At 37.5% G+C, this 115,343-nt stretch carries 105 protein-coding genes, 1 tRNA gene, 1 other RNA gene and 4 pseudogenes (1 of these 111 running past the window's edge); 48 read left to right on the top strand and 63 right to left on the bottom strand.

Annotated features, from left to right (window positions below):
• Positions 1 to 324: the final stretch of a chemotaxis protein gene (locus ACG94X_RS06380; protein WP_419382908.1), read on the top strand. It extends 1,320 nt beyond the left edge of the window; the window shows 324 of its 1,644 coding nt (coding positions 1,321–1,644); the start codon falls outside the window, past its left edge; it ends in the stop codon at positions 322 to 324.
• A complete protein-coding gene (gene nudC, locus ACG94X_RS06375; protein WP_419382907.1) occupies positions 324 to 1,094 on the top strand; it encodes an NAD(+) diphosphatase in 771 nt (256 codons plus the stop codon). Before ACG94X_RS06380 ends, nudC begins: the two co-directional genes overlap by 1 nt.
• Positions 1,095 to 1,142: 48 nt before the next feature.
• On the opposite strand, the gene ACG94X_RS06370 is transcribed toward nudC, so the two are convergent.
• The 4 genes from ACG94X_RS06370 to ACG94X_RS06355 all read right to left on the bottom strand — a co-directional run bounded on the left by ACG94X_RS06370 (position 1,143) and on the right by ACG94X_RS06355 (position 4,206).
• Positions 1,143 to 2,033 carry an alpha/beta hydrolase gene (locus ACG94X_RS06370; protein ID WP_419382906.1) on the bottom strand — a complete coding sequence of 297 codons (891 nt, stop codon included), beginning with the start codon at positions 2,031 to 2,033 and terminating at the stop codon, positions 1,143 to 1,145.
• 12 nt (positions 2,034 to 2,045) lie between these two features.
• Positions 2,046 to 2,720: a BON domain-containing protein gene (locus tag ACG94X_RS06365; RefSeq protein ID WP_419382905.1), complete on the bottom strand. Its 675-nt coding sequence runs from the start codon at positions 2,718 to 2,720 to the stop codon at positions 2,046 to 2,048.
• 105 nt (positions 2,721 to 2,825) lie between these two features.
• Positions 2,826 to 3,242: a YraN family protein gene (locus ACG94X_RS06360; protein WP_419382904.1), complete on the bottom strand. Its 417-nt coding sequence runs from the start codon at positions 3,240 to 3,242 to the stop codon at positions 2,826 to 2,828.
• A 13-nt stretch (positions 3,243 to 3,255) separates the two neighbouring features.
• On the bottom strand, positions 3,256 to 4,206 hold the full coding sequence (locus tag ACG94X_RS06355) for a penicillin-binding protein activator (protein WP_419382903.1): 951 nt from the start codon (positions 4,204 to 4,206) through the stop codon (positions 3,256 to 3,258).
• Positions 4,207 to 4,216: 10 nt separating this feature from the next.
• Here ACG94X_RS06355 and rsmI point away from each other — a divergent pair, with 10 nt between their 5' ends.
• Positions 4,217 to 5,056: a 16S rRNA (cytidine(1402)-2'-O)-methyltransferase gene (gene rsmI, locus ACG94X_RS06350; protein ID WP_419382902.1), complete on the top strand. Its 840-nt coding sequence runs from the start codon at positions 4,217 to 4,219 to the stop codon at positions 5,054 to 5,056.
• Positions 5,057 to 5,159: 103 nt separating this feature from the next.
• On the opposite strand, the gene ACG94X_RS06345 is transcribed toward rsmI, so the two are convergent.
• The 8 genes from ACG94X_RS06345 to ACG94X_RS06310 form a co-directional block, all read right to left on the bottom strand.
• Positions 5,160 to 5,411 carry a hypothetical protein gene (locus tag ACG94X_RS06345; protein ID WP_419382901.1) on the bottom strand — a complete coding sequence of 84 codons (252 nt, stop codon included), beginning with the start codon at positions 5,409 to 5,411 and terminating at the stop codon, positions 5,160 to 5,162.
• Positions 5,412 to 5,584: 173 nt separating this feature from the next.
• Positions 5,585 to 6,844, bottom strand: coding sequence for an FAD-dependent monooxygenase (locus ACG94X_RS06340; RefSeq protein WP_419382900.1), 1,260 nt, complete (start codon positions 6,842 to 6,844; stop codon positions 5,585 to 5,587).
• Complete coding sequence (gene ubiH / locus ACG94X_RS06335; RefSeq protein WP_419382899.1) at positions 6,841 to 8,052, bottom strand: 2-octaprenyl-6-methoxyphenyl hydroxylase; 1,212 nt, start codon at positions 8,050 to 8,052, stop codon at positions 6,841 to 6,843. Before ubiH ends, ACG94X_RS06340 begins: the two co-directional genes overlap by 4 nt.
• A 425-nt stretch (positions 8,053 to 8,477) precedes the next feature.
• Entirely contained in the window at positions 8,478 to 9,632 is a 1,155-nt protein-coding gene (locus tag ACG94X_RS06330) for an MFS transporter (protein ID WP_419382898.1), read from the bottom strand.
• 75 nt (positions 9,633 to 9,707) lie between these two features.
• Positions 9,708 to 10,310 carry a TetR/AcrR family transcriptional regulator gene (locus ACG94X_RS06325; protein ID WP_419382897.1) on the bottom strand — a complete coding sequence of 201 codons (603 nt, stop codon included), beginning with the start codon at positions 10,308 to 10,310 and terminating at the stop codon, positions 9,708 to 9,710.
• A 313-nt stretch (positions 10,311 to 10,623) separates the two neighbouring features.
• Positions 10,624 to 11,313, bottom strand: a complete 690-nt coding sequence (locus ACG94X_RS06320) for an alpha/beta hydrolase (RefSeq protein WP_419382896.1) — start codon at positions 11,311 to 11,313, stop codon at positions 10,624 to 10,626.
• 179 nt (positions 11,314 to 11,492) lie between these two features.
• Positions 11,493 to 12,806 carry a Xaa-Pro aminopeptidase gene (gene pepP, locus ACG94X_RS06315; protein ID WP_419382895.1) on the bottom strand — a complete coding sequence of 438 codons (1,314 nt, stop codon included), beginning with the start codon at positions 12,804 to 12,806 and terminating at the stop codon, positions 11,493 to 11,495.
• Positions 12,807 to 12,935: 129 nt separating this feature from the next.
• Positions 12,936 to 13,568, bottom strand: coding sequence for a UPF0149 family protein (locus ACG94X_RS06310; RefSeq protein WP_419382894.1), 633 nt, complete (start codon positions 13,566 to 13,568; stop codon positions 12,936 to 12,938).
• Positions 13,569 to 13,633: 65 nt separating this feature from the next.
• Here ACG94X_RS06310 and ACG94X_RS06305 point away from each other — a divergent pair, with 65 nt between their 5' ends.
• From ACG94X_RS06305 to ACG94X_RS06275, 7 genes and pseudogenes are all read left to right on the top strand, one after another.
• Positions 13,634 to 14,185: a hypothetical protein gene (locus ACG94X_RS06305; RefSeq protein WP_419382893.1), complete on the top strand. Its 552-nt coding sequence runs from the start codon at positions 13,634 to 13,636 to the stop codon at positions 14,183 to 14,185.
• Between the two features lie 2 nt (positions 14,186 to 14,187).
• Complete coding sequence (locus ACG94X_RS06300) at positions 14,188 to 14,472, top strand: cell division protein ZapA (protein WP_419382892.1); 285 nt, start codon at positions 14,188 to 14,190, stop codon at positions 14,470 to 14,472.
• Between the two features lie 100 nt (positions 14,473 to 14,572).
• Positions 14,573 to 14,754: non-coding RNA, 6S RNA (ssrS, locus tag ACG94X_RS06295), on the top strand.
• A gap of 239 nt (positions 14,755 to 14,993) precedes the next feature.
• Positions 14,994 to 16,247 (top strand): right-handed parallel beta-helix repeat-containing protein, encoded by a 1,254-nt coding sequence (locus tag ACG94X_RS06290; RefSeq protein ID WP_419382891.1) that lies wholly within the window; start codon positions 14,994 to 14,996, stop codon positions 16,245 to 16,247.
• 301 nt (positions 16,248 to 16,548) lie between these two features.
• The gene (locus ACG94X_RS06285) at positions 16,549 to 16,647 is read left to right on the top strand and encodes a hypothetical protein (protein ID WP_419382890.1); all 99 of its coding nucleotides are present in this window, start codon (positions 16,549 to 16,551) and stop codon (positions 16,645 to 16,647) included.
• Positions 16,648 to 17,057: 410 nt separating this feature from the next.
• Positions 17,058 to 17,219, top strand: coding sequence for a hypothetical protein (locus ACG94X_RS06280; protein ID WP_419382889.1), 162 nt, complete (start codon positions 17,058 to 17,060; stop codon positions 17,217 to 17,219).
• A gap of 70 nt (positions 17,220 to 17,289) precedes the next feature.
• Positions 17,290 to 18,343 (top strand): annotated as a pseudogene (locus ACG94X_RS06275) (IS3 family transposase); the annotation flags it as partial.
• A 193-nt stretch (positions 18,344 to 18,536) separates the two neighbouring features.
• On the opposite strand, the gene ACG94X_RS06270 reads toward ACG94X_RS06275, so the two are convergent.
• From ACG94X_RS06270 to ACG94X_RS06210, 13 genes are all read right to left on the bottom strand, one after another.
• Positions 18,537 to 19,187 carry an ATP-binding cassette domain-containing protein gene (locus tag ACG94X_RS06270; RefSeq protein ID WP_419382888.1) on the bottom strand — a complete coding sequence of 217 codons (651 nt, stop codon included), beginning with the start codon at positions 19,185 to 19,187 and terminating at the stop codon, positions 18,537 to 18,539.
• Positions 19,188 to 19,191: 4 nt separating this feature from the next.
• Entirely contained in the window at positions 19,192 to 19,875 is a 684-nt protein-coding gene (gene modB / locus ACG94X_RS06265) for a molybdate ABC transporter permease subunit (RefSeq protein WP_419382887.1), read from the bottom strand.
• An 8-nt stretch (positions 19,876 to 19,883) separates the two neighbouring features.
• Positions 19,884 to 20,642, bottom strand: coding sequence for a molybdate ABC transporter substrate-binding protein (gene modA / locus ACG94X_RS06260; RefSeq protein ID WP_419382886.1), 759 nt, complete (start codon positions 20,640 to 20,642; stop codon positions 19,884 to 19,886).
• Between the two features lie 94 nt (positions 20,643 to 20,736).
• The gene (locus tag ACG94X_RS06255) at positions 20,737 to 21,984 is read right to left on the bottom strand and encodes a molybdopterin molybdotransferase MoeA (protein ID WP_419383027.1); all 1,248 of its coding nucleotides are present in this window, start codon (positions 21,982 to 21,984) and stop codon (positions 20,737 to 20,739) included.
• Positions 21,985 to 22,031: 47 nt separating this feature from the next.
• Positions 22,032 to 22,955 carry a bifunctional molybdenum cofactor biosynthesis protein MoaC/MoaB gene (moaCB, locus tag ACG94X_RS06250; protein WP_419382885.1) on the bottom strand — a complete coding sequence of 308 codons (924 nt, stop codon included), beginning with the start codon at positions 22,953 to 22,955 and terminating at the stop codon, positions 22,032 to 22,034.
• Positions 22,956 to 23,009: 54 nt separating this feature from the next.
• A complete protein-coding gene (locus ACG94X_RS06245; protein WP_419382884.1) occupies positions 23,010 to 23,540 on the bottom strand; it encodes a molybdenum cofactor biosynthesis protein MoaE in 531 nt (176 codons plus the stop codon).
• Between the two features lie 2 nt (positions 23,541 to 23,542).
• Positions 23,543 to 23,794 carry a MoaD/ThiS family protein gene (locus tag ACG94X_RS06240; RefSeq protein WP_419382883.1) on the bottom strand — a complete coding sequence of 84 codons (252 nt, stop codon included), beginning with the start codon at positions 23,792 to 23,794 and terminating at the stop codon, positions 23,543 to 23,545.
• 2 nt (positions 23,795 to 23,796) lie between these two features.
• Complete coding sequence (gene moaA / locus ACG94X_RS06235; protein WP_419382882.1) at positions 23,797 to 24,876, bottom strand: GTP 3',8-cyclase MoaA; 1,080 nt, start codon at positions 24,874 to 24,876, stop codon at positions 23,797 to 23,799.
• 144 nt (positions 24,877 to 25,020) lie between these two features.
• Positions 25,021 to 25,650 (bottom strand): molybdenum cofactor guanylyltransferase, encoded by a 630-nt coding sequence (gene mobA / locus ACG94X_RS06230; RefSeq protein ID WP_419382881.1) that lies wholly within the window; start codon positions 25,648 to 25,650, stop codon positions 25,021 to 25,023.
• Positions 25,647 to 28,439 carry a molybdopterin-dependent oxidoreductase gene (locus tag ACG94X_RS06225; protein ID WP_419382880.1) on the bottom strand — a complete coding sequence of 931 codons (2,793 nt, stop codon included), beginning with the start codon at positions 28,437 to 28,439 and terminating at the stop codon, positions 25,647 to 25,649. The genes mobA and ACG94X_RS06225 overlap by 4 nt, the downstream gene beginning before the upstream one ends.
• Before the next feature lie 70 nt (positions 28,440 to 28,509).
• Positions 28,510 to 30,144: a nitrite reductase small subunit NirD gene (nirD, locus tag ACG94X_RS06220; RefSeq protein ID WP_419382879.1), complete on the bottom strand. Its 1,635-nt coding sequence runs from the start codon at positions 30,142 to 30,144 to the stop codon at positions 28,510 to 28,512.
• Between the two features lie 50 nt (positions 30,145 to 30,194).
• Positions 30,195 to 32,741 (bottom strand): nitrite reductase large subunit NirB, encoded by a 2,547-nt coding sequence (gene nirB, locus ACG94X_RS06215; RefSeq protein WP_419382878.1) that lies wholly within the window; start codon positions 32,739 to 32,741, stop codon positions 30,195 to 30,197.
• Positions 32,742 to 32,776: 35 nt separating this feature from the next.
• Entirely contained in the window at positions 32,777 to 34,156 is a 1,380-nt protein-coding gene (locus ACG94X_RS06210) for an MFS transporter (RefSeq protein ID WP_419382877.1), read from the bottom strand.
• 519 nt (positions 34,157 to 34,675) lie between these two features.
• Here ACG94X_RS06210 and ACG94X_RS06205 point away from each other — a divergent pair.
• Together ACG94X_RS06205 and ACG94X_RS06200 are read left to right on the top strand one after the other, a co-directional pair.
• Positions 34,676 to 35,263 carry an ANTAR domain-containing response regulator gene (locus tag ACG94X_RS06205; protein ID WP_419382876.1) on the top strand — a complete coding sequence of 196 codons (588 nt, stop codon included), beginning with the start codon at positions 34,676 to 34,678 and terminating at the stop codon, positions 35,261 to 35,263.
• Between the two features lie 3 nt (positions 35,264 to 35,266).
• Positions 35,267 to 36,256, top strand: a complete 990-nt coding sequence (locus tag ACG94X_RS06200; RefSeq protein WP_419382875.1) for an ABC transporter substrate-binding protein — start codon at positions 35,267 to 35,269, stop codon at positions 36,254 to 36,256.
• Positions 36,257 to 36,303: 47 nt separating this feature from the next.
• Here the strand turns inward: ACG94X_RS06200 and ACG94X_RS06195 are convergent.
• Positions 36,304 to 36,547: pseudogene (locus ACG94X_RS06195) on the bottom strand (IS3 family transposase); the annotation flags it as partial.
• 373 nt (positions 36,548 to 36,920) lie between these two features.
• Between ACG94X_RS06195 and ACG94X_RS06190 the strand changes: the two are divergent.
• The gene (locus tag ACG94X_RS06190; protein WP_419382874.1) at positions 36,921 to 38,330 is read left to right on the top strand and encodes an MFS transporter; all 1,410 of its coding nucleotides are present in this window, start codon (positions 36,921 to 36,923) and stop codon (positions 38,328 to 38,330) included.
• A gap of 126 nt (positions 38,331 to 38,456) precedes the next feature.
• Here ACG94X_RS06190 and ACG94X_RS06185 read toward each other — a convergent pair whose 3' ends face one another.
• The 5 genes from ACG94X_RS06185 to ACG94X_RS06165 are packed head-to-tail and all read right to left on the bottom strand — an operon-like array spanning position 38,457 to position 47,539.
• Positions 38,457 to 38,693 carry a hypothetical protein gene (locus tag ACG94X_RS06185; RefSeq protein ID WP_419382873.1) on the bottom strand — a complete coding sequence of 79 codons (237 nt, stop codon included), beginning with the start codon at positions 38,691 to 38,693 and terminating at the stop codon, positions 38,457 to 38,459.
• Between the two features lie 12 nt (positions 38,694 to 38,705).
• Positions 38,706 to 40,103, bottom strand: coding sequence for an efflux transporter outer membrane subunit (locus tag ACG94X_RS06180; RefSeq protein WP_419382872.1), 1,398 nt, complete (start codon positions 40,101 to 40,103; stop codon positions 38,706 to 38,708).
• Between the two features lie 18 nt (positions 40,104 to 40,121).
• On the bottom strand, positions 40,122 to 43,217 hold the full coding sequence (locus ACG94X_RS06175; RefSeq protein WP_419382871.1) for an efflux RND transporter permease subunit: 3,096 nt from the start codon (positions 43,215 to 43,217) through the stop codon (positions 40,122 to 40,124).
• On the bottom strand, positions 43,214 to 46,327 hold the full coding sequence (locus ACG94X_RS06170) for a multidrug efflux RND transporter permease subunit (RefSeq protein ID WP_419382870.1): 3,114 nt from the start codon (positions 46,325 to 46,327) through the stop codon (positions 43,214 to 43,216). Before ACG94X_RS06170 ends, ACG94X_RS06175 begins: the two co-directional genes overlap by 4 nt.
• 3 nt (positions 46,328 to 46,330) lie before the next feature.
• Positions 46,331 to 47,539 carry an efflux RND transporter periplasmic adaptor subunit gene (locus ACG94X_RS06165; RefSeq protein WP_419382869.1) on the bottom strand — a complete coding sequence of 403 codons (1,209 nt, stop codon included), beginning with the start codon at positions 47,537 to 47,539 and terminating at the stop codon, positions 46,331 to 46,333.
• 203 nt (positions 47,540 to 47,742) lie between these two features.
• Between ACG94X_RS06165 and ACG94X_RS06160 the strand changes: the two genes are divergently transcribed.
• The 10 genes and pseudogenes from ACG94X_RS06160 to ACG94X_RS06115 form a co-directional block, all read left to right on the top strand.
• Positions 47,743 to 48,261, top strand: a complete 519-nt coding sequence (locus tag ACG94X_RS06160; RefSeq protein ID WP_419382868.1) for an RNA polymerase sigma factor — start codon at positions 47,743 to 47,745, stop codon at positions 48,259 to 48,261.
• A gap of 153 nt (positions 48,262 to 48,414) precedes the next feature.
• Positions 48,415 to 50,634 carry a TonB-dependent siderophore receptor gene (locus tag ACG94X_RS06155; RefSeq protein ID WP_419382867.1) on the top strand — a complete coding sequence of 740 codons (2,220 nt, stop codon included), beginning with the start codon at positions 48,415 to 48,417 and terminating at the stop codon, positions 50,632 to 50,634.
• Between the two features lie 609 nt (positions 50,635 to 51,243).
• On the top strand, positions 51,244 to 51,393 hold the full coding sequence (locus tag ACG94X_RS06150; RefSeq protein ID WP_419382866.1) for a hypothetical protein: 150 nt from the start codon (positions 51,244 to 51,246) through the stop codon (positions 51,391 to 51,393).
• Positions 51,380 to 52,762 (top strand): adenosylhomocysteinase, encoded by a 1,383-nt coding sequence (gene ahcY / locus ACG94X_RS06145; RefSeq protein WP_419382865.1) that lies wholly within the window; start codon positions 51,380 to 51,382, stop codon positions 52,760 to 52,762. Before ACG94X_RS06150 ends, ahcY begins: the two co-directional genes overlap by 14 nt.
• 260 nt (positions 52,763 to 53,022) lie before the next feature.
• Positions 53,023 to 53,859 (top strand): methylenetetrahydrofolate reductase [NAD(P)H], encoded by an 837-nt coding sequence (metF, locus tag ACG94X_RS06140; protein ID WP_419382864.1) that lies wholly within the window; start codon positions 53,023 to 53,025, stop codon positions 53,857 to 53,859.
• Between the two features lie 45 nt (positions 53,860 to 53,904).
• A complete protein-coding gene (locus ACG94X_RS06135; RefSeq protein WP_419382863.1) occupies positions 53,905 to 54,615 on the top strand; it encodes a 16S rRNA (uracil(1498)-N(3))-methyltransferase in 711 nt (236 codons plus the stop codon).
• Between the two features lie 339 nt (positions 54,616 to 54,954).
• A complete protein-coding gene (locus tag ACG94X_RS06130; protein WP_419382862.1) occupies positions 54,955 to 57,630 on the top strand; it encodes a sensor domain-containing protein in 2,676 nt (891 codons plus the stop codon).
• A 142-nt stretch (positions 57,631 to 57,772) separates the two neighbouring features.
• Positions 57,773 to 60,052, top strand: a complete 2,280-nt coding sequence (locus tag ACG94X_RS06125) for an NADP-dependent malic enzyme (protein ID WP_419382861.1) — start codon at positions 57,773 to 57,775, stop codon at positions 60,050 to 60,052.
• A 102-nt stretch (positions 60,053 to 60,154) separates the two neighbouring features.
• On the top strand, positions 60,155 to 61,396 hold the full coding sequence (locus ACG94X_RS06120; RefSeq protein ID WP_419382860.1) for a multifunctional CCA addition/repair protein: 1,242 nt from the start codon (positions 60,155 to 60,157) through the stop codon (positions 61,394 to 61,396).
• A 502-nt stretch (positions 61,397 to 61,898) separates the two neighbouring features.
• Positions 61,899 to 62,015 (top strand): annotated as a pseudogene (locus ACG94X_RS06115) (IS5/IS1182 family transposase); the annotation flags it as partial.
• A 98-nt stretch (positions 62,016 to 62,113) separates the two neighbouring features.
• Here ACG94X_RS06115 and ACG94X_RS06110 read toward each other — a convergent pair.
• Positions 62,114 to 63,340: a heparin lyase I family protein gene (locus tag ACG94X_RS06110; RefSeq protein WP_419382859.1), complete on the bottom strand. Its 1,227-nt coding sequence runs from the start codon at positions 63,338 to 63,340 to the stop codon at positions 62,114 to 62,116.
• A gap of 612 nt (positions 63,341 to 63,952) precedes the next feature.
• On the opposite strand from ACG94X_RS06110, the pseudogene ACG94X_RS06105 reads away from it, so the two are divergent.
• Both ACG94X_RS06105 and ACG94X_RS06100 read left to right on the top strand, forming a co-directional pair.
• Positions 63,953 to 64,837 (top strand): annotated as a pseudogene (locus ACG94X_RS06105) (IS5 family transposase).
• Between the two features lie 287 nt (positions 64,838 to 65,124).
• The gene (locus ACG94X_RS06100) at positions 65,125 to 65,361 is read left to right on the top strand and encodes a VF530 family protein (protein WP_419382858.1); all 237 of its coding nucleotides are present in this window, start codon (positions 65,125 to 65,127) and stop codon (positions 65,359 to 65,361) included.
• A gap of 302 nt (positions 65,362 to 65,663) precedes the next feature.
• Here ACG94X_RS06100 and ACG94X_RS06095 read toward each other — a convergent pair whose 3' ends face one another.
• From ACG94X_RS06095 to sthA, 5 genes are all read right to left on the bottom strand, one after another.
• Positions 65,664 to 65,852: a hypothetical protein gene (locus ACG94X_RS06095; RefSeq protein ID WP_419382857.1), complete on the bottom strand. Its 189-nt coding sequence runs from the start codon at positions 65,850 to 65,852 to the stop codon at positions 65,664 to 65,666.
• A complete protein-coding gene (locus ACG94X_RS06090; protein WP_419382856.1) occupies positions 65,836 to 66,225 on the bottom strand; it encodes an SMI1/KNR4 family protein in 390 nt (129 codons plus the stop codon). Before ACG94X_RS06090 ends, ACG94X_RS06095 begins: the two co-directional genes overlap by 17 nt.
• A gap of 225 nt (positions 66,226 to 66,450) precedes the next feature.
• On the bottom strand, positions 66,451 to 67,431 hold the full coding sequence (epmA, locus tag ACG94X_RS06085; protein WP_419383026.1) for an EF-P lysine aminoacylase EpmA: 981 nt from the start codon (positions 67,429 to 67,431) through the stop codon (positions 66,451 to 66,453).
• The gene (locus ACG94X_RS06080; protein WP_419382855.1) at positions 67,431 to 68,498 is read right to left on the bottom strand and encodes a 4-phosphoerythronate dehydrogenase; all 1,068 of its coding nucleotides are present in this window, start codon (positions 68,496 to 68,498) and stop codon (positions 67,431 to 67,433) included. Before ACG94X_RS06080 ends, epmA begins: the two co-directional genes overlap by 1 nt.
• A 143-nt stretch (positions 68,499 to 68,641) precedes the next feature.
• Entirely contained in the window at positions 68,642 to 70,057 is a 1,416-nt protein-coding gene (gene sthA, locus ACG94X_RS06075; RefSeq protein ID WP_419382854.1) for a Si-specific NAD(P)(+) transhydrogenase, read from the bottom strand.
• A gap of 197 nt (positions 70,058 to 70,254) precedes the next feature.
• On the opposite strand from sthA, the gene lipA reads away from it, so the two are divergent.
• The gene (lipA, locus tag ACG94X_RS06070) at positions 70,255 to 71,268 is read left to right on the top strand and encodes a lipoyl synthase (RefSeq protein ID WP_419382853.1); all 1,014 of its coding nucleotides are present in this window, start codon (positions 70,255 to 70,257) and stop codon (positions 71,266 to 71,268) included.
• 183 nt (positions 71,269 to 71,451) lie between these two features.
• Here the strand turns inward: lipA and ACG94X_RS06065 are convergent, their stop codons facing one another.
• On the bottom strand, positions 71,452 to 73,155 hold the full coding sequence (locus tag ACG94X_RS06065) for a M61 family metallopeptidase (protein ID WP_419382852.1): 1,704 nt from the start codon (positions 73,153 to 73,155) through the stop codon (positions 71,452 to 71,454).
• 177 nt (positions 73,156 to 73,332) lie between these two features.
• Between ACG94X_RS06065 and ACG94X_RS06060 the strand changes: the two genes are divergently transcribed.
• The 4 genes from ACG94X_RS06060 to ACG94X_RS06045 all read left to right on the top strand — a co-directional run bounded on the left by ACG94X_RS06060 (position 73,333) and on the right by ACG94X_RS06045 (position 78,143).
• Complete coding sequence (locus tag ACG94X_RS06060; protein WP_419382851.1) at positions 73,333 to 74,595, top strand: D-alanyl-D-alanine carboxypeptidase PBP6B; 1,263 nt, start codon at positions 73,333 to 73,335, stop codon at positions 74,593 to 74,595.
• A gap of 132 nt (positions 74,596 to 74,727) precedes the next feature.
• On the top strand, positions 74,728 to 76,014 hold the full coding sequence (locus tag ACG94X_RS06055; protein WP_419382850.1) for an NAD(P)/FAD-dependent oxidoreductase: 1,287 nt from the start codon (positions 74,728 to 74,730) through the stop codon (positions 76,012 to 76,014).
• A 143-nt stretch (positions 76,015 to 76,157) separates the two neighbouring features.
• Complete coding sequence (locus ACG94X_RS06050) at positions 76,158 to 76,640, top strand: FKBP-type peptidyl-prolyl cis-trans isomerase (protein ID WP_419382849.1); 483 nt, start codon at positions 76,158 to 76,160, stop codon at positions 76,638 to 76,640.
• Positions 76,641 to 76,727: 87 nt separating this feature from the next.
• Entirely contained in the window at positions 76,728 to 78,143 is a 1,416-nt protein-coding gene (locus ACG94X_RS06045) for a cryptochrome/photolyase family protein (protein WP_419382848.1), read from the top strand.
• 46 nt (positions 78,144 to 78,189) lie between these two features.
• On the opposite strand, the gene ACG94X_RS06040 is transcribed toward ACG94X_RS06045, so the two are convergent.
• Positions 78,190 to 78,648 carry a hypothetical protein gene (locus ACG94X_RS06040; protein ID WP_419382847.1) on the bottom strand — a complete coding sequence of 153 codons (459 nt, stop codon included), beginning with the start codon at positions 78,646 to 78,648 and terminating at the stop codon, positions 78,190 to 78,192.
• Between the two features lie 246 nt (positions 78,649 to 78,894).
• On the opposite strand from ACG94X_RS06040, the gene ACG94X_RS06035 reads away from it, so the two are divergent.
• Positions 78,895 to 78,970 (top strand) — tRNA-Asn (locus ACG94X_RS06035).
• A gap of 332 nt (positions 78,971 to 79,302) precedes the next feature.
• On the opposite strand, the gene ACG94X_RS06030 is transcribed toward ACG94X_RS06035, so the two are convergent.
• The 12 genes from ACG94X_RS06030 to ACG94X_RS05975 form a co-directional block, all read right to left on the bottom strand.
• Positions 79,303 to 79,959: a MiaE family protein gene (locus ACG94X_RS06030; protein WP_419382846.1), complete on the bottom strand. Its 657-nt coding sequence runs from the start codon at positions 79,957 to 79,959 to the stop codon at positions 79,303 to 79,305.
• Positions 79,960 to 79,994: 35 nt separating this feature from the next.
• Positions 79,995 to 80,717 carry a pyridoxine 5'-phosphate synthase gene (gene pdxJ / locus ACG94X_RS06025; RefSeq protein ID WP_419382845.1) on the bottom strand — a complete coding sequence of 241 codons (723 nt, stop codon included), beginning with the start codon at positions 80,715 to 80,717 and terminating at the stop codon, positions 79,995 to 79,997.
• Between the two features lie 30 nt (positions 80,718 to 80,747).
• Positions 80,748 to 81,467 (bottom strand): DNA repair protein RecO, encoded by a 720-nt coding sequence (gene recO, locus ACG94X_RS06020; RefSeq protein WP_419382844.1) that lies wholly within the window; start codon positions 81,465 to 81,467, stop codon positions 80,748 to 80,750.
• A gap of 22 nt (positions 81,468 to 81,489) precedes the next feature.
• On the bottom strand, positions 81,490 to 81,678 hold the full coding sequence (locus ACG94X_RS06015; protein ID WP_419382843.1) for an NF038104 family lipoprotein: 189 nt from the start codon (positions 81,676 to 81,678) through the stop codon (positions 81,490 to 81,492).
• A gap of 32 nt (positions 81,679 to 81,710) precedes the next feature.
• On the bottom strand, positions 81,711 to 82,739 hold the full coding sequence (gene era, locus ACG94X_RS06010) for a GTPase Era (RefSeq protein WP_419382842.1): 1,029 nt from the start codon (positions 82,737 to 82,739) through the stop codon (positions 81,711 to 81,713).
• 5 nt (positions 82,740 to 82,744) lie between these two features.
• Positions 82,745 to 83,437, bottom strand: a complete 693-nt coding sequence (gene rnc, locus ACG94X_RS06005; protein WP_419382841.1) for a ribonuclease III — start codon at positions 83,435 to 83,437, stop codon at positions 82,745 to 82,747.
• The gene (locus tag ACG94X_RS06000; RefSeq protein WP_419382840.1) at positions 83,409 to 83,783 is read right to left on the bottom strand and encodes a DUF4845 domain-containing protein; all 375 of its coding nucleotides are present in this window, start codon (positions 83,781 to 83,783) and stop codon (positions 83,409 to 83,411) included. Before ACG94X_RS06000 ends, rnc begins: the two co-directional genes overlap by 29 nt.
• A gap of 307 nt (positions 83,784 to 84,090) precedes the next feature.
• On the bottom strand, positions 84,091 to 84,945 hold the full coding sequence (lepB, locus tag ACG94X_RS05995; RefSeq protein WP_419382839.1) for a signal peptidase I: 855 nt from the start codon (positions 84,943 to 84,945) through the stop codon (positions 84,091 to 84,093).
• Positions 84,946 to 84,969: 24 nt separating this feature from the next.
• Complete coding sequence (gene lepA / locus ACG94X_RS05990) at positions 84,970 to 86,787, bottom strand: translation elongation factor 4 (protein ID WP_419382838.1); 1,818 nt, start codon at positions 86,785 to 86,787, stop codon at positions 84,970 to 84,972.
• A 226-nt stretch (positions 86,788 to 87,013) separates the two neighbouring features.
• The gene (locus tag ACG94X_RS05985) at positions 87,014 to 87,184 is read right to left on the bottom strand and encodes a hypothetical protein (protein ID WP_419382837.1); all 171 of its coding nucleotides are present in this window, start codon (positions 87,182 to 87,184) and stop codon (positions 87,014 to 87,016) included.
• 89 nt (positions 87,185 to 87,273) lie between these two features.
• Positions 87,274 to 87,741 carry an acyl-CoA thioesterase gene (locus ACG94X_RS05980; protein WP_419382836.1) on the bottom strand — a complete coding sequence of 156 codons (468 nt, stop codon included), beginning with the start codon at positions 87,739 to 87,741 and terminating at the stop codon, positions 87,274 to 87,276.
• Between the two features lie 99 nt (positions 87,742 to 87,840).
• Entirely contained in the window at positions 87,841 to 89,238 is a 1,398-nt protein-coding gene (locus ACG94X_RS05975; protein WP_419382835.1) for a Do family serine endopeptidase, read from the bottom strand.
• A 226-nt stretch (positions 89,239 to 89,464) separates the two neighbouring features.
• On the opposite strand from ACG94X_RS05975, the gene nadB reads away from it, so the two are divergent.
• Entirely contained in the window at positions 89,465 to 91,102 is a 1,638-nt protein-coding gene (nadB, locus tag ACG94X_RS05970; RefSeq protein WP_419382834.1) for an L-aspartate oxidase, read from the top strand.
• A 119-nt stretch (positions 91,103 to 91,221) separates the two neighbouring features.
• Here the strand turns inward: nadB and ACG94X_RS05965 are convergent, their stop codons facing one another.
• The 8 genes from ACG94X_RS05965 to pabC form a co-directional block, all read right to left on the bottom strand.
• Positions 91,222 to 91,530, bottom strand: a complete 309-nt coding sequence (locus ACG94X_RS05965) for a helix-turn-helix domain-containing protein (RefSeq protein ID WP_419382833.1) — start codon at positions 91,528 to 91,530, stop codon at positions 91,222 to 91,224.
• A 136-nt stretch (positions 91,531 to 91,666) separates the two neighbouring features.
• Positions 91,667 to 92,056 (bottom strand): hypothetical protein, encoded by a 390-nt coding sequence (locus ACG94X_RS05960; protein WP_419382832.1) that lies wholly within the window; start codon positions 92,054 to 92,056, stop codon positions 91,667 to 91,669.
• Positions 92,057 to 92,162: 106 nt separating this feature from the next.
• A complete protein-coding gene (locus tag ACG94X_RS05955) occupies positions 92,163 to 93,050 on the bottom strand; it encodes an arginase family protein (RefSeq protein WP_419382831.1) in 888 nt (295 codons plus the stop codon).
• A 4-nt stretch (positions 93,051 to 93,054) separates the two neighbouring features.
• Positions 93,055 to 94,035, bottom strand: a complete 981-nt coding sequence (locus ACG94X_RS05950; protein WP_419382830.1) for a hypothetical protein — start codon at positions 94,033 to 94,035, stop codon at positions 93,055 to 93,057.
• Between the two features lie 283 nt (positions 94,036 to 94,318).
• Positions 94,319 to 94,735 carry a PaaI family thioesterase gene (locus ACG94X_RS05945; protein ID WP_419382829.1) on the bottom strand — a complete coding sequence of 139 codons (417 nt, stop codon included), beginning with the start codon at positions 94,733 to 94,735 and terminating at the stop codon, positions 94,319 to 94,321.
• 113 nt (positions 94,736 to 94,848) lie between these two features.
• Positions 94,849 to 95,445, bottom strand: a complete 597-nt coding sequence (gene tmk, locus ACG94X_RS05940) for a dTMP kinase (RefSeq protein ID WP_419382828.1) — start codon at positions 95,443 to 95,445, stop codon at positions 94,849 to 94,851.
• A 9-nt stretch (positions 95,446 to 95,454) separates the two neighbouring features.
• Positions 95,455 to 96,516 carry an endolytic transglycosylase MltG gene (gene mltG, locus ACG94X_RS05935; protein ID WP_419382827.1) on the bottom strand — a complete coding sequence of 354 codons (1,062 nt, stop codon included), beginning with the start codon at positions 96,514 to 96,516 and terminating at the stop codon, positions 95,455 to 95,457.
• A complete protein-coding gene (gene pabC / locus ACG94X_RS05930) occupies positions 96,503 to 97,330 on the bottom strand; it encodes an aminodeoxychorismate lyase (RefSeq protein ID WP_419383025.1) in 828 nt (275 codons plus the stop codon). The genes mltG and pabC overlap by 14 nt, the downstream gene beginning before the upstream one ends.
• A 166-nt stretch (positions 97,331 to 97,496) precedes the next feature.
• Between pabC and ACG94X_RS05925 the strand changes: the two genes are divergently transcribed.
• From ACG94X_RS05925 to ACG94X_RS05895, 7 genes are all read left to right on the top strand, one after another.
• Positions 97,497 to 98,501 carry a sulfate ABC transporter substrate-binding protein gene (locus ACG94X_RS05925; protein WP_419382826.1) on the top strand — a complete coding sequence of 335 codons (1,005 nt, stop codon included), beginning with the start codon at positions 97,497 to 97,499 and terminating at the stop codon, positions 98,499 to 98,501.
• 32 nt (positions 98,502 to 98,533) lie between these two features.
• Positions 98,534 to 99,139, top strand: coding sequence for an RBBP9/YdeN family alpha/beta hydrolase (locus ACG94X_RS05920; protein ID WP_419382825.1), 606 nt, complete (start codon positions 98,534 to 98,536; stop codon positions 99,137 to 99,139).
• A gap of 84 nt (positions 99,140 to 99,223) precedes the next feature.
• Positions 99,224 to 100,057, top strand: a complete 834-nt coding sequence (gene cysT, locus ACG94X_RS05915) for a sulfate ABC transporter permease subunit CysT (RefSeq protein WP_419382824.1) — start codon at positions 99,224 to 99,226, stop codon at positions 100,055 to 100,057.
• Positions 100,054 to 100,947: a sulfate ABC transporter permease subunit CysW gene (gene cysW / locus ACG94X_RS05910; RefSeq protein ID WP_419382823.1), complete on the top strand. Its 894-nt coding sequence runs from the start codon at positions 100,054 to 100,056 to the stop codon at positions 100,945 to 100,947. The genes cysT and cysW overlap by 4 nt, the downstream gene beginning before the upstream one ends.
• 11 nt (positions 100,948 to 100,958) lie before the next feature.
• A complete protein-coding gene (locus ACG94X_RS05905) occupies positions 100,959 to 102,020 on the top strand; it encodes a sulfate/molybdate ABC transporter ATP-binding protein (RefSeq protein ID WP_419382822.1) in 1,062 nt (353 codons plus the stop codon).
• Between the two features lie 56 nt (positions 102,021 to 102,076).
• The gene (locus ACG94X_RS05900) at positions 102,077 to 103,006 is read left to right on the top strand and encodes a CysB family HTH-type transcriptional regulator (RefSeq protein ID WP_419382821.1); all 930 of its coding nucleotides are present in this window, start codon (positions 102,077 to 102,079) and stop codon (positions 103,004 to 103,006) included.
• Between the two features lie 266 nt (positions 103,007 to 103,272).
• Positions 103,273 to 104,490 (top strand): OmpP1/FadL family transporter, encoded by a 1,218-nt coding sequence (locus ACG94X_RS05895; protein WP_419382820.1) that lies wholly within the window; start codon positions 103,273 to 103,275, stop codon positions 104,488 to 104,490.
• A 101-nt stretch (positions 104,491 to 104,591) separates the two neighbouring features.
• On the opposite strand, the gene carO is transcribed toward ACG94X_RS05895, so the two are convergent.
• On the bottom strand, positions 104,592 to 105,338 hold the full coding sequence (gene carO / locus ACG94X_RS05890; protein WP_419382819.1) for an ornithine uptake porin CarO: 747 nt from the start codon (positions 105,336 to 105,338) through the stop codon (positions 104,592 to 104,594).
• 307 nt (positions 105,339 to 105,645) lie between these two features.
• On the opposite strand from carO, the gene dapD reads away from it, so the two are divergent.
• The 6 genes from dapD (at position 105,646) to ACG94X_RS05860 (ending at position 109,641) form a co-directional block, all read left to right on the top strand.
• Positions 105,646 to 106,467, top strand: coding sequence for a 2,3,4,5-tetrahydropyridine-2,6-dicarboxylate N-succinyltransferase (dapD, locus tag ACG94X_RS05885; protein ID WP_419382818.1), 822 nt, complete (start codon positions 105,646 to 105,648; stop codon positions 106,465 to 106,467).
• Between the two features lie 93 nt (positions 106,468 to 106,560).
• Positions 106,561 to 107,271, top strand: coding sequence for a 7-carboxy-7-deazaguanine synthase QueE (gene queE, locus ACG94X_RS05880; protein WP_419382817.1), 711 nt, complete (start codon positions 106,561 to 106,563; stop codon positions 107,269 to 107,271).
• Positions 107,272 to 107,308: 37 nt separating this feature from the next.
• Positions 107,309 to 107,980: a 7-cyano-7-deazaguanine synthase QueC gene (queC, locus tag ACG94X_RS05875; protein WP_419382816.1), complete on the top strand. Its 672-nt coding sequence runs from the start codon at positions 107,309 to 107,311 to the stop codon at positions 107,978 to 107,980.
• A gap of 13 nt (positions 107,981 to 107,993) precedes the next feature.
• A complete protein-coding gene (locus tag ACG94X_RS05870) occupies positions 107,994 to 108,404 on the top strand; it encodes a hypothetical protein (RefSeq protein WP_419382815.1) in 411 nt (136 codons plus the stop codon).
• 74 nt (positions 108,405 to 108,478) lie between these two features.
• Positions 108,479 to 109,177 (top strand): Dph6-related ATP pyrophosphatase, encoded by a 699-nt coding sequence (locus ACG94X_RS05865; RefSeq protein WP_419382814.1) that lies wholly within the window; start codon positions 108,479 to 108,481, stop codon positions 109,175 to 109,177.
• 2 nt (positions 109,178 to 109,179) lie between these two features.
• Positions 109,180 to 109,641, top strand: a complete 462-nt coding sequence (locus ACG94X_RS05860) for a peroxiredoxin (protein WP_419382813.1) — start codon at positions 109,180 to 109,182, stop codon at positions 109,639 to 109,641.
• A 117-nt stretch (positions 109,642 to 109,758) separates the two neighbouring features.
• On the opposite strand, the gene ACG94X_RS05855 is transcribed toward ACG94X_RS05860, so the two are convergent.
• Entirely contained in the window at positions 109,759 to 110,358 is a 600-nt protein-coding gene (locus ACG94X_RS05855) for a LysE/ArgO family amino acid transporter (protein ID WP_419382812.1), read from the bottom strand.
• Between the two features lie 183 nt (positions 110,359 to 110,541).
• On the opposite strand from ACG94X_RS05855, the gene ACG94X_RS05850 reads away from it, so the two are divergent.
• Positions 110,542 to 111,438: a LysR family transcriptional regulator ArgP gene (locus tag ACG94X_RS05850; protein ID WP_419382811.1), complete on the top strand. Its 897-nt coding sequence runs from the start codon at positions 110,542 to 110,544 to the stop codon at positions 111,436 to 111,438.
• Positions 111,439 to 111,564: 126 nt separating this feature from the next.
• Here ACG94X_RS05850 and ACG94X_RS05845 read toward each other — a convergent pair whose 3' ends face one another.
• Entirely contained in the window at positions 111,565 to 112,131 is a 567-nt protein-coding gene (locus tag ACG94X_RS05845; RefSeq protein ID WP_419382810.1) for a nicotinate-nicotinamide nucleotide adenylyltransferase, read from the bottom strand.
• Between the two features lie 104 nt (positions 112,132 to 112,235).
• On the opposite strand from ACG94X_RS05845, the gene ACG94X_RS05840 reads away from it, so the two are divergent.
• Together ACG94X_RS05840 and ACG94X_RS05835 are read left to right on the top strand one after the other, a co-directional pair.
• Positions 112,236 to 113,036 (top strand): enoyl-CoA hydratase-related protein, encoded by an 801-nt coding sequence (locus tag ACG94X_RS05840; protein ID WP_419382809.1) that lies wholly within the window; start codon positions 112,236 to 112,238, stop codon positions 113,034 to 113,036.
• Between the two features lie 95 nt (positions 113,037 to 113,131).
• On the top strand, positions 113,132 to 113,902 hold the full coding sequence (locus ACG94X_RS05835; protein WP_419382808.1) for a nitroreductase family protein: 771 nt from the start codon (positions 113,132 to 113,134) through the stop codon (positions 113,900 to 113,902).
• Between the two features lie 264 nt (positions 113,903 to 114,166).
• Here the strand turns inward: ACG94X_RS05835 and ACG94X_RS05830 are convergent, their stop codons facing one another.
• Positions 114,167 to 114,484: a YqfO family protein gene (locus ACG94X_RS05830; RefSeq protein ID WP_419382807.1), complete on the bottom strand. Its 318-nt coding sequence runs from the start codon at positions 114,482 to 114,484 to the stop codon at positions 114,167 to 114,169.
• Between the last annotated feature and the right edge of the window lie 859 nt (positions 114,485 to 115,343).

The following is a 115,343-nucleotide window of genomic DNA, read 5'->3' as shown; positions in this document are numbered from 1 at the left end:
AGCTCACAGAACTTAGTTCAGTATATTCAAGACAGCCAAGCCACGTCTTTAGATCTTTTACCATCTCAATTACGTGAAATTGGTGGAGCATTGTTATTCTTAGCTGCTAAAGATGGACAAAAAGCATTGCTCCAAGCGGCTGACTTTGTCCAAACGGCGTTGAACAAAGAACAAGAGTTTAACGCTGATCAAATCAATAAACTACTTGATGTATTGGCAAGTGCAGATATGATGATTGAAAATCTGCAAAATAAACAACCTGTCTTACAAGCAATGTTTGATGTTGCATTGCGAAGTAGCCAAAATTTAAAATCGGTAGCCTAATGTCAGACCAAAATTCAGAATTGTCACTTGCTTATATTTTTCATCATCAACAACTTTTAGTCGATGAAAACCTTCAACTCCCGAAAGTTGAAAAATTAGCCAGTGACCTCTGTTTTAACTCGGGTGATCAAATTATTGCCCGAGATCATTTCATCGAAGATCATATTCCAGAAGGCTATCAACTCATTCCGATTCGTCAATTGATTTCCCAATGGACGAAAGCCGAGTTCGAACAAGCCAGTAGAGCTGCTCAGCTTTTAGAATGGCGCAGAAACCATAAATTCTGTTGCCATTGCGGTCATGAAACTGAAGTTCACCCGACTGAATATGCAATGGTTTGCCCTGCTTGTCGTTATCATCAATATCCTCGTGTACAACCTTGTATTATTACGATCATTACACGTGGTGATGATGAAATTCTTTTGGCTAAAAATGCTAAAAATATTAGTAATATGTATGGCTTAATTGCAGGTTTTGTCGAAGTTGGTGAAACGCTTGAAGAAGCGGTGAAAAGAGAAACCTTAGAAGAGGTTGGCTTACGTGTTAAAAATGTGCAGTATCTTTCCAGTCAGCCGTGGCCTTTTCCAAGCAACTTGATGTTAGCATTTAAAGCTGAATATGAATCTGGTGAAATCGTATTGCAGGAAGAAGAAATTAGCGATGCGGAATTTTTCAAATTCGATCAACTGCCTGAAACGCCATTTTCTGGCAGTATTGCACATGCCATGATAGAGCATGTCATTCACAACACCCCTATGCATCAGGACTAAAACCGATTAGCATTTCATTGTATTCATCATAAAAAATACCTAGCTGAGCTAGGTATTTTTAAATGTGCGATCTAATATTTCAATAATTTCTGAGCGTGTTTTAAAGAATCGACTGAATAAACTAGAGACACTTCCCATAATAGAAATGTGCCCCGTTTTAGGAATCACCCGAATTTCACAATGATTGCCCTGCTGTTCCAATTGTAGCTTAAAATCCAAAGAATTTTTATCTTTCACGATTTGATCATTTTCCGCCAAAAACAAATAATGTTTCACTGAATTATTTTTCACGAAATAATACGGCATGACTTGATCAAAAGGTACATCTTGCTCAAATGCATGCTCAGCCAGTGGATCGCCTTTATAATCAAAATGATAAGGACCAGCAATACCAATCAGTGCTTTAATATTTTGCTTAATGGTTAGGTCATAATGCTGCGGATGATAAAGCAAGGATGCAATATTAAATGCGCCTGCGGAATGTCCCATCAATGCTATATTTTCAGTAGAAATACCTAACTTAGCTTGTTGTTGCTCTAAGTAATTTAAAGCAACAGCCAAGTCTGTGACATAACTTGGAAATTTATGTTCTGGCGCTAAATGGTAATTCAGCACCGCAACATCATAACCAAAGCGACTAAATGCCTCACCCACAAACTTATATGCACTTTTATCACCATGACGCCATGCACCACCGTGCACAAAGAGAATCAAAGGCTTTTGCTGTTTACGATCTGAAATATATAAATCTAGACGTTGTCGAGCTTTTAAGCCGTATGCGAGGTTATGTCGAATGGAATAACCTCTTTTGGGGGTTAATCCATTAATCGTAATACTACCTAAATCATATAACCGAAAATCTTTATATTGGGATTTTAGAGTTTCAAGTTGTTTAACGAGTTTAACTTTTAAAGGTCGCAACCTATTGTTGAATAACATGATTGCTTGGCTCTATGGGGCATTAGGATCAATTGCAACTGGCGTTTGTACACTTGGTTGTACATTATTTAACACAGGTGCTGCGAAAGATGATGGCTGAACTGAGTTATTGCTTTGTTCGACATTATCAATCAAGGTCACAATTTTGGTCACATTACCAACTTTCTGTAAAACATCATTTAAATCTGCAACTTCCGCATTATTTAAACGACCTAAAACATATAAAACGCCGTCTTCGGTATGCACCAGAACTTTATTGTCTGAAACCACTGGCGCTTTCATGATTAAGCCGCGAGTATTTGCAGTAACCGTTGCGTCCTGCATAATCGTGCTATAACCAATTTGGCTACCTACAGTAATATAATTATGTACCGCTTTGACATCACTCATGGCACGTAAATTATCTTCTGCCAATTGTTTCAAATGTTCATCAGGCACTTGCCCAGTCATGAGCACATTACTATGAAAACTACTGATATTAATACGAGACTGTTTAAAACGTGCATCCAACTTATACAAATTTATTTTTGCAGTACGTTCAATAGACGAATCAATAAATACTTGCCCCAAAGATCTCACACCACTTTCTGTTCCCACAGGTGCCGAACCAGTACCACCTGAGATAAAACTTGCGCAACCAGACAAACTTGCTACACACATCATGGTTAAGACAATACGCTTGAACACTCAGCAAGACTCCTCTTGAATTCGGCATGTAAAACTTTTCACAGTTGAAAAGCCTACACGCTAAAATATTTCTATATTTTTTAAATAACGATGACTGAATTTCAATCACAGATTAATCAAGTCCGCATCTAAAGTAAATGCATTTTCAATCCATGACTGATCATAAGAGATTTGGGACAAATCTTGCTGTACGTTTTTTGCAATTTTATGATGTAAATCAAAACCAATAACATCGAAACGGCAAAAATAAGCTTCATATTGTGGATAATTTTGTAGATAAATCAATGCCGTTTTAATGAGTTTCTTTTGTTTAGTCAAATTAACCACTTCAAATGCACGCCCCATTTGAGTCGGTGTACGCGCTTTGACCTCAATAAATACTAGCTGATTTTCAAGACATGCAATAATATCAACCTCTCCAAACCGTGAATAATAATTTAAATTTAATATTTTATATTTATGAATAATCAAAAGCTTAACAGCTTCTTGCTCCGCCCATTGTCCAAGCGTATTCTTAGCCATAATCGTAAATAGTTTAAAGTGGAACTAAATTGGATTTTGAACGCTCAAAGCATTTGGGAATACGTTCAACACGATTCCCATCAATTTTAATTTTTCCTGTTCGACCATTAAAGGTGAAATTTTTAACTTTAGGGTTCAATACAAATTGCTCTGCGATATACCAAGCATCGCCACCAAAAGCATACAAACGCTGATACGGTAATGTGGTCGGTTTATCTTTATAGGCTTTCACTACATCATTCCACTCTGGAATATACAACGCAGGCACATCACAGAATTTCATACCTTTAGGCAGAGACTTCTTTTCATCAACAGCAATGGCTTGGGTATAAATATATTTCTTCTGCAAGCGTTTTAAACCAGACAACCAATGATTTGAACCCAACAACAAAACACCTTCTTGCTCACCAATTGCTGTTGGCATCACCTCTACAGGATCTACTTCACCCATATAGTTTGCAAATAAAGCATTTAAAAAATTGATCGAGTCAGCTTCTGTTCCTTTTTCACGCACCACGTATAATTTAGAAACTTTGTCGTGATGGATATAATCCAATAGTGCTAAAGCATCGTCATTTTTAGACAAACTATATTGCCAAACATTTTTATAGGTCGGATAAACTTCATTCAAAGCTAAAACGGGCACTTTGGGTTTTAGATGAATTAAAGCTTCTACATCTGGGCGAGCCAAAGGACCAATAATCATTTTGGTTTTTTTATTCACATCCTGCTTTAAAATCAATTTGAGTGCTTTTTGGTCTGAATTTACAAATTTTAGCGGAATATTATTATTCGCCGTTTGATATGCACTCATTATTCCTTGTTTGATACTTAAACCCGCTCGCGACATAGGGCCTGTTTCGGGTAAAATAACCAAAATCTCGGCTTGAATTTGGATTGCAAATCCAATCAATCCCAAGAACGCCATTCCTTTTATACTGTTCAATACTCTTTTATTCTTCATGGAGACCCTTATGAGTGCTCAATTATTTGTCGTAGCGACCCCAATTGGGCACTTAGATGATATGACTTTTCGTTCTATTGAAGTTTTAAAGTCTGTTTCTCTTATTGCGGCAGAGGACACACGCCAATCTGCTCAATTATTAAAGCACTATAATATATCAACTCCGCTCACAGCATGTCATGATCATAATGAAAGTAACAAAATTGATATACTTATAGAAAAACTAAAGAATGGTACGGACATCGCACTGGTGAGTGATGCAGGCACACCGCTAATTAGTGATCCAGGATTTAAATTGGTTCGTGCTGCACAAGAGCATGGAATCCGTGTAATACCCGTTCCTGGGGCATGTGCAGCGATTGCCGCATTAAGTGCTGTTGGTTTACCGAGTGATCGTTTTAGTTTTGAAGGTTTTTTATCATCTAAACAATCACAGCGTTTAATTCAGCTTGAAAAATTAAAGCACGAAACGCAAACCATGATTATTTATGAAGCACCGCATCGCATTCTAGACAGTGTCAAAGATATGAGCGATGTTTTTGGCACAGATCGTCCTGTGGGCTTTGCGCGTGAAATTACCAAAACGTTTGAAACCATTAAAAAAATGACTTTAGGTGAATTGGTCAGCTTTATTGAGAGTGATCGCAATCAACAAAAAGGTGAAATTGTTTTGGTGATTGGCGGGGCGCTAGAAGAGAAAGATTTAGATCAGGAAAAGCTGGATAAATTATTATTACGTTTACTTGAAGACTTATCGGTTAAAGCTGCTTCACAACTTGCTGCGGACTTAACAGGTATTAAAAAGAAAGTGGCGTATCAACGTGCTTTAGAATTGACGGATAAAATATAAAACGATCAATTCCAGTGAGTCTTGTATTCACCGACTTCTATTTACGCCCATCTTTAGATGAAGAATGAAAAAACCAAAAAAGCACCTTACGGTGCTTTTTTAATTAATCTTGTGCGCTTTCATCTGGCGGAACTTCAGTGATTTTACCACCACGTGCCAAAAATGCAGCCACTTCATCTTCAAGTGCTTCACGCTGTTTTTTCTTCGCAGTCACAGTTAACGTTTCTGCTTCTGCTAAATCTGAATCTGATACAGTTGAATCACTCGCAGCTGCGCCTTTTTCGGCAGCTTGGGCTTCATCATCATCTACAGCATTATCTTCTGTATTGTCATCATAGTCATTAGAATCTGTCATCTTAAACTCCCCATCAATGACGTCAAATTACCATTCGAAAACGGCGATGTTATATCGTGAAATGTAGCAAGCTCTTTTCATTTAGACTAGGGGGTGAAGCAAAAAAAATGTATTTTTTCTAATCAAATTGATAAAAAAATTCAACTGATTGATTAAAAAATATCAATTTACCATTACACGGCATATCTTGTCGCTTTCAAACTAGATAAACCATTGGCTTGAGCCATGAACTGATCTTTCAAAAATGGCTGCTTCTCGACCTGTTTTAAAGCAAAATTTCTTGCCCAAACCAATGGGAAAAGTTCAGTACTTTCTATAAAACCAATCGTAGACATACTATGCATCATGGCATCATTTTGTCCTTTGCGTTGATGTTCATAGCGTTTTAAAGTTTGTTCATGTGCCCACACGCCACGTTTTAAATCATGCAATAAAACATCACATAAAATGGCTGCATCTAAACAGCCAATGTTCACCCCTTGCCCTGCCAAAGGATGAATCACATGTGCAGCATCACCAATCAATGCCAAACCATTTTTCACATAACGCTGAGCAGCACGGGCTTTAAGCGGAAATTTTGCTCGTGATGTCGCTTCTAATACTTCACCGAGCATGTGATGGCTTTCATGCGTTAATAATTGGCAAAAATCAGCATCATCCAATTCGGCAAATTCATCGGCATAATCATCTGGCAATGTCCAAACGATAGAAATCCAATGCTCTGCCTGATCAGAATTTAAACTCGCCATTGGTAAAAATGCCAAAGGCCCTGTCGGATGGAAAATTTGACGAGCCATATATTGGTGCGGCTGTGCCGTTCTAATCGCACAGGTCAAACCTGCTTGTTTATAATCTAGAATATCAAAATCAATAAAAGCCTGATCTCGAACAAATGAGTTTGCACCATCGGCACCAATCACCAATTTTGTTTTCAACTCCGTACCATCTGCAAGTTTGATGATCCAACAATTAACACCTTGCTCCACACGAATGACTTTGACTTGAGTTCGGTAATCTCGCAATTGTTCTAACATTTTATGCTGAATAGCTAAATTCAATACACTTGGCTCAACCATCGAACCTAAAGATTGTTCAGCTGTTGGAAATTGTTCTGAAGCGTATCCAAAATTAATTTCGCCATAGCCATTTTTATTCCACACCTGCATACCTGTATACGGCATTTGACGTGCAATATTGTCCCAAACATCAACAGTTTTAAGTAAATGTATGGTCGCTTGACTGAGCGCTAGAACCCGTGGGTTAGCAACCGCCAAAGTCTTTTCTTCATCAAGAATTGGGGCAGCGTCTAAAACAGTCGCTTGCACACCACCCTGCGCCAATAGTAAAGCGGTTAGACCACCGACTAAGCCACCACCAATAATAACCACATCTAAAAGCGCTGATGAATAATTTACTGAATTGATTTGGGTCATGCTTTTAACCCCATTGCATAATTTGCAATTAAAGGTTTAATTCCAGGGATGACATCAAAGGCCACTAAACCAGTATTACGCAATAATTTTAAAACTGGGTTTTGATTACTAAAACCACGCACCACAGAATCACAGAACTTAATGACTCGCTTTTGATCCGCCAATCTAGATTGTTCATACGCCTTCAACATTTCAGGCTCACCAATATCATCAGACTTGGTTATTTGTTCTAAAATCGAACGCACCAATACATCTGCATCACGCATACACAAGTTAAACCCTTGCCCTGCAACTGGATGAATAGTATGCGCTGCATTTCCCATTAAAATCACACGACCCACGGCTTGTTTATCTGCAAGTACTTGCGACAATGGGAAACTAAAGCGTTTACCTGTTTTTTGGAATTTCCCTGCACGATCACCGTAGGTTTTTTGCAAAGCTTCTAGGAAATGTTGATCATTTTCATCCCCTAACCATTCGCCTTCTGTCCCCTTTTTCACGGGCCAAACTACAGAGCGACGACATTCCCCAGGTAATGGTAATAATGCGAGTGGCCCTAAATGGCTAAACCGCTCAAAGCCCACTTGTTTATGTGGTTTCGAAGTTTGAACTGTAGTGACAATTGCGACTTGATCATAATCATGTACATCAGCACCTACGCCTAAAGCTTGACGGCAAAATGAATCACGACCATCTGCTGCGATGACTAATTTGGCTTTGAGTGAATGGGTATATTCATCACCACGATTGGCTTCTACATAAACAAAATCAGCATCTTGATGAAGTGAACTGACTTGCACACCATCAATCAACTCAATTAAGGGTTGTTGGCGAACTTGTGTAAGTAAAACACGTCCTAACCATGCATTTTCAATTACTTGCCCAAAGCTTTCGACTTTTTCTTGGTCTGCAACTAAACATGCCTTACCAAAACTACCTTGCTCTGTAATATGAACTTCTAGGATGGGCGTTGCATGTTCTTGCAATGCTTTCCAAAGCCCTAATTTTTGATAAATTTGTACAGTACGGCGTGACAATGCGGTATTTCGAGCATCAAAACTAGAATGATAAGGTGCAGTATTGGCATCATCATAATCTGGATACTTCACAGCTTCTAATAGTTTTACTGCAATATTGGCTTTTGCCAACATCAGCGCCAAACTCAGCCCGACCATTCCACCGCCTACGATGATGACTTCTTGTTGCATGCTTTGATCCTTTCTATATGCGATTCAGCTAACTGAATACTTATAATCTTGATTGATTTCATATTACATGAAGGTCTATCATTTTTATATTGAAAAAACGTATTGTTGTCTGGATTTATACTGAAAAGATATTTCTATTTATCAATAAACAAAGCTCTAGATTTTCATGTATACATAGACGTTTTTATACAATATTACTCATCAAAAATGTAAAGCTGTGATCAATAAAAATAGTGGAATATAAAAAAGCAATAAAAAGTCGTTCTAGAGAGCGTTGGATGCTCCAGACAATAAAAATAAAGATCAGCATAAGGATAGTGAGGTACGACAGGAGTTATACCTAACGCAATAAATACGTAAAAAAGCCCAACATCCTGTTGGGCTTTTTTATTTTGTGCTCAGCTTTTAATCCTATCAATATAAGATTAAGCCCAACCACGCTGACGATCACGTACGTAAGGCAGAATTGAAACCAATGCTAATACTGCTAATACTGCACCAATCCATAAGCCTGAACGTAAGCCGCAACCATTCATAATTGCTAAGCCACCAATATAGGAGCCACCACCTAAACCAATGTTAATCACCGAGGTGTGTACGGCATTGACCATAGGGCCAGGATGCGCAACACTGACAATTCTCGCCATCATTGCTGGATTCATTGGAACACCAGATAATCCAATCAAGATAATTGCGATGATCGCCACAGTTTTATATTCAGCAAAAATTGCAAAAGTGAACAAGGATATACTGAGTATGGTTAGTCCGACGAGCATAATTTTAAGGCTGTGATTATGTGCTAATCGGCCAGTAATCATATTACCCACGATGTTTGAAAAACCAAATACCATCAAAATAAAGGGTACGACTTGCATGCTAAACCCAGTGATATCGACCAAAACTGGGACAAAATAACTAAATGCTGCAAAGCTTGCACCTAGAATCAAACAACTTGTTGCACAGGCTTTCCAGTAGGCTTTATTTTTAAAAGCTCTGATCTCTTCTTCCATTTTGATTTGCCCACTACTAGATACTGCAGGCAAAAGACGTACTAAAGCGATGAGGCAAATAAATACCAAAATAGCGACTAAACCAAAGGTGATACGCCAACCCCATTGTTGATCAATCATTGTCGCAAGAGGGACTCCAAACACATTTGAAATCATAAAGCCACCAATAACGATAGCTGCTGCGCGAGGGCGATCATGATTCGGAACCATAGCCATGCTTATGGCAAGTGAAAGGCTCAAACACCCCGCACACAAAACACCCGTGACAAGACGGATGATGATTAAAATAGTATGGCTAGAGGTAAAGGCACTTAAGCCTTGGATTACCACATAGAGTGCTAAGAGAATCAGTAAGACTTTTCTATACTGAACTTTATATTTGAGAAAAAAATAAGTGAGCACTGGCCCACCGAATAGAACCCCAAAAGCATAGTATGAGATTAAATGTCCAACCTCACCGACACTGATTCCAAATGCATGGGATAAAGTGGCTGTCATACCAGCGACCATCAATTCTGCTGTGCCAATTGAAAAAATCGCCAGACCCAATATATATACTGCTAATGGCATTGTTTAATGCATTCCTATTTCTTTAACGATCATTACAAAACATGAGGATAATATTTCTTTTGTCTGGTGATGAAGTTACAAGTTGGCTAAGAGGCCATTAACCACATCTTCCAGAAAACTTTTATCTGAAATATTTTTGTTCAATACACGTAAACCGTAGTAACCGGCTAAAAAGCCTCGCGCCATTTGAATAGCTGAAACTTTGGTACTGAATTCCCCATTTACTTGTCCTTCGACAAAGACTGTGAAGAGAGAATTCTCTAGACGTTGTCGATATTCTTGATTCAGGCTTGAAACGACCTGATCTTTATCTCCCATTTCCAAAGCTGAGAATAAGACCATGGCTTCGTGCTGTTCTGATTGTGAAAGATCCTCGGCAATCCCCCAAAGTAAAAGGGATCGTAATCGATCTTTGATCAGTCCTGACTGTGTGAGAATGGATAATTGTGCTGCCATGGTTTGTTGATGGCTACGCAATAAAGCTTGTTCATATAAGGCTTGTTTACTACCAAAAGCGTTATATAAACTTCCTCGACCTAAACCGGTACTATCACATAAATTTTGCGCAGAAGTACCTGCATAACCGTTGGTACTAAAGACCGCTACGGCTGCATCGATAATCTCTTTATCTTCAAACTGTCTAGGACGTCCTGGATAATTAGATTTTTCATCACTCATGGATGAGCCCGATAGGGAGTAACTTGAGGCTGCATAATAGATATTATGGAACGATTTGTCAAATATTAAAGCCAGTATTTTAACCGTGCCTAAAACTACAAAAAAGAAGAAAAATGCTATTCTAAACGTGTAATGAACGATACAAAATCAACATAACACGCATTATATTGAAAGCCCTAAGATTGGGTCTATTTATCATTTATTTAACATAAAATTTTTTATGTGAAGTTCACTTGTAACTCCAAAATAAAAAAGCCCAATCAACATGATTCGGCTTTTAAATTAAGCATATGATTTATCTTACAATAAAGTTTTATTTTGCAAAAAATGAGGCTGCTTTAATAATAAACTCCGCAATCTCTTTTGGCTTTGAAGCAAGTGAAGCATGACTCGCATTAACTTCAATCACTTCTTTTGCATTCAATCTTGCGGCCATTTTTCTTTGATTTTCAGGGCTAATCATACGATCTGCGCTTGAAATTTGATACCAAGATGGTTTTATTTTCCATGCAGGACTAACAATTGCATCGCCAAATGTACTTGCTAAAGGTGCTTTCTGAGCAACAGCCATTGCTATAGATTCTGTCGGGTCTAAATCTTGACAAAAACTTTCATGGTATTTGTCTGGGTTAATCCATAAATAACCATCACTATCAGGGACAAGATTAGCTGCTGCTTCGGGTAAGTGCTGTTGTGTAATCATGCCTGGACTTTCTGTGCTGTCAGGTGCGAATGCAGCAATATAAACTAAGCCAACAACTTTCTCATTATTTCCAGCTTCTGTGATAACCGCCCCACCATACGAATGACCAACGAGTAATACAGGACCATCAATTTGATTAATCATTTTATTTGTTCTTTCAACATCATCAGCTAAGGATGTCAAAGGTATTTCGACCGCTTTTACTTGAATACTTTGCTGAGTTAATAACGGAATAACATGCTGCCAATGCAATGAGTTACCCCAAAACCCATGAACTAAAATAACGGTAGGTAATTTCATATTCTTCTCTTTTCTAGTGTCAGTTATTTTTATAGAGTAAATTAATTTTTGTATATCTAAAATATCGTCCATGTAACATTTGAAGCACTATTCGTAATAAACATGACGCCGACTATTATCTTTAAATAAACAAAAAGCCGATCAGATGATCGGCTTCTCAAAAACAAAATTTAATTTAACTACGCCATCAAAGCTTCAATGTCTTCAATCGACTTCACTACATTCTTCGTCAACACCAATGGGCCATTTACTGTTGCAACGACATCATCTTCAATACGAATACCGATACCGCGCCATTTTACATCTACAGTTTCATCATCAGGTGCGATGTATAACCCCGGTTCAACAGTAACAACCATACCCTGCTCATAAGTACGCCATTCTGTTCCATGCTTATATGAACCTACATCATGCACATCCATACCCAACCAATGCCCTGTACCATGCATATAAAACTGACGATAACTTTCAGATTCAATAATTTGCTCAATATCACCCTGCATAATGCCTAAATCGAGTAAACCTTGAACCATGATTCGGACAGCAACATGATGCGGTTCTTTATAAGAATTACCAATTTGAATTGAATCAATTGCCGCAATTTGAGCATGTAGAATAATTTGATATAACGCTTTTTGTTCAGGACTAAACTTTCCATTTACAGGAAAAGTACGGGTAATATCAGAAGCATAAAATTCATATTCACAAGCTGCGTCGATGAGAACTAAATCACCATCTTTCAATGGTTTATTGTTTTCTACATAATGCAAAATACAGCCATTTGCACCGCCACCGACAATACTATTATAAGATGGCACACAACCATTTTGCCCGAAAATATATACCAACTCAGCTTCTAGCGCGTATTCCATCATGTCAGGGCGAACTTTTTGCATTGCATGGGTATGTGCTTCTGCACTGATATTTGAAGCGATTTGCATCAGTTCAATTTCTTGTGTCGATTTATGCAAACGCATTTCATCGACAATACGGTCTAACTGAATAATTTCCGCAGGTCCGCCATTACCACGACGTTGTTGTTCATCTGCTTCTTTAATCCAAGCACTCACTCGTGCATCGAAATCTGCACGCTGTCCAATCCGATAATATAATTTTTGTTTATTTAATAGTTTTTCAATAATTTCTTCATCAAGCAGATCAATCGCATAGGCCTCATCTGCATCATAATCATCTATAACACCATCAATTCCAGCACGGTAACCATTCCAAATTTCCATGTCACGATTTCGTTCACGACAAAACACGCTATAAACATAAGATTCACACGTTTCATCAGTTTCAATCACAACAACCGCTTCTGGCTCTGCAAAACCTGTTAAATAGAAAAAACTACTGTCAGCACGAAACTTATAATCTGCATCACGATTACGCATCACTTCAGGACTGGTGGCAATAATAGCAATGCTGTTAGGACCCATTTGCTCTGCGAGGCGGTCACGACGTTCCTGAAAATCGGCTTGGCTTAATTTCATTTTATATTCAGCTTATATTTCAAATCATTGAATCGGTTTATGATGATCTTAACTTACAACCACAAATCTACTAATGCAAATACCCTTTTCAAGTGAAAGGATATTCGCACACTTTTGAAAATAACAACCTTAGCTTGGACGGTTCGGTGTAAACATTTCCACTACACTATTGCCTTCTGAATTTTCTAAAGCTTGTTTCATTTTGCTGTGAAAATTTTGGAGCAAAGAACTTTCAGCTACAGCAATTTTTTTACACCCCATAGACAATGATACTGGGATTAAGCGTACAAATTCGTACAACTCTTGGTAACTCGCCTCACCCTCTTCATCATTATCAGATTCGTCAAACTCAACAGAAGCAACATCTTGCAAGCTTTCAATTAACTCCCGCTCTTCTGCACGAATTTGACCTGAAGCTAAGCCGAATCCTAATACAACACCTTCACACCAATCTGCAAGAGCTCTAACACGCTCTGATAATGAATGTTCATCGTCTGGCAACATTGGAAGATAATCCAATTCATCTTCAGAAAGTGCATGAAAAATGTCTTCAGCTTCTTCAGACAGTACTGCGATGGCAGAATCGTCTAATTTTGGAACATCAAGTGTTGATAAAATTTGTAACCATTCATCACGCGTAGGCGCTTCGGTAACACAAACTATACCTGTTAGTAAGCCATGTAACTCACTTGGGCTTGAAATTTCCTCAATCTCATCAAAATTTTGATTCCAATCGGTCCAACCTGAAATATCGTCTTGCATTCGTTTATCCAATCTCTATACTTCTGTATATATTACCTTTGATTGCGAATCTGTGCGACCTCGTTATGTTAGAACAATTACAGCGTCTACAGACGCATATTGGTGTTTTAAAAACACGAATTGAAAAAATTGAAAATGAAAATGCTTCACTGTTAAAAGAAAAAGATAATAGTGAAGAGCAAACTCATGCTCAAATTAGTCATAAAAACAGTATCATCACACAAAAACAGGATGAAATTGAAAGTCTAACTGAGCAACTCACTCAGTTACAAAATCAATTTCAACAACTGAATACCGACTCGACTTCTCTCGCTGAGCGTTATGGTCGTTTGGAGAAAAGTTGTACAGATTTAAAAAATCGTTTCCAAGAAATTTTGGCTGAGCGTAATGAATTACGTGTGATGAAAGAAAAAATGGCTAATGAACAGCGTCATCATTTACAAGATATTAAAAATCTTAAAGATGAACGTGAGCGCTTAATTCAAAAAAATGAACATGCAAAAGCGAAAGTTGAAGCCATTATTCAGCGTCTATCTATTTTAGGCACTGAACAAGATCAGCATGCGCAAGAAATTCAGCAACTTGCTCATCCAACAGAAACCAATGAGGAAGTTTAACAATGTCTGAACACGTTACTGTTGAATTACGCTTAATTGAACAAGTTTTTCGCTTAGCAACGACTTCAGAAAAAAAACCTGATTTAGAGCGTGCGGGTCAGCTTTTAAACGATAAATTTCAAGAATTCCGTCGTAAAGCACCCAATGTTGAACATAATAAATTGGTCATTATGGTCGCATTAGAGTTAATGCAAGAAGTTTTAACAATGAATAAATCGTTACAAGAATACGCACAATGCGAACGTCTGCTCGGTGATATGTTAGAAGATGTTGAAAAAGCGAGATAATCCGCTTTTTTTTCGTTCGATCAAATCTATTTAGGATGTTTTTTTACTACAATTTGATCTATCACGATTTGCCTGAATCTTCTAATTATGTATACTTGATACAACTCTGGGATGTTCGCCAGTACGTCTATTCCCCTGCCGATACTTAAACTTATGGATGTGTTCTGTATATTTTGAGTGTATGCCCACCTCGAGTGGGAAACCCATTAAGTGTACGTCACGTCCACCTTGAACTCATCGGGTTCAGGGTAACGACATTGCAGCGGCATCTTCGGAGTGTTTTATTTTAAATAATAACAATAACTTAGAATAATACTTAATTCAACCTTGACATATTTATCCAGTTGGCAAAGCTTACTTTAGTGGTAAAGATGGATATTCAGTTCCACAAGCAATCTCTAATCGTATTGGAGTTTTTGAAAAATTAACAAAAAAAGATATGGAGAAATACAAAAACTTAATTTGGTCAACTTCGGTTTCAAATTATATTTCGCATGATGGCGAAAGCTCTGCAATAATAAATGCAGTTAGGAATTATAAATATGCATAGATTGGAGCTTATAACAATACTAGTTACAAAGTTTATGGCACGCCACCAGTTCAACCATCAAAATAAAGGACTTGTAATACGAAAATACATGTTAATAATTTTGAGTTTTTCTCTATCAAGTTGTTATGGTAAAGAGGAAAGAATCGAAATGGAATGGGATTTTCCTAATTGTGGCACAAGTATTATAAATAATTCGAAAATAGATAAAATATGTGCTACGCAAGACTTTTTTGCCCAAGCACCTAGAAAAAGAAAAAAATCTTGGTTTGGCTTTTTAGCCGCTGAAGGCAGTTCAGGCTATGAAGGTCCAAAAGATCAAGAAGGTGCTATACAAGAATTTGATAATAAAGAACTAGATTTAAAAAAACATATTTGGGATTTTAGTAAACAAAACAGTCCCGAGCTACGGCTTAGAGGACATGATAGTGTTATAAGAAATGGTATTATTCTTAATACAGATATTATTTTAGGTTATGATTATTATTCTCTGCCAAATTTCTTAATAGGAGAACAACGAGGAAATACTGGTATTGAAAAAACACGAAATCCTGAAATATTAAATTACGGTTTTTTATATGCAGATAATTACTTTGAATGTAAAAAAGCGACTTATAATAAATGTGAAAACAAAGCTATCGAAAATAAATTTGAGAATTTCTCTATCGAAAACTTAAACATCAAAAGTAAAGAAATAAGTCTATATTCATGGGGAGGGCGTATTTCGAATACAAAAATTATTATTGAAAATTATTTAATTATAGGTGGATCAAAAGCAAAAATTTCAAGTAATTTGATAATTTCGAAAACCTCTTTAGAAAAAATAAAATCAATTCTTGGATTAAATAAAATAAATAAATCTGGTTTGGTAGACTATTCTTCTCTAATTTTCCCTTTTCAAGAAGAAAATCAAACTACTATTCCTTCAGCTTTATACGTAAAATTTTCTCCTAATACTGTCATCGACGGCAACACTTTTAGCCTCACTCAAAAGAATGACCAAGCCTACGCTATTGTATTAGATCACTCCCCTCGTGTGCGTATTACCAACAATACTTTTAACGGTTTTAAAGTTCCTATTTTGATGGATCAGTGGAGCTCTATTGTCGACGAAAAAGGTAATGAAATTAAACCTGAAAATTTTAAAGGCTATGGCAACGTTATTAATGCTAACAAATTCGCAGGCAATGTTACGATGAATCGAAAAGGTGAGATTGTGCTTAAATAATAGGTTTCTTAAAATTGGTTTAAAAAAATATTAAAAATATAGGAAAAACCATTGATGGGATGTATCAAAATGAAAATAAACTGGATGCTCTTAGCGGGTGTAGCACCATATCTTAGTGTACTTGCATACGATGTGTGGCTCTTATTCTTCTTTCGCAGGCGTTGTGGACTTTAGCCAATGAGGTGCAAACTCTTCTTTCGCTATCGTCACTCAAAGCGAAGGGCCAACCTATGCTTGTGGTGGGCTCGACACTGGCGTTGGTAACCCTATCAATGTTCTCAATGGCAATAAGTTTGAAGCTGTGGAAAACTTTAAAGAACTTCCCTCCTTTAAAGGTCACTCCTTCTCTCGTTTTTATAATAGCCAAAGTCATGCCAATACTCCTTTCGGCTATGGTTAGTACAGCTCTTTTGATCTTAAACTTTATGAACAACCCGATATTATCCAGATTCGTCTTGAATCTGGTAAACGTATCAATTTCAAAAAAAATAAGATTAACCTCGGTAATAATCAGTTTGTTATTCGTGCTCTTCCTTTCAATCCTTCCGATGGTTGGATTGAAAAGAAAATTGATAGTTCTGGATGGGTTTGGCACAAAACTCAATCCAATCAAGATTATTTCTTTCAATATTTAGGTGGTAAAGATCCTCATCTAGCACGCATCACCAATATTACTGCTCTCGCAGATATTGAAAAAAATGATCCTACTCTGAATTTTTCTTTTGCTTATGATCAGCAACAGCGCTTAGTTAATGTTAAAAATGACAAGGTCAGCAGCTTAATTTCGCTTATTCAATAACCAATTTTGGTTTGCCTCAAATTGTTTTAATCACACCACTTGGTCAATATTTCTATTTTTTAGATCGTAATAACAATCTCGCTCAAGTCGTTTATCCTGATGGACATCGCTTTAAGTATGGTTATGACCTGAAGTTTCAAGGTGGGGATATTCATAATCTCACTGCGAAGTGAATAGCCACTAATTTTGTAGACACCTTTTAGTTAGATAAAATGGTTAATTAACGAGGTGCTTATGAGCAGTAGCAAAGATAGCCTGTATACTTGGATTAAACGTTATGATCCGCAGCAGCCCAATCTAGCAGAGTCTAATGATCTGAGTGTAGAATTAGCAAAGCTAAAAAAAGAACTGCAACGAGTTACTGAAGAAAGGGATATTCTAAAAAAGGCCGCGGTGTACTTCGCAAGCCAGTCCAAATGAGGTACGCCTTTATTCAGGACAACCAGCCTATCTGGTCGATCCGTCGTTTGTGTTCAACTTTAGATATCCATCACAGCGGCTATTACGCATGGTTAAAGCACCCCTACAGTAAGACTGCTAAGAAACGAGAATAGCTTTTAGGTCTTATTAAACAGTTTTGGCTGGAATCTGGTGGAGTTTATGGCTATCGTAAGATTCACTGTGATTTGAAAGATGTTGGTGAAAGTTTCGGAATTAATCGAGTACACCGGCTCATGAAGGCGAATGGTCTAAAATCACAGCGCGGCTATCGTAAACCTAGAACTCATGCAGGTACTCCATCTGTCATTGCTGCAAATACGTTAGATCGACAGTTTAGCCCATCCTAACCATCTATCGGTCACTGATATTACCTATATTCGTACTCATGAAGGATGGTTATATCTTGCGGTAGTGATTGATTTATTTTCACGCATTGTAGTTGGCTGGTCTATGAAATCAAGAATGATTACAGATCTGGTTTTAGATGCATTATTGATGGCTCTGTGGCGAAGAAAACCAAAGAATAAAGTTTTGATTCATTCTGATCAAGCCAGCCTATACGCCAGCTATGAATGGCAGACATTTCTCAAGCATCATAATCTTGAAAGTAGTATGAGTCGCCACTTGCGCAGTACACCGCTCATGTCATGATAATGCTGTTGCCGAGAGCTTCTTTCAACTACTAAAGTGAGAGAAGATCAAGAAGAAAATATATTCATCCAGAGCTGAAGCACGATCCGATATCTTTGAATATATTGAGATGTTCTATAATTCAAAACGAAGACATGGTTCTAATGGTCAACGCTCTCCATTAGATTATGAAAAGCCCCATCAAAAGATGGTTATATGTGTCTAGAATTTTAGTGGCTATTCACTATCACTGATACCGCTAAATTCGCCAATATTTCCATTCAGATCATCAATACAGTTTTCATCGATGTATGTCAAAAAGTGCATTCGAATGTGAAAATATCTCCGTTGAATAGTTCTATAATTCTAAAAATTAAGATGTGTTTTACACTTAAAAAATCAGTAACTTTACCCATTTATTAATGAGTAGTTGCAGCCATTAATTTTCCTTGTTCTAACGACAATATTTCAGCTTGTAAATATACCAACTCATCTAGATGATGTGTCACATAAATCATAGGTAACTCAATTTCTTGCTTCAATCTTTTCAAAAAAGGTAAAATTTGTTGCTTTAATTTATTGTCTAATCCTGTCAATGGCTCATCAAGCAGTAATAATTGAGGTGAAGACAGCAATGCACGCCCAATAGATACTCGTTGTGCTTCACCGCCTGAAAGTTGATGTGCTTTACGATAAATTAAAGACTTTAACTCTAATAAATCAACAATTTCATCAAAATTGAATTTACGATCTGCATGATCAACCCACTTTTCTGCATACCTTAAATTCTGCTGAACATTCATATGTGGAAACAGTAACCCATTCTGAAAGATCAACGCAATTTTACGTTGATGTATCGGTACACAAATATTCTGTTCATCGTCAAATAAGATCTGTTCATTAAGCTGAATCAAACCATGGGCTGGATTTAATAAACCTACAATATTTTTTAATAACGTACTTTTACCATTGCCCGATGCTCCCACAATGCCCAATAATTGGTGTTGCATTTCAAATTGTATATTCAACTGAAAATCTTTGACCTGATATTCAAAATCGCAACGTAGCATCAGCTTATCCGGTTAATTTTTTTTGATATTTTTGCAAGATAAAATAATTCACAATGAGAGCAGAAAAAGCCAAAATTAATGACAAAGTGACCAAACGCATCGCCATGACATCACCATCTGGTTGCTGTAAATAAGAATAAATCGCAATAGGTATGGTGCGTGTTTCATCTGGAATATTTCCCACAAAAGTAATTGTGGCCCCAAACTCACCCAAACTTCGACTAAAACATAAAATACTGCCAATCAATATCCCAGGGAGGGCTAAAGGTAAATTTATACTTAGAAAAATCTGACTTGGGCTTGCACCTAAAGAACCTGCAATCTGCTCTAATTGCTGATTCATCAATTGGAAAGATAACCGAATCGGTTGTACCATCAATGGAAAAGCCACAATCATAGATGCCAAAACTGCACCTTTCCAATTAAATGCTAGTTGTATTCCCATTTGATGCAAATATTTTCCAACCCAACCATTATTTCCAAATAATACCAATAATAAATATCCTAAAACGACTGGCGGTAACACCATTGGTAATTGTAAAAATGCCTCTACAATAAATTTAAGTCTGAATTCATAGCGTGCCAAAAACCAAGCAAGTGTAATTGCAAAAGGTAAACAAAATAACGTTGCAAAACTGGCGACTTTTGCTGATAAATATAAAGCACTCATTTCTTCAGGACTGAGCATTCATCATTCTACTTTTGAATATTAAAGCCATATTTTTGAAATATGCTTTTGGCTTGAGGGCTACTTTTTATAAACTTTTCAAACTGTATTGCATCAAGATTTTTCTCACCCTGCTTGGTTAATGCTATAGGATAAATAATAGGATGATGTGAAGCTTCAGGAAATATTCCAATAATTTTGACTTTTTTACTGATCAAAGCATCCGTTTTATAAACAATTCCAACTGCACATTCACCACGTTCTACAAATGCTAAAGTAGAACGAACATCATCTGTGCCAACAATACGTCCTTTGAGGCTATCCAACCAATTTAATTTAATTAAACTTTGCTTAGCATATTTTCCCGCAGGAACAGACTCCATCTGCCCTGTGCATAAATACCCTTTGAAAGATGATCCAAAATTAAAACTTGGTTCAGCTTTAAATATGATATTTAAACTTTGCGGACTTATCGCCACCAATTGATTCGACAATAGAGCTTCGGTTTTATTTGCTGTAATCATTTTTTTATTGATTAGATAATTCATCCAATCAACATCAGCCGAAAAAAATATGTCACTACTCGCCCCAGATTCCACTTGCTTTGCCAAAGCTGAAGAAGCACCAAAAACAGCAACGATATTTTTTTGTGGATATTGTTTTTGATATATTTTAGCAATGTCATTCATTGCATTGGTTAAACTTGCGGCAGCATAAACTTTGACTATTTCTGCTTGAAGTAGACTACACACACTTAAGAGTGCTGTTGCAAAGATTATTTTTTTCATAGTTGCCTCAATTTTTTAAATATCATCGAATTGGACTAGAAAATTATTGAATAAGAGCTTTAATAATTTCGATCTATCCATTAAATGTAGTGAATTAAGTAATTAAAAATCCTTGTACGACATCTCCTTCGTTCAATGATTTCCCAGCAGGAATCCGCACTAAACAATTGGCTTGCATTAAATTACTCAGCATGTGTGATTGCTGTTTTGACAAGCTACCGACTTTTAAAGTTGCCTGATCAAAGCCAACACGCATGCGTAAAATACGCTCCCTTGCATCGACTTTTAAACTATGCGTCAACTCTGCTTTAAAGCTATTTGGAAAATATGCATGCCCTTGTAAAACATTTAAAACAGTTTGCATATAGATTTGCATGCCGACATATACTGCAGCAGGATTCCCTGGTAATCCTAATAAATAGCAAAATGACAGATCTTCACGTTTCAATTCAGCAAATAACATCGGCTTACCCGGTTTCTGTTTTACTTTCCAAAAAATTTGCTGAAAACCTAAATCTAAAGCCACAGGACGTATAAAATCATAATCACCAACAGACACTCCACCAGTGGTTAAAATAAAATCATATTTTTGGCTTAAGTCATGCAATAAGCTTTTAACAGTTTGAGCATTATCCTCTATATGAAAAATATCAATACTTTGGTTTTGCTGTTGAAACCATGCTTGAATTAATGGTCCATTGGCATCGAAAATTTTTCCTGATTGGAAATCTTCAATACTTTTTGCAACTTCGTCACCTGTAATCACCACTGCAACTTTTGGATATTGGTAAACGCTCACTCTTTGCACACCAGCCATACTAAGCAAAGCAATTGCACCTATAGAAAGTCTTTGTCCTTTTTCTGCTAATAATTGCCCAACTGTAACTTCTTCGCCTTCATCCCGAATATCAACATGTGCTGTTAAAATTTCTGTAATTTCAATACATTCATTATTTATAATCTGAACAATTTCCTGTCGCGCAACTGTGGTTGTGCCTTTCGGAATTGGAGCACCTGTAAAAATTCGAACGGCTTGTCCTGCTTGCAATGTCAATTCAGCATTTTGTCCAGCACGAATTTCTCCGATCAACGAAAAATGAGTATGAGAGTCAATGTTATCAACTGAATTCAATGCATAACCATCCACCGCACTTTGTGAAAACAATGGTAATTGTATTTCTGAAAAAATATCATCAGCCAAATATCGATTTAATGCAGTATTAAGAGCAATACTTTCAACTGCCAATCGCTGAGTTTTTTCTAAAATTAGAGATAAAGCCTGATCAATAGAAATCAAACCTGATTCAGCACCACAGCCTGTACTTGTTTTACTCTCTAATATTTCAACAGCTAAATTGTTTTTGTCTATTTCAATAATTGGCTTTTGATTCATTGATAACCACCTTGATGTGGTATGTTTTTTTGCACATCGAAAAGGTGAATCAGTGCAGGTAAAATTGCAATCAAAGATTCTTGTGCGCCCTGACGGCTGCCAGGCAAAGTAATCACTAAACTATGATCAATATAACCTGCCACACCACGGCTAAGCGCAGCATAAGGCGTACGTTTTTGTCCAAAACTACGTGATGCTTCCATCAACCCAGGAATTTCACGTTTCAGTAAAGGCTGAATCGTTTCAATGGTTAAATCTTTCGGCCCTAAACCAGTGCCACCGACCGTTAAAATGAGTGGATATTGATTTTTTTGCTGTTCAATGAGTGCTAATAATTGCTCAGGACTATCTGGAATCACTTGATAAGCAATATGACTAAAATTCCCTTCTTTTAAAATATTCAGTACATTTTTCCCTGCTGTATCAGCCTTTTTACCTGCTGCTACCGTATCCGACAATACAATAATGGATGCGGGTAAGGGCTCTTTCAATGCACGAGTAAAATGCGACTTACCGCCTTTTTTCTTGTCTAATTTACACTGATCTAAACTTAAATCTTCAGGCTCACAATGTGGTTTCAGCATGTCATAGAGAGTTAGACCTGCAAGGCTGACTGCTGTCAATGCCTCCATTTCAACGCCCGTTGGGCCTATCGTTTCCACAGTAGCAATAATTTTTACATAATTTTCAAACAACTCAAAATCAACATCTGCACGATAAATGGGTAATGGATGACACAATGGAATGAGTTCATCGGTACGTTTTGCAGCTAAAATTCCTGCAATTCTTGCTGTTTTAAGTGCATCTCCTTTCTCAGTATTACCTGTACGAAGAAGTTCAATACAATGTGGTGGTGCTTGCAAAATACCCGATGCAATCGCTGTCCGATAACTTTCAGCTTTCATACCCACATTTTTCATAACAGTTTCCTTGTTGCAATTTTATATGGTGAATAAGGGTGCTTAAAATTAATATTATTCATGTTGATGGTATGGATGACATTGATCATTCTGCTGATGTGAGTGCATCGAGTCATATTGCTTGTGACTATGCTCATGATCTATATCCTTTCGGATACAACATCCTTCTACATATTGACTACTTCCATCTGTATAAAACTCTTCTTTCCACACGGGTACTTCATGTTTAACGCGCTCTACGGCTTCTTCACATGCTTGAAACGCTTCACGGCGATGAGCTGAATAAGCAATTGCAATAATCGCTGTTTCACCAATATCTAAAGCACCAATTCTGTGGATAACCCGTACATAAGACACGGCGTATTTACCCTGAATATCTTGTTCAATCTGACGAATCATTTTTTCCGCTACAAGTGCATAAGCCGTATATTTTAAGGCTTGTACCGCTTTACCTTCATGATGATTACGCACCGTGCCAATAAATACGCCAATGCCCCCACACTCAGGAAAATGTTGAATGCCATCAAAAATATCCTGTGTAAATGTGTGGGTCTGAATCCGTGCAAAATGTTTCAGTGCTTGCATGATCAACCTCCTGCAACAGGTGACAGCATGACAAGGGTAGTGTCATGATTAAGTAGCGTTTGCCGTGACACAATATCTTCACCAATAGCGCAGGCACAGCGTTCAAGCATTTTTTGTGTATGTGGATATAACAGTTCCACTTGTGCTAAAACATCTGCAATGCAGCTTGAAGGATCACACTGTAGGATTAAATCACTCGGTAATTGCCGTTCAATTGCACCAAAGGCTTCAATTTTAATTTGAATATTTGACATCTTTAACCTCCAAGCATATGCATACTGATTTTTCGGGATGCCTGCTGCTGCGCTGTTCGGGCTTGAATAGCATCATAACCTTGTTCTTTTTTCCAAATATAAGCACCAATTTTTTGCAATAATGCTAAATTCTCAGAGGTGCTTTCAGGCATTTTTTTAACGGTTGATAATGCAATTTGTCGTGAAGCTGACAATAGCGCTTTAATTTCTGTTTTCAGCGCTAAGCCTTTTGGTGCAAACAAACAGTTATACAATTCGCCCTGTGCCGTTAAACGAATTCGATCACAATCACTACAAAATGAATGGCTTATAGTTGAAATAATACCGATTGGATGATTATTGATTAAATATTGCCTTGCAGGTTCTGCAGAAGATCCGATAGATTGATGTATTTTTAAATCAAACTCTGCTGCTAAAACATTTAAAATTTGCTGTTCACTTACCACATCATCTACAGACCATTTTTGATCACCATCGAGTGGCATGAACTCGATAAAACGTAAAATAATATTGTGCTGAATTGACCATTTCGCTAAGGGTATAATTTGATCATCATTCATACCTTTTATTAAAACCGTATTGATTTTAATCGGTAATCCAACAGCTTGTGCCGCCTGAATTCCAGCAAATACTGGGGCTAAATCTTTTTGAGTTAGTTGTTTAAACTGTTCAATATCCAAACTATCTAAACTGATGTTAAGATCATCCAAGCCCGCTTTTTTCAGTGGTTCTGCGTATTTTTTTAAATAATGTGCATTGGTGGTCATTGAAATGCGCTTTAGACCATTTTTTTTGAGTTGTTGTAATTGCTCTATAAAATGCACTACACCTTGACGCATTAATGGCTCACCGCCTGTAATACGGATATGTTCTATACCTTGTTGCACCATAAGAAAGCAAAACAGATAGAGCTCTTCAAAACTCAGTAAATTATGTTTTTTTGCCCATTCAGGGTGCTCAGGCATGCAATAGACACACTTAAAATTACAGCGATCAGTCACTGAAATTCTAAGTTTGCGCTTCTGACGACCAAATTGATCAGCAAATACGGCTTGTGTTTCCCACGGAATCATCGCATTCATTCTGAGCACTCACCTATTTGGGTGTTTTAATTTTGCACTATATCTATACTGCAATTTAAAACGACCCAATCTGTCCTTATTGCTTGTTTATATTTAATTGCAATAAGTGTTCCAACTTTGTGCCAAAGTAGAAATTTTTCTGAATTAATGTAGAAATTTCAGTTGTTGATACTGCTGTAACTCATCCAATGAATTAATACTGTGAAAAAAAAGTGCATTATTTTTAAAACATGCCACTTGAGCATGCAAATATTTAAAACACTGTTTTAAACTGCGCTGTTTTTGCCCAAGTTGATCTAATAACGTGGGTAAGCTGCTACGCTTTAATAAACAAAATGGGTATAAAGCTGTTTGATTAATGACAACATATGCCACTTCTGAAATTGGATTTTTAGCCAGTGCTTGGTGTAATTTTGCTACTACATGTAAAGGTATATAGGTCACATCACAAGGAACAAACAATACATAATCAGATTGTACATACGACCAAGCGCTTTTCATGCCCATTAATGGTCCTAGAAATCCATTTTCATCATCTTGATAACAATGAAGACTTGGAATGATTTTTTGATAAATCGAATCATCACGATGACTATTGACCCACACTTGTGACACATTATTTTTTAATTGATGATGAATCTTTATTAATTGAATTTCATCATCAAATTTCTGTAATAATTTATTTATGCCATTCATTCTACGCGCTTGTCCACCCGCGAGTATGACCAAATCTGTTGCCGGATAAATACAATGTTGCAAATCTTTTACGTTCATTCCATCAGCTCCATTTGACAAGTTTTAATCAAGCCACGAATTTCAGGTAAACAAGAACCACAATTCCCACCAGCTTTTAAACAAGCAGTGACTTGTTTTTCATCTGTAATATTTTTAGTTCTAATGGTTTTAATAATTCGATTTTTACCCACTTTAAAGCAACTACAGACCAATGCACCTTCACTATTCACCATAGACATCGGCTGCCCTGCCAATAAGGCTTTACGATGCATTGCACTTAAGCGTTCTCGCTTAAACAAACTGGCAACCCAGTCCCGATCAGGCAATAATGCTTTTGGTGCAATATATAGACTTGCGATAAGAATTCCATCTTTTAAAACAATACTATGACTGATATATGCAGATGGATCTTCTACATTCAGCCATTCAAAACCTTCATCATCAAACGCGAGCATTTCTTTTAAATGCTGTGTCGTTATTGACATTTTTCGGCGATCAGCCAATTCATAACGAGTTGCTTTAGCCGTGGTAATTTTTGTCCACCACACCATATCACGCGCTGCTTTTTCAATATGATGTTCAAAACCTTGGCGCACGAACAATACCCCCTGCCACTGCGTAAAAAAAGGCTGAATAATAACGGGGGTATGTTTAAATTCAGGTTCACCTGAAATAGCATCGACTACAGGATTAACTACTTTACCAATTCTGGCATCGGAAGCTGTTTGCTCTGTCCAATGAATGGGTGCAAAAATTTGTCCACGACGAATTTTATCACTGAATGCTGCGCGTAAAACACAACTTCCCCATGCTGACTTCACTTCAACCAATTCAGTATCTTTTAAACCAAATTTCAAAGCATCTTGAGGATGAACCTCGCAATATGGCTCGGCTTTATGCGTACTTAAATTGGCAGAAAGACCTGTACGAGTCATGGTATGCCACTGATCACGAATTCGACCTGTATTCAATATAAGTGGATATTCACGACTCGCTTGATGCACGGGGTGAATCACTGGAGTAGCAATAAATCTTGCCTTTCCATCTGCATGACTAAAATTTCCATCACTATACAAACGGGCGACTTCATGTTCATTTTGCTCACTTGACCATACAGGCCATTGAATCGGTGCTAAATTTTGATAATCAGTGATGCTTAAATTTGTTAATCCTTTTAAATTAAAATAACGAAAAATAGTTTCATCCGTTCTGTTGGTCAGTTCTACATTTTGATACGCCGATAATTGTGCATGTTCTTTAAAAATGTCATGACTACTGGTGAAATCAAAGCCATCAAAACCCATTTTTTTTGCCACTTGTGCAATTGCCCACCAATCTGGCTTAGTTTGCTCAGGTGCATCTAAAAAAGCATTTTGACGAGAAATACGTCGTTCAGAATTGGTTACAGTACCTTCTTTTTCGCCCCATGCCAGTGCAGGTAAAAGCACATCTGCATATTGTGTCGTATCTGTTTCTGCACAAATATCAGACACCACCACAAACTCACACTTTTCTAAAGCACGCTTTACTTGATCAGCGTTCGGTAAACTGACTACAGGATTGGTCGCCATAATCCAAATCGCTTTAATTTCACCTGCTTCGACAGCTTCAAATAAATCAACTGCCTTTAAGCCTGCTTTTTGTGCAATGTATGGACTCTTCCAAAATTCCTGAACCAATTGTTGATGTTTAGGATTTTCAATCTCCATATGCACCGCCAACATATTGGCAAGCCCGCCAACCTCACGACCACCCATCGCATTTGGCTGTCCTGTCATTGAAAATGGTGCAGCACCAAGTTTGCCAATTTTCCCTGTTAACAGATGACAGTTGATAATACTGTTGGCTTTATTTACGCCTTGTGAAGATTGATTAACCCCCATCGAAAATAAAGTCATAATTTTTTCAGTCTGAGTAAACTTTTGATAAAACAATTCTAATTTTTCGAGAGAAATTCCTGTTTTTTGTGCCACGTCATAAATGGAGGATTCACTGTAGCTACTGTCCAAAGCCGCTGTTAAACCTTGGGTATGTGCTGCGATAAAATCGGCATCGACTGCGCCATTTTGATGCAAATATTGCAATAGACCATTAAACAATGCAACATCTTGCCCAATCAGAATTGGAAGATGTAAATCCGCTGCTTCACACGTCGCAGTAAAACGAGGGTCAATGACCACAACAAAAAGATCGCGTTCTTCTTTGGCTCTCATAATCCGTTGATATAAAACTGGATGACACCAAGCTGTGTTTGAACCAACCAATACCACCATATCGGTATGTTCAAAATCTTCATAACTTGCAGGGACAATATCTTCCCCGAAAGCACGTTTATGTGCTGCGACAGCAGAAGACATACACAGACGAGAATTGGTGTCGATATTGCCAGTTCCCAAATAACCTTTGACGAATTTATTAGCCACATAATAATCTTCAGTCAATAATTGCCCCGACACATAAAAAGCAACACTTTCATGCCCATACTGATCAATACAATGCTGAAATTTCTCTGCAATTTTTGTAGTGACTGTATCCCAATCACTTATTTCACGTTGTGCCTTACGTCCAAGCATCGGCTGTAAAACACGACTTTCCAAACCAAGCGTATCGGCTAAATTACTGCCTTTAATACACAATTTTCCAAAATTAGCAGGATGATGAATATTCCCTGTGACCGTGACTTTTTGCCCCAAAATCCCCGTTTGTACCGTAGCCGTCACGCCACAACCCACACCACAGTATGGGCACGTAGAATCTGTGGTTTTAATATTATTGTCAGTATGACTTTCTGTGGAGCCGTGCAGTTCCATCATAGGGATACTCTTCATGGATGCTCCTTAATCTAAATTGCTTTTTTAACTCCCCTCCTTTTAAGAGGGATTAGGGGGGAGGTTCTCATCACCCTGCTTGTTTTAATGCAAAATCTCGACCAAACAGTAATTTATTGCGAATACTTGAAATTGAGCTTTGATCTGCAATCAATTCTGCATACCAAGCACCGTCTTCGGTGTCACCAAACAACACAGCACCAATTATTTTGTCTTTTTGAATGATAATGCGTTTATAAATTTGGCGTTTTTCATCATTTAAAATAATGTCTTCATAGTCTTCTTTCGGCTCGCTATTTTCTAAATCAATTCGACCTGCAGAAAATACATCACAACCACTGACTTTTAACTGTGTTGGTACAGTTGGCGCTTTAAAAGTTAAACTACCATGTTCGGCTAAATGGGTAGCACAAATGAAGGCTTGTCCCCACAATGGTTCAACCAATCCAAAAGTTTGATTTCGATGTTCGATACACTCACCCACAGCATAAATACTAGGGTCAAACGTTTGCATGGTGTCATTTACTATCACACCACGATTACAGCGTAATCCCGCACTTTGTGCCAATGCCATATTTGGACGAATTCCGACAGCAAAGACCACCAAATCAGCATCTAAAATTGTTCCATCTTTGAGTTGAACTTGAGCAATGTGACCATCTTGTCCGATAAGTTCTGAGGTATTTGCATCCGTAATAATCGTGATGCCTTTTTGTTCAATACTATAACGCAGCATTACACTGGCTTTACTATCAAGCTGACGCTCCATAATCCGATCCATCAAGTGCAAAACAGTCACATTCATGCCACGTTGTTTTAAACCATACGCAGCTTCAAGTCCCAGTAACCCACCACCAATCACCACAGCATTTTTCTTATTTTTACAATAATCAAGCATGGTATTTACATCATAAATATCACGGAAGCTAATCACGCCTTTTAACTCGGAACCAGCGATGGGAGGAATAAATGGTTTTGAACCTGTGGCTAAAATCAAACGGTCATAATCCACAATCTGGCCGTTTTGTGTATGAATCTGTTTGCGTGACCGATCAATTTTCACAGCAGCATTATCTGCAATAAATGTAATATTTTTTGACTGATACCATGCATGTGAATGCAGCATAATATCTTCAATGGTTTTTTCACCTGACAAAACAGGTGACAACATAATGCGGTTATAATTACCCCATGGTTCTTCACCAATCACGGTAATATCATAGCGATCAGGTGCCATATCTAATAAATCTTCCAAGCAACGCATACCTGCCAAACCATTACCAACCAAAACAAGTTTGGTTTTTTCCTGTGAAGATGCATTGTTGGTAATATAGGTTTTTTGTGCTGTCGGGCAGACAAAAACACAACCATTTTCAATCTTGCTTGGAAAAACTAGGAGTTTTTGTTCTTTATCTTCTAAGCAACGCCCTGTTGCAAGGCTGAAATGTTGTTTATAAATAGGGGATGCGACCACACGTTCGCCCTGTAGATCCCCTACAATCCCCCGTGACATCACAAAAGCCTGACTGAATGGATCTTGATTGCTTAAGGCATAGACCCGTTTTTCATTCCCGACACGGAACAATGCAATTTGTTGTTGATGGATGATTGCACCCACACCTGTATTTGGCGTGATATCGGCAAGTTGACACACTTCAACCCATTCCATCTCATCAGTTTTATTAACGCTTTTTAAAATAGTCATGCAAATTCTCCTTGATCTTATTCAGTGCAAATACTTAAGCTTTCAACCGCTTAAGCTTCAACCATCGCAATACGGCTCACATCACGTTCTGCTGTGGTTTTTGGGCGGATTTGCCCACGTTCAGAGGCAAACTGAATATGTGGATCATTTTGCTGTTCAGCTTTTGCATTAATAAAGGTAATAAAGCGTTTACGCACTTCAGGGTATTCAATTGCAGTACGCCATTCATCCTGATAAGTACCAACCACGTGCGACATACGGCGTTCCAATTCATCCGCCATGTCTAAAGAATCATCAATCACGACGGCTTTTAGATAATCCAAGCCCCCTTCCATGTTGTCACGCCATACTGAAGTTCGTTGTAAACGGTCTGCGGTTTGCACATAAAACATAAAGAAACGGTCGATATAGCGAATTAAAGTTTCTGTATCCAAGTCGGAAGCCAATAATTCTGCATGACGAGGTTTCATCCCACCATTACCACAGACGTATAAATTCCAACCTCGTTCTGTAGCAATCACACCGACATCTTTACTTTGTGCTTCAGCACACTCACGGGTACAGCCTGAAACCGCCATTTTAAGTTTATGCGGTGAACGTAACCCCTTATAACGATTCTCTAAAAAAATCGCTAAGCCGACAGAATCATCTACCCCATAACGACACCATGAACTGCCGACACAGGATTTAACGGTACGCAATGATTTGCCATAGGCATGACCTGACTCAAAACCTGCATTGATGAGTTTTTCCCAAATTTCAGGTAGTTGATGTACTTGTGCACCAAACATATCGACGCGCTGTCCACCAGTCAGTTTGGTGTATAAACCATATTCTTTGGCAATTTGACCCACTGCAATTAAGCCATCTGGCGTGACTTCTCCACCTGCCATACGTGGCACAACCGAATAAGAACCATCTTTTTGAATGTTCCCCAAGTAATAATCATTACTGTCCTGTAAACCTGCATGAGTGGGTTTTAAAACAAAATCGTTCCAACAGGATGCTAAAATATTCGCCACCGTTGGTTTACAAATATCACAACCTAAACCATGCCCATGTTGATGGATTAAATCATCAAAGGTTTTAATTTCATTGACTCGCACCAAGTGATACAGCTCTTGACGTGAATAGGCAAAATGCTCACATAGATGATTATTAACCGTCACACCCTGACGCTGTAATTCAGATTTTAAAACCTGTGTCACCAAGGCTGAACAACCGCCGCACGCCGTTGCGGCTTTGGTGCATTTTTTTAGTGCACCCAATGAGGTTGAACCCTCTGCAATTGCCGAACAAATATCTGCTTTAGACACGTTATTACATGAACAAATGGTTGCACTGTCAGGCAGTAAATCGACACCACTGCCCCCACTTTTAGATGGTGCATTGGCATAACCCGGCATAATCAAACTTTCAGGGCTTTCTGGAACAGCCAAACCATTCAGCATCATTTGCAAAAGTTCGTTATATTCTTTGGCACAACCAACCAATACAGCACCCAAAAGTTTAGTTTTTTCAGCATTCACCACGATTTTTTTATAAATCATGGCGTCTTCATCTGCATAGAAATAACTGAGTGCATTCGGTGTCATAGCGTGTGCATCACCGACTGATGCCACATCAACACCCATTAGTTTCAGCTTGGTGCTCATGTCTGCACCTAAAAATGCAGTGCTTGTTTGTGACATCACGTGCTTGGCTGCAATACGTGCCATGTCATAGCCAGGTGCAACCAAACCATAAATTTTATTTTGCCATAATGCACATTCACCAATGGCGTAAATGTCTTCATCTGAGGTTTGGCAATAATCATTAATACTGATTCCGCCACGCTCGCCCATGTTCAAACCACTTTGACGCGCCAATTCATCACGTGGGCGAATGCCTGCGGAGAAGAGAATGATGTCTGTTTCAAGCTCTGAACCATCACCAAACTTCATCACATGTGTAGTTGATGTACCCTCTTCAATGGATGATGTTGCTTTTTGGGTATGGACTTTCACGCCTAAATTTTCAATTTTTGAACGTAAAACTTTACCGCCCAAATCATCAATTTGTACCGCCATTAAACGGGGCGCAAATTCCACCACATGGGTGTCTAAATCTAAATCTCTTAATGCTTTGGCTGCTTCTAATCCAAGCAAACCACCACCGATGACCACACCTGTTTTAGCATTTAAACTTGCAGCACGAATGGCATCAAGGTCATCAATTGTCCGATACACAAAACAATTTTTACGTTCATTGCCCGGAATCGGTGGAACAAAAGCATAAGAACCTGTTGCTAAGATCAATTTATCATAGGCAATCACATCACCATGATTTGTCGTAATGCTTTTATTAATACGATCAATGGCAACCGCTTTGGTACTTAAACGCAAATCTATTCCATAAGCATCTGCAAAATCACTACGGCATAAGGTTAAATCTTTGACAGATTTTCCTGAGAAATATTCAGTTAAATGCACACGGTCATAGGCTAAACGAGATTCTTCTGCAAGGATGGTGATTTCCACTTCATCGCCTGCGTGCTCAAGCACCGATTCGATAAATTTGTGACCCACCATGCCGTGACCAATCATGACTAATTTCATTTCAATTCTCCTCAAATCTTCTTATTCTTTTGCGATTAAGCTGCGTGATTTTGTTTAGTGCTTTGTGCAAGGCTTTGTTCAAGATCGTGGCGCTCAAGAACAGCGGCTTCAAACAATTTTTGTTCTTTTTCTTTATGTTCAACCGAGAAACGAATCATCAAGACACAACTTGCAGCGATCACCACCAAACCACCCAACACCATCAGTGTCGTTTGAATATCAAGCATACCTTTCAGTAAGAAACCTGCTGCCACTGCACCGACGTTTCCGCCTGCACCAATAATGCCTGCCACACCACCTAAAGCATCACGGTCTATGAAAGGTACGAGTGCATAAGTTGCGCCACATGCCATGTGAGTGAATAAAGCAAATACTGTCATTGCGAGGATGGCAAAAACCGCAGTATTCATTTGAGAAAAGACCACCAAAAATACGCCTTCCATCAAGATCATCAGGAAAAGTACTTTGGTACGACCATCCAAGCCTTTTTTTGTTGCCACTTTATCTGAAACAATGCCACCTAAAGCACGGGCAAATAAAGCAAGTAAACCGAAAATCCCTGCTGCCAAGCCTGCTTCTTTTAAACCAAACTGAAAATTATCGACGTAGTACAGAGCAATAATGTTATGAATAAAAATTTCAATACCAAAACATGCCGCATACGCTCCGAAAAGAATCCAAACACGGTAGTTACGTGCAGCGTGCATTAAAATCGCAATGCCACCTTTTTTATCACTGCCGACTTGAATACCTTGTGCACGTAATTCTTTAAAATCACCTTGTGGGCAATCTTGCGTAAATTTCCAATACATCACACCAACAATCAGCATCAATACGCCCGGCACAATCAGCGCAATTCTCCAACCCATGGTTTGTTCAACACCAAACATCACTAAAGCCGCTAACATTAAGGGCATTAAAGCCTGTGTCGCACCACCACCTGCATTTCCCCAACCTGCTGTGGTTGCATTTGCTGTTCCCACGACATTCGGTGCAAACATAATACTGGTGTGATATTGCGTGATCACAAAACTGGCACCAATTGCACCAATGAGTAAGCGGAAAAATAAGAAGGATTCATAACTGTTGGCAGATGCCACACCAAACACTGGAATACTGCCGATGATTAATAGTGCGGTATAGGTTTTACGTGGCCCGTATTTATCACAAAGTGGGCCAACAATCAGACGAACCAAAATAGTGATAGCAACGGCAGCAATATTAATGTTGGCGATTTGATCTTTGCTGAGATGGAATTCACCTGCAATGACAGGCATGAGCGGCGCACAGGCAAACCATGCAAAGAAACAGACAAAAAAAGCGAGCCAACTCATATGGAAGGCTCGCATCGCTGCGCTGTTAAAAGTAAAAAGACTTATTTTTGTTGCTTTCTTAGCATCTAAATTTGAAGACATAACCTTCTCCTACCTGAACTGAACGTATGGGTTTTCTGCGGTGCAAATATTGCATTCACAGAGCGATCAGAGCGGACGTCGTTGGCCGTCTTACAAATTTTTTAGAGTCGTCTTTGACTCAGGATGGATTATGCACTTAGCATGCCAATTTTTTAAACTAAAATATATCCAATTGATTTTAATACATTTAATTTATTTCATTCTATTGTTATACATTTTTACAGTGAATCAAATAATCTGAATGATAATTGCGCTAAATTTTAAAATGCTTTGTTAATGTACATTTTGCGCTATTCGAGTGCATCATGATGACGAACATACTATAAGTCCTTATTTTTAATCGATTTAAATACTTGTAATTTTAATATTAAGCACTCTGTTTTTATTTTCATCATTAAAATACATGACCAATGACTCATTAACCAAAAATAAATTCATGCAACTTATAGGAAATAGCATGACTGGCATCTTATTTGCTTACTTTATGAGATAAATATTTTAGGTTTCAGCCATTTTCCAATGCCAAGACTCAAAATAGCCTTGATTGATGATGACCTCGATCGAGCCGAATACATCAAAAAATCACTAATCGAACATGATTTCGAGGTCGTAGCATGCCTGATCATTGATCATTTGAATATGTTCCACCTTCAACAATTAAATGCAGATGTAATTTTGTTAGATATGGATCATCCACATCGAGACATTATCGAAAACTGTGTTAGCCAATTTGATTTGCCCACCGTTTTATTTACGAAAAATAGTCACAAAGATACAATTAAAAATGCTATACAAGCAGGTGTCACTGCTTATATTGTCGATGGTATCGACCCCACAAAATTAGAAAGTATTTTAGAAATATCAATTGAGCAGTTTAAAATACATAAAAAATTATTAAAGGATTTAACAGAGAGTAAAAATAAATTATCTGATCGAAAAGACGTTGAAAAAGCGAAAGTTTTACTCATGCAACTCCACCATCTGACAGAAGATCTAGCCTTTCAATTATTACGAAAAAATGCAATGAGCCATCGTATTACCATTGGAGAAATGGCACGCCGCTTATTAGATGCTCAGCAACTTTTACACAATCAGTTGAAGGATTAAATCATGACAGATTTAGAAAAAACCAAAATCCAAATCGGTTATATTCCCTTACTCGACTGTATTGCAATATTATGGGCAAAGCAGCGTGGTTTTTTTGATGAGTTGGGCTTAGAAGTCGATTTAGTTAAAGAAACCTCATGGGCAAGTTTAAGAGATCGCTTAGCTTTTGGAGTATTAGATGTTGCACATTGCTTGTCTGCAATGCTCCCTGCTGCGGCTTTAAGCGAAGACCAACTCGGTATTCCACTTCAAACCAATCTTGTCCTGAGCCAAAATCGTGCTTTTATTTCACTCAGCCAGAAACTTTGTCATCAATTAGATATTTCTCATCACGACTCTGCTGAACAATCTGCTCAAAAAGTGGTTCTAGCCATAAAAAATGGGCAAACCATACGTTTAGCAAATGTTTTTAAACAATCTATACATCATTATTGTTTACGACAATGGCTAGCTCTTGCAGATTATAAGACCGCTCAACAATGTAAATTAGTCACACTCCCACCACCGTATATGGTTGAAGCAATGTCTAATCATTTCATTGATGGTTTTTGTGTGGGAGAACCTTGGAATACCCAAGGTGAATTATCAGGTATTAGTCAAATCGTCATTTCAAGCCAACAGATCATCCCTGATATTGCAGATAAAGTTTTAGCTTTTACGCAAGAGTGGGCGGCTCAGCATCCAAATACACTTAAAGCGATTACTCAAGCAATTATTAAAGCTCAGCATGAGTTAAAAAATATGGTTGATTTTTATGAGGTCTGGCAGTTATTAATTGAATTTAATATCATTCGATTTGAATGTTCAGAAAGTCTGCATGTAGAAAAATATTATTCTATTCAAAGTATTATTCGTAATTTCGTTAAAGACGCTACAACACCTAAAATAAATGATTTTTATTGGCTCATCGAGCAAATGATTAAATGGGATAAAATAAGTATAGAACCTGCTGAAATCACTCGAATCGCGAAGGACTGTCATTTGATACTTTAAGGTATTGATGTGTGCGGAATTAATAGGAGGCTTTGACTTGGTAAATTCTAAACAACCAAGTTGTAAAAGTCCTCTGCCATTTGATTTGGTACCTTAAAATCCAATCCTTTTGTATTTTCTGCTGATTATCTGATAGCTTAATGTATTTTATAATATCTACTTTTCACTTCTTTCCTAGTTCTATAATTACGATGATGAATTCATTCTTGCTTGCGGAACAGCTCCTCACCTAAAAGCTCTAAAACGGTGAGGTGCATTCTCGTAACAGTCACCTTTTTTGCTCATTAAACCTTAGAAACCATTTTTTGCAAATTTGCTTCGATATTAATGAATTCAATATTGGCTACCTCTATTAGGCGTGCTCAGTAAATTAATCAAATTAGTTAGACATCATACTCAAATTATGACTTAAATTTGAGCATCGTAGGAAACCTTTAACTTATATGCCCTTATGCCAACAAAGCTGTATACATTCAAATGCTACTGCCCTAATTTATTTTAAAATAAATACCCACTTAAAATATAAAACCTTGACCTCAAGATAGGTTGAGGTTTTATAGTGCTTGTATCTTGAAATTTATTTCGATTAATTGATTTTTTAAATACTTAGTACAACATAATTTTTTGAATATTTGTTGTTTAAAGTTCGGAACATAGGCAAAGCATGAGTAAACAACAACAGATCCAGCAAGATGCGTCATGGGGCGAGTTACTTAGCGGTAAAAATGGATTACGAACGTTAGCATTAACTGGCGGTGTCGCATTACATGCAATTAATATTTATATTGTGACCACCATTTTACCAAGTATTGTGCAAGATATTGGCGGGATGCAATATTACGCTTGGAATACTACATTATTTATAATTAGTTCAATTATTGGTTCTGCACTTGCAGCACAAATATTAGCGCAATTGACACCACGCTCAGCCTATTTACTTGGACTTATGATATTTGCACTAGGTTCAATTTGGTGTGGTTTAGCCAGTAATATGCCCTTACTTTTGGTGGGTCGTGTATTACAGGGTTTAGGTGGTGGTATCTTACTGGCGCTCAGTTATGCATTAATCCGAATTGTATTCGAACAACGACTCTGGTCAAGGGCAATGGGGATTACCTCAGGGATGTGGGGGGTCGCAACCTTGGTCGGTCCTGCAATTGGTGGTTTGTTTGCGCAATACGGTCACTGGCGTTGGGCATTTTGGTCTATTGTTCCAATTACATTACTCATTTCGGTTATTGTTATTCGTCAAATGAACTTGCAGCAAGAACGTCGTCAAACGAAAATCGCAATTCCTTTTGCACAAATTGGCTTTCTAGTATTGAGTATTGGATTACTCAGTTTAATGAGCTTAACCCATCATCTGTGGCTCAATATTGTAGGTATTTTAGCTGTAATTTTATGTATTGTTGCAATCGCCAAGATTGATGCAAAAAGTACCACTAAGCTAATGCCCACAGGTGCTTATACGATCAAACATCCAATCGGGCTAATCTTTGTAGTGATGATTCTGATGATTGCGGGACTTACAACCGAAGTTTATCTACCTTATTTTTTACAAATGATTCAGCAAACCACACCATTAATGGCAGGATATTTGACAGCGATTATGGCAGGAGGATGGACTTTAGGTGCTTTTATTACCGCCAATAAGACACCCACTCAAGTAACAAAAATTTTTCGCTATTCACCATTGATGATTATTGTGGCTTTGGTAGCTTTGGCACTCTTTATTCCTATGCCAAATTTATTACATGCTGATGGACTTATTATTTTATTTGTCATCGCATTGATCTCTGTCGGACTAGGAATTGGACTTTGCTGGCCGCATCTAGCGATACATGTATTCAATACAGCAAATAAAGGTGAAGAGAACCTTGCATCTTCATCTGTTGTGACCATTCAACTGTTTGCGATGGCTTTAGCAACTGCAATTGCAGGCATCATCGTCAATAATGCAGGTATTACTGCTCCTGGCGGTATTGACGGCGCTCGTCAAGCAGCCTTATGGCTATTTGCACTATTTGCAATTGCGCCGTTGTTTGCATTTATACTGATTAGACGAATTAAATAGTATTGTATTAAGTGTAGGGAAGATATTTGAATGACTTCCCCGCACTGCTGAATTAATATTAAATCACTGTTAAAAGAGGCTTCATAAAATTAGATATCTACTTATTTAGCAAAGATCTTTCATAAATTATTTGCATAAAGTATTCCCAGTAAAAATCTCCTTTAAATTCAGTAAATATCTCCAATTAGATTTATTATATTGCTCAATGAACATTCTAAACTTCATACTTTTAATTTTTTTGTTGTCAGTTTTCCTAGCGGCTTTATGACAATAAATAAAAGGAGTGCTAGTTAACATCATACTTTTTGGCACAATATTTGAATTTTCTGTTGATAAAATAGCGAAATTTAATTTCCATTCCATCTAAGCTCTCCTTCAACTGATATTTCCACCTAAGGCTGCAATCAGTTGGGCTGTATTTTTTAACTGCAACTGCTTGAGCTGTAAAGTTGCCTGTTCCGCCTGTAAGGTTAAATTCTGTGCTGTGACCACTTCTAAATAACTGACTAAGCCAGCGTTATAGCGTCGAGTTACAACTTGTTCATTTTCTAAAGCAAGTTTAAATAGTTGAGCTTGTTCAGATTGTTGCTGTTTAAAACTGGATGACTGTAAAAGCGCGTCTTCAACCTCTTTCCAACCCGTTAAAACAGCCTGTCTATACGCTGCTGCTTTTTCAGCATAACTCGCTTGTGCTTGTGCAATCTCAGCCTTACGTTTTCCACCGTCAAATATCAATGCCGTTGTTTGTAATCCAGTCGACCACAAGTACTGTGGTGCTTGAAACAGTTGACTCAACACACGACTATTTACTTCACCCGTTAAGCCAATACTGAGATCGGGTAACCATGCCGTTTGAGCCAAGCCCAATTGGGCATGTGTTGCAGCCAATTCACGTTCAGCACGTATCACATCAGGGCGCTGGATAAGCATCCGACTTGGTAGCTGAGTTGGTAATGTTGGAACTTGAAAGTGCTGTTTCTGTTTGGCCAATTGAAATTGAGCAACCGTTTTACCTTGTACCACAGCTAAAATATTTTCTTGTAAATCACGTTCTCGCTGGGTTTCTATCTGCTGGATTTGCACTTGCTTGAGTTGTGTTTCAGCCTGTATCACATCCGCTCTCGCGATCATCCCTGCAATATATTGGTTATTTAAAATTTTGACGGAACGCTGATAACTGTGTTGGGTTTGTCGTAAAACATCCAACTGCGCATCCAGTACTCGGATATTCCAATAGCTTTCTGTGCCCAATAATTGTTGATTGAGTTTAACTGCAGCTAAGTCAGCCTGTGAAGCCTCTAAATTTGCCTGTTGCCCTTCAACTGCTTTGGCGACCCTGCCCCATAAATCAGGAATCCAACTGACCTGAACACCCGTTGTAAATTGGTTATTTGGCGTACTGTCCTTTGTTCCACTACGTTGTGCAGAACCATTTAACTTTAAACTTGGCAAACGGTTAGCGCGTTGCTGCTCAAGTAAGGCATTGGCTTGTTGATATCGTGCTTCTGCTTGTTTCAGACTCAAATTTTCTTGATTCAATTGTTGCATCAATTGACTGAGAATAGGATCTTGAAAGATTTCCCACCAAGTGTTGGCATTGACTTCCAAGCTTGAGGTTTTTTTCCAATTTAAAACAGCATATTTATAATGATCATCCGTTTGAAGGACTGGCACTTTATATTCAGGCGGATGCAACACAACAGTAGAATTGCATGCAGTCAATATCAAGAACACACTAAGGCACATGACATTTTTAACGATTAAACTCTGCATTATATTTTCCTATTTACCTCAATGAAGTGCATATTTATTTTTCAATTTCAAACAAGATTCAGCACATTTTTCCAACACCAAATACAAGACAGGCGTTGTATACAACGTCAATAATTGACCCAAGGCTAAACCACCTACAATAACCACACCCAAAGGCTGACGTAGCTCTGCCCCTTCCCCCCAGCTAAGTGCCAGTGGAATTGCACCCAGCAACGCTGCAGTATTGGTCATCAGAATTGGACGAAAACGGAGTGCTGCGGCAGACAAAATAGCCTGATATGCAGTCTTGCCTGCTCTTCTTTCTAATAAAGTAAAATCAATTAAAAGAATGGCATTTTTTACAACAATTCCGATCAATAAAAACATGCCCAAAAGTGCAATTAAGGTGAATTGGAAATTAAATAACCATAAGGTCAACAAAGCCCCCAAAGCCACTGCGGGTACTGTCGATAAAATCGTCAATGGATGAACCAGACTTTCATAGGTAACCCCAAGAACGATATAAATAAGTAAGATCACCACACAGACAAGTAACGGCGTCGATAAACCAGCCTGCAAACTTTCTGCCTCTACATCTTTATCTGTCATGATAAAAATTTCATTGGGTAACATGACTTCGGGTAAAACACTACGGATAGCCGCATCCGCTTGTTCATAGCTATAGCCTTGTTTAACCACATAACCAATCCCCATTGCGGCATATTGGTTGCGTCGATAAACCCTATCATTGGTGATGCCATAAGACCATGTGGCAAAATTACTTAGAGACACTGCAATACCTTGTTGATTTGGAATACGTACATTTGCCAGCGCTTCAGGGTGTTCAGTAAAGTGTTTATCAACTTCCATCACCACATAAAACTGTTGGGTTTGATCATAAATAGTCGAAATTTGGCGCTGCGAAAATGAGTTATTGAGTACGCTTGAAATATTGTCTATATCCACCCCCAAACGACGTGCTGTTTCACGGTCAATGTCTAAAGTCACATGCTGAGCACCTTCATCGCCCATGGTTTCAACTTCTTCTAACTCTGAAAGCTTCTGCATTGCCTGAGCAACTTTAGGCACCCACTGACGTAGCAACGCAACATCATCAGATTGCAGTAACAACAAATAATCTTGCCCACTTCCACTTGAAAATGGATCATCCAATTCTAGTTCCTGTTTGACTTGTGCAGAAAAAATCGCACCTGCCAGCCATGGGGCATTTTTTTTAATTCTATCTACAATTTCATGTGAAGATTTGCCATCTCGCTCTGCTTTGGGTTTTAAACTCACCATTAAAAAAGAATTGGTGATTCCGCCAGCACCACCAGACGTACCAATCACATCTTTGACTGCGGGATCCTTTAATACACTTTCACTAAAGGTGGCGATTTTGGGTTGCATAATTTGAAAGGAGAAGCCATCATCCCCTCGAATAAAAGCTTCAACCCGTCCGGTATCTTGCTCAGGTAATACACGTTTGGGTAATGTTTGGTACACATATACAGAGGCAGCAATTGCACCACTCCATAGCAAAATAACCAAATAACCGTGTTTAATCATCCATTTCAATGAATGCAAATAGAGCTGACTCAAACCTTGCATCAAGCGATGGCTATAGCGATATAAAGCTTGATGTTGATAGCTCTCCAATGGTTTTAAACAGCGCGCAGATAAGCTTGGCGTAAGGACTAGGGAGACAAATACAGATAAAATAATAATAAAAATCAGTGTTAAAGAAAACTCTCTAAACAATCGTTCGATTACACCGCCCATAAATAGCACGGAAATAAAGATCACCACCAAAGCCAAATTCATTGCCAGCAAGGTCAGACCGACTTCTCGAATACCATTTAAGGCAGCCTGTATAGGCTGTTCACCCTGTTCTATATGACGTTCAATATTTTCCAAAACTACAATTGCATCATCAACCACGAGCCCAATCGCAACAATCACCGCCATAATAGACAAGTTATTCAATGAAAATCCAGCGAGATAAACCAGGCTGCATGCGCCAATCAAAGTCACCAGTAAAGCAATACTTGGAACAAGAGCACTTTGCAGACGACCTAACATCAGTGCGACCACAATAATCACTAAAAGCATGGAAAATAATAAAGTATCCCTTGCCTCATTTAAGCCCGCCCGAATAATTTCCGATCCATCCATCACTGTGGTCAGTTGTGAATCTGCTGGAATTAATCTGCTTAACTCTGGTAGTTTTTCTTTGATCTTTTCAATTGTGGCAACGGTATTTGCATTGGGTTGACGGCTGATTTTAATAATAACCGCTGGTTTGCCATTGTGAAAACCACTTACATAACGGTTTTCGACCGAATCCTGTACCTCAGCCACATCTTTTAAACGGACAACTGTCTGACCATTTTGATGAACGATCAAATTGGCAAAATCATCCGCTTTTTTTAAACGACTTGGAAGCTCAACTTGCCAACGTAACTGTTCAGTTTCAATTACCCCTAAGGCTTGTACTGTATTACTTTTTACAATCGCTTCCCGAACTTGCTCCAAAGACACCCCTTGTGAAATCAAGGCATTTGGATTGAGTTGAATTCGCACAGCTGGCATAGATGCCCCGTCAATGACAACTTCCCCAACCCCATTAATTTGCGCAAGATTTGGCTGGAGCTGATTGCTGGCAATTTCATAGAGTTTGCCCGCAGAAAGATGTTCTGAACTCAGTGCCAAATAAAAAATTGGACTCTGGCTTGGATTAATCTTGAAATATTCAGGAGGGCTTGGCATTCCAGAAGGCAGCTGTGACATTGCAGCATTGATTGCAGCTTGGACTTCTCTGGCGGCTTCATTGATGTCAGTGTTTAAATCAAAATGCAAAACCACTTGGGTTGCGCTTTGATTACTTGACGAATTTATCGCTTTTACCCCTGAAACACCCATCATGGCACGCTCTAACGGCGTCGCCACGGTGGCAGACATGCTTTCAGGACTTGCTCCTGGTAAACTTGCTCGCACCACAATCGTTGGAATATCTGCCTGTGGTAAGGCGGCTACAGGTAAGCGAAAATAGGCCAATATACCCAATAATACAATTGCGATTCCCAGTAAAATACTGGCAACAGGTCGGTGAATAAAGGTCGAGAGAAAAGTCAAAACTCTCTCCTTGTCGTATCATGATCTGTGGGTAAATCATCTACAGGTAAATCTGAATTGGTATGTTGCAATGAATATTGCAGACGATCAAAAAATAAATAAACCACTGGTGTAGTAAATAACGTGAGGACTTGACTTAAAATCAAACCACCCACCATGACGATCCCAAGAGGCTGACGTAATTCAGCCCCTGAACCCGATGCAAGCATCAATGGAATTGCCCCAACCAGTGCCGCAAGTGTGGTCATTAAAATTGGGCGAAAACGCATCAGTGCGGCTTGATAAATCGCTTGCTGTGGTGACAATCCGTCATTACGTTGTGCAGCCAAAGCAAAATCCACCATCATGATGCCATTTTTCTTGACCAGACCAATCAATAAAATGATCCCAATCAAGGCAATCATGTCCAATGGTCGATTGACCATAAACAATGCCAACAAAGCACCAATTGCAGCAGATGGCAAGGTAGAAAGAATGGTTATCGGGTGAATAAAACTTTCGTACAGAATGCCTAACACAATGTACATGGTCACTATTGCTGCAATCACCAACCAGAACGTATGTTGTTGCGAGCTCTCATAAGCAGCAGCTGCGCCTTGTAGTTTCACCTTCACTTCTGTTGGTAGATTTAGACGCTGTTGTACGCGATCAATCGCTTTGATCGCATCCCCGAGCGCGACCCCTGATGCAAGATTAAAAGATACCCCATTGGCTGGAAATTGTGATTGTTGTTGCAGAATAATAGGCACGCGTTTTTGCACAATATTGGCAACAGAACTGAGTAATATCGGCTCTCCACTTTTATTATGAATATAGGTTTGCCCTAAAGCATCTATACCTTGAGTGAATGTTGGGTCAAGTTCTAAAACAATACGATATTGATTAGATTGCGTGTATAAAGTTGCAATCTGGCGCTGCGCAAATAAATTTTGTAAAGCTAAACTGATATCTTCAATGTTTAAACCCAAACGTGCTGCAGCATCTCGATTGACATCAATAAATGCTTGTAAGCCTTGTCCACCCTCTTCACTGGTTACTTGTGCAAATTCAGGTTGTTGTCGTAAAGCATCAACAAATATAGGGGTCCATTCGGCTAAATCTGTCGTTTTAGCAGCGGTTATACTCAGTTGATATTGAGTTCGACTGATTTTATCTTCAATGCTCAGCTCTTGTACTGGTTGCATCCAGCCTTGAATCCCGTCAACTTGAACGAACTGTCCTCTAAGTCGTGCCATAATTTGATCTACAGGATCTCTTTCAGCATGCGGCTTTAGATTAATTAAAATACGTCCATTACTTAGTTTTGGATTATTGGCATCTATACCAATAAATGAAGACAAACTTTCCACAGCAGGATCTTTTAAGATCTGCCCCGCGAGTGTTTGTTGACGCTCACTCATAGCTTGGAATGAAATATCATCAGGCGCTTCAGTCACCACCTGTATGACACCACTGTCCTGTACAGGGAAAAAGCCTTTGGGAATCATCCAATACAGCAGACCTGCTAAAATGACGGTACTCAACATCACAGCAAGTGTCATTACTTGATGCCGAAAAACCCACTGTAAAGCTTGACCGTATTGCTGGATAATTCGGTCTAAACTCCAGCGACTGTGTGAACTGGAATGTTTGGTACTTTTTAATAAATATGCACACATCATCGGGGTCAATGTGAGTGACACCACCAATGAAATTGCGATTGCAGCTGCTAAAGTGACAGCAAATTCGTGAAACAGTCGCCCAACCACGTCCCCCATAAACAGTAATGGGATTAATACAGCAATTAGAGAAATCGTCAGGGAAATCAAAGTAAAAGCTATTTCCCTAGACCCTTTGAGTGCTGCTTGTAATAAACTTTCTCCAGCCTCACGATGTCGTGCAATATTTTCCAACATCACAATTGCGTCATCGACTACAAAGCCTGTCGCAATGGTAAGCGCCATTAAAGTCAGGTTATTAACAGAGAATCCTAAAAAATACATGACGACAAAAGTACCAATAATCGACAGTGGTACGGCAATACTAGGAATAATCGTAGCGGATAAATTTCTTAAAAATAAAAAAGTCACCATCACCACCAAGCACACGGCAAAAACCAATTCTTTTTGCACATCATCAATGGAGCTGCGAATACTCTCAGTTCGATCGGTTAACACTCGAATTTTGACATTTTCAGGCAGATTCTTTTGTAGTTCGGGCAATATCTGTTTAATCTGATCTGCAACTTGAATCACATTGGCATTTGGTTGACGCTGCACATTGACTAAGATTGCAGATTGACTATCTGCCCATGCAGCCATATAGCGGTCTTCACTACTTTCGATGACTTTTGCCACATCTTTCAGACGTATCGGAGCACCATTGTTCCAGCGTAAAATTAGATTTTCATAATCTGCAATCGAACGAATCTGATCATTGGCATCCAACATGGTGGTTCGATATGGTCCATCAAAGCTGCCTTTGGGTTGATTTGCATTGGCAGAATTAATGGCGGAGCGCACATCCTCAGCACTCATTTTATAGGCAGCAAGTGCCGTAGCATTCATTTGCACGCGTATTGCTGGACGTTGCCCCCCAGCAAGGCTGACCATCCCGACACCTGAAAGCTGAGAAAGCTTTTGTGCAACTCGGGTGTCCACCATGTCGTAAACTGTGGTTAAAGGTAAAGTTTCTGAGCTGATAGCAAGGGTAATCACAGGAACATCAGCAGGATTTACTTTACGGTAAACCGGTGGTGCTGGTAAATCATTGGGTAATTTACTGCTGGCGGTACTGAGCGCTGACTGTACCTCTTGTTCAACGACACCAAGTTCTGCACTCAGTTCAAACTGCAAGGTTATGACGGAAGCCCCCACTGAACTACTGGAAGACATTTGCTTTAAACCCGCAATTTTGCCCATTTCTCGTTCGAGTGGTGCAGTGATTGTGCGTTGTACTGTATCGGGATTGGCGCCAGGTTGAAAAGTATAGACTTGAATAATTGGATAATCGACCTGTGGCAAAGCAGAGACAGGCAACAACCGCCAAACCAAGAAGCCACTCAACAGCAGTGCTAACATCAATAATGTGGTTGCGACTGGACGTAAAATAAAGAACCGTGAAATATTCATGATTTATCCAGCAGTTGGCTTGGCCGTAGAAATTGGCTGTTGATTCTCTACAACAATTTGAACTTCTTTGCCTTCCGAAAGACGATCAATTCCTTCAAGTACGACTTTTTCGCTACCCTTTAATCCGTCTAAAACTTCAATTTGACCATTCGAGGTCATACCCAGTTTTAGCATCCGAATTTCGGCTTTGTTTTGCGGATTGATGATATAAACATAGCTGCCTTTTGCGCCATGTTGTACAGCATCGTTCGGGATGCTGATTGCATTTTGAATGGTTTGAGTATTTAAACGCACATTGACAAACTGATTCGGAAATAAAGCATCATCATCATTATCAAAAATTGCTTTTATTTTTAAAGTTCCAGTACTGATATCAATCTGATTATCTATTGCTTGTACATGCCCCAGCGCAAGTTGTTTTTGTTCTGTTTTATCCCAAGCACTTACCAGTACCTTATCACCATTTTTTAAGGATTGACGCAGGTTTGCTAAGTAGTTTTCTGTCACTGCAAATTGCACAAAAATAGGATGAACTTGAGTAATACTGACTAAACCAGCACTTTCATTGGCTTGAATCAGGTTACCAGCATCTTTCTGTCTAAATCCAACCCGCCCATCAATAGGTGAATAAATTTTAGTATAAGACAGCTGTAGTTTTGCGGCATCCACTTGCGCCTTGTTCGCTTGTATCTGTCCTTTGAGTTGATTGACCAGAGCGAGTTGTTGTTCTACTTGTTGTTTCGCAATTGAATCTTGTTTAAACAATAATTGATAACGCTTCAACTCTGTTTCAGCATTTTGCAATTGTGCTAAGTTCTGTTGTTGTGTTCCTTCAGCCTGTGCAAGTGTGACTTGAAACGGCACTGAATCAATTTGTGCAAGGAGCTGACCTTTTTTTACGGTTTGCCCTTCTTTAAAATAAATCTGCTGTAAAACCCCAGAAACCTGACTTTGTACATTCACAATATGCGTAGGAATGACTGTACCAATTGCTTTGATTTCAACCTGTAAATCTTGTCGTTGTACTGGCACAGTTCGTACGGGTACAGGTTTACTCCATTGGCTATATTCCTCTGCGGGTTTGGATGAGGTTTTTTTCCAATAGAAACCTGCTAGTCCGAAAATAAGCAGCAGCATAAATCCAATTAAATATCTAAACTTATAGGTAAGTTTTCTTTCTGATTGGTTTACATTTTCTAGTAGATCACTCATAAAAATTCTTACCTAGCCTTCACAAAAAATTTACATCCCTCAATTGGGATAAATTCAAAATAAAATTCACTGTACGGCTTGAAGTGGTAAAAATATAACTTAAGCCAGCACAGATAAAAACAATATTGCATATGATAATCGTTATCATTATTATTACAACCTTATTTCATCAAAAAATTATCTTCTTGGAATTAGGTAAATAAATGAATTTACATATAAAAAAGCAACTATGGTTTCATCATATTTATCAAACCCACCAAAATGCTTTGCTATTATGGTTTAAAAGTAAATTAAATAATCATCACCAATGCGAAGACTTAAGCCAAGAAGTCTTCTACCGTGCATTTAAAAGCGACTACTCTTTTGACAATATTCGAGAACCCAGAGCATGGCTTATCAGTATTGCAAAGCATGTGATTATTGATCATTGGCGACATCAACACATTGAACTGTCATATCTAGAAACACTAATTCATACATGTCAGCAAACTTCCCCATCAGCTGAACACGAAATATCTATGCGCGAAGTCCTCTGCCAACTACAGCAAAAATTAGATACACTTCCGCATCGAGCTGCTCAAGTATTTTTATTATCACAATTAGAAGGTCTAACGTATAAATCCATCGGAGATAAGCTTCAAATATCAGAGGCAACAGTAAAACGTGATATGAAACAGGCTCTCGTCATATGCAATGATGTCTATAAAAACACATATTGCTAAAAAATAATAACATATTGATATAATGTAATATTTTTATAAAGATAAATATTTAAAAATTCATTCTAATAAATTTTCTACATTAAAATAAAAAAAATTGATCTCTTTCTAAAACAAAAACGACTTATACATAAATTTAACAGTTATGAGATATTCATGAAGGGACATCACGTTACTCACGCTTTGGCTTTCGCCATTCGCACGATACTTTGGGGCGCACCAATTACTTTAATTCAAGTAAGCGCATTTGCTGAATCCAAATTAAATGACACATCTAAAGTTCCAGAGAGTCAGCTTCCGACAATTACTGTAGTCGCCAATACCGACACGCCAGTTACAGAATTAACTGGACTTTACACTGCGAAAGCTACAACAGCATCCACGGGATTGACACTTAGTTTAAAAGAAACACCTCAATTAGTTAGTGTAATTACACGTCAACAAATGGAAGACCAAAATCTGACTCAACTGACTGATGTTGTTGCACAAGCTGCTGGTTTAACAATTAATCAAGGCGGAAACATCGGTTCAGATAATTCGCCTATCTATGCTCGAGGCCAACAGGTTGATAATTATTTACTTGATGGTGTAAAACTACTCAGTTCGTATTCCAATATTTTTCAAAGCCAAGATACTGCACTCTTTGACCGAGTTGAAATTGTACGCGGTGCTAACGGACTGATGACTGGAGCTGGTACTGCAAGTGCAAGTATCAATATGGTTAGAAAAAAACCACTACAGGATTTCAAGGCTTCTGTTAGTGCAAGTGCTGGTTCTTGGGATACTTATCGAACTGATATTGATGTTTCATCACCACTGAATCAGTCTGGGAATATCCGTGGTCGTGCCGTATTAGGTTACCAAGATGGTGATTCTTATATTGATCGTTACAGTGAAGAACGTAAAGTTGCTTATGGGGTAATCGAAGCAGATTTGACTGATCGAACTAAAGCAAGTCTTGGTGTAAGTTATCAACAAATTGATATTTCAGGTATCGCACGTGGCGGTCTACCCTCTTATTACAACGATGGTACGCTCATTAATTGGTCTCGCTCAGACTCAGCAGCAGCAAGCTGGGCTTATTCTAACCGCGCAACAACTGGTTATTTTGCCGATATTGAGCACCAATTTAATGAATATTGGAAACTCAAAGGTACAGTTGCACGAACAATTACTGCTTCTGATGAAGTTGTTGGTTACACATACTCGTATGCAGGTATTGATAAGCAAACTGGTGCAGGTGCAATGCTCTATGCGACTCGTTGGGATTATGAACCAACTCAAGATTTATTTAACTTAACGTTAAATGGTTCATTTGATTTATTTAATCAAACGCACGATGTCATTATTGGTACTACATACACAAAAAGTGAAAATGAACGCCCGACTTATTCTGGCTGGAATAATGGTATGTCATGGGATGGTAATTTAGACAACATTTTTAGCTGGAATGGCAGCAATCCAAATCGTCCAGCAACCCAAATTGATGGTTGGTATGGAAGTGATGAAACAAGCAAGTCCGTATTTGGAGCAATGCGTTTAAAGCCTACAGATGATCTTGCTGTAATTTTAGGCGCACGAGTTGAAGACTGGCAGCGAATAAAAAAAGACCATAGTAATACTTCTAATACAACAGAAATTACACCACAGGAAGAAAATGGTGAAGTTATCCCATATATTGGCTTAACATACGATTTAACTGATCACTGGACAACTTATGCTAGCTATACAAATATTTTTCTGCCACAAGACAAAAAAACCATAACAGGCTCATATATTGATCCTTTGACTGGAAATAGTACAGAGTTTGGGATTAAAGGGGAATTCTTTGATAAGCAATTAAATGTTGGTGCTGCTATCTATCAAACTAAAGAAGACAATAAAGCAATTGCCTTAGATATACCTTCGACAGATGGCTCAACTGTTTATAGAGCTGAATCAGGAACAAAAAGTAGAGGAGTTGAGCTAGAGGCTACTGGTAAAATTACGAATCTATGGCAAATATCTGCTAGTTTTTCTCGTAATTTATCTCAAGACAGTAATGGTGATACTTTAAATAGTAATATTCCAGATAATACAGCCAAGCTATTTACAACTTATACATTACCTTATTTAAATGAAGCATTAACAATCGGTGGCAGTCTACGTTGGCAAAGCAAAATCTATTCAGATGAAACTCGACCCAATTTTGTAGATACTTTCACACAAAATAGCTATACCCTTGTAGACTTAATGGCGCGCTATAAAATCAATGATAATTTATTGCTTAATTTTAATTTAAATAATCTATTTAATGAAAAATATCATTTAGCAACAACTAATAGTTACTACGGCGCACCAACTAATTTTAGAGTAGGTGTAAAATATAATTGGTAAATTTATATTTTTAATCAATTTTTATTATAAATATTAAAAGTTTGGGAAGTACCTACATGCTAGAAACATAGGTACTTCTTGTGCTTAATAAATTCACTGAATTAGGTAGACCTCATTTGAACATATAAATTCAAAGCTAAAAATATTTCGTCTCCTTAGTGAGCGATATAGAAATAGACGTAAATGATTTGGGTTAAGAATGAATTTAATAGCAGGGCTTGTAAATTGGATGATTAAAAAATAACTTACGCAAGAGCTCTATTGTTTAGACAGAAAAGAAACTGGTTAAAAATTTAAGCAAAATACTCGATCGATTGCATTACACATTATTTGCAAAGAAAGTGCTTTTTTAATATTTGCTCAAGCAAGAACCATCCCAAACACTATAGTACCGTTACCAAGTAAAAATCGAGCAAATATTCATCACACAATAGTAGAAAAAATCATATTGATATTTCTACTCATTATTAAAAAAGTCGCAACACCTTACATCTTTTAGCAAATAGTAGAATTAAAATTTTTGAGTGAATATGCCTTGGCTGATACGTTTTTATACAATCCAGATTGGAACAAAATTAAAATATCGGTACAATAGCTCACAGTCGAGGGATGCTGCGACGTTTTACAGGCTGTTTTGAATACAGCAATGTAAAATTGCTAGGCTCGACCATTGGTATTCTACTCAGAATAACTAACAACGGCATCCGCGAACATACTGATCCATTTTTTCATTTAGGAGATCGTGATGAACGCGGTTAATGCTTCATTTACAGATTATAAAGTTGCCGATATTTCACTTGCTGATTACGGTCGTAAAGAAATCAAACTTGCTGAAGCTGAAATGCCTGCTCTAATGGGTTTGCGTAAACGCTATGCAGCGGCAAAACCACTTGCTGGCGCAAAAATCCTCGGTTGTATCCACATGACCATTCAGACTGCGGTTCTTATTGAAACCCTAGTTGAATTAGGCGCAGAAGTTCGTTGGACATCTTGTAATATTTTCTCAACTCAAGACCATGCTGCTGCTGCTATTGCTGCTGCGGGTATTCCTGTTTTTGCTTGGAAAGGCGAAACTGAAGAAGAATACAACTGGTGTTTAGATCAACAAGTCAATGTAAATGGTACGCCTTGGGATGCCAACATGATCTTGGATGATGGTGGTGATTTAACATTACTTGTTCATGAAAAATACCCACAAGTGATTGCAAAAATTCACGGTGTTACTGAAGAAACAACAACAGGTGTACAGCGTCTGTATGAAATGTTACGTGATGGTACGTTGAAAGTTCCTGCAATCAATGTAAATGACTCTGTAACAAAGTCTAAAAACGACAACAAATACGGTTGCCGTCACTCGTTAAATGATGCGATTAAACGTGGTACAGATATGCTTTTATCTGGTCGTCGTGCGCTTGTAATCGGTTATGGTGACGTAGGTAAAGGTTCTGCACAATCACTTCGTCAAGAAGGTATGATTGTACGTGTCACTGAAGTTGATCCAATCTGTGCAATGCAAGCATGTATGGACGGTTATGAAGTTGTTTCTCCATACAAAAATGGCGTACAAACAGGTAAGAAAGAAGACATTAATCTTGATCTTCTTCAAAATACTGATTTGATCGTAACAACAACAGGTAACTACCACGTTTGTGATTCTGCAATGTTAGATTCATTAAAAGCAGGGTCTGTGGTTTGTAACATCGGTCACTTTGATACTGAAATCGACACCAACTACTTACGTGGTTACAAATGGGTTGAAGTTAAGCCACAAGTACACCAAGTGTATCGTTCAGAAGATGAAAGCAATTATTTAATTCTTCTTTCTGAAGGTCGTTTAGTGAACCTTGGTAATGCGACTGGTCACCCATCACGTATTATGGATGGTTCATTTGCCAACCAAGTATTGGGTCAAATGCATTTATTTGCTGAAAAATTTGCTGATCTTCCTGAATCTGAAAAAGCGGCTCAAATCCGTGTAGAACTTATTCCTAAGAAATTGGATGAAGAAGTTGCTGCGGCAATGGTTCTTGGTTTTGGTGGCGTGTTGACACAATTAACACAAGTTCAAGCTGATTATTTGGGTGTTGCTGTTGAAGGTCCGTTTAAATCTGAGACTTATAAGTATTAATTTTTTATTCACTCATGCTGTAATGAAATAGCGAGTAATTACACATTTGAATGTGTTGCTTTTAAATAATCCCTCCCAGCCTCCCTTTAAAAAGGGAGGCTTCGCAAATCTAATTTTAATTAAATTCGCGATATTCCCCTCTTTTTAAAGATGAGTTAGGGAGAGATGTTTAAATAAGAATTCAATTCTGCAATTGATATATAAACTCTAAGTTTTCAAATGAGTAAATGACATAAATATTTATAAAAAAGGATTTAACCATGACCAAACGTGTCCCGATTTCGTTTGAGTTTTTCCCAACCAAAACAGATACTGGTGCGGAAAAACTTCGTGTTGTTCATCAAGAATTACAATTGCTAAACCCTGAGTTCTTTTCTGTAACTTATGGTGCAGGTGGTTCAACCCGTGAACGTACACTTGCAGCTATTAATGATTTTAATGGCAAAGGCACACCTGTTGCCCCTCACCTGTCGTGTATTGGTGATGATAAAATACGTATTGCTGACTTGTTGGATTTATATAGAGAACAAGGTATTGACCGCATTGTTGCTTTACGCGGAGACTTGCCATCAGGTCAGGTTGGCTTAGGCGAACTACCGTATGCAACAGATTTAGTCCGTTTTATTCGTGAGCATTCAGGTGATCACTTTAAAATTGAAGTGGCTGCCTATCCAGAAATGCATCCACAGGCAGACAGTTTTGATAAAGATATCAAACACTTTGTCGAAAAAGTGCATGCAGGGGCAAATGCCGCAATCACTCAATTTTTCTTTAATCCAGATGCATATTTCTACTTTGTAGAACGTATTCAAAAAGAAGGTATTGATATTCCTGTCGCTCCAGGCATTATGCCCATTACCAATGCAAGCAATTTAATTCGCTTTGCTGATGGTACAGGTGCTGAAATTCCACGCTGGATTCGTAAGCAACTGGCAACGTATGGCGATGATTCTGCGAGTATCAAAGCTTTCGGTCATGAGGTTGTAGTGAAATTATGCGAACGCCTGATTGCAGGTGGTGCACCAAGTCTGCATTTCTATAGCATGAACCATACCGAACCAAACCGTCAGCTTGTACTTGACCTTGGTTTGGCCTGATTTAGCTTTAAATCTAACAATTTACCTGTTTGTGAGTAATATCGAATGCCCCGTTTTTTTATTGAAGCTAATTTAGTAGTCAATACACAAATCGAGCTGACTGAAACTGTGTTTCATCATTGGGTGAAAGTATTACGTGCGCAGGCAGGTGAACAAGCCACTTTGTTCAATGGACAAGGTGGTGAGTTTCAAGTTGAACTTGTCGATATTGCAAAAAAATCTGCAACTATCGACATTCTAAGTTTTAATCCCGATAATCGCACCCCTACTTTTACCGCCCTACTTGGTCAGGTAATGAGTAAAGGTGATCGTATGGATTATGTCATTCAAAAATCGGTGGAGCTTGGCGTTGCTGAAATTCAGTTACTGACTTCAGAACGTTGCGAAATGCGTTTAAAGTATGATCGCGATCAGAAAAAAATAGATCATTGGCAAGGTATTGCCATTGCTGCATGTGAACAATGTGGAATGAATATTGTTCCGAAGATTCTTGTGCCACTCACTTTACAAGATTGGCTTAAAACCGAGTTGCCTGAGTCACGTTTAGTCCTTGCACCGAATAAAGAGCAAGTGGATGTTTTACACGATATTAAAACTCATATTGCTTTATTGATTGGTCCTGAAGGTGGTCTCTCGGAACAAGAAATTACGGATGCGAATCAAAATGGATTTAAAAATTGGTGTATTGGCAACCGTGTTTTGCGGACAGAAACAGCGCCTGTAGTCGCATTATCAATTTTAAATTATCGCATTTAAGAACAACCAAAAATTACGTGACATAACTCTAACAATTACATTGCAAGCAGACCTATTTCACGGTATTTTATAGCCGTGAAGTAAATTTTCAACCAAATAAAAACACAAAAACTGTGGTTTTCTGCAAATATTATTTAATTAATCAAGGTGCAACAGCAAATGGTTGATGTTCAGGATGAGCTTCTTTCGCATAGCATGAATGTCTTACAGATCAGAAGACTTGCTGGGCACATGCGAATTTTTTTAGCATGGGTTTTTTTTGCAAGTTTTTTTGATCTTATAATCTATTTTTTGTATTTTGATAAATCTTCAACCTATCTAAACTATTGGTTTATTTTTTTGGTTACCGTAATCGCTGGAATTTGGTTTTCTATATCGTATATCACACAAGAAAAAATTAAAAATAATGACAAAATTGATGCTATTTTTCAGCTTTTTTGCTTACTCATTGGTAGCAGTATTGGCATTGGTGTTGGCCTAATTTATTATTATTTACCAATTGAAAATCCACAAATGGATTATATACAATTGGTCATTTTATCTGGCTTATTGCTCAGTATTATTTACGTTATGGCTTTAACCTATTTAATTGAACGTTTTAGTTATTTTATTTGTATTTTTATACCTTCTGCTTTCCCAGCAGTTCTTTCACAAGTGCTTTATTTTGAAAAAATTCCGACGATTTACAGCATTATTTTTACCATTTGGTTCTCTGTTATTTTTATTAGTGCCTTCATGACAAATCGCCTGCACAATCGTTTAAACATATTAAATTTAAAAAATATGGCTTTAATTCAACAATCACAAAATCATTTAAATGAATCAAGCATATTACAAGTACAACTAAAAGATGAAATTACCAAATCTCAGGAAATTAAAAATGAATTGCTACTCCATAATCAATTATTAGAGCAAAAAGTTAAAGAAAGGACTTTTGATTTTAAGCAAATCAATGATCGTTTAGAAAACAATCAAGCCAATTTAGCCTTAGCTCATGAAACAGCAGGTATTCATTCTTGGGTCTGGAATATAGAGAAAAGATCCTTTGAAATTATTAAAGCGAATAACGAAACTGAATTCAGACAAACCAATTTAAAATATAACGGCATTAATGAACTGATTCACCCTGATGATATTGCTAATTATAAATTTCAATTACGTCAGCACCTCAAAGGGAAAACCGATCGTTTTGAAGCAGTGTATAGAGTTAAACATGAGGAGCAATGGTGCTGGATTCAAGATATTGGTAAAGTTATTGCTAGAAATAACTACAATAAACCACTTCGGATGGTTGGTATTCACAGAAATATTCAAAAAGAAACTACCGATCAAGAGCAACTAAAACTCGCTGCCAATGTATTTGAACAAGTAGCTGAAGGTATTTTTGTACTTGATAATAATTTGTGCTACTTAGAAGTAAACTCTTACTTTGAAAAACTACTTGGTTATGAACAACGAGATTTAATTGGGTGTCATTTATTTGATATTACAGTCAATAAAAATGAAAATGCTCAAAAAATTTATAACCTTATCACTCAAAAATTACTAAAAGTTGGCGAGTATGAATCAGAACTTCAAGTTGAATTTACTTCAGGGAAAAAACTGGTTCTTTGGGTTCATATTAATACAATTCAAGATGAAAAAAATAAAATTATAAATTATGTCGGTATTATTACTGACTTAACTGAACGTAAAAAACAAGAACAACGATTATCATACTTAGAACATTATGACATTCTAACCGACTTACCAAATCGTTTTTATTTCAAACAGCAATTGCATTATTATCTCAATCATTATTCAGAATCATTTAAAAATTTTGCAGTCTTACGTATTAATATTGATCGTTTTAAATTATTTAATGAGTTTATGAGTCAACAAGTTGGCGATGAATTACTCAAACAAGTCGCTCAAAGATTAAGACTCTGCTGTTCAAACTCTTCGCTCATTGCATATTTAAATAATGATGACTTTGCCATTATTTATAATTTAAGTAGTAGTAATATTTTAATTCATCAACATGCACAAGATATATTACAAGCATTCAGACTACCCTTTCATATCAATGAAAACGAACAAACTATTACGATTTCTATCGGAATTGCATTATTTCCAGAACATGGTCTACAACTTGATAGCTTAAATGGCCATGCTGAATTCGCTTTAAATGAAGCCAAAAATTTAGGGGGAAATACTGCTCTTTTTTATTCAAATAAGAAAATACCAATACTTCACCAAGGTGTAAATTTGGAAAATGAACTAAGAAAAGCAGTTAAATACAAACATCTATCCGTTTATTACCAACCTAAAATTTGTATCCGTACCAATCGTGTTTATGGGTTTGAAGCCTTGATGCGTTGGAAGCATGCAACGTTAGGTTATATCGCACCAGATATTTTCATTCCACTTGCAGAAGAAACCAGTTTAATTTCAGAAATTGGCTTAATCGTTTTGGATGAAACGTGTAAGCAAATTCGAGCATGGCAACAACTCGGTTTTGATCATTTCCGTGTTTCGATCAATATAGTTGCACAGCAAATTCATCGCGGGAACTTGGTTAATGATATTGATTATGTGATTAAAAAATATCATATTTCTGGAGATATGTTAGAACTCGAACTGACGGAGTCTTCACTGCTAGATAAATCGGAACAAGTTGACCAACTATTACAACAATTGAAAGACCGTCATATTTCTATTTCTTTAGATGATTTTGGAACAGGATATTCTTCACTGGCATATTTGACAAGGTATCCTATCGATACTTTAAAAATCGACAAAGCCTTTATTTCTAAAATTGGACAAGAAAAAGATGAAGCTATTGTGATTGCCATCATTGCCATGGCAACTGCGATTGGTATTTCATTAGTCGCGGAAGGCGTTGAAACCAAACAACAAGCGCAATTTTTAGAAAAACATGGTTGTTATATAATCCAAGGCTTTTATTTTGCTAAAGCATTAAATGCAGCCGACAGTACAGAATATTTAAAACAGCACAAACTCATTACAATCTAAGCCTAAATCTGAACATTTAATCTATAAATTGGTTGAAAATATATACTTTTTAACTGTTGGTATCGCTCAACAAATGTTATATTCGAGCAAATTTAGCCAAAACTACCTGCCTCGCTGGCATATTGTAACAATCGAGATTCAGATGGACGATCAATCATTAAAACAGCAAGCCCTTTATTATCATGAATTCCCAACCCCAGGGAAAATTAGCGTTACACCGAGTAAACAACTGGTCAATCAACACGATTTAGCACTTGCTTATTCTCCAGGTGTTGCAGCGCCATGCTTGGAAATTGAAAAAGATCCCTCAAAAGCAGCGCTTTATACTGCACGTGGTAACTTAGTTGCTGTTATCACTAATGGTACAGCTGTTTTAGGTTTGGGGAATATTGGCCCACTGGCTTCGAAACCGGTGATGGAAGGTAAAGGCGTTCTATTTAAAAAGTTTGCTGGTGTTGACGTTTTTGACATCGAAATCGCTGAAAATGACCCTGACAAGATTGTTGATATTATTGCAGCACTTGAACCTACTTTTGGTGGGATCAACCTAGAAGATATTAAAGCACCTGAATGTTTTTATATTGAACAAAAACTTCGTGAACGCATGAATATCCCTGTATTCCATGATGATCAACATGGTACTTCAATCATTGTCGGTTCAGCACTGTTAAATGCTTTACAATTGAACGGCAAAAAAATTGACGAAATCAAAATTGTCGCATCTGGTGCAGGCGCTGCGGCTTTGTCTTGTTTAGACTTACTTTGTGCAATTGGTGCGAAAAAAGAAAATATCATTGTGGCAGATTCACGCGGTCTCTTGACCACTAAACGTGAAGGTCTTGATGCATCTAAAATGCGTTATGTGCAAGATATCGAAGCTTCACAACTGGCAGATGTCATTGCAAATGCCGATATGTTCCTTGGTCTTTCTGCGGCAGGAATTTTGACCAAAGAAATGGTTAAAGTCATGGCTGCGGACCCAATTATTTTTGCATTGGCGAATCCAGACCCTGAGATTTTGCCTGAACATGCACATGAGGTTCGCTCTGATGTGATTATGGCGACGGGTCGTTCTGACTATCCTAATCAAGTAAATAATGCACTTTGCTTCCCTTATATCTTCCGTGGCGCATTGGATGTTGGTGCAACGACCATCAATGAAGAAATGAAGATTGCTTGCGTATATGCGATTGCTCGTATGGCACATATTGAAGCCGATGCTGCGTCTTATGGTGAAAAATCTGCATCTTTTGGTCGTGATTATTTAATTCCACGTCCATTGGATCAGCGTTTAATTTTAGAAATTGCCCCTGCTGTTGCACAAGCTGCAATGGATTCAGGTGTTGCAACTCGCCCAATTCAAGACTTCTCTGCATATCGTCAGCGTCTTTCTGAGTTTGTTTATAACTCTGCATTGATGATGAAACCGATTTTTGCTCAGGCAAAATCTGATCCGAAGCGTATTGCTTATGCGGAAGGTGAAGATTTACGCGTTTTACGTGCGGTTCAAATTGCTGTAGATGAAGACTTAGCGTTACCTATTCTCGTTGGTCGTACCGCAGTTATCGAAGCAAACATTAAAAAACTGGGCTTACGCCTAGAACATGGTGTGAATATCACCATCGTAGATCAGGAAAAAAATCCTGATTATGAAATGTTTGCAGACGATTACTACACGACGATGCAACGCAAAGGTGTAACGCCTGAATATGCACAACGTGAAACACGTCGTCGTTCTACCTTAATTGCTGCGATGTTAGTAAAATTCGGTAAAGCGGATGGTATGTTATGTGGTACATATGCAAGTTATGACATTCATTTAGATTTTGTGAAAAATATCATTGGTCTAAAAGAAGGTCGCAATAATTTCTTTACTTTGAATGCATTAATGCTCGAAGATCGTAATTTATTTATTGCCGATACTTACATCAACCGTAATCCAACCGCTGAACAGTTGGCTGAAATGACTATTTTGGCTGCGGAAGAAGTACGTCGTTTTGGTATGACACCACGTGTTGCACTACTCTCTCATTCAAGTTTTGGTTCGGATCAGAATGATCTTAGCGCACAGAAAATGCGTAAAGTATTTGAAATTCTGACTGAAATTGCACCTGAATTGGAAGTTGAAGGCGAAATGCATGCAGATGCTGCATTGGATGAATCGATTCGTCATTTTGCATTCCCGAATTCACGTTTCAAAGGTTCTGCGAACTTATTGATCATGCCGAATTTGGATGCTGCGAATATTTCGTTTAACTTGCTGAAAGCAACTTCAGGTAACAATGTAACCATTGGTCCTATCTTGCTTGGTGCAGCAAAACCAACGCACATTCTAACGCCTACAGCGACTACTCGTCGTTTGGTAAATATGACTGCGCTCACTGTTGCTGAAATTCAGGAAGCTGAGAAAGAAGCACTCTAAGCTGATTTAAATTAAACGACAATTTGTACGTTTACGCACATCTTGTCACTTGAGAAAACCTCTATTCTGTTGCATGATGGCACTAAGAATAGAGGTTTTTTCATGCAAGTTTATTTAGTAGGCGGTGCCGTCAGAGATCATTTGCTCGGACACCCCTATCACGAAAAAGATTATGTCGTTGTCGGCGCAACGCCTGAACAACTGCTTGCTCAAGGTTATCAGCCTGTGGGTAAAGATTTTCCTGTGTTTTTACATCCAAAAACAAAAGAAGAATATGCACTTGCCCGTACAGAGCGTAAGTCTGGGCATGGTTATCATGGTTTTGAATTTTTTACAGATCCGAATGTCTCCCTAGAAGATGACCTGATTCGTCGTGATTTAACCATTAATGCGATGGCAATGGATGAGGATGGTGTCATCTATGATCCTTATCATGGTCTGGATGATTTAAACAATAAAATCCTACGTCATGTTTCACAAGCTTTTGCAGAAGATCCACTGCGTGTTTTGCGTGTCGCTCGTTTTGCCGCTCGTTATACGCAATATGGTTTTACTGTTGCAGAAGAAACCATCGTACTGATGCGTCAATTGGCTGACTCTGGTGAGTTGCAAGCATTAACCCCTGAGCGTGTATGGAAAGAAACTTCTCGCGCCTTGATGGAAGATCATGCCAATGTTTATTTTGAAATTTTACGTGAATGTGGTGCTTTAAAAATTCTATTTCCCGAAATTGAAGCCTTATACGGTGTTCCGCAACGTCCTGAATATCACCCTGAAATTGACTGTGGTATTCATACCATGATGTCTTTGCAGCAAGCCTGTAAAGCGAATTATTCTTTGGATGTTCGTTTCGCAGTTCTCGTCCATGATTTGGGCAAAGCTTTGACACCTGTCGATGAGTTACCACGCCATATCATGCATGAGGAACGTGGTATTGCACCTGTAACTGAAGTATGTGATCGTTTAAAAGTCCCGACTCAGACCAAACAACTGGCATTGGCTGTATGCAAAGAACATTTAAAATGCCATCAGGCCTTTACTTTAAAAGCAGGTACTGTATGGCGTTTGTTACAACGTCTGGATGTTTTACGTCGTCCTGAACGTGTGGAAGCTTTTGTGCAAGCATGTGAATGTGATGCGCGTGGTCGTTTAGGCATGGAAGATCGTAGTTATCCGCAAGCACAGTATTTATTGGATGTGATGCAAACTGTTCGTTCCATTAAAGCCTCAGATTTACCGCCTGAAGTCAAAGGTCCGGATATTGGTGAAATGCTCATTCAGAAGCGGATTGAAGCCATTGCTCATCTAAAGCATAAGTTGGAGCATCATAGCCATACGGCGTAAAATGTAGACTCCTCTTAGTAATGGGAGGAATACCTTCGCTAGTGGCAATTTTAAAGCTTCTTGATGATGGTTTGTGTGGAACAATGAAATTTCATTTAAAGTAGCCTGATTTGCAAAATTAGACTACTTTATTGATTATAACCTATTGAAATAATTTATTTTTATTAAAAACTGAAATATAATTTTGATTTTAGGTGAACATAAGTTAAATAAGATATCTAAGACTGTAGCCTACGCAACTCAGTTGGTGCTACAGCTCAACATTATGAATCTGCGAAATTGTATTCACGATGTCGAGTATCCTAATAAACATAATATACGTTATGCAGAAATCTACGCGCGAAGTTCTCAATTCTCCGGATAGGATTTCTAAAAGTTAGAATTGAACCACTATTAGCTTTAAAAGAATTTGAAGTAAATTATTTAAGAGCTAAATAAAACAACTCTTCTGAATATGCAATCACCCAAACCAGAATAAAAAATATTAGTATTTCTAATATTTGGTGTACTCAAGACCTTTAGAATACTTTCAGAGCGTTATCTAAATAGAGGGAAAAGGCTTCGTTTAAGATTCAATTTGATTGCTGGAATTTACAACTTAGAATTGAATGAAAAATGAGTTACGAAAGAGGTCTAATGGCAGCTTTTTTTGCAAAAATTATCTCGCATAAGCCAACGATTCAAATCATTGAATGATTGGCTAAAGCAGGATTCTTGTTAATTAAGATTTTTAATCACCACATTTTTATGGTAAGCCTCGACAGGCTGGCCCACGATAACACGGTTCTTAAGTGCCCCTTCTCGCCAACTTGAACGGTAAATGCCCATTTGGAAATAAGGTGACCACTTTTGATGGTAATTATTGACCCCAGTGATGTTGGCTACTTCTTTTCCATTATGTTTCACCACTACTTTCCCAGGAATCATTTGATCGTTTGCATCAAGTTCTGACCATTGGATATCAAAATTCCAATCATTCCACTGGTTATATACCACAGGCACATCTAAGACATAACGCTTCAAAAGCGTTTCTGGAACTGCCAAGGGTGAAGTCATTGGCTTCAACTCATATAAATGTAACTGCCACTCAGGTTTTAGACCTGAAAGTACCAAGGCTATTGGGGGATTCAAATTTTTTCCATTTAGGTTAAAGCCATGCCACTGTGCCAGTATTGTTCCATACTGAAATACTGGCCATGTTGAGGGAATATAGTGAGAAAAAGAATAGTTATAATGGCCCCAATCAAATTGCTTTCGTTGTATTTCCGCGCGATAGCACTGACCATCATCAGGCACGACAAATTTGGCAACATTTTGCCCTGTACCAGCAGGATCTTTAACAATTGTTGCTGAACTACGATTTTCAAAGTGGAGGGCCATTGCATTCCACGTCGATAGATCATTACTGTATTTATCGACACTAATCGTCCCTGTCTCAAACCCATCACGAAAAATAACCTTACCCTTTTCTTCCGTATTGTCTACCAATACATCATCATTTTTAGGGTCTGGCATCACATCAGATGGATTAACAACTTGTTCTACATTTCTCGCGAAGACCTGTAGTTTAACTGTGGTGGTTTGACTGTCTTGTTGACCATCATTCACCACTAAACTCAGTTCATAATCTCCTGCATGGTCTGGAATAAAATGAAATATTTTATCCGTACTAGCACCAAAACTTGGGAAACTATTTTCAGGCTTTTTAACGACTGACCAACGATAGTTCAATGTTGTCGCGCTATCATCAGTACTTTCAGAACCATCTAAAAGTATGCTATCCCCAACCATAGCGCTGTCTTGCATTAATTGAATTATGCCTATAGGCACTTCATTCCGAATATCATTTATCGTTGCCGTTGTTGACTGATCACCCTGACCTCCCCCGCAAGCACCCATCCCCACAATTGTAGTTAAAACTAAAAAGTATCTAATTTTATTCATGCAAATGCACTCTATTTATACACACCCAAAATTAGTCATGTACCTTACTTCGTCTATGTCTCTTTGAGAATAGGAAATAGTTAAACATGGCCAAATTCAATTTTTAAATACCTAAAAACAAGCTTCATCTTAAACAATGAAATGCGCTGCTTTACTTATTGATAAAAGATCAATTTTTCTCAAAATCAACCTTTCAGCGTAGCCTCCTCATCTTATAACATTATGGAATTTCAGCTCTACTTTTTTTGATGACTGAACACCTCAAAAAATGATTATAAGTAGTGAATATTTTAAAAAAGTAATAAATGCCAAAACACTGTTTTAAAATCAATATATTGTTGTTTTGTATGTACTTTACACCAAACAGTAAATAATATCTAAGACGGATTTCCTATAGGATTTTGGGGATTTAGAAAAAATAAAGAAAGTAATGTAATATTATGAAATTAGTTTTAAAAACTGTTTTACCCATCGCTTTTATTTGTGGAATTCCAGCCACTCAAGCTGCCACTTCCGATGGAAAAATATGGGGTTTCTGCGGGCTCGTTACATGTAGTGGGCTTTTGTTGCACAAACCTACCATCAAAGGCTTATCAACTATATAATTTCCAAATGACTAAGCCTGCACCTAAAATCTACCGTACAACGAATTGGTCTTCTTATATGAGCAGTATACTGCGCAAGATTAATCAATTGAGGAAATATCTCGATTTGGTTTGATCCTACTACTCAATGGTATACACAGCTACAAGGTAAACAAGAGAGAAACCAAACTTATTCTGATACAGCTATTCAATACTGTCTCATGATCAAATCTCTATTTTGACTCTCTTTACACATAGTTATAGGTTTTGTTCAGAGCATCATTAGATTCTGTGGGTGAGATTGTATAGCCCCGAATATCAGTGATCAACTTCATCTACTCCTAAACTCTACTGGCTTAAAGTTTTTAGGTGAGGGTAAATGGAAACGTAAGAAACATCAGCCTGAATATCGCCGCCAATGGCGTAAACTGCATATCGGTATAGATACTAAAACCCTGCAAGGGCCGTACAGTTGGCTACGAACAATGTCAGTGATTCGCAAGTATTTGGGAATTTACTTGATCAAATTCCACCAGATGAGCAGATTGATTCTGTCTATACAGATGGAGCTTATGACACAAAATACTGCCGACAAGTGATTTCAGATCGACAAGCAGACGCGGTGATTCCGCCAAGAAAAAATGCGAAGCTCTGGAAAGATAAAACTCTGAGATCTTTACAGAGAAATGAATTATTGAAAACAGTCAAACGCCTAGGAAGAGCCATTTGGAAAAAGTGGTCAGGGTACTATCGTCGAAGTTTGATAGAAACCAAGATGCATTGCATTAAATTATTGGGCGATAAACTGAGTGCAAGGAATTTTCAAAGCCAAGTCAATGAGATTCATGAACGTGTAGCAGTCCTCAACAAATTCACTGAATTAGGCCGACCTCATACTCAAGTTGTCATTTAAATTTGAGGCGATATAGGGAACTTTAATTTATAAATCTTTGTGCAACGAAGCCTTTCTTTTACTAAGAAAAATTTAATAAATTTCGGATTTAAATCATAAATTCCGTACATTTATTAAAAAGCTTTCTTTGAATTATTAATTATTTGAAATATTTTATGCATCGGCACTGTTGTAAATAGGAAGATAAGCTGCAATTTTCTATGTTAATTACGTTTAAATTCCAACCCTCTCATTTTCCAACTAACTCAGGTTATAATAATGGCCTCCCAAAATATGGTTGATCTATTATGAACACCTCCATTGACCCTTTACACGGCAAAAAACTTGCTGACATTTTGGATGAATTATTGGATTACTACGGTGGCTTTGAAGGCCTAAATCGTAAAATTGAAATTAGATGTTTTTGCATAGATCCAAGTGTTAAATCATCATTGCGATTCTTACGTACCACACCATGGGCACGTGAAAAAGTAGAAAGCTTATATTTGTATGTCTTACGCCAAAAAGCTAAACAGAAATCGTAGCTATCAAAACCCTAGCCTCAGCATAATATTTTATACCAAATAGTAAACTACACTTATTGAATAGCCACCGATTTTTTAAACACCTTTTAATTAGTGGTGGACTGCCACCACTCTCCTAGACAAATTTAGTCTATTCTTAAGACCTTTTTAGTAGGAAAATATGTATTCATAGCTAGGTTCATGAACCAACTATTTTATAAGTTATCACTTTAGTGCTCTAAGTAATTAAAGTTATTGTTTATTAAGCATAAATTTAATTCTGAACTAGATTCTAAGTGAACATCAGTTAAGTTTAGGAAAATTTAAAAATGATCTTCTTTCAATAACGCCATAAAAGAAGTGAAATTATCTGCTAATTTTATAGTTCTCAACTTATTTTCAGTTGGTGATATTTCAATAAGGTCATCATGATAAATCAGAGTAATAGCTGGCTCATCAGTATCAAGATCATCTCTATAATCACAAGCGAGTAAGTCACCACCTGCAATCACAAGCGAGTAAGTCACCACCTGCACATTTTCCAAAAATCACTATGTGTTTATCCATAAATTCATACATATGTTCATCTGGTTGCATTAGTTCAATGGCTTCATAATCTTTGATAGAGTCCTGATACTTCTTACGGTCTTCTTCATCCCAAATTTCTATTTTTTCGTAGCCATAGCTGTAAAAATATTCATCTCTATCCGTGATTTCATCGTTATGCTCTAAAAATTCAAAATAGTTCTTTTTAGGTGTTAATCCATTGTGTTTACTGAGTAATTCAACATAAGATTTGGGGAATTTATACCCAATAGATTCAGCATATTTTTCAATATTTTTTCTATCAATTTGGCCATGATCTCTGCTTACATCAATATTCATTTAATCCGCTCAATTAATTTTTATAGTATAAATTAGGAATTAAAATTTCCATTTAACATAATGGTGCTTACTCGAAATCTATTTTAATTACTTAATTAAATTCGATAACTTAATTAATTTAAAACCACCTCAAAAACATCCAAATCGAAACATCTCGGCTTTTTTTAGGCATTTCAAAATATTTTGCAATCCAAAAAGACTTTTTGATTTTCCTATTTTAACCTATCACGACACATTCGCAGGAAAAGTAATCACCTTTTCTAACTTCATTTTATTCTGCACCACCATCAACAAACGATCAATTCCCAAAGCAATACCTGAACATTCAGCCATATTTGGCAAAGCTGCAAGCAAAAACTCATCTATCGGCATTATATGTAAACCCAATTTTTCACGTTCAGCATTATCCGCTTCAAAACGACTGCGTAACACATCGGCGTCAATCAACTCATCATACGCATTGGCGAGTTCCAAACCTTCAATATACAACTCGAAACGTGCCGCAACCTGCTCACCATCTTCATCAGTTTTAACTTTCGCTAACGAGGCCATTTCAGGTGGAAAATCGGTTAAAAATACGGGTGTATCAAAGCCTAAACTTGGCTCGACTATATGTGAAAATAACAAATCGATATAGGCAAGTCTGTCATCACCTAAATCAATATTCAGACCGACACGGCGCGCAGCATCTTTTAATTGCTGTAAAGTTGCCTGTAATGGATTGATATCTAATCGATCCATAAAAGCATGTTTATAACTATAAATAGTCGGACGTACTTCACCAAACCGCTGAGCGAGAACCACATTGAGCAAATCTGTCACTTCCAGCATCAAGTCTTTTAAACTCAATTCAGGGCGATACCATTCAAGCATGGTGAATTCGCTATTGTGCTTACGTCCATGTTCATCATCACGGAAAACTTTACAAATCTGATAAATCGCACCGCTGCCACTTGCCAGTAAACGCTTCATAGCGAATTCAGGTGAAGTCTGTAAATAATGTGTTCGCTGTTTCCCACCCACATGACGCAATGCCTGTACAGATGCCAAATGCACATCGGTCACACCTGCTTGCGACAACACTGGCGTTTCTACTTCCAATACATCACGTTCAGCAAAAAACTGACGAATTTGTGCATACATTTTGGCGCGAGCTTTAAGCGCAGTTAAATCACAAGTCGGTTGGTAATGAACCGATGTATTCATCATGCTTTAGGTCCTCCGTGCGCTGCCCATTCACGGCGCAACGGATACTTTTTACGCAAACAGTCAAAGGCTTTTTGATCGACCTTGCCATCTTTTAATGTTGCTCTTAAATTGGCATCATCACGGGAAATATTATAAATTTCAGAAAGATAATCTTTTAAAGTCTGTTTAATACTGTTGCCATAAAAAAATTGTTCACAAGATGGCAACTGAGTTTCAAATTTTTTATTCGCTGAATATTGGAAAGTTTTGCAAAATGCTTCATAAATCATCTGCGTACCTCGTGCCTTACCTTCAAGGCTATAGCCTGCAATATGTGGCGTCACCAAGCTAATCACATTCAGTAATTCTGCCGAAATTTCAGGTTCATGCTCAAAAACATCCAAAACCACCTTACGCTGTGTTTTTAAAATATCGGCAATTAAATCATCTTCGGCAACCACAGCACCACGTGCAGAATTAATCAATATTGCTTCAGGTTTCATCTGTGCCAAAGTAGCGGCATTGATCAAATGATAAGTCGGATGTTCGCCTGTTTGAGTTAATGGTACATGCGTGGTTATGGCATCGGCAGATTTTAATAATTCTGATAATTCAACTTGTTTAATCGTCTCACGCTGTACAAATGGGTCATGCCCAATCACATTCCAACCCAGTAATTTTGCCATATAGGCTAAACGCGAACCGACATTGCCTAGTCCAATAATGCCCAAAGTGAATTGATCATTTTGATTAATCAATGATGGATTGAGATGTAATAATGCAGTGATCACATATTCCGCTACCGCTTGTGCATTACAGCCTGCGGCATTTGACCACGCAACACCCTGTTTTTCGATGGCATTAATGTCTAAATGATCTGTACCAATGGTGGCACTGCCAATAAATTTAAGTGTACTATTTTCAATAAGTACTGCATTGACTTTCGTCACAGATCTGACCAGTAAGGTATCTGCATTTTCGACATCTGCATGGGTCAAAGTACGCCCTGCTTGCTGTTGGATATTGCCAAACTCGGCAAAAAAGTAGTCTGTAAATGCGAGATTTTCATCTGCAACGATGTTCATAGTGTCGTCCAGCGTATTGATGCCGCTATGATAACGCTTTGCAGCATTTTAGACTATGTCGTTCATACATCAAATCCTTTAAAACCAACAGAAAAAACCCGTAAGATCACTTACGGGTTTTAAAATAGAGAATAAATATCTGCTTAGAACAAACGATTCATACCATTCAGCGTAGCTACACGATAAGCTTCTGCCATCGTTGGGTAGTTAAACGTCGTTTCCACAAAATACTTAATGGTATTACGACCGCTTTGCATCACGGCTTGACCAATATGGATAATTTCTGCAGCGTTATTACCAAAGCAATGAACACCTAATAACTCTAACGTATCACGATGGAACAGGATTTTAAGCTCACCAACCGTATCACCCGTAATCTGCGCACGCGCTAAATGACGGAAAGATGCCTGACCCACTTCATACGGAATTTTTTCCGCAGTCAGCTGGCTTTCAGTTTTACCAAAGAAAGAAATTTCAGGAATAGTGTAAATCCCTGTTGGAATGTCTTTAACTGGTTTAACATCCAGTTCGCCGCTCATATTCGAACCCGCACAGCGTCCTTGGTCATATGCAGCCGAAGCCAAAGAAGGCCAGCCAATCACATCACCCGCAGCATAAATATTTTCAACTTCAGTCTGATACTGGTCATTAACTGTAAGCTGACCACGACTATTCGGTGCGATACCGACATTTTCAAGACCTAAGCCATCGGTATTCCCCGAACGACCATTACACCAAAGGATCGCATCGGCTTTAATTTTCTTACCACTTTGTAAATGCATCACCACATGATCATCAAATGTTTCTAAATGATCAATTTGTTCATTGTGGCGAATCAATACACCTTGTTCACGCAAGTGATAAGACAAAGCATCCGCAATTTCATCATCTAAATAACTGAGCAATTGATGCTGTGTGTTAATCAAATCAACTTTATGATCTAAACCAATGAAAATAGACGCATATTCGCAACCAATTACACCTGCACCATAAATGATGATTTTGTGAATTGGAAAATCAAGATCTAAAATTTTGTCTGAATCAAATACACGTGGGTGATTAAAATCAAGCCCTTGTGGATGATATGGACGGCTACCTGTTGCAACAACAAGTTGCTGGAAACCTAATGTTTCTTTCACGCCATCTTCATTAAAAATAATGACTTTATTTTTATCTTGGATATAAGCACGACCATGAAAAACATCAATATGATTGCGGTCATAAAAACGCGAGTGTGTATTCACCTGTTGCTGAATGACTTTATGCGCATTATGTAATACTTGTTTCATGGTGAACTGTTTCCAGTCGCCCACTTTTTTAAACATCGGGTCACGTTGGTAGCGAATAATGCTCGATACTGTTTGACGTAAAGCTTTACTTGGAATTGTTCCTACATGGGTACAGTTTCCACCAAGCTGCTCGCGAATATCGACAACCGCAACACGCTTACCCGATTTTGCAAGCTTCATTGCCGCGCCTTCACCAGCAGGACCAGAGCCAAGTACGACTGCATCGTATTTCACAAAATTCCCACTAAGGACTTCTTTCTTACGTGGCATTCAAAGCTCCCTATATTCAATTCAGTCTGTGTCTTATGCGATATTATGGACTAAACTCAATAATTTTTCTGTATTTCACATGCATATATTCCGTGATGACCACATTTAGTATATGAATAGTGTTTTTGCCCTATCGTTTCGCATTTCCGCTATAATGAAAATCATCTCCCCCGTACAAAACAGTGGAAAAGTTGAATATGTCAGAGAACCGTAAACCAGAACAGGGCGTAAAGTTACGTGGTGCAGAAAAAGTTGCACGTATTCCTGTAAAAGTTATTCCAACGGTTGAAACGCCTCGGAAACCTGATTGGATTCGGGTCAAGATGGCTGCGCCTGATGAAGTTCAACGCATTAAAACCACGCTACGCGCACAAAAATTACATACAGTGTGTGAAGAAGCGGCTTGCCCGAACTTACCTGAATGTTTTGGTGGTGGTACAGCAACCTTTATGATTATGGGTGATATTTGTACCCGTCGTTGTCCATTCTGTGATGTTGCACATGGCCGTCCAAATGCTTTGGATGCAGATGAACCACGTCACATGGCAGAAACCATTTCCAATTTAGGTTTAAAATACGCAGTGATTACGTCTGTAGACCGTGATGATCTATTGGATGGTGGCGCACAGCATTTTGTAGATTGTATTAAAGAAGCTCGTGCATTAAGCCCTAAAACGCTGCTTGAAATTTTAGTTCCAGATTTCCGTGGTCGTATGGATGTTGCGCTACGCATTATGACAGAATGCCCGCCAGATGTGTTTAATCACAACATTGAAACTGTGCCACGTCTATATAAAGCCATGCGTCCAGGTTCAGATTATCAACACTCTTTAACTTTATTAAAGATGTTTAAAGAATACTGTCCAGATGTTCCAACTAAATGTGGTCTGATGGTCGGATTGGGTGAAACTGAAGAAGAAGTGCTTGCTCTGCTTGATGATCTTCGTGCTCATGATGTCGATTACATTACGATTGGACAATATTTACAGCCTTCTAAACAACATGCGCCAATTGACCGTTTTGTAACACCAGAAGAGTTCGAGCGTTATACTGCACATGGTCACAAACTTGGCTTCCGTAATATTTGGGCTGCACCGATGGTACGTTCTAGCTATTTTGCAGACCGTCAATATTATGGTGAGCCTGTACCTGCGGTACGTCGTAAAGCTGACCCTGCAAAGAAAATTACTGTTCAGACCATTGAAGCTTAATTGATCATTGTCATGAATCATCAATAAATAAAAAAGCCCTCACTATCGAGGGCTTTTTTATGCTGTCCATATCACGCAATTACAAACTGCTTTACAGAACCGCAATTCAAATATTCAATCTGTAAAACTAAAAAATAAAAACCGATGTCTAGGCATCGGTTTGTATTTTTTAAATGATCAAAGTTAGGCTTTTAACCATCTATCTACTTGAACTTGATCTTTTATTGCCAATTCTACAGTGGTTAAAGCGACCTCTGCCCCATGTAATTCGAATTGCATCAATTCATCACGACGAAATGCATAGACGGTAAATGTGCCTTGCTGTTTTGCATACTTCGCTAATAATTTCTCAGATGCTTTTAAACCATCAATTGCAATAATAACATCATGTGCAGACAGACCCGCTTGAGCTGCTGCACCATCACGGCGTGCTTGTTGGATGATCACACCTTCAGCTTTATCGGCAACTTTTAATCCAAATGGCAAAGCCTTGTCATTTTTTAAGGTATAACTTAAACCAAACTCTGGGAACAATTGATCCAGAGGCAATTCATCTGTGGTATTAATCAAATGATTAATTTGCTCAACCCAATCATCACCCGTCAATTCTTTACATAAATCGAAAATGCTACGTTCGCTCACTTGAATACCTTGTTGGCTATTTTCATATAAACGACGCATAACAGCATCTAAACTTGAACCACGTAAACGCAGTCCTAAATCTAAACACAAGGCAACCAAACAACCTTTGTTGTAATAACTTGTTCCTGCATTATTTGAGTTTTCATCTGGGCGATAAAACTTAATCCAAGCGTCAAAACTAGATTCAGAAACAGATTGGATAAAACGACCTGGATTTTGTAAATAGCGATCAATTTGTGATTTTAATAATTTCAAATATGATTGTTGTGAAATCACACCACTACGATACAAAATCAAATCATCATAATATGAGGTAAAACCTTCAAACATCCACAACAAAGAAGTATAACCTTCTTGATCTAGATCATAATTTGCAAAATTTTCAGGGCGAATGAATTTCACCAACCATGAGTGAAAATATTCATGGCTACATAAACCTAAAAAGCGCTGATAATCCTCAGATGGCTCATTAGATTCGTCTGCTTTCGGTAAATCATCACGTGGTGTGATCAAACTGGTACTGTTTGGATGCTCTAAACCACCATAACTATTGCCTGTCGCCATCGTCATAAAGGTATAGTTTGAAAATGGTGCCGAACCAAACATGGCAATTTCTGTACTACAAATTTTTTCAATGTCTTGTTTCATACGATCAATGTTCATCGCATGTTGACCAGAAACAACAAACTCATGGTCGATGCCATATGCTTCAAAACTAAAACGTGTTTGATCTGCCAACTCAAATGGTGCATCAATCAGTTGTGGGTAATTTTCAGCTTTTAAAGTGTAGCGACCTTTCACTAGACTTTTCGACTCTAAGCCAGTCGCGATTTGAAAATGCTTCAATTCATTGGGTAAGAAAACTTCTAACTCGATAGGTGAATGCTCTTGATCTTGTAAACCTAAGCACACCACAGCAGGATTAATATATAAACGTGTTTGATCGACATAAGCACCACGCACAGATAAGTCATAAGCATAGACATCATATTCAACCGTAATCAATTCATGATCTGTGTTGTATAAGCGCCATTTATTTTTTTCAAATTTATTTATTTTAAGCTGACGTCCTGCTTCATCATACGCTTTCACAGATTCGATATGCTTTGAAAATTCACGAATTAAATAGCTGCCCGGGATCCAAGTTGGGAGTGATAAAACTTGGGTCGGGTTCGCCAAAAAACGTAAAGTGACATGAATGAGATGTTGACGATAATCGTCAAATTCAATTTGATAATGCAACATAGAGATCTATTCAAAATACGAAAGTGATAAATTACCAATTAGAGTAGCATTTTTTTACAAAGTCAGGCGTTGTTCGTCGCAATTGTCTACAATTTTAACTAGCCTTGTCTTAAAAAAAAGCATAGCATTCGCAAAGTTTGTGCTTACTCGCCATAGGATTGGCTAAAGGTAAATCTGTTGAAAATTCTTACTTCTTTTATAACGTTAATGAGCTTAGTTTGCTCCACGCTCGTCAATGCCGCTTTACTCGATATTAACCCACTCTCAGTTGAAGCCGAAGCTTGGACTATATTAGACACGCAAACGGGTCAAACCATTGCCGAATATAATAGTCATGCACAACGCGCACCTGCATCTATGACCAAAATGATGGTGGCGTATATCGCCCTAAAAGAGCTTAAAGCTGGTCATCTTACAAAAGAAGAAATTATTACTGCGACCCCAGTTGTCAAAATGGTGCAATGGGACGAATCGCAAATGTATTTAAAACAAGGCGAACAAATTTCAATAGACCAACTGCTCGCAGGCTTAATTGTAATGTCAGCCAATGATGCAGCAGTAACATTGGCTGAACGTATTTCTGGTAATGTTCCTGCTTTCGTGGCACGTATGAACCAAGAAGCGCAGGCATTGGGAATGAAAGACACTCATTTTGCCAATCCACCTGGTGTAACAATGCCAGATCATTTTTCATCTGCACATGACATGGCTTTATTGGGTCAAGCTGTGACAATGCAAACACCAGAATATTTGCATTATTCTGTATTGCCAAGTTTTAGTTATAACCAACACTTTCACCATGCGACCAATTTGGTATTAAAATCCGACCCAAGTGTGGATGGATTAAAAACGGGTTTTACCAAAGCTGCGGGTTATAACTTAGCATTAACTGCACATCGTCCATCAGGTCTTATTGAGTCTCCAGACCGTCGTTTAATCGTCGTGGTCATGGGTGCAAAAAGTGGCGTAAAACGTGCTGAAATTGCGCATAAATTACTAAATTTAGGTTATGCCTATACTCGTGATGAGATTGTTATTAAAGACAAGCAGCTGATTGCTGAACTACCTGTGATTAAATCAACTTTGAAAATGTTTAAAGTTGAAGCGAAAAAACCTCAGATCGTTACGACCTCTTTATACAATGACCCTACGCCAATCGATTTAATGGCTTTTGATGTTGTGAATAGCCGTGTAATGAAAAGTGATGCAAATGGTTTACTCACAGTAATTCATCCTTTAGTGACAACGCAAACTCACTTAAATGTTGAACTTAATGAAACATCATTGACTGCGCCTTTAGAAAAAATCATCCATTTGGCAAAAGTAAATGTTTATCAAAATAACATTTTAATTCAAAGCTTTGACATCGAAGATGAAGTACATATTGAACAAGCGTCATGGTTTGAACGCTTATTAGAATGGTTCAAAACATTGTTCTAAATTGACCACCAACTGTTTTACTCAGTTTTATTGTATTTGTGTAAATTGTAATACAAAAAACCTTAATTATTTTAAAGAGGATGGCATATTTAGGCCATCCTCTTTTTCATAACAACTATTAGGTTTTCTTGTATGTCTAATCTACATCATATTGTGATTGTTGGTGGTGGTGCGGGTGGTTTAGAACTGGTGACGCAACTGGGCGATACACTTGGCAAAAGCAAAAAAGCCAAAATCACGCTAGTCGATCAAAAACTCACACATATTTGGAAACCCTTGCTGCATGAAATTGCTGCAGGAACCATGAATCCAAGTGATGAAGAAACCAATTATTATGCACATGCGGCTAAACATCATTATGAATTCGTTTTAGGTCGTTTTGAGCAATTAAATCGTGATAATAAAACGATTGAGTTAAGCAAAACTCAATCCAGTAAGTATGAATCAAATCAAGAAAAGATAACGCTTCATTATGACACCTTGATTATTGCTGTTGGCTCAGTATCAAATGACTTTAAAACTCAAGGTGTTAAAGAATTCTGCCATTACCTCGATAGCCGCCAGCAAGCTGAAATTTTCCAACAAGATTTATTGCATTTATATTTAGATGCACAAAATAAAAATGTCGATCGAGATCTACATATTGCAATCATTGGCGCAGGTGCAACAGGTGTTGAGCTTTCGGCAGAACTGGTTCAAGCCAAACAAAATTTTTATAAATATGGTTTGAATAAAATTAATCCAAACAATGTCAAAATTTCATTAATTGAAGGTGCAGATCGCATTTTACCTGCACTATCTGAAAAAATTGCGGAGCATGCGACACAGCAATTAAAACGAATGAAAATTGAAGTCCTCACAGCAAAACGTGTGGAAAAGGTCGATGCTGAACGTGTCTATTTCAATGATGGTACATCGATTGAAGCACAACTGAAAATTTGGGCAGCAGGCATTAAAACCCCAGCAGTCATTGCCAATTTAGCAGGTTTTGAAAAAGATCGTATTGGACGCTTAGATGTCTATGCAACTTTACAAACTAAATCCGATCCCAATATTTTTGCCTTTGGCGATTGTGCACATTGTATTTTAGATGCACGTGAAGCACCTCTAGGCCCTCGTGCACAAGTGGCTAGCCAACAAGCTACCTTTCTAGCAAATGCAATGCAAGCACGAATTAAAGGTAAACAACTTCCAATGTTCCAATTCTCAGACAAAGGTTCATTAGTTTCATTAAGTAAAAATAAAGCCGTTGGTGAATTACTCGGACAAGTCAATGTTCAGGGTTTTATAGCCAAATCGATGTACGTGTCTTTATATCGTATACACCAAGCCACTATTTATGGCTATGCACACGCAGGCTTACTTACGGCTAAAGATTTTGTTACACGTAAAATTGCGCCAAAAATTAAATTGCATTGAAATTTAGAAATTCGCCCTAATTAATGAAAAAATGGTCAAAATAACGCTGGAAATGCAATTTTTTACGAATATTAGTCTACAAAAATTGCTTTTCACTTTATGATATAGCCTTAAAATTTCCGATTATCGAATGGATCAATAACATGACTGCTATTGCAAATAACAACGTGGTTTCTTTCCACTATACGTTGACTAACGCTGAGGGTGAAACTCTCGACAAATCACAAGGTGAGCCACTTGTTTATTTACACGGTGCAGGAAACATCATTCCTGGTTTAGAAAAAGCTTTAGAAGGTAAAACTGTAGGCGACAAATTTACAGTAACTATTCCTGCTGCTGAAGGTTATGGCGAATATAACCCAGATTTAGTTCAAGAAGTTCCTGCTCAAATGTTCCAAGGTGTTGAAAACATCGAAGCGGGCATGCAGTTCCAAGCTCAAACTGATGACGGCGTTCAAGTTGTTACAGTTAAAGCAATTGAAGGCGAAAACATCATTGTTGATGCTAACTTCCCATTGGCTGGTCAAGACCTTACTTTTGAAGTAGAAATTGCTGAAATTCGTGATGCTTCTGAAGAAGAATTAGAGCATGGTCATGTTCACGGTGCTGGCGGTCATCACCATTAAGTTCAGATAAATCATCTGATCTAAAAGGCAAAGTTTTTACTTTGCCTTTTTTATATCTTTAACTATGGACAGTACGAATACATCATTATGCAACGACAGCTCATCTGGTTTCGCCAAGACTTACGCATTCATGACCATACTGCCCTTTGGCATGCAGCCCTGTCAGGGCAAGTCATTGCGCTGATTATCCTGTCTCCTGAACAGTGGAAAATCCACGATGATGCACCAATTAAGATAGATTTTTATTTACGCCAAATTCAACAATTAAAAAATAGTCTAAGAACACTTAACATTCCATTACTCATTCGTACTGTTCCGCTATGGAAAGATGTTACGACAGAAATCGTTCAACTGTGTCAAGATTTTAAAATTGAAAATGTCCATGCCAATATTGAATGCGGTGTGAATGAACTGAATCGAGACTTCCAAGTTCAAAAAGCACTAAATCAACACAGTCTTGATCTGATTCTATACCATGATCGGACGGTGTTTCCTGTCGGTTCAATTCGTAATAAATCTAATCTGCCCTATCAAGTTTTTGGTGCATTTAAAAAATATTGTTACGAACAACTCAGCATTTCCGTTCCACAAACCTACCCTACGCCTGAACCTCAACAATATTTCGAAATCAATATTTCGGACATGATTCCAACCTTACAACAACTCGGCTTTGAATTCGAAAACATAAACCGACAATGGCATGTTGGAGAAGCCCATGCTCTAGAAATACTTGATGATTTTATTGAAAATAAACTGTTTGATTATCAAACTGAACGTGATTTCCCCCACAATGAAGGGACGAGCCAGCTTGCTGCTTATTTAAATATTGGTATTATTTCAATTCGACAATGTCTCAATGCTTTGTTTCGTGTACAACACGGACATTTTCACATTGAGCATATTGGACAACAAACATGGCTAGATGAACTATTGTGGCGAGAGTTTTATCAACATATTTTATTTGATTTTCCACGTGTTTCTAAACATTTACCATTCAAACAAACCACACAAAATATTCAATGGCGTAATGCACCTGAGGATTTTGAAGCTTGGCAAACAGGACAAACGGGTATTCCGATTATCGATGCAGCGATGAGACAATTATTACAAACGGGTTGGATGCATAATCGAGCACGAATGATTGTAGCAATGTTTCTAACAAAAAATTTATTGATCGATTGGCGCTTAGGCGAACAATGGTTTATGCAACATTTAATCGATGGTGATTTAGCGGCAAATAATGGCGGTTGGCAATGGTGTGCATCTACAGGTACAGATTCCGTGCCTTATTTTCGTATCTTTAACCCTGTGAGCCAATCTCAGAAATTTGATGCCCAAGGTGATTACATTCGACAATGGGTTCCCGAACTTGCACATTTAGATGCCAAAACTATTCATGAACCCTATGGTAAAAATCCAAATATTCAGTTGAATTATCCAAAAGCAATTGTCGATTTAAAACAAAGTCGTGTTCGAGCAATCGAGGCTTTTAAGCAAATTTAATGAGTACAACCATTGCTTAAAAGCTTCAAAACATAAGTACGAAAGATCAAATGACTTTTTTAAACGTCTTTTGGTCGTCTTGTTGATTAAATGCAGGGCGCTCAATTGACTCAAAATAACATAAATATTTAAAAACACTATCTAGTGATACATGAAGCTCTTTTTGTTCTGAAACAGACCAAACTTTAGAATGATTGGCACCTGAAAATGTACTTCCAGTCAATTGGAATAAATACAAATCTTGGGTCTTATGAATCTGTTTTTTACTACTTTGTGCTTCCGTCGTCAATAATAATTGACAAGCAGAATTGATCAGCCATTTTTCGCTAAACCAAAGTTGTAAAAGATCACCTAAATACAATTTTTTTTCACTTAAAGGCCAAACATGCAGATATGCTTGTGCAACTTCAATATGATATTGCTGAGGTTTTTTCAGAATAGTTAGATAATTTTCTTGATAATAAGAAAAATTTGAAAAAATTTCGGGAATAGTTAGCGTATTCATTCGCTGTCTCCTATTTAGCCATTTTAGTGCTGGCAAGTTAGTTAAATCCACACGGTTTAAGCATTGCTTAAACTCAACTTCTAAATTGAATCTAGCAAGCTAATGCCACTATTACAACCTTTAAAACCAATTTTTTGTGAATTTATATTTTTTTGTTCAAATAAAAAGCATATAACTTAAAAATGAAGAAAACATGACACGAAGGTCTTGACCGCTAAATATATATCCTTATAATCGCATTCAGATTCTCCAATAGCTCAGTCGGTAGAGCGACGGACTGTTAATCCGCAGGTCCCTGGTTCGAGCCCAGGTTGGAGAGCCAGATTCTAAAAACCCACTTAATTAAGTGGGTTTTTTTATGCATTAAAACCATAACGATGAAAAATAATAAAGAGTTTGCGGAAATATTATTAATCAGCTTTTGATGAACCATTAACCCTCTCTCCCTTTAAGAAATCAAGAATAAAGCCCCAAAAAAAATAACCAATATTGGTTTTAAAATATCTTTAGCCATAAATTCTTGATTTTTTAATTTGCCCAAAAGTTTACCTAAGAAATAACTTAGTTATTAAGACATTCAAAGCTATTATTTTTCTTCGATTATTCAGAAGCAAAAAAGGAAGCGATCAACACTTCCCTTTAAAAATTGATAATTTAAGCCACTGCTTTATTAGGTACACCACTATGGAAACGGAAGGTTTTATCCGGACTTAGAATCAAATCCTTTTCCACCTCACGAATTAGCTCGATACGCTGCTGGATATCTTCCTCTGGATCTTTTAACTTTGCAGTCTTTGCAACATCCAAAGCTAAAGTAAGATAATCCTCATAATGACGAGATTCAGACTTTAATAAGTATCGGTAATAACGCCCCAACTCTTGATCTACAATCGGAGCAAGCGCATAGAAACGCTCACAAGAACGCGCCTCTACAAATGCACCAATCACCAAGATATCAATTAAAGCTTCAGGCTCATAAGTACGAATTTCTTTACGTAAACCACCTGCGTAACGTCCCGCACTTAAACCTTTCCACTCTTGACCACGCTTGGTCATAAACTCTAAAACTTGTTCATAATGCAACATTTCTTCACGAACAAGTTGTGCCAGTTTGATTTGTAAATTGGTAAAAAAACTATAACGGAACATCAAATTCATTGCTGTTCCTGCTGCTTTTTTTTCACAATTTGCATGATCTTGCATGAGCAAAGGGAGATTGTTCAGTGCTTCATCCAGCCAAGCTTTAGGTGTTTCGCAACCTAAAAAAGCAATGACGGGCTGCATAAGTTCATCATAATTAATACTAGACATGACCAAAATTCAACAATATAAATAAAAGGAAAAAATTAACTTGCGATGTGTATTGCTGCTTTCATATCCTGAACAGCTTGCTCTAAACCGACAAACACACTTTCTGCAATAATTGAATGTCCGATATTCAATTCATGAATTTGAGGAATCGCGGCTATTGCCGCAACATTTCCAAGGTTTAAACCGTGACCTGCATTAACCACCAAACCTTTAGCGGCTGCATATTCAGTACCTTTGATAATTCGCTCTAATTCAATTTGTTGCGCCTCACCCGTTGCCTCAGCATACGCACCTGTATGCAATTCGATGGTTGGCGCACCACAAGCGATGGCTGCATCGATTTGTGCAAAATCAGGATCAATAAACAAAGAAACATCACAACCAATCGCCGTTAATGTGTGAGTCGCAGCTTTGACATCTTCAAAATGTCCCACGACATCTAAACCGCCTTCCGTCGTCACTTCTTCACGCTTTTCTGGAACAAAGCAGACATGATGCGGTTTGATCTCTTGAGCAAAAGCAACCATTTCATCAGTTACAGCTATTTCTAAATTCATTCTGGTCTTTAAAACAGGACGCATACGGCGTACATCATCATCTTGAATATGACGACGATCTTCACGTAAATGTAACGTAATGCCTTCTGCTCCTGCTTGTTCACAAATTAATGCTGCTTTTACAGGATCAGGATAAGTCGTTCCACGTGCTTGTCTTAAAGTCGCAACATGATCAATGTTTACACCAAGCAATGCAGCCATAACATTTTCCTAATATCAATAAATTTAAAATTAGCGGTTCACAATTTTTGATTGAGAATTTTGAATCCAAAGCTGACGGCTTTTAAGCGGTCGATCACCCAAAAGTGAAGTAATCATTTGTCGATAAAGCTTTGCTAATAATTGTAACTGTTCTGCACTAAAATCCCTACCCTTTTCATAATTTGCCATGCTCAGAATTTGCTGACCCAATAAGGTTGCAGATGACGTGTGCACGACTGGGGTGAATCCTTCAGACAATTGAAACTGATAACGTTGGTTTTGAATGATTTCGTGTTGATTCGAATCATGCGCATAATCTAAGGGATAGCCAAGTTCTTCTAAAAGCGCATGTTCAAATTGACGTAAAATTTGGCGCAAAAATAAATCCGTCTGAGTATTTTCAGATAGTTTTTGTAAATGTTGTAAGGTTAAATGATACTGCTCAAACGTTTCAGGTAATGCCTCTTCTAAAGGGCATAATCTGAGAATAATCTCATTCAGATAAAAACCTGAAAAAAATGCATCGCCATAAAAAAAAATCGGCTGATTCAAAATTTCAAGTTTAGAAAAATTTTTAAGTTCAGATTTTCCGGAAGCTTGTAAGGTAATTGGTTGATATTGTGGTGGTGGTGTTTGTCTTATAATCCCATCGACACGACCATGCTCTTGGGTAAACAAGTGCACAATATGACTACGTTCTCTATATTTACGATGATGAATTAAATAACCATGTAAAACTTCATTACGCATTGATCAGTGTTTTATCCAATAATCAGTCATCTTTCTTGTTTTTTTCCTCTTCATCATCCCCATCTGGAATGACTGCACCCACGACAGCGGCTGTCCCTTTGACAACCCCTTTCGTAGTTTTATAAGCAACTTTCACTGGAACCGTAACGAGTTTATGAATACAACCTTGCAACATGAAAACACAAGTGACTATAGCTAAAACTTTGATCATTACGGTTCATTCCTTATATTTTTTTTTAACGATTAGATATCGCTATATCCTAAACTTTTTAATGCACGCTCATCATCAGACCAGCCACCTTTAACTTTCACCCAAAGCGTCAGCATAATCTTCTGCTCAAACATTTTTTCCATGTCCGCACGAGCATCAATACCAATCTTTTTCAGCTTAGCACCTTTTTCACCAATTACGATGGCTTTTTGACCTGAACGATCAACAAAAATCGTCGCATCAATATACGTACAAGCGGGCTTTAGACGACCTGTTTTTTCATTAATCGTCGGATCTTCTGTTTTAAATGATTCTATTTGAACCGTTAAATCATAAGGAAGCTCTTCACCCAATTGACGCATAATTTTCTCACGAATAATTTCACTCGCAAGGAAACGCTCAGAACGGTCAGTTAACTGTTCCAAAGAATACAATGGTGGCTGGAAAGGTAAATAATTTTCAATCGTCGCACGCAAATGATCCAAGTTAGCACCACGTAGTGCAGATACTGGAACAATTTCAGCAAAATTCATCAATTTCGCACGCTCTTGAATCAATGGCAAAGCATGATTTTTGTTTTCAAGCGTATCAATTTTATTGATCACGAGAATAACAGGCATTGTTGCATTTTTAAGCTTTTCTAAAACAAGTTCATCGTTTTGTGTCCATTTGTCTGCATCCAATACAAACAAAACCAGATTCACATCACGAAGTGCCGAGTGTGCAGCACGATTCATCATTTTATTGATAGCACGAACTTCTTTTTTGTGCATCCCGGGCGTATCTACGAATACTGCTTGAGATTTTTCACGTGAATCAATACCGACAATTTTATGACGCGTCGTTTGTGGTTTGCGTGATGTAATTGAAAGTTTTTGACCCAAAATATGGTTCATTAACGTTGATTTACCAACGTTTGGGCGTCCAACAATCGCAACAAAACCACTTTTATAATCAGTAGGAATTGTTGTGCCTTGAGAACTAAAAAATTGATTAATTAACTCATTGCCGTTTTTAGTCGGCTCGTGATCAGCATCATTGTGATCGGAATGTTCATTCATGCAGTTTACTGCTCCAATAACTTTAAAAATTCCGCCGCGACTGCCTGTTCTGCAAAACGGCGGCTTGCTCCCTCACCTATCATTTTAGGCAAGCCATCTACTGTACATTCTACTTTAAAATGTTGATTTGGTGCATCACCTTGAATATCTACGACCTCATAAATAGGTAAATGTTTTTTACGAGCTTGTAGATATTCTTGTAGACGTGATTTCGGATCTTTCAATTGATCGGTAGGTTCAATATTTTCAAAATAAGGATCATACCATTTCAATACAATTGCACTTAATAACGGTAAATCCTGACAATCTGTATAAATTGCACCAATGATTGCTTCGACTGTATCCGCTAATATTGACTCACGATGATGACCACCCGATTTCAATTCACCCGTACTTAAAATTAAACTGGTACTGAGTTTTAAGTCGTTAGCAATTTTACCCAATGCTTCCTGACGAACTAGAGTCGCACGCATACGCGTCAGACGACCTTCATTTTCAGTCGGATAAGCGTGATATAGATAATTTGCGACAATCATACCTAACAATGCATCGCCCAGAAATTCCAAGCGTTCATAGTTATATTTGTGACTCACCGAACGGTGAGTCAGCGCAAGTTGCAATAACTCGTATTGTTTAAACTGATAACCAATTCTGTTCTGTAAGCGTGGATCACTTACTTTCAACTGACCTTTTATCAAAACTCTTCTCAAATGTGAGGACTATATCGATATTCAGCATGAAATTTTTTCGTACCTCATATTTCTTAGTCACTTGTAAACCATCTTGTGTAGAAACAGTAGCAATATCATTAAATTTAATATCTCTGATATTGTTCATCTCGAACCTTTTACTAACTTCTGATGCAAATTTAGCGGGGCTAATATCCGCAGGGCTACTCTTGACTTGCTCTGCAATTTGATCATTGATCATACGATCATCCCAGTATAACGGCCATACAGCAACTATGATTTTCAACATAAAAGCTAAAGCAATTATCCCCAATAAAATTCCAATATATGAAGTGCCTTGTTGTTTTTTACGCATTTTTTTATCCAACAGGTGAAAATGAATTATCCTTAATTCCAAAGCAAAAACAACTTGGCATAATCATCAGGATTGATTCAAACTATTTCATGACGTTTAATTGTTTATAAATTTTACATACACCCTAAATAAAGCGTAATAAGAATTTATTTAAAGTATTATCCTTTAAACGGCAGCAAGTTGCTAGTTTAAATCACTCGTTGGCTTTTATTTTTCTTATAAATCAATACAACTTGCTCGCTGTAATAGATAAAAATAAAGGTCAATAATCATTGACCTTTATATCTAGAAAATATTGCAACAACAATTAATCAATTGCACCATTACGACTGAATGAAGGCATTTTCAAGCCTGGTTCTTTATGCATCCACACATAAATCGCATGCCCCGTTAAATTTTCTTCAGGTACAAAACCCCAAAAACGACTATCTGCACTTTGATCACGGTTATCACCCATTGCAAAGTAGTGTCCTTTTGGCACAATCACTTCCCAACTTTCGCCATTCGACTTCACAAAATGATCATTTGCTGTTGCGACATAAGGTAAGTCTTGTTTCTTTTGTGCATAATTAAATGCACTGATCAACGTATTTTGACCTTCTAACAAGCGAACCAAATGTTTATGCTCACCCATTTTTTCATAATAATAAATCGACTTAGGCGTATCTAAAATATCTTTTTCACGGCTAAATTCTGCGGGAATCTGCTCGACATTCTTACCATTAATAATCAATTGACCTTTATTAAACTCAATATGATCACCCGGCAAACCAATGATACGTTTGATATAACTAATTTTTGGATTTAAAGGGTAACGGAAAACCGCTACATCACCACGTTTCGGCTCGCCAATATCAATAATTTTTGTATTTGTAATTGGTAAACGCACACCGTATTGGAATTTATTCACCAAAATATAATCACCCGTTTCTAAGGTCGGTACCATAGAATCTGATGGAATATTAAAGGGTTCAAAAAAGAATGAGCGTAAAACTAAAACGATAGCTAAAACTGGCCAAAAATCATAAGCCCATGAAATAATGACATTTTCATTTCCCTTACCCTTTGTTGCACGCTGCTTCAATACAAACTTATCGAGCAACCATAACCCAAAAAACACGAGCGTTGCGGGTACGAGAATTAAATTAAAATCAAAATCCATGAGCTATACGACCTCTTAATTATATTATCTGTCGACTTTCAAAACAGCTAAGAACGCTTCTTGTGGGATTTCAACACTACCCACTTGCTTCATGCGCTTCTTACCTTCTTTTTGTTTCGAAAGAAGTTTCTTCTTACGAGACACGTCACCACCATAACACTTAGCCAATACGTTTTTACGCATTGCCTTCACTGTCGAGCGTGCAATAATTTGCGCGCCAATTGCGGCTTGAATTGCCACATCAAACATTTGACGAGGAATTAAGTCTTTCATTTTTTCTACTAAGGAAATACCACGATGACGTGCATCATTACGATGACAAATCATTGCCAAAGCATCAACTTTCTCAGAGTTAATTAACACATCAACCTTAACTAAAGATGAACTCTCGAAACGTACAAAGTTGTAATCTAAAGATGCAAAACCACGTGAACAAGATTTCAATTTATCAAAGAAATCCATCACCACTTCTGCCAACGGAATTTCAAAAGTAACCGATACTTGGTTTGCCATAAACTTCATGTCTTTTTGAATACCACGGCGTTCCATACATAAAGTCATCACATTACCCAAGTATTCCTGTGGCACTAAGATGTGACATTCTGCAATCGGTTCACGTAAATCTTCAACAGTTGAACCTTCAGGCATTTTAGATGGGCTATCAATGTATTTGATTGCACCATTTTTCATTAATGCTTCGTAAATCACTGTTGGCGCAGAACTAATCAGGTCTAAATCGTACTCACGCTCTAAACGCTCTTGTACAATTTCCATATGCAGCATACCCAAGAAGCCACAACGGAAACCAAACCCTAAAGCATCAGAACTTTCAGGTTCAAAAAATAATGCCGAATCGTTAATTTGCAGCTTATGTAATGCTTCACGGAAAGGTTCGAAATCACTTGCATCAATTGGGAATAAACCTGCATAAACCTGTGGTTTAACCTTTTTGAAACCAGGTAATACCTCAACATCAGGGGTTGTAGACAATGTAATGGTATCGCCGACTGGTGCACCAAAAATATCTTTAATCCCTGCAATAACAAAGCCAACTTCACCCGCTTCAAGCATACCTGTGTCTGTATGTTTTGGATTAAAAATACCAACAGAAGTCACGATATGCGTCTGACCTGTAGATTTAATCAGCATTTTGTCGCCTTTACGAATACGACCATGCTTGACACGTACTAGTGATACTACACCTAAGTAGTTATCAAACCACGAGTCAACAATGAGCGCTTGTAATGGTGCATCACGGTCACCCGTTGGTGGAGGAATCACATTGACCAGTGTTTCCAAAACACCTTCTACTCCAAGCCCTGTTTTCGCAGAACATGTTGGCGCTTCTGTTGCTTCAATCCCAATAATGTCTTCAATTTCTTGAATCACACGTTCAGGTTCAGCTTGTGGTAAATCAATTTTGTTTAAAATAGGTAGAACTTCTAAACCTTGCTCAAGCGCGGTATAACAGTTCGCAACTGACTGAGCTTCCACACCTTGTGCAGCATCAACAACCAATAATGCACCTTCACAAGCCGCCAAAGAACGAGACACTTCATAAGAAAAGTCTACGTGTCCTGGTGTGTCGATGAAATTAAGCTGATATTCCTCACCATTCGGATGCGTGTAATACAAGGTCACAGAAGTTGCTTTAATGGTAATACCACGTTCGCGTTCAATTTCCATGGAATCGAGGACTTGCGCCTGCATTTCACGATCTTGTAAACCACCACACGTCTGAATGAAGCGATCCGCCAAAGTGGATTTACCGTGGTCGATGTGAGCAATGATTGAAAAATTGCGAATATTTTTGATATCGACTGATTTCTTAGCTTGCGCCATGGGCTACCTTAAACATATAAATTGCGCTATGTATGAAATAAAAATTACATAGCAAAAGCTGATAATAATTGCGAAGGATTATAGCAGAATGCTGTTGTAGAAAAAGAAATATATTTAATGACAGCATGAAACAAATTATCGTCTATTATGTTGTGAATCCTGTGCCCACAGCGTTAAAGAAATATTTAAAAATGAGTGCTGAAGAAATCTATAAATCGAGTAACAGCTACTTTCTCTTCGCTTCTTCTACAGCGACAGCCTGAAATCCATGTTTTAACAATAGACGAATAAAGTTGGTATTTTTTGAATCAACCTCTGCAATCAAAAACTGCATTCGATTTGAAAATAACACCTTATCTTTTAGTACCGATAGAATATGAATCATCATTCTAGACATCAAGCCTTGCCCGCCTAATGATTTAAAACTAAATGTGGTGTCATAATTGTATTCAAAGCATCCATCACCATGACATTGCTTCTCTCAAATCAAAAACTCTTAGACTCAATGATTTCTAGCGCAATTAAATCGTAAGGATCAATTTTAGAATCAATAGGTTGATACGCTTGAATAAAAGTAGGTGACATACGTTTTGGTCGCCCTGTAGCAATCTCTATGCATGCCCATTTGGTATTTCCAGTAAATAACAAACTCTTATCACTGGCTCTAAAAAAAGCATATTGACGAAATGAATATAAAGCATTTATGTCATAGAGCCATGTTCGGAGAATAATGTCATCACCTAACAATGCAGCTTTGCGATATTGAACATGATGCTCAATAGCAACCATGGCATGTTTCATTTCTAAATATTGTTCCAGTCCTACACCTAGCGTTTCAATATGAGCCGATGCGACATCTTGCATCCATTGCACATACACCACATTATTCACATGACCTAAGATATCTATATGTTCTGGTTTCACTTTAATCTGTAAATCAAACACTGAACTCATGTGATTTTTTCCTTCCACGTTTAAGATCTAAATATCTCGATTATTTTGGCATAAAAAAGCCACTTGATAAGTGGCTCATTCTATTCAAATGTTTTAATTTTATTGGATGCGTAAACCAATCATCGCATACTGCCCTTCACGAACAATGGCGACACGAGCAACAGTATTTTTCTGTAAATCCGCAACTGCTTCTACAAAATCATTGGGTGTAATGATTTTCTTGTTATTCACTTGGGTAATAATATCACCTGCAATAATACGTGATTGTGCAGCTAAACCACCTGAAGTGACATCTTGAATAAAGACACCGCCTTTCAAATTCAGTTTATTTTTTTCTTGCTCTGTTAGACTACGAATAGCAACACCAAGAACAGGCCCTTTATTGACTTTTGCAGCCGTCACGATATCCGCTTTAGCAGGAGTATCATCTGGTGCAACCGTTAAAATTGCAGATATTACTTTCGGCTTATCATCTCTTAATACTTCGAGTTGAACCGTTTGAGTCGGTTGAGTACGATTGAGATAGTTTAATAACTCAGAAGTACGTGAAATAGCTGAACCGTTGTATTTCATAATGACATCACCGGCTCTAAAGCCTGCTTTTGCAGCTGGAGAATCTGGTGAAACTTGTGTAATCAATGAACCTTCTGGTTTATCCAACTTATAGGCTTCTGCCAAATTTCGGTCAATATCTTGCAACATCACACCTAGATATGAACGTGTCACTTTACCATTCTTTTTCAATTGATCGACAACGTCCATTGCGACATCAATTGGAATAGAGAAAGACAAGCCCATGTAACCCCCTGTACCACTAAAGATACGAGAATTCACCCCAACCACTTGACCTTGTTGGTTAAATAACGGCCCACCAGAGTTACCTGGGTTTAATGCAACATCGGTTTGAATAAATGGAACTGATGTCTCACCTGACATATTTCGAGATTTCGCACTAACAATCCCTGCTGAAGCAGAATAGTCAAATCCAAATGGTGAACCAATGGCAAGTACAGGCTGCCCAACTTTAAGTTGATCTACATTTCCCACATTTAAAGATGGAAAATTTGCACCATTGACCTTGAGTAAAGCTACATCGGTACGTGCATCACTTCCCACCACGGTCGCATCAATCTCACGACGGTCATTTAACATAATCGTCACTTTAGAGGCATCTTCAACCACATGGTGGTTTGTAAGTAAATAACCATCTCTACTAATAAAGAATGCACTGCCATAAGCTGTTTTTTCTTGTGGTGCTCTTTGCTGAGGAATAATGACTTGATTACCAAAAAAACGTTTTAAAATTTCAGGAACTTGCTGTTGTAAAATTTCTTCCTGAGATAATTTTTTAACAACATTAACACTGACCACAGCAGGACTGACTTGCTCAACTAGATTTGAAAAGTCTACTGGTGTCGAAGCTTGAACTTGTGATGTTGCCGCAGCGACGGTAAATGCTACTGCATACATTCCTTTTTGTATAAGACCATTACTCATTTATTAAGAACCTACAGCTTATAATTTCGCTAAAAAAATGTTTGTAACATATTACTTGGTGTATTTGCGTAATAATATGTTTTCATATTTCTATAAAACAAGACTGTACTTAATATTGGCTTAAATGAACTTTAATGTTGTATCTATACTAAAATCTAAGACTGATAACTATTGTAATTTATGGAAAAAAAGAGTGTTATTGACGCACTTTTTTTGAAATTAGCTGATGGACATGTCTAATTTAAAAACAACACATCAATTTGATGTCATTATTGTGGGTAGTGGCGGTGCTGGCTTAAGTCTAGCCTTATCATTGCCAGAACATTTCAAAATTGCAGTTTTAGCAAAATCTACATTAACCGATGCAAGCACCTATTTTGCGCAAGGTGGTGTTGCTGCTGTACTCGATGAAACAGATTCTATTCAACAGCATATTGATGACACGATGATTGCAGGTGCTCAGTTATGTGAATTGGATGCGGTAAAGCATACTGTAGAAGGTGGTCGTCCATCTGTAGATTTTTTATTGAATCATGGTGTGCAATTTACTTTAGATGATGATGAGCAATTGCATTTAACACGTGAAGGTGGTCATTCTCAACGCCGTATCATTCATGCAGCGGATGCAACAGGCAAGGCTATTTCCACAACTTTGGTACAAAGAGCCATAGAGAAGAAAAATATTCATATTTTTGAAAATTATATTGCGATTGATCTCATTACCACACATAAATTAGGGCAAAAAGAAGAAACGAATCGTGCTGTCGGTCTTTATGCACTCGATGAAAAAAATGAGAAAGTTCATACTTTTTTAGCACCCTTCACCGCTTTGGCTTGTGGTGGCGCTATGAAAGCTTATTTATATACCTCAAATCCTGACATTGCGACGGGTGATGGTATTGCGATGGCATATCGTGCAGGTTGCCGTGTCGCTAATATGGAATTTAACCAGTTCCATCCGACTTGTTTGTATCATCCTCAAGCACGTTCATTTTTAATTACAGAAGCCATGCGTGGTGAAGGTGCTTATCTACGTTTACCAGATGGTGAACGCTTCATGTTGCGGTTTGATGAACGTGCTGAACTTGCCCCACGTGACATTGTAGCTCGGGCAATAGACTATGAAATCAAACGCTTGGGTATCCGTCATGTTTGGTTAGACATTAGCCACAAACCTGCTGAATTTGTGAAAGAGCATTTCCCTACTCTATATGCACGATTATTAGAGCTCGGAATTGATATCACTCACGATATGATCCCTGTTGTACCTGCTGCGCATTACACCTGTGGTGGTGTCGTTGTGGATGAAAATAGTCAAACGGATTTGGCAGGTTTATATGCCATTGGCGAAACCTCATATACAGGGCTACACGGCGCAAACCGTATGGCAAGCAACTCATTACTTGAATGTTTTGTCTATGGTATGAGTGCCGCAAAGGATATTGAGGCAAAGTTTGATCAACCTTTTGACACGCCGAAAGTTGCGGAATGGGATGCCTCTCAATCAACCAATCCTGATGAAGATGTTGTCATTTTACAAAACTGGGATGAACTACGGGCCACCATGTGGAACTATGTTGGTATTGTCAGAACAACCAAGCGTTTACAACGTGCATTGCACCGTATTGAAATGCTTAAAAAAGAAATCACTGAATATTATCAAGACTATCATGTCAGTAAAAACTTGATTGAATTACGTAATTTAGTCATGGTTTCTGAAATGATTGTGCGCTGTGCAATGGAGCGTAAAGAATCACGTGGTTTGCATTACACACTTGATTATCCTGAGCTTTCACCAGAATTAAGAAAAACAGTATTAACACCACCCAACTTTACCGTTGATATGCCTTTGGTGAATGCTTAGTTATTCCGATTAAAACGGTTTCAATAATTTTTAAAATTTTAAGTCATAAAATAGTCAGCTCAAAGTTGGCTATTTTTATTTAAACTACTGTTTAATATATTGTTTAGGCGTTATTTTCATCATTTTTTAAACATCATAATAAAAGAGGTATCACTGTCATAATTCAGTTTTTCGGAAATTGTATGTACAGCGCTCCCTTCTGAGAGCCATTGTAATGCTAAAATCACATGCAATTTTCTACGCCACTGGTTAATACTTAAATTCGTTTCTAATAAAAATAAACGTGTTAAATTCCGTTCACTCATTAAACAAAGTTCTGCCCATTGTTTTAAACCTAAATTCACTTCAGGCTGTTTCAACAAAAAATCGGTAATTTTTAGTGGTCGCACATCTTGCGGCATGGGTAAATGAAATACTTGCAAAGGCACAGACTAAATTTCATCCAGTAAGCAATGCATTAAACGCAGATATTTTTCTTGCTTCGAATCCACATCTAATGTTTCGTCACGTTCAAATAAAGCTTGTAGCAGCGATGAGGCATAAAATAATTGGCAATTTTTTCCCTTACTTTACTCGATTGAGCACAGACTGGATGACTTGATCTGCTTTACTTTGACTCTCTACAATAAACACAGGATAGCCTGAAAACTTAATAAAATTATTGGCAAATTTCTGTGCTTCCAAGCGGAATTTTTCATCAGTTTCAATATGTACCAAAGCTTTCACATATTTAGATAAACGTTCACGATTGTTTTTCACCCAACTTGCAACTATTTTACGCGCTTCATGATCTGTCCTTTCTTGTGAAATTGAACCATTGGTTATAAAGACAAAAACTTCCTGTTTCGCTAATAATGTTTCATAAACCTGAATGGTTTCATCAACAGAAACCTGCTCTTCAGGTTGATGACTGATAGTAATAATCGGAAAGTTATGTAAATCCTTAATTAACATTTCAATCACCACAAATAAGAATAATTCTTATTCTAACAATTAAAAATACTTCTACATTGCTTCATTCAGCCAATAAATATGGTTTTTCAGCCAAACTATTAAGCGATTATTTCTTTTCATCTTTTTTATTATAGTAAACGTCATATGCCGTTTGAAATGTCTGTACATGCAATTTAACCAAATCTTCTAAATTTTGATAACCTCCTGCTAAAACAAACATGATAGGAATACCCGATTTTTTGGCTAGATTAAAAACAATTTCTTCTCTTTTTTGAATAAGTTCCGTGCTAAACCATGCAGAACCATAGGGGTCTGCTTGGTGGCAATCCATACCTGCTTGGTAAATAATAATATCGGCTTGCCATTCACTCGCACGTTGAAATGCTTCATGCAACGCCATGTTATATTGCGCAAATCCACCATGTTTGGTATGCACATGACGACTTTCTGCACGCTCGTAGGTTGGATAACCAAATGCTAAACCATAAATACTAAAATTATATAAATTATCTAATCTACGGGTAAATTCAGCAGTTCCATCACCCCCATGTTGGTCACAATCTAGAACAAAAATTCGCTTATTGGGATAGTTTTGTGCGATGAGTGCTAAACCATTAAAAGTACAAAAAGAGCCACCATACTCATAACTTGCATGGTGAAAGCCCTGTGCGATATTGGCGGAAATACCGTGCTGAAAAGCCAATTCAGTTGCTAATAATTGCCCTGCATGAATGCATAACACTGCATCCCTCAACTGTTCATTCCATGGTTTAAACCCAGAAAATGTCGCAAGTTTTTTAGGCTGTCCTGTTAAAAAAGCATCGACATATTTAGGTGAATGCAAAGCTTTTAGAATTCCTGAATCAATCAATTCAGGTTCATGAAATTTATAATCATTTACTTGTTGCAGTTGTTCTGCGACCGCGATCAATTTTTCCATGCTATTGGTATGCGTTTGAGCAAAATAGCGTGGAGAAAAACAAACATTTAGCATAAAACTATCCGAGACTTAATGCTCTAAGTTGTGAGTTAGCAACATCATTTAATTGTTTGAGTAGTGTTGTATCTGGACTAAACAGCCCATTATTCACTTGTTGTTCAAAGTGTGTACTAAAGGCTCTTTTACGATTTTCTGGAGACACAGCCAAAGTCGTGAGGCGCAAAAACCAGAAAGATTGAATAGATTTATAAGGGATCACAAACCCCTTGAACTCTTGATTTGGTACTTTATCTTCAATTTGTTCAATATCATAATCTGCCGAAAATAAAGATCCGATTGGAAGACGAACTCCATTCATAATTAAAGGTTGTAAATTAATACATGAATGATTATCGCCCATATTCATTTTTTCAATGAGTAATGGTCGGTTCTGTTCATCGACAAAAATATTTATCGAACCCTGTCTCAGCATCGATCGGTGTGCAATTTTAAGAAAAAAAGTTTCAGCCATCGGGCAAGAACCCACTTTAGGTTTTTCTTTTAAAGTCTGTATTTCAATCAAACCTGTTTCATTTACAGTTTTTGGCAAAATTACATCTTCTAGCATGCTACAAATTATTTTACTTTCTTCAAGCTTTGCATGTTGTGAAAGTTTTCTTAAACTTCCTTGGAGAATAACCTCTTGCTTAACTAAATCTTTAAATTCTTCAGCTTTGGTTATTTTTAAAAAATTTTCAATCGATGAGTTATGATCTAAATTATGCCAATCTTCGATCTCTAAATTATAAATACTTTTTTGATCGACAATTTTTTTCAATTTCTTAAAATCATAATCTTGAAATATTTTTAAATCTGTTGCCTCAACAACATCACGCGGAAAATTAATAAATTCTGCAAGTACTCTGGTCGCTTGAGTAAATCCACAGCCACGGCGTTCAGTTTGATGCGAATAGTGCTCATTCAACATCTCTGTCAATTTATCTGATAAAGGAAAAACTTGTTCCTTAAACAAACTCACGACTTCATGATCTGATGACATATTCATTGATTCCATTCAATCTATTCATTTTTAAAATAAAACTTTTATTATGAATAAATTAGCACTATCAACCTAAGAACTCAACACACTATTATTTAAGTGTCGATTCAATCATCATCTGTAACATTTAAGTATCATTACTGTGCAAATGGACAGAGCACATGAGTGCTTACATTATTCTCTATGCCACACTACGCTCTAAACAATCACGGATTCTAGCGGAATTTTAAAATTCCATAACTGAATATTTTTAAGCTAATCATTCAGACTTAATTCATAATTTTTATTTTTGCGGTGGAATAGAATACGTACCTGTCACATGCGCCACGGGTTCATCATTATCAATTGAATAGATAAAAACCTCTCCAACCACTAAGGCTTTTCCAACTTTCATCAATTTACACACGCCACGAATATCCACACCACCTGAAGGCTTACGTAAAAAATTAATATTCATATTGGTCGTCACAGCTAAACCGATTAAACCAATTTCTCCCATGATCGCAACATAGAGTGCGAAATCAGCCAAAGCCATCATGGTAGGTCCTGAAATCGTTCCACCTGGTCGAAGGTCTACATCTGCAACTTTCCATAGGAGCGTAGAACCTTTATCAGAAACATCTTCTATTTCGCAGCGTTCAAGACTTGGTGTAAAAAAGTGTTGTAAAAACTGTACGATTTCTTCTTTTGAACTTTTCATAAAACGATCTATATCCTTTATATCTCATTCAATATAAATCGTTTTTGAATAATAGGGTTAAACTCTAAAGTTCATTTTTTTCAATAAAAAGACAACTCTTGCCAATGTCTTCATTATAAATACTGCAAAGCTGCTGCAAAAACCTGTTCAGGACTTTGGGTTGCATCTAAACGTTTCATACGATTAGGGTTTTGAGTATGAATTTCCTCAAAACCAGAACGTACTTTTTCAAAAAAACTTACTTTTTCTTGCTCAAAACGATCTAAAGCACCACGTTCACGTGCACGTGTCATCCCCAATTCAATCGGTGCATCTAACCAAAAGGTAATATCAGGCATTTTTGCGACAAAATTATCATTTAATAATTTTAATTTATCACGGCTTAAACCACGACCCGCACATTGGTAAGCAAAACTTGAATCGGCAAAACGATCACATAAAACAATTTTATTTTGTGCTAAAGCGGGCAAAATAATTTGTTCTAAATGCTGTGCTCGTGCGGCATACATCAACAATAACTCTGTATCATGACTCATTTTTTCATCATGACTGACCGACAGTAATAAAGAACGAATTTGCTCTGCAAGTGGTGTTCCACCCGGTTCACGCGTTAATACGACTTCTTTATCTTGTTGTTGAAAATAATCAAAAAGTTTACGAATGAGCGTGGTTTTTCCTACACCTTCTGTACCTTCAAAACTAATAAACATGCTCATTCCTTAATTCTTCGCTCGCATAACTTCAATATATTCTTGCACTGCACGATTATGATCTGACAAATTCGATGTGAATTTATGTCCACCATTGCCTGTTGCAACAAAATAAATATTCTCTGAATCATCTGGGTGCATTGTCGCTTCAATGGCTTTTTTACTTGGTAATGCAATCGGTGTAGGTGGTAAACCATTGATCGTATAAGTATTATAAGCTGTCGGTGTACGTAAATCTTGTTTAGAAATTTTACCCGTGTATTTATCACCCATACCATAAATTACAGTTGGATCTGTTTGTAGACGCATTCCCAATTTAATACGGCGATAAAAAACCCCAGAAACTTGACGTAACTCTCTGTCTACACTGGTTTCTTTTTCGATAATAGAGGCCATAATTAAGGCTTCATATTTATCTTTATACGGTAAATTTGGATCACGCTTTTCCCAAGCTTCATTCAAAATCTTCATTTGACGTTGGTACAAATCAGTCAGAATTTGCTTATCCGTTGCACCTTTATCAAAGAAATAAGTATCTGGTGCAAAAAGCCCTTCAGGATGATCATAAGGAATATTTAAATCTTTCAATAATTGCGCAGTTGGTAACTTCACAACCGATTTATTCACCAATGGATCATTTTTCAAAGCTTGAATCAGCTGTTTTGCTGTCGTTCCTTCAATCACAAGAATGCGATTCATTTGTGCATTATTCGAATCAGACACCATTTGCAAAACTTGGCGCATATTCATGCCTTGATTGACTTCATACACCCCAGCTTTCATAGTGTCATGAATAAAAAACTTACGATAAAGTTTTAGAATAATCGGAAAACTAACTTTGTCATCTTTTGCAAGTTCATCAATAAAACCTGTATACGTTTCACCATGCGAAATAGATAACTTCTGCTTTTTCCCCTCTACAGGATAAGCTTTAAAAATACTCATTTTTAAAATAATTGCACCGATAATAAAAAGTGCAATAAACGCAATAACAATGCCCTTAAATATTTTATGGGCTGCTTTATCTGGGGTTTTCTTTTTAGATTTAGGCTTAGATTTAGCTTGCGGCATGAGAATTAAACTGACTTAAATGTAAAGTTTCAAATAACTCAACGCAAGGCTGAGTGTCTAAATTACGGTGATTCAATGCACTCACAATTTTCATCGGACTTAACGCATTACAAAAGAATAAACTTTGCATATGTTGAATTTTATCCATATCAATAAAACATTGCTTACATGAAATACCTTGCTGCACCATTCGTGACAAAATTTCTGCGCGCATCACACCATGTACGCCATTATAGCGGAGTTCCGGAGTAATCCATGTATTGTTTAGTCGAATAAAACAATTACTGCTCACGCCTTCCACAATTGCACCTTGCACATCCGTCACCAATGCCTCTTGCCAACCTTTTTCTAAAGCCTCTTTCTTTAACATGACTTGTTCTAAACGATTCAATGTTTTAAGCCCAACCAAATTCGGCATTGTTAAACCCATCGCTTGATCTAAAACACCACTTTGAATAAATTCAGGTTGGAAATTTGAATGCTTTTTTGGGTAATAAAAAACATATATATCTGCAGCGTGTTCAGGCATGGCATAACCACGATCTCCGTCACCACGACTCAGAACAATTTTTAATGTGCCATCAAGCACTGCAAACTGCTGCTGTAATAATGTGATGCTTTTATTCAAAACCTCAAAATCAAATTGTAAAAACATCCGCTCTGAAGCCAATTTTAAACGTGCCCAATGTAATTGTTTTAACTCTAAATCATTGTGATGGAATCGCGCAGTGGTAAAGCAACCATCTCCATAATGAAACGCTCGATCCAAAAGATTTATTGAATCAATTTGTTGAGCATTTTTAAAACAAATCATCACGCTATTCTTCCTCGTCTTTACACCAATTTTGTTAAGGATAGACATAAAAGCTATTTCTCTTTTATTCATATAAAATTCGTTTTTTATTATTTTTTATGAATAAAGACTAGCGTTATGCTGCCCACATATTAACGAACTTCTGAAAAAGTTGGGGACTAAAACCATGAAATTTTCAAAAATTAAATTAGCTGTTGTTGCAACATTATTGTCTGCTTCAACATATTCCATCGCTGCGAAAGATTTTTTAAATGTATCTTACGATCCAACCCGTGAGTTGTACGATAGTTTTAACAAACAGTTTGCAACGTATTGGAAATCTAAAACTGGGCAAGATATTAACTTTAAACAATCACATGGCGGATCTGGTAAACAAGCACGTGCGGTAATTGATGGTTTAAGTGCAGATGTTGTGACTTTGGCACTTGCAGCTGACATTGATGCAATTGCACAAAATAGTGATTTGCTTCCAAAAGATTGGCAGAAAAAATTCCCACAAAACTCGACGCCATATACATCAACAATCGTGTTCTTAGTGCGTAAAGATAATCCTAAAGGCATTAAAGACTGGGGCGATTTAGTTAAACCTGGTGTTGAAATTGTTACGCCAAATCCTAAAACATCGGGTGGTGCGCGTTGGAACTATTTAGCTGCATGGGCTTGGGCAAAACATAAATATGGTACAGATGCAAAAGCACAAGAGTTTGTTCGCCAAATTTATAAACAAACCAAAGTTTTAGACTCTGGCGCACGTGGTTCAACCACTACATTTGCAGAGCGTGGTATTGGTGATGTGTTATTGGCTTGGGAAAATGAAGCATTCTTAGCGACTCGTGAACAACCTGGCAAGTTTGAAATTATTACACCTTCATTATCAATTTTAGCTGAACCACCTGTTGCAATTGTAGAAAAAAATGCAGCTAAAGATGGTAACTTGAATTTAGCCAAAGCATATTTGAACTATTTATATTCACCAGCTGGTCAAGAAATTGCGGCAAAGAATTATTATCGTCCACGTAATGCTGCAACATTGAAAAAATACGCAGCTACGTTTAAACCATTAAAATTGGTGACGATTGATAAAGAATTTGGTGGATGGACTAAAGTTCAAAAACAACATTTTGAAAATAATGGTGTATTTGATCAAATCGTAAAAGCCAACAACAAGTAATAACCAGTCAAAGCAGAGGCAGGAGTTCAATCATGGTGCACACAGTTATTGTTCCCGGTGTTGGTGGAAGTGATCATAAGCATTGGCAAACGTGGTTACAAAATCAATTAACGCACAGTACTCGTGTGCATCAGAAAAATTGGGATAAACCTATTCTGCAACTTTGGGTTAAAGAATTGGTCAAAGTCCTAAATGCAACAGATCATCCAATCCAGATTGTTGCACATAGTTTCGGTTGTTTAACTTGTGTAGCAGCATTACATGAGCACCCTGAACTGATCACGAAAGTAAAAAAATTGGTTTTGGTCGCTCCTGCAAATCCTGAACGCTTTGGCTCAAATGGTTTTGCTGCTGATAGTATTGGCAATTACAAAACATATTTTTATGGTTTAAAAATTCGTGTTCCCACTGAAATATTAATCAGTGAAAATGATCCGTGGTTCAACTTTGATGATGTCCAAAACTTAACCAAAGCATGGCATATCAAAGCAGTAAATTTAGGAAATGTGGGGCATATCAATGTCGCTTCGGGTTTTGGCCCCTTTCCTGAAATTTTTAATCACATGATTCCAGAACAGAAAAGCGCTTTTATAAGCAAAATTGATATGAAAAAGTTATTTTTTAAATTTGCATTTTAATCAATGCCTTTTAAGCTTTGCGCAATTTATTTAAATTTTTGCTTATTGAGTTTCAATAAGCTTTCTCTCTTTTGAGGAGTCATCATGTCGCAGCGATCCCGAGTGCTGCCAGGATTTGGTCTTTCACTAGGCTTCACTCTAGCGTATTTATCATTAATTGTTCTGATTCCTTTATCAGCTGTATTCATAAAATCTATGGGTGTCGGTTGGGATGGTTTCATTGAAATCATTAGTTCAGAACGTATTCTTAAATCCTTACAATTGAGCTTTAGTACTGCAATTATCGCAGCACTGATCAATGTAGTTTTTGGTTTGCTCTTGGCTTGGTGTCTCGTTCGTTATACCTTTCCAGGTAAACGTATTGTCGATGCGCTAGTCGATTTACCTTTTGCATTACCCACTGCTGTTGCAGGTATTGCCTTAACATCGCTCTATGCACCAACAGGTTGGATTGGGCAATATTTAGAACCTCTCGGTATCAAAGTGGCATATACACCGATCGGGATTACTTTAGCCCTGATTTTTATTGGTATTCCTTTTGTTGTTCGAACAGTTCAACCTGTTTTAAGTGACTTAGAAACAGAGCTTGAAGAAGCTGCATCGGCTTTGGGTGCAAACCGTTTGCAAATTGTAATCAAAATTATTTTACCTATTCTATTTCCAGCATTGTTGACTGGTTTTGCTTTGGCATTTGCTCGTGGTGTAGGTGAATATGGTTCAGTCATTTTCATTGCAGGTAACCAACCGTTTAAAACTGAAATCGCTCCTTTGATGATTATTTCTCGTTTAGAAGAATATGATTATGCAGGTGCAACAACCATTGCTGTAGTCATGTTAGTGCTCTCATTCTTTATTTTGTTCTTAATTAATTTAGTGCAAGCTTGGGCAAGCCGCCGTACAGGGAGAACAGCAAGATGAGTTTAACAACCAACAGTAATGCCTTGGCGGAAAAACTACAATCTCGTGATGCAACTCGTGAACCAGAATGGGTACGCTATACATTAATTACAATTGCATTGATTTTTTTCCTAGGCTGTTTAATTCTTCCATTGATATTGGTCTTTGTCGAAGCGTTTAAGCAGGGTGTTCATGTTTATTTTCAAGCTTTAATTAATCCAGATACCTTATCTGCTGTTAAATTAACATTACTTACAGCCGCAATTGCAGTGCCATTAAATGTCATCTTTGGTGTAGCAGCGGCATGGTGTGTTGCCAAATTTAACTTCCGTGGTAAAGCCATTTTAACCACCATTATTGATACTCCCTTTTCAGTATCCCCTGTTATTGCAGGTTTAATGCTGGTACTGATTTTTGGTTCACAGGGGTGGATTGGTGGCTGGTTAATGGATCATGACATTAAAATTCTCTATGCAACACCTGCGATTGTTCTCGCAACAGTCTTCATTACCGTACCGTTTGTTGCACGCGAGTTAATTCCTTTAATGGAAGCACAGGGTACAGAAGAAGAAGAAGCAGCGATCGTTTTGGGTGCTTCAGGTTGGCAAACCTTCTGGAAAGTAACGCTTCCTAATATTAAATGGGGTCTGATTTACGGCGTGATCCTATGTAATGCACGAGCGATGGGTGAGTTTGGTGCAGTATCAGTGGTCTCCGGGCATATTCGTGGTGAAACCAATACCTTGCCTTTACATGTAGAAATTTTATATAACGAATATACCTTTAGCGCTGCATTTGCCGTGTCATCACTGCTTGCATTATTAGCGATTGTCACATTGATTTTAAAAACATGGGTTGAATTTCGCCAAGAAAAACAAAACCGTGAAAACCAAGAATCTACAGTTTCTTAAGGAATGACCACATGAGTATTCAAGTTAAAAATATTGAAAAGCATTTTGGTGCATTCCATGCACTCAAAGATATCTCTTTAGATTTTCCAGACGGTCAATTGGTTGCACTCTTAGGTCCATCGGGTTGTGGTAAAACGACACTATTACGTATCATTGCAGGCTTAGAATCTGCAGATCGTGGTCAGGTAATTCTTGAAGGTACCGATGCAACTAAAATTCACGTTCGTGAACGCCAAGTCGGTTTTGTATTTCAGCATTATGCGTTATTCCGCCACATGACTGTATATGAAAATGTCGCATTTGGTTTACGTGTTCGCCCACGTGCAATCCGTCCAAATGAAGCTGAAATTAAAAAACGTGTTACTCGTCTATTAGATTTAGTACAACTTGGCTTTTTGGCAGATCGCCATCCTGCACAGTTGTCTGGCGGACAACGTCAACGTATCGCACTGGCTCGCGCATTGGCTGTAGAACCACGTGTATTGCTACTAGACGAGCCGTTTGGTGCGTTAGATGCTAAAGTTCGTAAAGAACTACGTCGTTGGTTACGCACTCTGCATGACGAATTACATATCACCTCTATTTTCGTAACCCATGACCAAGAAGAAGCGTTAGAAGTTGCAGATCAAATTGTCGTCATGAATAAAGGTGATATTGAACAAATTGGTTCACCACGCGAAGTATATGAAAAGCCGTCAACACCTTTTGTTTTTGACTTTTTAGGGCAAGCCAATCGTTTTGAAGGCGAAAATCATCAGGGTATTATTCGTATTGGTGAAGATAAAATTATCCTACCTTCTGCAAAAAATACTGCTGATGGTAAGGTTATTGCATTTGCACGACCAAATGAATTGAAAATCCATGCTCAACCGACTGAAAATGCAATACAAGCCACCTTCTTACGTGAAATTTGGATTGCAGGTAAAGTCATGGCTGAATTACAAGATCGTCAAGGACATTTGATTGAAATTGCTTTAAATCCAGAAGAAGCAAAACTACATCAATACAGACCAAATCAAACAGTATGGGTGAGTCCATCTACACTCCACCTATTTGAAAATCAAGTCGCTTAAATGACGATAGGATGAGTATAAAAAATATACTCATCCGCAATTGAGGTATCCATAAAATGAATTTTCAACAATTACGAATTATTCGAGAAACAGTTCGACAAAACTATAATCTAACCGAAGCATCGGCTGCACTTTACACCTCACAATCGGGTGTAAGTAAACACATTAAAGATTTAGAAGATGAATTAGGCGTACAGCTTTTTGTTCGTAAAGGTAAGCGTTTACTCGGTTTGACAGAACCAGGACAAGCCTTATTAAGCATTGTAGAACGCATGTTAATTGATGCAGATAATATCAAACGTCTTGCTGATGATTTTAATAAAGTCGATGAAGGCACATTAACCATTGCCACTACACATACCCAAGCCCGTTATGTGTTACCGCCAATTGTCAATCTATTCAAAAAAGCATTTCCAAAAGTACATTTAATTTTGCAACAAGCCAGCCCTGTTGAAATTTCTGAAATGTTACTTCTAGGACTTGCTGATATAGGTATTGCAACTGAGTCTTTAACAACTGAAAGTAATTTGGGCAGTGTGCCATTTTATAACTGGAAACACAGCATCATTACCCCGCAAGATCATCCACTAACCAAAATTCATCCAAAAGACATTACCTTAGAAAAATTAGCAGAATTTCCAATCATCACTTACCACGGTGGTTTCACAGGCCGCTCTAAAATTGATAAAGCCTTTGAAGATGCCAATCTTGATGTCGATATTGTAATGTCCGCTTTAGATGCAGATGTCATTAAGACTTATGTGGAATTGGGCATGGGTGTCGGTATCGTCAATGATGTGGCTTATGACACTGAACGTGACCATCGCTTAAAACAAATCCATATTGATATTTTTGGTTTAAACACCACTTGGATTGCTGTGCGTAAAGGACATTTACTGCGTGGTTATGGCTACGAATTTATTTCACTTTGTTCACCCGAAGCAGATATCAGAGCATTGAAAAAAATCGCTTATCCTGAAGACTAACTTAACCATTTTCGTCCACTTTTTAATCAGAATTTCCAATCTGGGGCAATTGCCCCATTTTTTATAAAAAAATGATCAAATACACCTGTTTTCATTGACAAAAATATAAAAAATTGAATTAATAGTGTAAATATCGATCAAAAAATACTTCTCTGATCACCTTTCGATATTTTAAACGCACACACTCATCAGCATTTTAAGCTCACTTTTACCTCTCATGATCATTAAAAGAATCCATCATATTTATTCATATTTCGGGGAGATATATGAAAAAAAAGTTCTGGGGATTCGTGTTTAGCACATCCATCCCTGTGCTATGCCATTCGGCGGGTATGGAAACCTCGGATCAATCCATACTTTCCTTTTTAGAAACAGGAAACTATGTCGAATTATCCTATGCTGAAATGTATGCAGATGTTGCTGGAAAAGTCCAAAATCAATCTGAACTCCAAAAAATCGGGATTTCTAATTTCTCTACTGGAAATTTGGTCAATGATTATCACTTTGCCAATGCAGCAGCAAAGCTACAAATCAGTCCGCAGCTTTCCTTTGGTCTGATCTATGATCAACCTTATGGTGTCGATGTTGACTATGAGTACAAACCGCTATCATATCTTGGTCAGCAGCGTATTGAGGCAACTCAGTTAAATTTTGAAAGCGAAAATTTAACCATATTAATGGGTTATCAACCCTCTTCACGTTGGAATATTTATGCAGGTGGTGTCTATCAACAATTGCAAGGGCATATAGATTTATACGGGGCAAACTATTCAATCCTAAGTGGTTATCAAGCAAAATTTAAACAAAGTTCAGGAAATGGTTGGCTGGCAGGTTTAAGTTATCAAATCCCAGAATATGCACTTAAAACAGCTCTCACCTATCGTTCGACAATCACACATAAATCTACGGTTACTGAAACCGTTTCAGATAAAGCCATCAATGTGGTTCCTTTTGCAAAAACAGAGATCACCACACCACAGTCAGTCAATCTAGATGTGCAAATAGGGCTCAATAAAAAAAATATTCTATATAGTAATTTACGATGGATAAATTGGAAAGATTTCGAAATTCAACCTAGACAATTTGGCGCAATTGTAGATTTAGCTGTGCAGCAATATCCGCAATACATTAAACCATTTAATATGATTGCCTATAAAAATGATCAGGTCTCTGCAAAATTAGGAATTGCACATATCTTCTCTGAGCAATGGTTGACTACAGCAGATTTTTCTTGGGATTCTGGCAGTGGCAATCCTGCCAGTACGCTCAATCCATCAGATGGATATTATGCTTTTGGTTTAGGTGCTTTATATAAATTCCATAAAAATATTTTCATCGCTTATGGATTAAAATATTTTAAATTAAACAAGGCAGAAGTTCGTAATATAAATATTAATAACCCTGTGACACAAAATTCTACGTTATCCGCTGTCGCAGATAATCACGCTTTGGGTCATGGCATTAAAATCGCTTATCGGTTTTAACAGAGAAATTGATTGATCAATCATAAAAAAACGAGCCGAAGCTCGTTTTTTTTGTGTACTCAGTATTCAACCACTGTAGCTAGAATACTCAGTTCAACAACTTACCAGTGTAAGCTTACACCGACTTTACCCACTGGCAGCCACTCATATTTATTATCATTACTAATTTTATTGGCTTCTGCATTTACTGCTTGACCAAGTGTACGACCATCATCACCAATTAAATCAGGATGGTTTGAAACCAATTGAACAGTTGGATTTCCTGTGTAATAAGCACCTACCTCACCAAATACGCCAATATTTTTAGTAATTTTAGGTGCAAAACCTAAACCTAAATAAGGTGCAATATCGTTGTCGTATTTTTGATTACCTTTAATAGAAACATCGTCATTTAAACCCGCATTGAAACGCGAACCATCTACTTTAAATGAAGCATTTTTACCAACATTACGGGTTACATCGTAGTCATTATCGATATAAGCCACACCCGCAGCGACATATAATCCTTGAGCCCATATATTCTGACTTGCACCAAATGGACGAATTTCGGCATTTAAATAAGCCAATTTATTATCCATGTCTAAGTCATACTTAGAACCATTAATTTTCAAGTCATCTGACCAAGAAATATCACCACCGTTATAACCTAATGCCAAACCTACATACGGATTAGCAGTCCAAAGTAAAGCACCACCGTAACCAGTTGTACCAATTTCGGCACGTGCGCCAGTCGGAATTAATTGGTTGACATCAAATGCTTTACCTTGATTGACAACGGCTTCATCAGCCATAGCTAGTCCAGAAGCAGATAATGCAGCAGCAATAGCCAATACTTTTAATACTTTCATTTATTTCTCCTCAAATACTGAGTTTGTTCTTTAATCATTCATGTGTTTTAACCTTACCAACAAGATCATATGTGAATTAATCTTAACAATTAATAGTCAAATTGATGAGTTTTTGTTATTTTTTGATACAATTGAGCGTGAGTTGTTGTTTTTCAACAGATTGACTTTTAAATTATTTTAATAATTATATGTTTTTATTATTTTCATATACATTTTTAAATTAGTTTTTTCGATTGAAACTCGATTTTATATCTAATCCAAGTCCGATTTGGTGTAGAATCTTTAAAATTTTTTGGGAAGGAAGATCATGTCTCAGCTTTCAACGATCATTGAACAAGCGTTTGAAAACCGTGCTAACTTTACTGCAGCTGATTGCTCTTTAGAAGTTCGCCAAGCTGTTGAACAAGCTATTGCGGGTTTAGATAACGGAACTTTACGCGTAGCTGAAAAAATTGATGGTGAATGGATTGTTCATCAATGGCTGAAAAAAGCGGTATTGTTATCTTTCAAATTGAATGATAACAAGCCTATCGAATCTTGTGATCTTCGATTCTATGATAAAGTAGATACTAAATTTACAGGTTGGACTGAAGCGCAATTTAAAGCTGCTGGTGTACGTGTTGTACCACCTGCTGTTGCGCGTAAAGGCTCTTTCCAAGCGAAAAACGTAGTGTTGATGCCTTCTTATGTCAATATTGGCGCTTATGTAGATGAAGGTACAATGGTAGATACATGGGCAACTGTTGGTTCATGTGCACAAATTGGTAAAAATGTTCACCTTTCTGGTGGTGTAGGCATTGGTGGTGTTCTTGAACCACTTCAAGCAAATCCAACAATTATTGAAGATAACTGCTTCATCGGTGCTCGTTCTGAAATTGTTGAAGGTGTGATTGTTGAAGAAGGCTCTGTAATTTCAATGGGCGTTTTCATTGGTCAATCGACTAAGATTTTTGACCGTGCAACAGGTGAAGTTCATTACGGTCGCGTTCCTGCAGGTTCTGTAGTTGTTGCGGGCAGCCTTCCTTCTAAATGTGGTACTTACAGCTTGTATGCTGCAATTATCGTGAAGAAAGTAGATGCACAAACTCGTTCTAAAACAAGTTTGAACGAACTTCTTCGCGAAGACTAATTCGTAATATTTCCTGCGGAGTTATCGCTCCCCATCTCTACGGTCATCTCTGAGCGTAGAGATTTTTCATTTTGTAACCTGTGGTAAAATCTCATGAATGCGCTTCGTTCTTCTACTATTCCTGTTTCTGATCCGTCTGCGGGACTACGTATCACGGAGATTTTTTATTCTTTACAAGGTGAAGCCAACGCTGCTGGCTTACCGACTGTTTTTATTCGTTTAACTGGCTGTCCTTTGCGTTGTACTTATTGTGATACAACCTATTCTTTCGAGGGTGGTGAGCGTCAATCACTCGATCAAATTATTCAAACAACACTTGATTATAAAACACCTTATATTTGTGTAACTGGTGGTGAGCCACTTGCTCAGCCCAATGCTTTACCATTAATGCAACGTCTGGCAGACTTAGGCTGCGAAGTTTCTTTAGAAACCAGCGGTGCTTTAGATGTGTCTAAAGTTGACCCACGTGTTTCAAAAGTTTTAGATTTAAAAACGCCAACTTCTGGTGAGGTTGCACGAAATTTACTGAGTAATTTTGATCATTTAACAGCACATGATCAAATAAAATTTGTCATTTGTAATCGTGAAGATTATGAATGGTCTAAACAGCAAGTTGAGCAATATACGCTCAATGAAAAAGTCAGTACCGTATGGTTTTCCCCTGCTTTTGCAGTTGAAAAAGGTGCTGCTCGCTTACCTCAACTTGCACGTGATTTAGCACAATGGATTTTAGATGACCATCTCCCTGTTCGCTTCCAATTACAGCTGCATAAGTTGCTTTGGAATGATGAAACTGGTCGTTAATCTTATCGTTAATTATTAATATTTTGGAGAGTTTGATATGCGCACTCGTGCCATCGTCTTATTATCTGGCGGCTTAGACTCAACAACATGTCTAGCTTGGGCACAAGCAAATTATGACTGTATTGCGCTCAGTTTTATGTATGGTCAGCGTTCTACAACTGAGTTAGATGCTGCACAAACAATCGCCCAGCAAGCGGGGGTTGAACATCGTGTTATCAATATTGATTTGGGTAATTTAGGCGGTTCTGCACTGACAGACCTGACCATTGATATCCCTGATCATGAAACTGATGGTGTTCCTGTAACTTATGTTCCAGCGCGTAACACCATCTTTTTGTCCTATGCACTAGCTGCGGCTGAAGTATTTGGTGCAGAAGCAATCGTAATTGGAATCAATGCTGTTGATTATTCAGGATATCCTGATTGTCGTCCTGAGTTTATCGATGCTTTTGCCAATATGGCACGTTTAGCAACTAAGGTTGGCGTTGAAGGAAAACCGCTTAAATTTGAAACACCTCTGTTACATTTATCCAAAGCGAATATAATACGCTTAGGCATCGAACATGGCGTAGACTATAGTCAAACGGTCTCATGTTACCAAGCAGATGACCAAGGACGTGCTTGTGGCAAATGTGATAGCTGTCGACTTCGCAAACAAGGCTTTATGGATGCAGGTGTTACAGACCCAACGCGTTATATACAGCAATAACAAGGTACAGTTTATGAAAAATTTAAAATCAGGTCTTATTCTTTCAGCTTTATTTTCTGCTTCAGCTTTATTCGGTTCTAGCGCTTTCGCTGCTGAATCAAATGCAATACAACAAGCTTACCAAAGCGCAAATGTAAAATCTGCTTTGATTGGCGTGTGTAAAACAGAAACAGCGAAAGGTGGAAAATTAACTGCTGCAGAAGTCAGCAAATACTGTTCTTGTGCTGTTGAGTCTGATGGTAAATTAACCAATGATCAAAAATGGCAAATCCAAAGTGCGATAAACCAAAAGAAAAGCCCTGCTACACTTGCTTTTGTTCAAAAGAACAACCAAGATCTTCAAGCATGTTTTGGACCTCAGTTAACGGGTAAATTAAAAACCTTAACTGAAGCTGCAATGAAAGCAGCTCAAGCTAAAAAATAATTGCTGCATGAATATTGAAGCCTGCTTTATGCAGGCTTTTTTATCGTTTATGATTGATTTAAAAAGATAAATTTATGAATAATCTTACTTATTGCCCCTTACAAAATCATAAATTTATTGCTTCTTATAGTGGTGGTAAAGACAGTAGTCTTGCACTCTATCATGCGATGCAAACGGGTACTGCTGTTGCTTTAATCGTGATGTTAGAAGAACAAGGTTTAAGATCACGCTCACATGCAATGCCTCACAATATTATCGATGCACAAGCAGCTGCACTCGGTTTACCTATTTTAAAAACAGCCGCGACTTGGGAAAACTATGAGCAACAATTCATTCAATTACTGGATCAAGCAAAACAGTACGATGCTGAAATACTAGTCACTGGTGATATCGACTTAATCGGACATGCAGAATGGAATCAATCCGTTTGTGAACGTAGTAAGCTAGAACTGTGTATGCCACTTTGGCAAAAACCACGAATCGACGTAGTAAATGAACTCATCCAATTGGGTTTCAAATGTATTATCGTCACTATTAACCTAAATTTAGGTATGAAAATTGAAGACTTAGGTCAAATTTTAACGCAAGATTTTGTAGATGAACTCATTTCACGTGGGATTGACCCATGTGGTGAATTAGGTGAATTTCACACCACTGTAATTGATGCACCGATGTTTAAAACGCCACTTTCAGTACATAAAGGTGATATTCTCTATCACGAAAATTATGCTTTTTTAGCACTTGAATTAGAACATCGTGAATTTAAGGAATGACAATGACTGAACACATTCAACTCCCAAATCAAATTTTTCCTGCCACAACGGGTGAAATAAACCTGACAGAAATTGCATCTGAATGGTTGATTTTATATTTCTATCCAAAAGATTCTACACCAGGCTGCACCACTCAAGCTGTTGGTTTTTCATGCTTAAAAGATCAATTTGATACATTAAATACCACCATCATTGGTGTTTCACGTGACTCTGTAAAAGCCCATCAAAACTTTACCGAAAAGCAATCACTGACGATTAATTTAATTAGCGATAAAGAAGAAGTGCTATGTAAACACTTTGATGTCATTAAAGAAAAAAATATGTATGGCAAAAAAGTTATGGGGATTGAACGCTCAACCTTCATTTACCATAACGGTCAATTAGTGAAAGAATATCGTAAAGTTAAAGCCGCTGGACATGCAGAACAAGTTTTAGACGATTTAAAAGCACTACAAGCTGGATAATAGACACACGCGAATGAATCAATGAGTTTGTTAATAAATGAATCTTGCTGATCAAGTTCGTTAATAAAATCAAGTAGATTACACCTCCCACATTCTGGGAGGACGCTTGATTGAGCATTAAACCAATAATGAGAGAGCAATGCTCCACATAACGAAACCAATAATAAAATCTAATATTTTCCAAGATTTGGCATTCTGAAATATCGGCAATAAAAAACGTGCACCAAAGCCTAAACTAAAAAAGAATAGCCATGATGCAGTCACAGCACCCAATGCAAAAGACAGTTGAGTATCTTGAAACTGTGTAGAAATCGAGCCAATCAAGACCACTGTATCTAAATAAACATGTGGATTTAACCATGTTAATGCAAGACAGATCAGTACCATTTTTAACAATTGAGATTCATCTTTTATACTCAATTCTAAACTTTCTGAACCTTTCCAAGATTGATAAAAATGCTGTGCGCCATAAAATAATAAAAATGTCGCACCTAAATATTTTGCCCAATCGACAATTTCAGGGTGTGTTTGCACAATCTTAGAAAAACCCATTACGCCGAGTAAAATTAAAATTGAATCGGATGCAGCGCATACAGCACAGATCCAAAATACATTTTGCTTTTTTAAGCCCTGTTTCAGTACAAAAGCATTTTGCGCCCCAATGGCTAGAATGAGACTAAAAGCTACGGCTAAGCCTTGGATATAACTGTGCAACATGATGAAACTACACTTTTGATCAATCGGATGAATATCCGTGATTATCCAAGAAAAATTTATCAAATAAGTATTTCTAAGTAAATATTAGCTAAACTAAGTTATTCTTAGCTGATAAAAACTGTACTTTCACTATTCTGAATGTTTACTTCAGAGCAAAACTATTCCCCAAATTGAGTGATACCGATGTTACAAAGCAAGCAAAGTGAAGCTTTTTTAGCGGTCGCTGAAACAGGAAGTTTTGAACTCGCAGCGGAAAGGCTGAATATTACTGCTTCTGCTGTCACATTACGTGTACAAAGTTTAGAGAAAAATTTAGGGCATTTACTGATTGTCCGAGAAAGACCCTGCCGTGTGACACAAGCAGGACTATCACTTTTACATTATCTACAACATAGCCGATTGTTAGAGCAAAATTTTATTCAGAACTTAACTGGAAAAATTGCAAATTCTGCTTTTTATCAAATAAATATAGCCACCAATGCTGACTCATTAGCAACATGGCTATTACCATTACTGCAAGATACGATCATCAAACAAAAAATCATCGCCCACTTTCATGTCGATGATCAATCTCAAACACATCATTTACTTGAAGCAGGTTTAGTCAATGCTTGTGTAACGACTGAATCTCAGCCTATGAAAGGCTGTGTAGCAGCATATTTAGGTCGCATGAATTATCGTTTTACCATGACGCCAACATTTGCACAGCAATGGTTCCCACAAGGTCTTCATCGAGATGCCCTTCGTGCTGCACCTGCATTAATTTTTAATGAAAAAGATCAAATGCATACCCATGCGATCCAACAGCGATTTGGATTAAATCCCACCCAATATCCGCACCACTGTATTCCATCTTCAAATGGATTTGTTGATGCAATGATGATGGGTTTAGGCTATGGATGGTTGCCCAATTATCAAGCTGAAAAGCCACTCAATAATGGTACACTCGTTGAGATTGCACCTGAATTACAAATCGAATTACCACTTTATTGGCATCATTGGAGACGGCAATCCATTCAGCTTGAATCTCTGACAAAAGTCTTGATTGAACAAGCTCAGCTCTTTTTAAATGGTGATTAATAATTCGAAATACTAAGTGAATATGACTATTTTTAATTCATGGATGATTGAGCTTACTATTGCCCTGACACTTCAATTTTGACTGACTAAAAAATTGTAATGACAAAGAGCAGTAAACCTTTAATTTTATAAATTAGAAAGATCATGCTTTAGAAATTTATCTTTAAGCTCTTGATATAAAATTGTTTGTTGAAATTTTTCTAAAAACTCAATCGTTCCTAAAGGAAACTCTATGCGTTTAATTTCACCCCTATAATAGGCTTCACGCAAAGGTGTTGCAGAAATTGCATCTTTTAGACTATCTAATTCTACTAATTGCCATTCTGGAAAAAGCTGCAAATAATAAGAAGAATCATCTTTAAAATGACCAATTAAACCCGCTTTATCTGTTGGTTTCACAATAGCTGCGACCAAAGATTTCACCAAACCCACCCACTTCACATCATTATAAACATCAATAACATGCACAAAATGAATTCGTTTTTGATCGTCTTTTGAAAAATTAGACAAAATCATCTGTTCACGTTCAGATGCTAAAAATGGATTTTTTGTATTACGCTCATCCTGAGCAGAACCCAATGCTAAAATTACATTGGCACTTTGCTGCAATGCAATTTTAATGGTTTGCATATGTGCCAAATGAAAAGGCTGAAAACGCCCTATATAAACTAGATAATCAAATGTATATTTCATATGAATCAAACTTTTTTATGAACTCATCAGTTGCACTACGATTTAAAATATGCGACATAATGAAGGTATAAAAGAAATATTCGGTTTAAAGCAAGGATAGTACGATGACTCTCAGTTGTATTCAACAACCACATCAGCATTTAAATGCAAATTTAGAAAATGGTATTTTGACTTTAGCCATTAACCGCCCAGAAGCAAAGAATGCTTTATACAGTGAATTATATTTGTGGATTGCTAAAGCTATAGACGAAGCCGATTCAGATCGTGATGTTCGTGTGGTGCTTTTACGAGGTGCAGATGCAGATTTCAGTGCTGGTAATGACATGAAAGACTTTCTTGCCTCTTTGCAATTACAGCAACAAGGTCATGAAGGTGATGGCCCTCCATTTGTATTACTCAAATCTGCGGCACGTTTGTCTAAACCACTTATTTGCGCTGTCCGTGGTGTTGCAATTGGTATTGGTGTAACCGTACTTTTACATGCCGACCTTGTTTATAGCGATAATACTGCCCTATTCCAAATTCCTTTTGTCAGTTTGGGTTTATCTCCTGAAGGCGCCTCAAGTAAATTATTGATTCAACAAGGTGGTTACCATAAAGCAGCTGAGTTATTGTTAACTGCACAAAAATTTAACAGTGAAAAAGCTGTAAGTGCTGGGCTAGTGAATAGCATTGAAGATGATGTATACGGTCATGCTTTACGTCAAGCTCAAGCTTTAGCAGCATTGCCATTGGCATCATTAGTACAGACCAAAGCACTCATGAAGCACAATCTTGAAGAAATTGTTCAATGTATTGATGACGAAGCCGTGGTCTTTATGAAACGTGTTAAATCACCTGAAATAGCAGAAGCTGTTGCGGCATTTATGCAAAAGCGTAAACCTGATTTTGCACAGTTTAACTGATCCAATCCGATGTAAATTAAAGCCACATCGTTTTCTTAAATGATGTGGCTTTTTATTTTAACAATTCATACAAATTATTCTGGAAATAAACAATCATGTCCAAGAACAACAAAACTGAGAAAGCTGAAAAGAAACGCTATTACGAACCTGCCCCACAGGATATTGATATCGATAATTTCCGTAAGGTGATTGAAAGCCGACGTTCAGTACGTAAATTTACCGATAAAGCGATTCCTGCTGATGTATTAGATGCCTGTTTAGATTTGGCACTGCTTGCACCGAACTCATCTAATTTACAACCATGGACTTTTTATGTGGTACAAAATGTAGATAAGAAAAAACGATTGGTTAAAGCCTGTTTAGATCAATTTGCGGCAAAAACTGCTGCTGAATTAATTGTTTGTGTGGCACGTACAGATCGTATCGATGAAATGTCAAAGCTGAATATCAGCGAATTCCCTCTACCAGAAGTTCCACCACTTGTACAAAAGTATTATAAGTTCATCCCTTACAACTATAAAACTGGTTATTTCAATGCTTTAGGTAACTTCAAGAAAGTTGCTTTCAAAGTTGCTCGTACCTTGAATAAACAATTGCCTGTTACTGCTTTTAACCCTGCCGATGCTATTCTTTGGGCGAGTAAAACTACGGCACTGGCTTGTGAAAACTTAGTTTTATCTTTACGTGCCTATGGTTTTGACAGTTGTATGATGGAAGGTTTTGATGAGCCAATGGTACGTAAACTGCTCAATCTGAATGATCAACAATATCCAATCATGGTAATTGGTGCAGGTGAACGAGCGAAAGATGGTGTATTCATGCCACAGTATCGCTTTGATCGTGATTTATTTATTCAGAAAGTTTAATCATCTTGAATATTCAGGTACTTCAAACGGAGTGCCTAGATTTCTATGACGTAAATGCATGTTTATAAAAAATTTACTCAATTTTTAACAACTGCAAAAAATAATACAGATCAGTGGATGATAATATGATCTCGTTCAGACCATCATTACGATGCAAAAACCATTGGTAAAGATAAAACCATTGGTAAAGATAAAACTATCGCCAAGAATGTTTTTAAATAAATTCAATGCCGATAACATTGTCAAATTGTTAATAGCTAATTGTTATAATTCGATATTTAAAATCTGAATAAATTCAAAAGCAGGCTCTTCATAAGGATGGCTTAGCTTTAATGCTCTTGCAACTTGTGATGCCTTATCTTCTGGTACAATTGTTTCCACTCGCCATTCAGGAATGGTTTCCAAAGAATCCAATTCACCTATAAATGGATTTGCGCCTTTGACTGGTTTAAATTGCCCTGTACCTAAAACTTGCCATGAGCAATGTTCATAATGACCTATACCACCTGCCCCTGCCGCAAAAATCGCAAATTTGGTAGATTCTAAATGGGATTCTGGAACATAGTAGATAAGTTTGAGCATGCTAAAATCCACATCAATATTACTGTTGATCGTTAAACTATATCAATTTATTGCTTAAATATAAGAATAAATATTTACTCATCCAGTTTAACTAATAGAATTTGTAAATAATGATATTTTAAAAATCTGAATGTACAAACTCTCTTTCGAATAAAGGGAGTAAATCTTTTTCCTGAGCAGGCCCTATATATTCAATAAACATTTTAAGACCTGAAAGACGTGAATCACTAAGGGTTGATCAATATTAAAAATGTTTAGATTACTTACAACCATCTCATTTTTTTATTCAAGTAAGATCATTCCATCTAAAATAATGCTTACAATTTTAAATATAATCCAGTTTTTTATTTATCTCCACATTTCTTATAAAAGAACATAATCATATATCACAAATCATCAGAATACATTTAATAAAAAAATGAGAGCTTTCGCTCTCAAAAAACAACCTGATATCATATATTTTAAAAAAATATTTCAATTTAACAGCTAAAATTATAAATGCACTATCCTCATAAATATATCCCTAATTAAATTACCAGTTTTCTATTAATCATATGGCGTAATTAATAATAATTAATAATAAGGACTTTATGTTGATCATCATTAATATTTTCAAGTTTTAGAACTGCCATTTCATTATTTTTTGTGAGTAGTTCCTTTATATCAGCCCCTGTTTTTTCCTTAATATTTAGAGTTAGATTATTTATTGCCTTGCAATCTATATTTGTTGAATTAAAATCACAACTTGCCTCGACAATACTCGGCAGAGTAAAACTTGAAGTGCGACATAAACCACCTAATTAATTTAAAGGGTTTATGGAGTATATAAAATTGTCATACCATCATCTTAACTTTGAAG

Origin of the sequence: Acinetobacter psychrotolerans, from assembly GCF_048552595.1 — a bacterium.
GTDB lineage: Bacteria > Pseudomonadota > Gammaproteobacteria > Pseudomonadales > Moraxellaceae > Acinetobacter.
The sequence above is the reverse complement of the archived record's forward strand: the minus strand, read 5'-3'. Positions and strand labels throughout refer to the sequence as shown.

Bases quoted from the DNA above. Each gene is read 5' to 3' on its own strand.
- pdxJ (WP_419382845.1), bottom strand. From the start codon at position 80,717: ATGGCTGCATTGCTTGGTGTAAACATTGATCATGTTGCGACTTTAAGA.
- ACG94X_RS05850 (WP_419382811.1), top strand. From the start codon at position 110,542: ATGTTACAAAGCAAGCAAAGTGAAGCTTTTTTAGCGGTCGCTGAAACA.
- moaCB (WP_419382885.1), bottom strand. From the start codon at position 22,955: ATGAAAAATGTGGGTATGAAAGCTGAAAGTTATCGGACAGCGATTGCA.
- ACG94X_RS05845 (WP_419382810.1), bottom strand. From the start codon at position 112,131: ATGAAATATACATTTGATTATCTAGTTTATATAGGGCGTTTTCAGCCT.
- ACG94X_RS05835 (WP_419382808.1), top strand. From the start codon at position 113,132: ATGTCCAAGAACAACAAAACTGAGAAAGCTGAAAAGAAACGCTATTAC.
- ACG94X_RS06290 (WP_419382891.1), top strand. From the start codon at position 14,994: ATGCAGTTAGGAATTATAAATATGCATAGATTGGAGCTTATAACAATA.
- mobA (WP_419382881.1), bottom strand. From the start codon at position 25,650: ATGAACGTAAAAGATTTGCAACATTGTATTTATCCGGCAACAGATTTG.
- ahcY (WP_419382865.1), top strand. From the start codon at position 51,380: ATGAACGCGGTTAATGCTTCATTTACAGATTATAAAGTTGCCGATATT.
- ACG94X_RS05955 (WP_419382831.1), bottom strand. From the start codon at position 93,050: ATGCTAAATGTTTGTTTTTCTCCACGCTATTTTGCTCAAACGCATACC.
- moaA (WP_419382882.1), bottom strand. From the start codon at position 24,876: ATGAATGCGATGATTCCGTGGGAAACACAAGCCGTATTTGCTGATCAA.
- ubiH (WP_419382899.1), bottom strand. From the start codon at position 8,052: ATGCAACAAGAAGTCATCATCGTAGGCGGTGGAATGGTCGGGCTGAGT.
- ACG94X_RS05985 (WP_419382837.1), bottom strand. From the start codon at position 87,184: ATGTCTAGAATGATGATTCATATTCTATCGGTACTAAAAGATAAGGTG.
- ACG94X_RS06200 (WP_419382875.1), top strand. From the start codon at position 35,267: ATGACAGATTTAGAAAAAACCAAAATCCAAATCGGTTATATTCCCTTA.
- ACG94X_RS06210 (WP_419382877.1), bottom strand. From the start codon at position 34,156: ATGTCTTCAAATTTAGATGCTAAGAAAGCAACAAAAATAAGTCTTTTT.
- ACG94X_RS05960 (WP_419382832.1), bottom strand. From the start codon at position 92,056: ATGTTAATTAAGGATTTACATAACTTTCCGATTATTACTATCAGTCAT.
- pepP (WP_419382895.1), bottom strand. From the start codon at position 12,806: ATGAAATTAAGCCAAGCCGATTTTCAGGAACGTCGTGACCGCCTCGCA.
- ACG94X_RS06160 (WP_419382868.1), top strand. From the start codon at position 47,743: ATGAATTTACATATAAAAAAGCAACTATGGTTTCATCATATTTATCAA.
- ACG94X_RS06180 (WP_419382872.1), bottom strand. From the start codon at position 40,103: ATGCAGAGTTTAATCGTTAAAAATGTCATGTGCCTTAGTGTGTTCTTG.
- sthA (WP_419382854.1), bottom strand. From the start codon at position 70,057: ATGCCACGTAAGAAAGAAGTCCTTAGTGGGAATTTTGTGAAATACGAT.
- dapD (WP_419382818.1), top strand. From the start codon at position 105,646: ATGTCTCAGCTTTCAACGATCATTGAACAAGCGTTTGAAAACCGTGCT.
- ACG94X_RS05900 (WP_419382821.1), top strand. From the start codon at position 102,077: ATGAATTTTCAACAATTACGAATTATTCGAGAAACAGTTCGACAAAAC.
- ACG94X_RS06000 (WP_419382840.1), bottom strand. From the start codon at position 83,783: ATGCGTAAAAAACAACAAGGCACTTCATATATTGGAATTTTATTGGGG.
- ACG94X_RS05870 (WP_419382815.1), top strand. From the start codon at position 107,994: ATGAAAAATTTAAAATCAGGTCTTATTCTTTCAGCTTTATTTTCTGCT.
- ACG94X_RS06040 (WP_419382847.1), bottom strand. From the start codon at position 78,648: ATGAATACGCTAACTATTCCCGAAATTTTTTCAAATTTTTCTTATTAT.
- ACG94X_RS06190 (WP_419382874.1), top strand. From the start codon at position 36,921: ATGAGTAAACAACAACAGATCCAGCAAGATGCGTCATGGGGCGAGTTA.
- ACG94X_RS06185 (WP_419382873.1), bottom strand. From the start codon at position 38,693: ATGGAATGGAAATTAAATTTCGCTATTTTATCAACAGAAAATTCAAAT.
- pabC (WP_419383025.1), bottom strand. From the start codon at position 97,330: ATGATTTGTTTTAAAAATGCTCAACAAATTGATTCAATAAATCTTTTG.
- ACG94X_RS05905 (WP_419382822.1), top strand. From the start codon at position 100,959: ATGAGTATTCAAGTTAAAAATATTGAAAAGCATTTTGGTGCATTCCAT.
- ACG94X_RS06030 (WP_419382846.1), bottom strand. From the start codon at position 79,959: ATGTCTAGTATTAATTATGATGAACTTATGCAGCCCGTCATTGCTTTT.
- modB (WP_419382887.1), bottom strand. From the start codon at position 19,875: ATGCTCAGTCCTGAAGAAATGAGTGCTTTATATTTATCAGCAAAAGTC.
- ACG94X_RS06135 (WP_419382863.1), top strand. From the start codon at position 53,905: ATGCCCCGTTTTTTTATTGAAGCTAATTTAGTAGTCAATACACAAATC.
- nirB (WP_419382878.1), bottom strand. From the start codon at position 32,741: ATGAAATTAGTCATGATTGGTCACGGCATGGTGGGTCACAAATTTATC.
- ACG94X_RS06065 (WP_419382852.1), bottom strand. From the start codon at position 73,155: ATGTTGCATTATCAAATTGAATTTGACGATTATCGTCAACATCTCATT.
- ACG94X_RS06125 (WP_419382861.1), top strand. From the start codon at position 57,773: ATGGACGATCAATCATTAAAACAGCAAGCCCTTTATTATCATGAATTC.
- ACG94X_RS05895 (WP_419382820.1), top strand. From the start codon at position 103,273: ATGAAAAAAAAGTTCTGGGGATTCGTGTTTAGCACATCCATCCCTGTG.
- ACG94X_RS06345 (WP_419382901.1), bottom strand. From the start codon at position 5,411: ATGACAGATTCTAATGACTATGATGACAATACAGAAGATAATGCTGTA.
- carO (WP_419382819.1), bottom strand. From the start codon at position 105,338: ATGAAAGTATTAAAAGTATTGGCTATTGCTGCTGCATTATCTGCTTCT.
- ACG94X_RS06055 (WP_419382850.1), top strand. From the start codon at position 74,728: ATGTCTAATCTACATCATATTGTGATTGTTGGTGGTGGTGCGGGTGGT.
- lipA (WP_419382853.1), top strand. From the start codon at position 70,255: ATGTCAGAGAACCGTAAACCAGAACAGGGCGTAAAGTTACGTGGTGCA.
- ACG94X_RS06300 (WP_419382892.1), top strand. From the start codon at position 14,188: ATGTCTGAACACGTTACTGTTGAATTACGCTTAATTGAACAAGTTTTT.
- ACG94X_RS05830 (WP_419382807.1), bottom strand. From the start codon at position 114,484: ATGCTCAAACTTATCTACTATGTTCCAGAATCCCATTTAGAATCTACC.
- nadB (WP_419382834.1), top strand. From the start codon at position 89,465: ATGGACATGTCTAATTTAAAAACAACACATCAATTTGATGTCATTATT.
- ACG94X_RS06080 (WP_419382855.1), bottom strand. From the start codon at position 68,498: ATGAACATCGTTGCAGATGAAAATCTCGCATTTACAGACTACTTTTTT.
- cysW (WP_419382823.1), top strand. From the start codon at position 100,054: ATGAGTTTAACAACCAACAGTAATGCCTTGGCGGAAAAACTACAATCT.
- ACG94X_RS06240 (WP_419382883.1), bottom strand. From the start codon at position 23,794: ATGTCAAATATTCAAATTAAAATTGAAGCCTTTGGTGCAATTGAACGG.
- ACG94X_RS05975 (WP_419382835.1), bottom strand. From the start codon at position 89,238: ATGAGTAATGGTCTTATACAAAAAGGAATGTATGCAGTAGCATTTACC.
- era (WP_419382842.1), bottom strand. From the start codon at position 82,739: ATGAATGAACATTCCGATCACAATGATGCTGATCACGAGCCGACTAAA.
- ACG94X_RS06330 (WP_419382898.1), bottom strand. From the start codon at position 9,632: ATGCCATTAGCAGTATATATATTGGGTCTGGCGATTTTTTCAATTGGC.
- ACG94X_RS06205 (WP_419382876.1), top strand. From the start codon at position 34,676: ATGCCAAGACTCAAAATAGCCTTGATTGATGATGACCTCGATCGAGCC.
- ACG94X_RS06150 (WP_419382866.1), top strand. From the start codon at position 51,244: ATGCTGCGACGTTTTACAGGCTGTTTTGAATACAGCAATGTAAAATTG.
- ACG94X_RS05855 (WP_419382812.1), bottom strand. From the start codon at position 110,358: ATGTTGCACAGTTATATCCAAGGCTTAGCCGTAGCTTTTAGTCTCATT.
- ACG94X_RS05980 (WP_419382836.1), bottom strand. From the start codon at position 87,741: ATGAGTTCAGTGTTTGATTTACAGATTAAAGTGAAACCAGAACATATA.
- ACG94X_RS06360 (WP_419382904.1), bottom strand. From the start codon at position 3,242: ATGGCTAAGAATACGCTTGGACAATGGGCGGAGCAAGAAGCTGTTAAG.
- nirD (WP_419382879.1), bottom strand. From the start codon at position 30,144: ATGACTATTTTAAAAAGCGTTAATAAAACTGATGAGATGGAATGGGTT.
- ACG94X_RS06090 (WP_419382856.1), bottom strand. From the start codon at position 66,225: ATGAATATTGATGTAAGCAGAGATCATGGCCAAATTGATAGAAAAAAT.
- ACG94X_RS06340 (WP_419382900.1), bottom strand. From the start codon at position 6,844: ATGACCCAAATCAATTCAGTAAATTATTCATCAGCGCTTTTAGATGTG.
- epmA (WP_419383026.1), bottom strand. From the start codon at position 67,431: ATGAATACATCGGTTCATTACCAACCGACTTGTGATTTAACTGCGCTT.
- ACG94X_RS06100 (WP_419382858.1), top strand. From the start codon at position 65,125: ATGAACACCTCCATTGACCCTTTACACGGCAAAAAACTTGCTGACATT.
- ACG94X_RS06165 (WP_419382869.1), bottom strand. From the start codon at position 47,539: ATGAGTGATCTACTAGAAAATGTAAACCAATCAGAAAGAAAACTTACC.
- tmk (WP_419382828.1), bottom strand. From the start codon at position 95,445: ATGTTTATTAGTTTTGAAGGTACAGAAGGTGTAGGAAAAACCACGCTC.
- lepB (WP_419382839.1), bottom strand. From the start codon at position 84,945: ATGGATTTTGATTTTAATTTAATTCTCGTACCCGCAACGCTCGTGTTT.
- ACG94X_RS06015 (WP_419382843.1), bottom strand. From the start codon at position 81,678: ATGATCAAAGTTTTAGCTATAGTCACTTGTGTTTTCATGTTGCAAGGT.
- rsmI (WP_419382902.1), top strand. From the start codon at position 4,217: ATGAGTGCTCAATTATTTGTCGTAGCGACCCCAATTGGGCACTTAGAT.
- cysT (WP_419382824.1), top strand. From the start codon at position 99,224: ATGTCGCAGCGATCCCGAGTGCTGCCAGGATTTGGTCTTTCACTAGGC.
- queE (WP_419382817.1), top strand. From the start codon at position 106,561: ATGAATGCGCTTCGTTCTTCTACTATTCCTGTTTCTGATCCGTCTGCG.
- nudC (WP_419382907.1), top strand. From the start codon at position 324: ATGTCAGACCAAAATTCAGAATTGTCACTTGCTTATATTTTTCATCAT.
- modA (WP_419382886.1), bottom strand. From the start codon at position 20,642: ATGAAAAAAATAATCTTTGCAACAGCACTCTTAAGTGTGTGTAGTCTA.
- ACG94X_RS06245 (WP_419382884.1), bottom strand. From the start codon at position 23,540: ATGCAAGCACTGAAACATTTTGCACGGATTCAGACCCACACATTTACA.
- ACG94X_RS05920 (WP_419382825.1), top strand. From the start codon at position 98,534: ATGGTGCACACAGTTATTGTTCCCGGTGTTGGTGGAAGTGATCATAAG.
- ACG94X_RS06310 (WP_419382894.1), bottom strand. From the start codon at position 13,568: ATGCAAGACGATATTTCAGGTTGGACCGATTGGAATCAAAATTTTGAT.
- ACG94X_RS06305 (WP_419382893.1), top strand. From the start codon at position 13,634: ATGTTAGAACAATTACAGCGTCTACAGACGCATATTGGTGTTTTAAAA.
- queC (WP_419382816.1), top strand. From the start codon at position 107,309: ATGCGCACTCGTGCCATCGTCTTATTATCTGGCGGCTTAGACTCAACA.
- ACG94X_RS06270 (WP_419382888.1), bottom strand. From the start codon at position 19,187: ATGCTACGTTGCGATTTTGAATATCAGGTCAAAGATTTTCAGTTGAAT.
- ACG94X_RS06155 (WP_419382867.1), top strand. From the start codon at position 48,415: ATGAAGGGACATCACGTTACTCACGCTTTGGCTTTCGCCATTCGCACG.
- ACG94X_RS06170 (WP_419382870.1), bottom strand. From the start codon at position 46,327: ATGAATATTTCACGGTTCTTTATTTTACGTCCAGTCGCAACCACATTA.
- ACG94X_RS05945 (WP_419382829.1), bottom strand. From the start codon at position 94,735: ATGAAAAGTTCAAAAGAAGAAATCGTACAGTTTTTACAACACTTTTTT.
- ACG94X_RS05840 (WP_419382809.1), top strand. From the start codon at position 112,236: ATGACTCTCAGTTGTATTCAACAACCACATCAGCATTTAAATGCAAAT.
- ACG94X_RS06225 (WP_419382880.1), bottom strand. From the start codon at position 28,439: ATGAAGAGTATCCCTATGATGGAACTGCACGGCTCCACAGAAAGTCAT.
- ACG94X_RS05865 (WP_419382814.1), top strand. From the start codon at position 108,479: ATGAATAATCTTACTTATTGCCCCTTACAAAATCATAAATTTATTGCT.
- ACG94X_RS05925 (WP_419382826.1), top strand. From the start codon at position 97,497: ATGAAATTTTCAAAAATTAAATTAGCTGTTGTTGCAACATTATTGTCT.
- ACG94X_RS06110 (WP_419382859.1), bottom strand. From the start codon at position 63,340: ATGAATAAAATTAGATACTTTTTAGTTTTAACTACAATTGTGGGGATG.
- ACG94X_RS05950 (WP_419382830.1), bottom strand. From the start codon at position 94,035: ATGTCATCAGATCATGAAGTCGTGAGTTTGTTTAAGGAACAAGTTTTT.
- recO (WP_419382844.1), bottom strand. From the start codon at position 81,467: ATGCGTAATGAAGTTTTACATGGTTATTTAATTCATCATCGTAAATAT.
- ACG94X_RS06050 (WP_419382849.1), top strand. From the start codon at position 76,158: ATGACTGCTATTGCAAATAACAACGTGGTTTCTTTCCACTATACGTTG.
- mltG (WP_419382827.1), bottom strand. From the start codon at position 96,516: ATGCCGCAAGCTAAATCTAAGCCTAAATCTAAAAAGAAAACCCCAGAT.
- metF (WP_419382864.1), top strand. From the start codon at position 53,023: ATGACCAAACGTGTCCCGATTTCGTTTGAGTTTTTCCCAACCAAAACA.
- ACG94X_RS06355 (WP_419382903.1), bottom strand. From the start codon at position 4,206: ATGAAGAATAAAAGAGTATTGAACAGTATAAAAGGAATGGCGTTCTTG.
- lepA (WP_419382838.1), bottom strand. From the start codon at position 86,787: ATGGCGCAAGCTAAGAAATCAGTCGATATCAAAAATATTCGCAATTTT.
- ACG94X_RS06120 (WP_419382860.1), top strand. From the start codon at position 60,155: ATGCAAGTTTATTTAGTAGGCGGTGCCGTCAGAGATCATTTGCTCGGA.
- ACG94X_RS06325 (WP_419382897.1), bottom strand. From the start codon at position 10,310: ATGAGTGATGAAAAATCTAATTATCCAGGACGTCCTAGACAGTTTGAA.
- ACG94X_RS06370 (WP_419382906.1), bottom strand. From the start codon at position 2,033: ATGTTATTCAACAATAGGTTGCGACCTTTAAAAGTTAAACTCGTTAAA.
- ACG94X_RS06045 (WP_419382848.1), top strand. From the start codon at position 76,728: ATGCAACGACAGCTCATCTGGTTTCGCCAAGACTTACGCATTCATGAC.
- ACG94X_RS06320 (WP_419382896.1), bottom strand. From the start codon at position 11,313: ATGAAATTACCTACCGTTATTTTAGTTCATGGGTTTTGGGGTAACTCA.
- ACG94X_RS05860 (WP_419382813.1), top strand. From the start codon at position 109,180: ATGACTGAACACATTCAACTCCCAAATCAAATTTTTCCTGCCACAACG.